At 71.7% G+C, this 112,166-nt stretch carries 102 protein-coding genes (1 of these 102 cut by a window edge); 63 read left to right on the forward strand and 39 right to left on the reverse strand.

The window, feature by feature from the left end; all coding sequences use genetic code 11:
- The 5 genes from ACIBQ8_RS27705 to ACIBQ8_RS27725 form a co-directional block, all read left to right on the forward strand.
- A partial coding sequence (locus ACIBQ8_RS27705; protein ID WP_397193338.1) for an RDD family protein occupies positions 1 to 1,124 on the forward strand: 1,124 nt, incomplete at its 5' end.
- Between the two features lie 106 nt (positions 1,125 to 1,230).
- A complete protein-coding gene (locus tag ACIBQ8_RS27710; protein ID WP_397178522.1) occupies positions 1,231 to 1,719 on the forward strand; it encodes an RDD family protein in 489 nt (162 codons plus the stop codon).
- A gap of 525 nt (positions 1,720 to 2,244) precedes the next feature.
- Entirely contained in the window at positions 2,245 to 2,577 is a 333-nt protein-coding gene (locus ACIBQ8_RS27715; protein ID WP_125641669.1) for an Lsr2 family protein, read from the forward strand.
- 1,137 nt (positions 2,578 to 3,714) lie between these two features.
- Positions 3,715 to 6,216 (forward strand): ATP-dependent Clp protease ATP-binding subunit, encoded by a 2,502-nt coding sequence (locus ACIBQ8_RS27720; protein WP_387671502.1) that lies wholly within the window; start codon positions 3,715 to 3,717, stop codon positions 6,214 to 6,216.
- A 1,576-nt stretch (positions 6,217 to 7,792) separates the two neighbouring features.
- Positions 7,793 to 8,731, forward strand: a complete 939-nt coding sequence (locus tag ACIBQ8_RS27725) for a TIM barrel protein (protein ID WP_357702269.1) — start codon at positions 7,793 to 7,795, stop codon at positions 8,729 to 8,731.
- Between the two features lie 126 nt (positions 8,732 to 8,857).
- Here ACIBQ8_RS27725 and ACIBQ8_RS27730 read toward each other — a convergent pair whose 3' ends face one another.
- Complete coding sequence (locus tag ACIBQ8_RS27730) at positions 8,858 to 9,328, reverse strand: MarR family winged helix-turn-helix transcriptional regulator (RefSeq protein WP_352325873.1); 471 nt, start codon at positions 9,326 to 9,328, stop codon at positions 8,858 to 8,860.
- Between the two features lie 113 nt (positions 9,329 to 9,441).
- On the opposite strand from ACIBQ8_RS27730, the gene ACIBQ8_RS27735 reads away from it, so the two are divergent.
- Entirely contained in the window at positions 9,442 to 9,765 is a 324-nt protein-coding gene (locus ACIBQ8_RS27735) for a cupin domain-containing protein (RefSeq protein ID WP_397193339.1), read from the forward strand.
- A gap of 58 nt (positions 9,766 to 9,823) precedes the next feature.
- Positions 9,824 to 10,240, forward strand: a complete 417-nt coding sequence (locus tag ACIBQ8_RS27740) for a cupin domain-containing protein (protein ID WP_397193340.1) — start codon at positions 9,824 to 9,826, stop codon at positions 10,238 to 10,240.
- Between the two features lie 7 nt (positions 10,241 to 10,247).
- Here the strand turns inward: ACIBQ8_RS27740 and ACIBQ8_RS27745 are convergent, their stop codons facing one another.
- The gene (locus ACIBQ8_RS27745) at positions 10,248 to 11,123 is read right to left on the reverse strand and encodes an A/G-specific adenine glycosylase (RefSeq protein WP_397178525.1); all 876 of its coding nucleotides are present in this window, start codon (positions 11,121 to 11,123) and stop codon (positions 10,248 to 10,250) included.
- Positions 11,124 to 11,201: 78 nt separating this feature from the next.
- On the opposite strand from ACIBQ8_RS27745, the gene ACIBQ8_RS27750 reads away from it, so the two are divergent.
- Positions 11,202 to 11,873 carry a hypothetical protein gene (locus tag ACIBQ8_RS27750; RefSeq protein WP_397193341.1) on the forward strand — a complete coding sequence of 224 codons (672 nt, stop codon included), beginning with the start codon at positions 11,202 to 11,204 and terminating at the stop codon, positions 11,871 to 11,873.
- 11 nt (positions 11,874 to 11,884) lie between these two features.
- Here ACIBQ8_RS27750 and disA read toward each other — a convergent pair whose 3' ends face one another.
- The 5 genes from disA to ACIBQ8_RS27775 form a co-directional block, all read right to left on the reverse strand.
- Complete coding sequence (disA, locus tag ACIBQ8_RS27755; RefSeq protein WP_397178527.1) at positions 11,885 to 12,985, reverse strand: DNA integrity scanning diadenylate cyclase DisA; 1,101 nt, start codon at positions 12,983 to 12,985, stop codon at positions 11,885 to 11,887.
- A gap of 16 nt (positions 12,986 to 13,001) precedes the next feature.
- Positions 13,002 to 14,408: a DNA repair protein RadA gene (radA, locus tag ACIBQ8_RS27760; protein ID WP_397178528.1), complete on the reverse strand. Its 1,407-nt coding sequence runs from the start codon at positions 14,406 to 14,408 to the stop codon at positions 13,002 to 13,004.
- A 37-nt stretch (positions 14,409 to 14,445) separates the two neighbouring features.
- Positions 14,446 to 14,754, reverse strand: coding sequence for a thioredoxin (gene trxA, locus ACIBQ8_RS27765; protein WP_221762492.1), 309 nt, complete (start codon positions 14,752 to 14,754; stop codon positions 14,446 to 14,448).
- Positions 14,751 to 15,125, reverse strand: a complete 375-nt coding sequence (locus ACIBQ8_RS27770; RefSeq protein WP_397178529.1) for a MerR family transcriptional regulator — start codon at positions 15,123 to 15,125, stop codon at positions 14,751 to 14,753. Before ACIBQ8_RS27770 ends, trxA begins: the two co-directional genes overlap by 4 nt.
- Before the next feature lie 477 nt (positions 15,126 to 15,602).
- Positions 15,603 to 16,301 carry a class I SAM-dependent methyltransferase gene (locus tag ACIBQ8_RS27775; protein WP_397193342.1) on the reverse strand — a complete coding sequence of 233 codons (699 nt, stop codon included), beginning with the start codon at positions 16,299 to 16,301 and terminating at the stop codon, positions 15,603 to 15,605.
- 115 nt (positions 16,302 to 16,416) lie between these two features.
- On the opposite strand from ACIBQ8_RS27775, the gene ACIBQ8_RS27780 reads away from it, so the two are divergent.
- From ACIBQ8_RS27780 to ACIBQ8_RS27810, 7 genes are all read left to right on the forward strand, one after another.
- A complete protein-coding gene (locus ACIBQ8_RS27780; RefSeq protein ID WP_397178531.1) occupies positions 16,417 to 17,226 on the forward strand; it encodes a sugar phosphate isomerase/epimerase family protein in 810 nt (269 codons plus the stop codon).
- On the forward strand, positions 17,223 to 18,011 hold the full coding sequence (locus ACIBQ8_RS27785) for a class I SAM-dependent methyltransferase (protein ID WP_397178532.1): 789 nt from the start codon (positions 17,223 to 17,225) through the stop codon (positions 18,009 to 18,011). Before ACIBQ8_RS27780 ends, ACIBQ8_RS27785 begins: the two co-directional genes overlap by 4 nt.
- A 16-nt stretch (positions 18,012 to 18,027) precedes the next feature.
- The gene (locus tag ACIBQ8_RS27790; protein ID WP_358291609.1) at positions 18,028 to 18,612 is read left to right on the forward strand and encodes a TetR family transcriptional regulator; all 585 of its coding nucleotides are present in this window, start codon (positions 18,028 to 18,030) and stop codon (positions 18,610 to 18,612) included.
- Positions 18,613 to 18,738: 126 nt separating this feature from the next.
- Positions 18,739 to 20,838, forward strand: a complete 2,100-nt coding sequence (locus ACIBQ8_RS27795) for a (Fe-S)-binding protein (RefSeq protein ID WP_397178533.1) — start codon at positions 18,739 to 18,741, stop codon at positions 20,836 to 20,838.
- Positions 20,839 to 20,985: 147 nt separating this feature from the next.
- Positions 20,986 to 21,780, forward strand: coding sequence for a hypothetical protein (locus ACIBQ8_RS27800; RefSeq protein ID WP_352327379.1), 795 nt, complete (start codon positions 20,986 to 20,988; stop codon positions 21,778 to 21,780).
- On the forward strand, positions 21,777 to 22,844 hold the full coding sequence (locus tag ACIBQ8_RS27805) for a glycosyltransferase (protein WP_397178534.1): 1,068 nt from the start codon (positions 21,777 to 21,779) through the stop codon (positions 22,842 to 22,844). The genes ACIBQ8_RS27800 and ACIBQ8_RS27805 overlap by 4 nt, the downstream gene beginning before the upstream one ends.
- Before the next feature lie 29 nt (positions 22,845 to 22,873).
- Entirely contained in the window at positions 22,874 to 23,155 is a 282-nt protein-coding gene (locus ACIBQ8_RS27810; RefSeq protein ID WP_352327377.1) for a metal-sensitive transcriptional regulator, read from the forward strand.
- 119 nt (positions 23,156 to 23,274) lie between these two features.
- On the opposite strand, the gene ACIBQ8_RS27815 is transcribed toward ACIBQ8_RS27810, so the two are convergent.
- A complete protein-coding gene (locus ACIBQ8_RS27815) occupies positions 23,275 to 23,436 on the reverse strand; it encodes a hypothetical protein (protein WP_020540796.1) in 162 nt (53 codons plus the stop codon).
- A gap of 214 nt (positions 23,437 to 23,650) precedes the next feature.
- The gene (locus ACIBQ8_RS27820; RefSeq protein ID WP_397178648.1) at positions 23,651 to 24,979 is read right to left on the reverse strand and encodes a hypothetical protein; all 1,329 of its coding nucleotides are present in this window, start codon (positions 24,977 to 24,979) and stop codon (positions 23,651 to 23,653) included.
- A gap of 74 nt (positions 24,980 to 25,053) precedes the next feature.
- Between ACIBQ8_RS27820 and ACIBQ8_RS27825 the strand changes: the two genes are divergently transcribed.
- Entirely contained in the window at positions 25,054 to 25,932 is an 879-nt protein-coding gene (locus ACIBQ8_RS27825; RefSeq protein WP_397178535.1) for a hypothetical protein, read from the forward strand.
- Here the strand turns inward: ACIBQ8_RS27825 and ACIBQ8_RS27830 are convergent.
- On the reverse strand, positions 25,904 to 26,425 hold the full coding sequence (locus ACIBQ8_RS27830) for a gamma carbonic anhydrase family protein (RefSeq protein WP_357975257.1): 522 nt from the start codon (positions 26,423 to 26,425) through the stop codon (positions 25,904 to 25,906). The two genes, ACIBQ8_RS27825 and ACIBQ8_RS27830, sit on opposite strands and share 29 nt — an antisense overlap.
- Before the next feature lie 147 nt (positions 26,426 to 26,572).
- Here ACIBQ8_RS27830 and ACIBQ8_RS27835 point away from each other — a divergent pair, with 147 nt between their 5' ends.
- Positions 26,573 to 27,622: a hypothetical protein gene (locus ACIBQ8_RS27835; RefSeq protein ID WP_397193343.1), complete on the forward strand. Its 1,050-nt coding sequence runs from the start codon at positions 26,573 to 26,575 to the stop codon at positions 27,620 to 27,622.
- Positions 27,623 to 27,779: 157 nt separating this feature from the next.
- On the opposite strand, the gene ACIBQ8_RS27840 is transcribed toward ACIBQ8_RS27835, so the two are convergent.
- The 3 genes from ACIBQ8_RS27840 to ACIBQ8_RS27850 form a co-directional block, all read right to left on the reverse strand.
- On the reverse strand, positions 27,780 to 28,022 hold the full coding sequence (locus tag ACIBQ8_RS27840; protein WP_357975253.1) for a hypothetical protein: 243 nt from the start codon (positions 28,020 to 28,022) through the stop codon (positions 27,780 to 27,782).
- Between the two features lie 138 nt (positions 28,023 to 28,160).
- Positions 28,161 to 28,913, reverse strand: a complete 753-nt coding sequence (locus ACIBQ8_RS27845) for a GntR family transcriptional regulator (protein WP_397178537.1) — start codon at positions 28,911 to 28,913, stop codon at positions 28,161 to 28,163.
- Positions 28,914 to 29,066: 153 nt separating this feature from the next.
- A complete protein-coding gene (locus tag ACIBQ8_RS27850; protein WP_397178538.1) occupies positions 29,067 to 29,549 on the reverse strand; it encodes a VanZ family protein in 483 nt (160 codons plus the stop codon).
- Between the two features lie 259 nt (positions 29,550 to 29,808).
- Between ACIBQ8_RS27850 and ACIBQ8_RS27855 the strand changes: the two genes are divergently transcribed.
- From ACIBQ8_RS27855 to ACIBQ8_RS27890, 8 genes are all read left to right on the forward strand, one after another.
- Positions 29,809 to 31,218, forward strand: a complete 1,410-nt coding sequence (locus ACIBQ8_RS27855; RefSeq protein ID WP_397178539.1) for an aldehyde dehydrogenase family protein — start codon at positions 29,809 to 29,811, stop codon at positions 31,216 to 31,218.
- Positions 31,211 to 32,008, forward strand: a complete 798-nt coding sequence (locus ACIBQ8_RS27860) for a 2-keto-4-pentenoate hydratase (RefSeq protein WP_397178540.1) — start codon at positions 31,211 to 31,213, stop codon at positions 32,006 to 32,008. The genes ACIBQ8_RS27855 and ACIBQ8_RS27860 overlap by 8 nt, the downstream gene beginning before the upstream one ends.
- Positions 32,005 to 32,430: a RidA family protein gene (locus tag ACIBQ8_RS27865; protein WP_397193344.1), complete on the forward strand. Its 426-nt coding sequence runs from the start codon at positions 32,005 to 32,007 to the stop codon at positions 32,428 to 32,430. Before ACIBQ8_RS27860 ends, ACIBQ8_RS27865 begins: the two co-directional genes overlap by 4 nt.
- Entirely contained in the window at positions 32,427 to 32,942 is a 516-nt protein-coding gene (locus ACIBQ8_RS27870) for a 3-hydroxyanthranilate 3,4-dioxygenase (RefSeq protein WP_397178541.1), read from the forward strand. The genes ACIBQ8_RS27865 and ACIBQ8_RS27870 overlap by 4 nt, the downstream gene beginning before the upstream one ends.
- A 65-nt stretch (positions 32,943 to 33,007) precedes the next feature.
- Positions 33,008 to 34,102 (forward strand): ABC transporter substrate-binding protein, encoded by a 1,095-nt coding sequence (locus ACIBQ8_RS27875; protein WP_397178542.1) that lies wholly within the window; start codon positions 33,008 to 33,010, stop codon positions 34,100 to 34,102.
- A 12-nt stretch (positions 34,103 to 34,114) separates the two neighbouring features.
- Positions 34,115 to 35,311, forward strand: a complete 1,197-nt coding sequence (gene kynU / locus ACIBQ8_RS27880; RefSeq protein WP_397193345.1) for a kynureninase — start codon at positions 34,115 to 34,117, stop codon at positions 35,309 to 35,311.
- Between the two features lie 122 nt (positions 35,312 to 35,433).
- Positions 35,434 to 36,627 (forward strand): serine hydrolase domain-containing protein, encoded by a 1,194-nt coding sequence (locus tag ACIBQ8_RS27885; RefSeq protein ID WP_397193346.1) that lies wholly within the window; start codon positions 35,434 to 35,436, stop codon positions 36,625 to 36,627.
- 212 nt (positions 36,628 to 36,839) lie between these two features.
- On the forward strand, positions 36,840 to 37,448 hold the full coding sequence (locus ACIBQ8_RS27890) for a LysE family translocator (RefSeq protein WP_397178545.1): 609 nt from the start codon (positions 36,840 to 36,842) through the stop codon (positions 37,446 to 37,448).
- Here the strand turns inward: ACIBQ8_RS27890 and ACIBQ8_RS27895 are convergent.
- Positions 37,428 to 37,802: an MmcQ/YjbR family DNA-binding protein gene (locus ACIBQ8_RS27895; RefSeq protein WP_397178546.1), complete on the reverse strand. Its 375-nt coding sequence runs from the start codon at positions 37,800 to 37,802 to the stop codon at positions 37,428 to 37,430. The genes ACIBQ8_RS27890 and ACIBQ8_RS27895 overlap by 21 nt on opposite strands.
- A gap of 33 nt (positions 37,803 to 37,835) precedes the next feature.
- A complete protein-coding gene (locus ACIBQ8_RS27900) occupies positions 37,836 to 38,882 on the reverse strand; it encodes a DUF2293 domain-containing protein (protein ID WP_397193347.1) in 1,047 nt (348 codons plus the stop codon).
- A 107-nt stretch (positions 38,883 to 38,989) separates the two neighbouring features.
- On the opposite strand from ACIBQ8_RS27900, the gene ACIBQ8_RS27905 reads away from it, so the two are divergent.
- Positions 38,990 to 39,793 (forward strand): FKBP-type peptidyl-prolyl cis-trans isomerase, encoded by an 804-nt coding sequence (locus ACIBQ8_RS27905; protein ID WP_397178548.1) that lies wholly within the window; start codon positions 38,990 to 38,992, stop codon positions 39,791 to 39,793.
- A gap of 7 nt (positions 39,794 to 39,800) precedes the next feature.
- Here ACIBQ8_RS27905 and ACIBQ8_RS27910 read toward each other — a convergent pair whose 3' ends face one another.
- A complete protein-coding gene (locus ACIBQ8_RS27910; protein WP_397178549.1) occupies positions 39,801 to 40,709 on the reverse strand; it encodes a M23 family metallopeptidase in 909 nt (302 codons plus the stop codon).
- Between the two features lie 115 nt (positions 40,710 to 40,824).
- Here ACIBQ8_RS27910 and ACIBQ8_RS27915 point away from each other — a divergent pair, with 115 nt between their 5' ends.
- Positions 40,825 to 43,506: a BTAD domain-containing putative transcriptional regulator gene (locus tag ACIBQ8_RS27915; protein ID WP_397193348.1), complete on the forward strand. Its 2,682-nt coding sequence runs from the start codon at positions 40,825 to 40,827 to the stop codon at positions 43,504 to 43,506.
- An 8-nt stretch (positions 43,507 to 43,514) separates the two neighbouring features.
- Here ACIBQ8_RS27915 and ACIBQ8_RS27920 read toward each other — a convergent pair whose 3' ends face one another.
- Positions 43,515 to 44,861, reverse strand: a complete 1,347-nt coding sequence (locus ACIBQ8_RS27920; RefSeq protein WP_397178551.1) for an NERD domain-containing protein — start codon at positions 44,859 to 44,861, stop codon at positions 43,515 to 43,517.
- A 61-nt stretch (positions 44,862 to 44,922) separates the two neighbouring features.
- On the opposite strand from ACIBQ8_RS27920, the gene ACIBQ8_RS27925 reads away from it, so the two are divergent.
- The 3 genes from ACIBQ8_RS27925 to ACIBQ8_RS27935 all read left to right on the forward strand — a co-directional run bounded on the left by ACIBQ8_RS27925 (position 44,923) and on the right by ACIBQ8_RS27935 (position 46,809).
- Positions 44,923 to 45,540: a type 1 glutamine amidotransferase family protein gene (locus ACIBQ8_RS27925; protein ID WP_397193349.1), complete on the forward strand. Its 618-nt coding sequence runs from the start codon at positions 44,923 to 44,925 to the stop codon at positions 45,538 to 45,540.
- On the forward strand, positions 45,537 to 46,061 hold the full coding sequence (locus tag ACIBQ8_RS27930; RefSeq protein WP_397178553.1) for a MarR family winged helix-turn-helix transcriptional regulator: 525 nt from the start codon (positions 45,537 to 45,539) through the stop codon (positions 46,059 to 46,061). Before ACIBQ8_RS27925 ends, ACIBQ8_RS27930 begins: the two co-directional genes overlap by 4 nt.
- A 481-nt stretch (positions 46,062 to 46,542) precedes the next feature.
- On the forward strand, positions 46,543 to 46,809 hold the full coding sequence (locus ACIBQ8_RS27935) for a hypothetical protein (protein ID WP_352322992.1): 267 nt from the start codon (positions 46,543 to 46,545) through the stop codon (positions 46,807 to 46,809).
- A gap of 240 nt (positions 46,810 to 47,049) precedes the next feature.
- On the opposite strand, the gene ACIBQ8_RS27940 is transcribed toward ACIBQ8_RS27935, so the two are convergent.
- Positions 47,050 to 47,538, reverse strand: coding sequence for a C40 family peptidase (locus tag ACIBQ8_RS27940; RefSeq protein ID WP_397178554.1), 489 nt, complete (start codon positions 47,536 to 47,538; stop codon positions 47,050 to 47,052).
- A gap of 398 nt (positions 47,539 to 47,936) precedes the next feature.
- On the opposite strand from ACIBQ8_RS27940, the gene ACIBQ8_RS27945 reads away from it, so the two are divergent.
- Positions 47,937 to 48,203 (forward strand): hypothetical protein, encoded by a 267-nt coding sequence (locus tag ACIBQ8_RS27945; protein ID WP_352322994.1) that lies wholly within the window; start codon positions 47,937 to 47,939, stop codon positions 48,201 to 48,203.
- Positions 48,204 to 48,614: 411 nt separating this feature from the next.
- Positions 48,615 to 48,962, forward strand: a complete 348-nt coding sequence (locus ACIBQ8_RS27950) for an STAS domain-containing protein (protein ID WP_397178555.1) — start codon at positions 48,615 to 48,617, stop codon at positions 48,960 to 48,962.
- Here ACIBQ8_RS27950 and ACIBQ8_RS27955 read toward each other — a convergent pair.
- Genes ACIBQ8_RS27955 through ACIBQ8_RS27975 form a run of 5 tightly spaced genes read right to left on the reverse strand, consistent with a single transcriptional unit; the run spans position 48,929 to position 55,971 of the window.
- Positions 48,929 to 51,124: a germacradienol/geosmin synthase gene (locus tag ACIBQ8_RS27955; protein WP_397178556.1), complete on the reverse strand. Its 2,196-nt coding sequence runs from the start codon at positions 51,122 to 51,124 to the stop codon at positions 48,929 to 48,931. The two genes, ACIBQ8_RS27950 and ACIBQ8_RS27955, sit on opposite strands and share 34 nt — an antisense overlap.
- On the reverse strand, positions 51,124 to 52,494 hold the full coding sequence (locus tag ACIBQ8_RS27960) for a family 2B encapsulin nanocompartment shell protein (protein ID WP_397193350.1): 1,371 nt from the start codon (positions 52,492 to 52,494) through the stop codon (positions 51,124 to 51,126). The genes ACIBQ8_RS27955 and ACIBQ8_RS27960 overlap by 1 nt, the downstream gene beginning before the upstream one ends.
- 43 nt (positions 52,495 to 52,537) lie before the next feature.
- Positions 52,538 to 53,947 carry a family 2B encapsulin nanocompartment shell protein gene (locus tag ACIBQ8_RS27965; protein ID WP_397178558.1) on the reverse strand — a complete coding sequence of 470 codons (1,410 nt, stop codon included), beginning with the start codon at positions 53,945 to 53,947 and terminating at the stop codon, positions 52,538 to 52,540.
- Between the two features lie 27 nt (positions 53,948 to 53,974).
- Entirely contained in the window at positions 53,975 to 54,916 is a 942-nt protein-coding gene (locus ACIBQ8_RS27970) for a 4-hydroxy-3-methylbut-2-enyl diphosphate reductase (RefSeq protein WP_397178559.1), read from the reverse strand.
- A gap of 11 nt (positions 54,917 to 54,927) precedes the next feature.
- A complete protein-coding gene (locus ACIBQ8_RS27975) occupies positions 54,928 to 55,971 on the reverse strand; it encodes a polyprenyl synthetase family protein (protein WP_397178560.1) in 1,044 nt (347 codons plus the stop codon).
- 128 nt (positions 55,972 to 56,099) lie between these two features.
- Here ACIBQ8_RS27975 and ACIBQ8_RS27980 point away from each other — a divergent pair, with 128 nt between their 5' ends.
- Positions 56,100 to 57,848, forward strand: coding sequence for a 1-deoxy-D-xylulose-5-phosphate synthase (locus ACIBQ8_RS27980; protein ID WP_397193351.1), 1,749 nt, complete (start codon positions 56,100 to 56,102; stop codon positions 57,846 to 57,848).
- The gene (locus ACIBQ8_RS27985; RefSeq protein WP_397193352.1) at positions 57,836 to 58,024 is read left to right on the forward strand and encodes a hypothetical protein; all 189 of its coding nucleotides are present in this window, start codon (positions 57,836 to 57,838) and stop codon (positions 58,022 to 58,024) included. Before ACIBQ8_RS27980 ends, ACIBQ8_RS27985 begins: the two co-directional genes overlap by 13 nt.
- 112 nt (positions 58,025 to 58,136) lie before the next feature.
- On the opposite strand, the gene ACIBQ8_RS27990 is transcribed toward ACIBQ8_RS27985, so the two are convergent.
- A complete protein-coding gene (locus tag ACIBQ8_RS27990) occupies positions 58,137 to 59,519 on the reverse strand; it encodes a carbohydrate-binding protein (RefSeq protein ID WP_397193353.1) in 1,383 nt (460 codons plus the stop codon).
- A 165-nt stretch (positions 59,520 to 59,684) separates the two neighbouring features.
- On the opposite strand from ACIBQ8_RS27990, the gene ACIBQ8_RS27995 reads away from it, so the two are divergent.
- The 5 genes from ACIBQ8_RS27995 (at position 59,685) to ACIBQ8_RS28015 (ending at position 63,901) form a co-directional block, all read left to right on the forward strand.
- On the forward strand, positions 59,685 to 60,866 hold the full coding sequence (locus ACIBQ8_RS27995) for a zinc-dependent alcohol dehydrogenase (protein ID WP_397178564.1): 1,182 nt from the start codon (positions 59,685 to 59,687) through the stop codon (positions 60,864 to 60,866).
- Between the two features lie 41 nt (positions 60,867 to 60,907).
- A complete protein-coding gene (locus tag ACIBQ8_RS28000; RefSeq protein ID WP_397178565.1) occupies positions 60,908 to 61,957 on the forward strand; it encodes an NAD-dependent epimerase/dehydratase family protein in 1,050 nt (349 codons plus the stop codon).
- 97 nt (positions 61,958 to 62,054) lie between these two features.
- Positions 62,055 to 62,519, forward strand: a complete 465-nt coding sequence (locus ACIBQ8_RS28005; protein WP_397178566.1) for an ATP-binding protein — start codon at positions 62,055 to 62,057, stop codon at positions 62,517 to 62,519.
- A 69-nt stretch (positions 62,520 to 62,588) separates the two neighbouring features.
- The gene (gene folP, locus ACIBQ8_RS28010) at positions 62,589 to 63,488 is read left to right on the forward strand and encodes a dihydropteroate synthase (protein WP_397178567.1); all 900 of its coding nucleotides are present in this window, start codon (positions 62,589 to 62,591) and stop codon (positions 63,486 to 63,488) included.
- A gap of 14 nt (positions 63,489 to 63,502) precedes the next feature.
- Entirely contained in the window at positions 63,503 to 63,901 is a 399-nt protein-coding gene (locus ACIBQ8_RS28015) for a DUF1992 domain-containing protein (protein ID WP_397178568.1), read from the forward strand.
- 148 nt (positions 63,902 to 64,049) lie between these two features.
- On the opposite strand, the gene ACIBQ8_RS28020 is transcribed toward ACIBQ8_RS28015, so the two are convergent.
- The gene (locus tag ACIBQ8_RS28020; RefSeq protein ID WP_397193354.1) at positions 64,050 to 66,362 is read right to left on the reverse strand and encodes a glycoside hydrolase family 6 protein; all 2,313 of its coding nucleotides are present in this window, start codon (positions 66,360 to 66,362) and stop codon (positions 64,050 to 64,052) included.
- Positions 66,363 to 66,671: 309 nt separating this feature from the next.
- On the opposite strand from ACIBQ8_RS28020, the gene ACIBQ8_RS28025 reads away from it, so the two are divergent.
- The 3 genes from ACIBQ8_RS28025 to ACIBQ8_RS28035 all read left to right on the forward strand — a co-directional run bounded on the left by ACIBQ8_RS28025 (position 66,672) and on the right by ACIBQ8_RS28035 (position 74,058).
- A complete protein-coding gene (locus ACIBQ8_RS28025) occupies positions 66,672 to 69,617 on the forward strand; it encodes a glycoside hydrolase family 48 protein (protein WP_397193355.1) in 2,946 nt (981 codons plus the stop codon).
- 11 nt (positions 69,618 to 69,628) lie between these two features.
- Positions 69,629 to 72,388 (forward strand): glycoside hydrolase family 9 protein, encoded by a 2,760-nt coding sequence (locus ACIBQ8_RS28030; protein WP_397193356.1) that lies wholly within the window; start codon positions 69,629 to 69,631, stop codon positions 72,386 to 72,388.
- Positions 72,389 to 72,465: 77 nt separating this feature from the next.
- The gene (locus tag ACIBQ8_RS28035; protein WP_397178572.1) at positions 72,466 to 74,058 is read left to right on the forward strand and encodes a cellulase family glycosylhydrolase; all 1,593 of its coding nucleotides are present in this window, start codon (positions 72,466 to 72,468) and stop codon (positions 74,056 to 74,058) included.
- Positions 74,059 to 74,201: 143 nt separating this feature from the next.
- On the opposite strand, the gene ACIBQ8_RS28040 is transcribed toward ACIBQ8_RS28035, so the two are convergent.
- Both ACIBQ8_RS28040 and ACIBQ8_RS28045 read right to left on the reverse strand, forming a co-directional pair.
- Positions 74,202 to 74,723, reverse strand: a complete 522-nt coding sequence (locus ACIBQ8_RS28040; protein ID WP_397193357.1) for a hypothetical protein — start codon at positions 74,721 to 74,723, stop codon at positions 74,202 to 74,204.
- Complete coding sequence (locus ACIBQ8_RS28045; protein ID WP_397193358.1) at positions 74,720 to 75,793, reverse strand: lytic polysaccharide monooxygenase; 1,074 nt, start codon at positions 75,791 to 75,793, stop codon at positions 74,720 to 74,722. The genes ACIBQ8_RS28040 and ACIBQ8_RS28045 overlap by 4 nt, the downstream gene beginning before the upstream one ends.
- A 298-nt stretch (positions 75,794 to 76,091) precedes the next feature.
- Here ACIBQ8_RS28045 and ACIBQ8_RS28050 point away from each other — a divergent pair, with 298 nt between their 5' ends.
- Positions 76,092 to 77,453, forward strand: a complete 1,362-nt coding sequence (locus ACIBQ8_RS28050; protein WP_397193359.1) for a cellulose binding domain-containing protein — start codon at positions 76,092 to 76,094, stop codon at positions 77,451 to 77,453.
- Positions 77,454 to 77,491: 38 nt separating this feature from the next.
- Here ACIBQ8_RS28050 and ACIBQ8_RS28055 read toward each other — a convergent pair whose 3' ends face one another.
- From ACIBQ8_RS28055 to ACIBQ8_RS28065, 3 genes are all read right to left on the reverse strand, one after another.
- Entirely contained in the window at positions 77,492 to 78,769 is a 1,278-nt protein-coding gene (locus ACIBQ8_RS28055; RefSeq protein WP_397178575.1) for a serine/threonine-protein kinase, read from the reverse strand.
- Positions 78,756 to 79,727, reverse strand: coding sequence for a LacI family DNA-binding transcriptional regulator (locus tag ACIBQ8_RS28060; protein ID WP_352325287.1), 972 nt, complete (start codon positions 79,725 to 79,727; stop codon positions 78,756 to 78,758). The genes ACIBQ8_RS28055 and ACIBQ8_RS28060 overlap by 14 nt, the downstream gene beginning before the upstream one ends.
- Positions 79,728 to 79,954: 227 nt before the next feature.
- A complete protein-coding gene (locus ACIBQ8_RS28065; protein WP_397178576.1) occupies positions 79,955 to 82,147 on the reverse strand; it encodes a transglycosylase domain-containing protein in 2,193 nt (730 codons plus the stop codon).
- A 205-nt stretch (positions 82,148 to 82,352) separates the two neighbouring features.
- On the opposite strand from ACIBQ8_RS28065, the gene ACIBQ8_RS28070 reads away from it, so the two are divergent.
- From ACIBQ8_RS28070 to ACIBQ8_RS28085, 4 genes are all read left to right on the forward strand, one after another.
- Positions 82,353 to 83,648 carry a cytochrome P450 gene (locus ACIBQ8_RS28070; protein WP_397193360.1) on the forward strand — a complete coding sequence of 432 codons (1,296 nt, stop codon included), beginning with the start codon at positions 82,353 to 82,355 and terminating at the stop codon, positions 83,646 to 83,648.
- Positions 83,649 to 83,754: 106 nt separating this feature from the next.
- Positions 83,755 to 84,924 carry a hypothetical protein gene (locus tag ACIBQ8_RS28075; RefSeq protein ID WP_397178578.1) on the forward strand — a complete coding sequence of 390 codons (1,170 nt, stop codon included), beginning with the start codon at positions 83,755 to 83,757 and terminating at the stop codon, positions 84,922 to 84,924.
- A complete protein-coding gene (locus ACIBQ8_RS28080) occupies positions 84,921 to 85,919 on the forward strand; it encodes a hypothetical protein (RefSeq protein WP_397178579.1) in 999 nt (332 codons plus the stop codon). Before ACIBQ8_RS28075 ends, ACIBQ8_RS28080 begins: the two co-directional genes overlap by 4 nt.
- A 91-nt stretch (positions 85,920 to 86,010) precedes the next feature.
- On the forward strand, positions 86,011 to 86,412 hold the full coding sequence (locus tag ACIBQ8_RS28085; protein ID WP_397178580.1) for an STAS domain-containing protein: 402 nt from the start codon (positions 86,011 to 86,013) through the stop codon (positions 86,410 to 86,412).
- Here ACIBQ8_RS28085 and ACIBQ8_RS28090 read toward each other — a convergent pair.
- Positions 86,400 to 87,806: a dihydrolipoyl dehydrogenase family protein gene (locus ACIBQ8_RS28090; protein ID WP_397178581.1), complete on the reverse strand. Its 1,407-nt coding sequence runs from the start codon at positions 87,804 to 87,806 to the stop codon at positions 86,400 to 86,402. The genes ACIBQ8_RS28085 and ACIBQ8_RS28090 overlap by 13 nt on opposite strands.
- A 162-nt stretch (positions 87,807 to 87,968) precedes the next feature.
- Between ACIBQ8_RS28090 and ACIBQ8_RS28095 the strand changes: the two genes are divergently transcribed.
- From ACIBQ8_RS28095 to ACIBQ8_RS28110, 4 genes are all read left to right on the forward strand, one after another.
- Positions 87,969 to 89,351 carry a hypothetical protein gene (locus tag ACIBQ8_RS28095; protein ID WP_397193361.1) on the forward strand — a complete coding sequence of 461 codons (1,383 nt, stop codon included), beginning with the start codon at positions 87,969 to 87,971 and terminating at the stop codon, positions 89,349 to 89,351.
- Positions 89,348 to 90,442: an exo-alpha-sialidase gene (locus tag ACIBQ8_RS28100; RefSeq protein ID WP_397193362.1), complete on the forward strand. Its 1,095-nt coding sequence runs from the start codon at positions 89,348 to 89,350 to the stop codon at positions 90,440 to 90,442. The genes ACIBQ8_RS28095 and ACIBQ8_RS28100 overlap by 4 nt, the downstream gene beginning before the upstream one ends.
- 142 nt (positions 90,443 to 90,584) lie before the next feature.
- On the forward strand, positions 90,585 to 91,343 hold the full coding sequence (locus tag ACIBQ8_RS28105) for an IclR family transcriptional regulator (RefSeq protein WP_397178584.1): 759 nt from the start codon (positions 90,585 to 90,587) through the stop codon (positions 91,341 to 91,343).
- 113 nt (positions 91,344 to 91,456) lie between these two features.
- On the forward strand, positions 91,457 to 92,287 hold the full coding sequence (locus ACIBQ8_RS28110; RefSeq protein ID WP_397178585.1) for an SMP-30/gluconolactonase/LRE family protein: 831 nt from the start codon (positions 91,457 to 91,459) through the stop codon (positions 92,285 to 92,287).
- Here the strand turns inward: ACIBQ8_RS28110 and ACIBQ8_RS28115 are convergent.
- From ACIBQ8_RS28115 to ACIBQ8_RS28125, 3 genes are read right to left on the reverse strand one after another with little or no spacing between them, the layout of a single operon-like run.
- A complete protein-coding gene (locus ACIBQ8_RS28115; protein WP_397178586.1) occupies positions 92,277 to 93,092 on the reverse strand; it encodes a carbohydrate ABC transporter permease in 816 nt (271 codons plus the stop codon). The genes ACIBQ8_RS28110 and ACIBQ8_RS28115 overlap by 11 nt on opposite strands.
- A complete protein-coding gene (locus tag ACIBQ8_RS28120) occupies positions 93,089 to 94,009 on the reverse strand; it encodes a carbohydrate ABC transporter permease (protein ID WP_397193363.1) in 921 nt (306 codons plus the stop codon). The genes ACIBQ8_RS28115 and ACIBQ8_RS28120 overlap by 4 nt, the downstream gene beginning before the upstream one ends.
- Positions 94,006 to 95,292, reverse strand: a complete 1,287-nt coding sequence (locus ACIBQ8_RS28125) for an ABC transporter substrate-binding protein (protein ID WP_397178588.1) — start codon at positions 95,290 to 95,292, stop codon at positions 94,006 to 94,008. Before ACIBQ8_RS28125 ends, ACIBQ8_RS28120 begins: the two co-directional genes overlap by 4 nt.
- Positions 95,293 to 95,451: 159 nt before the next feature.
- Between ACIBQ8_RS28125 and ACIBQ8_RS28130 the strand changes: the two genes are divergently transcribed.
- On the forward strand, positions 95,452 to 96,432 hold the full coding sequence (locus tag ACIBQ8_RS28130; protein WP_397178589.1) for an endo alpha-1,4 polygalactosaminidase: 981 nt from the start codon (positions 95,452 to 95,454) through the stop codon (positions 96,430 to 96,432).
- Positions 96,433 to 96,666: 234 nt separating this feature from the next.
- A complete protein-coding gene (locus ACIBQ8_RS28135; protein ID WP_397193364.1) occupies positions 96,667 to 97,431 on the forward strand; it encodes an SDR family NAD(P)-dependent oxidoreductase in 765 nt (254 codons plus the stop codon).
- Here ACIBQ8_RS28135 and ACIBQ8_RS28140 read toward each other — a convergent pair.
- Both ACIBQ8_RS28140 and ACIBQ8_RS28145 read right to left on the reverse strand, forming a co-directional pair.
- The gene (locus ACIBQ8_RS28140; protein ID WP_397178591.1) at positions 97,417 to 98,496 is read right to left on the reverse strand and encodes an STAS domain-containing protein; all 1,080 of its coding nucleotides are present in this window, start codon (positions 98,494 to 98,496) and stop codon (positions 97,417 to 97,419) included. The two genes, ACIBQ8_RS28135 and ACIBQ8_RS28140, sit on opposite strands and share 15 nt — an antisense overlap.
- A gap of 104 nt (positions 98,497 to 98,600) precedes the next feature.
- Positions 98,601 to 100,202 carry an IucA/IucC family protein gene (locus ACIBQ8_RS28145; protein WP_397193365.1) on the reverse strand — a complete coding sequence of 534 codons (1,602 nt, stop codon included), beginning with the start codon at positions 100,200 to 100,202 and terminating at the stop codon, positions 98,601 to 98,603.
- Between the two features lie 80 nt (positions 100,203 to 100,282).
- On the opposite strand from ACIBQ8_RS28145, the gene ACIBQ8_RS28150 reads away from it, so the two are divergent.
- The 6 genes from ACIBQ8_RS28150 (at position 100,283) to ACIBQ8_RS28175 (ending at position 106,228) form a co-directional block, all read left to right on the forward strand.
- Positions 100,283 to 101,884 (forward strand): IucA/IucC family protein, encoded by a 1,602-nt coding sequence (locus ACIBQ8_RS28150; RefSeq protein ID WP_397193366.1) that lies wholly within the window; start codon positions 100,283 to 100,285, stop codon positions 101,882 to 101,884.
- 55 nt (positions 101,885 to 101,939) lie between these two features.
- A complete protein-coding gene (locus ACIBQ8_RS28155) occupies positions 101,940 to 102,788 on the forward strand; it encodes an alpha/beta fold hydrolase (RefSeq protein ID WP_397193367.1) in 849 nt (282 codons plus the stop codon).
- 53 nt (positions 102,789 to 102,841) lie between these two features.
- Positions 102,842 to 103,951, forward strand: a complete 1,110-nt coding sequence (locus ACIBQ8_RS28160) for an L-dopachrome tautomerase-related protein (protein WP_397193368.1) — start codon at positions 102,842 to 102,844, stop codon at positions 103,949 to 103,951.
- 195 nt (positions 103,952 to 104,146) lie between these two features.
- Complete coding sequence (locus tag ACIBQ8_RS28165) at positions 104,147 to 104,566, forward strand: hypothetical protein (RefSeq protein WP_397178596.1); 420 nt, start codon at positions 104,147 to 104,149, stop codon at positions 104,564 to 104,566.
- Positions 104,554 to 105,447, forward strand: coding sequence for a hypothetical protein (locus tag ACIBQ8_RS28170; RefSeq protein ID WP_397178597.1), 894 nt, complete (start codon positions 104,554 to 104,556; stop codon positions 105,445 to 105,447). Before ACIBQ8_RS28165 ends, ACIBQ8_RS28170 begins: the two co-directional genes overlap by 13 nt.
- A 1-nt stretch (position 105,448) precedes the next feature.
- Positions 105,449 to 106,228 carry a hydrogenase maturation protease gene (locus ACIBQ8_RS28175; protein WP_397178598.1) on the forward strand — a complete coding sequence of 260 codons (780 nt, stop codon included), beginning with the start codon at positions 105,449 to 105,451 and terminating at the stop codon, positions 106,226 to 106,228.
- Here ACIBQ8_RS28175 and rfaE2 read toward each other — a convergent pair.
- Complete coding sequence (rfaE2, locus tag ACIBQ8_RS28180; RefSeq protein ID WP_397178599.1) at positions 106,200 to 107,705, reverse strand: D-glycero-beta-D-manno-heptose 1-phosphate adenylyltransferase; 1,506 nt, start codon at positions 107,703 to 107,705, stop codon at positions 106,200 to 106,202. The genes ACIBQ8_RS28175 and rfaE2 overlap by 29 nt on opposite strands.
- A gap of 191 nt (positions 107,706 to 107,896) precedes the next feature.
- Between rfaE2 and ACIBQ8_RS28185 the strand changes: the two genes are divergently transcribed.
- From ACIBQ8_RS28185 to ACIBQ8_RS28200, 4 genes are read left to right on the forward strand one after another with little or no spacing between them, the layout of a single operon-like run.
- On the forward strand, positions 107,897 to 109,000 hold the full coding sequence (locus ACIBQ8_RS28185; RefSeq protein ID WP_397178600.1) for a glycosyltransferase family 9 protein: 1,104 nt from the start codon (positions 107,897 to 107,899) through the stop codon (positions 108,998 to 109,000).
- Positions 108,993 to 109,370: a hypothetical protein gene (locus ACIBQ8_RS28190; RefSeq protein ID WP_397178601.1), complete on the forward strand. Its 378-nt coding sequence runs from the start codon at positions 108,993 to 108,995 to the stop codon at positions 109,368 to 109,370. Before ACIBQ8_RS28185 ends, ACIBQ8_RS28190 begins: the two co-directional genes overlap by 8 nt.
- A gap of 49 nt (positions 109,371 to 109,419) precedes the next feature.
- Entirely contained in the window at positions 109,420 to 109,998 is a 579-nt protein-coding gene (locus tag ACIBQ8_RS28195; protein ID WP_397178602.1) for a TetR/AcrR family transcriptional regulator, read from the forward strand.
- A 24-nt stretch (positions 109,999 to 110,022) separates the two neighbouring features.
- Positions 110,023 to 110,775 carry an SDR family NAD(P)-dependent oxidoreductase gene (locus ACIBQ8_RS28200; protein ID WP_397178603.1) on the forward strand — a complete coding sequence of 251 codons (753 nt, stop codon included), beginning with the start codon at positions 110,023 to 110,025 and terminating at the stop codon, positions 110,773 to 110,775.
- A 1-nt stretch (position 110,776) separates the two neighbouring features.
- On the opposite strand, the gene ACIBQ8_RS28205 is transcribed toward ACIBQ8_RS28200, so the two are convergent.
- Both ACIBQ8_RS28205 and rbsD read right to left on the reverse strand, forming a co-directional pair.
- Positions 110,777 to 112,072 carry an MFS transporter gene (locus ACIBQ8_RS28205; RefSeq protein ID WP_397178604.1) on the reverse strand — a complete coding sequence of 432 codons (1,296 nt, stop codon included), beginning with the start codon at positions 112,070 to 112,072 and terminating at the stop codon, positions 110,777 to 110,779.
- A gap of 67 nt (positions 112,073 to 112,139) precedes the next feature.
- Positions 112,140 to 112,166: the 3' portion of a D-ribose pyranase gene (gene rbsD, locus ACIBQ8_RS28210; RefSeq protein ID WP_397193369.1), read on the reverse strand. It continues 363 nt past the right edge of the window; only the last 27 of its 390 coding nucleotides appear in the window; the start codon falls outside the window, past its right edge; its stop codon occupies positions 112,140 to 112,142.

Consider the following 112,166-nt stretch of genomic DNA (forward strand, 5'->3'; position numbering starts at 1 on the left):
AGTACGGTCAGCAGGGTTACGGCCAGCAGCCCCCCTCCGGCCAGCAGTACGCCCAGCCCGGCTACGGTCAGCAGGCCGCCTCCGGTCAGCAGGGCTACGGCCAGGAGGCCCAGTACGGCCAGCAGGCCGGCGCGGGTCAGCAGGGCTACGGCCAGGACGCCCAGTACGGACAGCAGGCCGCGTCGGGTCAGCAGGGCTACGGCCAGCAGCCCCAGTACGGCCAGCAGCCGCAGTCACAGCCCGACTACGGTCAGCAGCAGGGCTACGGCCAGCAGCCGCAGTCCTCCGGCCAGCAGTACGCCCAGCCCGGCTACGGTCAGCAGGCCGCCTCCGGCCAGCAGGGCTACGGCCAGGAGGCCCAGTACGGCCAGCAGGGCTACGGCCAGCAGCCGCAGTCCGACTACGGCCAGCAGCAGGGCTACGGCCAGGAAGCCCAATACGGCCAGCAGGGCGGCTACGCCCAGCAGCAGTACGGCGACCAGCAGCAGGGTTACGGCCAGCAGTACGGCGACCAGCAGCAGTACGGCCAGGCATACGGCCAGCAGCAGCAGTCGCAGCCCTACGGCCAGCCCGGCTACGGCCAGCCCTACGGTCAGCCCGTCGGCGTGCAGCCTCCTGGCGCTCCGGCCCCCCTGGCGGAGTGGTGGCAGCGTCTGGTCGCGAGGATCATCGACGGCGTCATCCTCGGCGTCGTGAACTTCGTGGTCAGCCTCATCCTGGGCCTGTTCGCGATCGGTTACGACTCGGCGACCGGCTCGACCTCCGGCATCCTGTCGGGCTTCGTCATCGGCATCCTGTCGGCGATCGTGACGACCGCCGTCTGGGTCTGCTACGAGTTCTTCCTGACGAAGATGAACGGCCAGACGGTCGGCAAGATGGTCATGGGGATCAAGGTCGTGCCGGTGGGCCAGGCCCTGCCTCCTGGCGGGCTCGCGTCCGACCTGGCGATCAAGCGCGCCGGCGTCACCTGGGGCGGCTACATCCTGAGCGTCATCCCGTTCCTCGGCCCGCTGCTCGCCTGGGCGTGCGTCGCGGTCAACGGCGCCTCGCAGCTGTGGGACAAGCCGCTGCAGCAGACGTTCGCGGACAAGTTCGCGGGCACGGTGGTCGTGAAGATCAAGTAATCCCGCGTCAGCGTAAAACAGGGGCCGGCTTCCCGCCGGCCTCTGTTTTGTGTGTGCGGGGCGTACCAAAATGGGGGGGACGACCGCCGACCACGTGAGGTGGGATATGGCCGGGACACCGTCGTGGCCGGGCGCCGTGCCCGCGGAATGGTGGGAACGCCTCGCCGCCCGCTTCATTGAGGCGCTGGTCTTCGGGGTCTTCTATTACATTCTGTTCATCGCGCTGTGGGGCGTCTTCCGAACTGTCGGGATGGCGGAGGCGTTCGAGGGGCGGCTGCCCGGCCTCTTGGCCTGGTTCCTGGCCGGTCTGGGTTATACCGCCTATGACTGGCGGGCCCATTGCCTGCGCCGGCGGACCTTCGGCCAGGCGATCATGAGGATTCGCCTGGCGCCGGACGACCTTCCGCGTGGCGCCCTGCTGAAACGGGCCCTGGTCTATCCCGGGCCTGTCATGCTGATGGGCATTCCGGTGGTCAATCTGCTGGCCGGAATGCTGCTGTTCGGCGTCGGGCTGCTCATCCTGATCGACAAGCCGTTGGAGCGCGGGCCGCATGACAGGCTGGCCGGAACGCGGGTGGTAAAAGATCTTCGTTGAGGCATCCGCACCTGGGAAGATGCCTTTTCGCAAAATTTTCCCTTGATCCGGTAAGGAGCCTGGAGAGACTGGCATTAGGCTATGGGACGTCCGGGTTGCCGGATGTCGGTGCCCCTGCTCCCTGAGGGCGACTGTGTGTGGCTATGGTCGGTTCCGGGTGAGTTGTCACCTAGGCGTCATGAGCGTCCGGCGTGCTCCCGCAGGTCCCGCAGGTCGCGCCGGGATGCGTATTTAGCGCCCCCGAAACCCTGCTAGCCCTGGAGGCGAGGACGAATGGAAGCCGTAACAGACGTATTGTCAGCGCTCATCCCCCCGGTCGTGGTCGGCGGCGCCTTCATCTTTGGCGCGGTGAAGTTGCTGCGATCGGAGGCCGCCGGCCGACGGGCAAACCACCAGGATCAGGCCGAGAACCAGAACTGATCTGCCAGTCAGCCGAATCCCCGTAGCGCTGAATTGTCTCCGCGCCTTTCCGGGTATATGTTTGGGCGAGCGAATGAAACAATGCTCCGGGAAAGGATTGCGTAGATGGCCAAGCAGATCCAGGAGATTCTCATCGATGACCTCGATGGGGGCGAGGCCAATGAGACGGTCAGCTTCGCTATTGACGGCTCCTCCTATGAGATTGACCTCAGCGACGTTAACGCCAAGAAGCTGAGGGACGCACTCACGCCTTTCGTGCAGCACGCCCGCAGGGCAGGAGCCGTGTCCGCCCGTCGCCGTGGTCGCGGCGGCAACCGTGCGATGAGCCGCGAGAAGAGCTCGGAGATCCGGCAGTGGGCCAAGGCCCACGGTCTGCCGGTCAGCGAGCGCGGCAGGATCGCCTCCACCGTCGTGGAGAAGTACGAAGCGGCTCACTGAGCCTCGTCGAGAGAGCCATCTCCTGACCATGCGCTTATGCCGTTCGCCTAGGACCCCGGCGAGCGCCATAAGCGCATGATCGTTTTTGTGGGGAGTTCGTGAATCCCCTGACCGCTTGTTGATCTTCTAATTCGCCCAAATGTGGGCGTATTGACCACTCGTGTCGTGTCGCCGGACAAGGTGCCGCGCGGGAGTGGAACGTGCCGGGCTTTGCGGTCGGCGTCCGTGTCAATTCCCGGGCGCCGCCGGGCTCGCCGCCGTCTTGGTCGCCCGGGTTCGTCACCCGCGTTCGTCAGCCGCGGCCGGAACGGGCCAATGCCGTCACCCGCCGCAATCTTCCGTTCCCGGCTCCTGCGGCGTACGCGCAAAGCGGTGACGCTCCGCCACGCAAACGGGCGGCCGGTCCTTCTGAAGCGCTGTCGTAAGCCCTCTTCCGGTACCGGGTACTTCCGCCTTCTTACGGTCTTGTGCGGGGTTCTCGGAGCTTGTCGGTGCTTGTTCGAGGCTCTCTTGGGGCCTCTGTTCGGGCCTCTCTTCGAGCTTCTCGGTGGGCCAGGCCGGGGACGGCCGGCAAAACGCGGGCGTGCGGCTGGTGGGACACCGTGGAAAACCGGTGGCCTCTCCCGTGTGCCGCGCATTGTCCCGTCGCAGGACCCCCGTGCGCACCGGCGATCGGTAACCCGGCTGACCCGATGGGGAATAGGCGCGCCGTGCGTTGCGTGCCGAGTTGTGCTCAGGGCGTAGCGCCCGCGCTTGGACGCGGTTTGGAGCAGCACATACGATGATTACGTAACAGATACGGGCGCGGGCATCGGGAGATGCGTGGCCGGCGGGCACCCCAAGGCCGGCTTCGCCCCGGCGTCCGACGGCCGATCCGTGTTGGTCCGCCCTGGGCCGCGGGCGTCGAATTCCAGGCGCTTCGGGGAAGCGCCTAAACATCGTTCGCTTGCGGCGTATCGGGAACACGTCACCCCCGAACAGTAGTTGGATAGAGGGTGAACGCCCTGCTCTCGGGGAACGTCTCTGCTATAGAGCGTGTCAGCGGCAGTGGGCACGGTTCGCCGAGCCAGGGCTAGCATGCGGGATGACGGGACCGGATTTACCGGCCTGACTGACCGCTCTGTGAGGAGCGACGAGATGTTCGAGAGGTTCACCGACCGAGCGAGGCGTGTTGTCGTCTTGGCCCAAGAAGAGGCCAGGATGCTCAACCACAACTACATCGGCACTGAGCACATTCTTCTTGGTTTGATCCATGAAGGTGAGGGCGTAGCCGCCAAGGCTCTGGAGAGCCTCGGCATCAGCCTTGAGGGTGTGCGCCAGCAGGTCGAGGAGATCATCGGCCAGGGCCAGTCGGCTCCGTCGGGGCACATTCCGTTCACCCCGCGGGCCAAGAAGGTCCTCGAGCTGTCGCTCCGTGAGGCTTTGCAGCTGGGTCACAACTACATCGGCACCGAGCACATCCTGCTCGGGCTCATCCGCGAGGGTGAGGGTGTGGCCGCCCAGGTGCTGGTCAAGCTTGGAGCTGATCTCAACCGTGTCCGGCAGCAGGTCATCCAGTTGCTCCACGGTTACCAGGGCAAGGAGCCGGCCGCCGCGGGTGGTCCCCAGGAGTCGGCGCCGTCCACGTCCCTGGTGCTCGACCAGTTCGGCCGCAACCTGACCCAGGCGGCCCGCGAGGGCAAGCTCGACCCGGTCATCGGCCGTGAGAAGGAGATCGAGCGGGTCATGCAGGTCCTCTCCCGGAGGACCAAGAACAACCCCGTGCTGATCGGCGAGCCCGGCGTCGGCAAGACCGCCGTCGTCGAGGGCCTGTCGCAGAAGATCGTCAGGGGCGAGGTGCCCGAGACGCTGAAGGACAAGCAGCTCTACACGCTTGACCTCGGCGCCCTGGTCGCCGGCTCCCGCTACCGCGGTGACTTCGAAGAGCGCCTGAAGAAGGTGCTCAAGGAGATCCGCACGCGCGGCGACATCATCCTGTTCATCGACGAGCTGCACACGCTCGTCGGCGCGGGCGCCGCCGAGGGCGCGATCGACGCCGCCAGCATCCTCAAGCCGATGCTGGCCCGTGGCGAGCTGCAGACGATCGGCGCCACCACCCTCGACGAGTACCGCAAGTACCTCGAGAAGGACGCCGCGCTGGAGCGCCGCTTCCAGCCGATCCAGGTGGCCGAGCCCTCTCTCAGCCACACGATCGAGATCCTCAAGGGTCTGCGCGACCGCTACGAGGCCCACCACCGCGTCTCCATCACCGACGACGCCCTGGTGGCCGCCGCGCAGCTGGCCGACCGCTACATCAGCGACCGCTACCTGCCCGACAAGGCGATCGACCTCATCGACGAGGCCGGTTCCCGGATGCGCATCCGCCGGATGACCGCTCCGCCGGACCTGCGCGAGTACGACGAGAAGATCGCCAACGTCCGTCGCGACAAGGAGTCCGCGATCGACGCGCAGGACTTCGAGAAGGCCGCTGCGCTCCGCGACCAGGAGAAACAGCTCCAGCTCAAGCGCGAGCGGCGGGAGAAGGAGTGGAAGGCCGGCGACATGGACGTCGTGGCCGAGGTCACTCAGGAGCTCATCGCCGAGGTCCTGGCGACCGCCACCGGCATCCCGGTCTTCAAGCTGACCGAGGAGGAGTCCCAGCGCCTGCTCCGCATGGAGGACGAGCTCCACAAGCGGATCATCGGCCAGGACGACGCCATCAAGGGCCTGTCGCGGTCCATCCGGCGTACCCGCGCCGGTCTGAAGGACCCGCGCCGTCCCGGTGGCTCGTTCATCTTCGCGGGCCCGTCCGGTGTCGGTAAGACCGAGCTGTCCAAGGCTCTGGCGGAGTTCCTCTTCGGCGACGAAGACGCTCTGATCAGCCTGGACATGTCGGAGTTCATGGAGAAGCACACCGTCTCCAGGCTGTTCGGCTCGCCTCCCGGCTACGTCGGCTACGAGGAGGGCGGCCAGCTCACCGAGAAGGTGCGGCGCAAGCCGTTCTCCGTGGTCCTGTTCGACGAGATCGAGAAGGCCCACCCCGACATCTTCAACTCGCTGCTGCAGATCCTGGAGGACGGTCGCCTGACCGACGCCCAGGGCCGCGTGGTCGACTTCAAGAACACGGTCATCATCATGACCACCAACCTCGGCACCCGTGACATCTCCAAGGGCATCGGGGTCGGGTTCGCGAAGTCCAACGACACCGAGTCCAACTACGAGCGGATGAAGGCGAAGGTCCAGGAGGAGCTCAAGCAGCACTTCCGTCCCGAGTTCCTCAACCGCGTCGACGACATCGTGGTCTTCCACCAGCTGACGCCGAACGAGATCATCAAGATCGTCGATCTGATGCTCGCTCAGGTCGACGCCAGGCTGAAGGACCGCGACATGGGTCTCGAGGTCTCGCCGGAGGCCAAGCAGCTGCTCGCCGACCGCGGTTACGACCCGGTCATGGGCGCCCGGCCGCTGCGTCGTACGATCCAGCGCGAGCTGGAGGACTCCCTGTCCGAGAAGATCCTCTACGGCGAGCTCCGTCCGGGGCAGGTCGTGAAGGTGACGATCGAGGGCGAAGGCGACAACGCCAAGTTCGTCTTCAAGGGCGAGTCCGCCTCGACGGTCCCGGACTCGGCGGCGGCGATCGCCGCGCCGATCCAGCACTGATCACCCACACCGAAAACCCCCGCCCCGGCGGGGGTTTTCGCATTTCCCACCCCCTGCCCCCGCTCCCCACCTCCCCACCCCGACTCCGGCCCAGCTCTCGACCCCGGCCCAGCTCCCGACCTGCGGCTTTGGCCCTGGCTTCGGCTCCCGGCTCTCGACCGCGGCTCCCGGCCCCGACCGCTGGCCCCTCGGCTCGGTTCCCGACCGCGGCTGGGGCTCCTGACCCCGGCCCGCCCTGACTTCGGCCTGGGCCTCGGCTCGGGCTTCTGGCCCCGCCTCCCAGGCTCCGGCTCCCGACCCCGCTCCCGATTCCGGCCCCCGACCCCGCTCTCCGGCTTCGGCTCCCGACCCTGCTCCCGACTCCGGCCTGGCCTCCGCTCCGGCCTGGCCTCCTTTCCGGCTCCGGCTCCGGCTCCGGCTCCGGCTCCGGCTTCGGCCCCCGGCTTCGGCCCCCGGCTTCGGCCCTGGCTTGCGGCCCTGGCTTGCGGCCCTGGCTTCGGCTCCGCCTCGGCTCTCGACCGCGGCTGCGGCTCCTGATCCCGGCCCGGCTCCCGACCTGCGGCTTCGGCTCCGGCTTCGGCTCCTGGCTCCGGCCGCTGGCCGCGCCGCTCCGGTTCACGACCGCGGCTCCGGCTCCTGACCCCGGCCCTGGCCTCGGTCTTGGGGGCTGGGCCTTGGCTTCGGCCCTGGCTTCCGATCCGCCCCCGCCCCCACCCCGGCCCTCGACCCTCGACCCCGCCCCCGCCCCCGCCCCTGACCTGGACCGTCGACCGGGTGCTGGGGCTGCAGTGCCGCATGTCTTCAGGGGCCAGCGTTCTGCGGAGCCCTACTTCAGGTGCTGGTTCTCTGTGGCGCCGTTGTTGGTTCAGGTGTGGGTTCTTTGCGGCGGGGCCGGGCGGGACGAGACGCCGTACGCGGCTGAGGGCCTCTTGGGAACGGGATCGACGCCTGCATGTGCTGGCGGCTGGCTTCTGTGGCGCTGTCTTCGGCTTTGGGTGTTGGTTTCTTACTGCGGGGTCGGGGGGCCTTGGCGCCGTGCGTCGCTATGGGCTGCAAGGTGGTCCGCTGGGGCTGTTTGGGGGTTCTGTGTGGGTGCTGAGTGTTGGGTTGCGGGTGCGGCTTTCTTGCGGCGCGTGGGTGGGGCGGCCAGGTGTGCGTGGCTGAGGGCCTCAGAGGGGCGAGGGTGGAGCCCGTGCGGGGAGGCTGGTCGTGACGCGCGTGTATCCCGGGTGCGGGGGCCGTTCTGGCCGTCGATGAGAGGGCCGGGCCCCTTGTTCGCCCTTCATGGGCGGCCGCGGCGGCGTTGGGTTCGGGGGGCTGGGGTGGGTTGTTGCTTAATTGTTGGATGGGTGGGTACGCCGCCACCGGTAGTAGTACTACACTGCGTAGAGCATCGCCAAGTCTCATCCAAGTGATCCGCAAGAGCGTGTTCCTAGAGTCGGACCTGCTCCCTGGGGAGTAGTAAGGAATCAACTCAGGGCGGACGCGTGCGCCACCCGGAAGCAGGCATGCTCACACAGGGTTCGCGCGTCTGAGGCGGGCGACGGGAACACTCAAGCAAGCCGTGGAGGAACCGATGCGCCTGCGTCACAACGACGGAACGCTCGTTCACCTCGCCTACAACGCAGGCATCCACCCTGCCGAGGACCTGGAGAACCTGATCGCGCACCTGACCCGCTACGCGGTGCCGGTGCGCAAGAGGCTGGGCGTGGAGCGGATGGGCATCGGGCTGTGGTTGTCGCCCGGCGTCGCCGACCACCTCACGGCCGACCGCATCGAGCTCGTACGGCTGCGCCGCTCCCTGGAGGAGCGCGGCCTGGAGGTCGTCAGCCTCAACGGCACCGGCGGGCGCAACCAGGAAGTGCCCGGCCCCGACTGGGCCAAGCCCGAGCGCTACCGCTACACCATGGCGCTGGCCAAGATCCTGGCCTTCCTGCTGCCCGACGACGTACGGTTCGGCAGCATCTCGACGATCCCGATCGGCTGGCGTCGCGACTGGCCCGCCGACCTGCACGCCATCGCCACCCGCCGCCTGGAGCGGCTGGCCCGCGAACTGCGCGGCATCTACAGCGTGACCGGGAAGACCATCAGGGTCGGCTTCGAGCCGTGGCCGGGGTGCGTCCTGGAGACGACCGAGCAGGCGCTGGAGCGGGTGGGCGGCATCGACTCCGAGCACCTGGGCGTGTGCCTGGACGCCTGTCACCTCGCCTGCGGGGCCGAGGAGCCCGGCGCGGCGCTGAAGGGGCTGGCGGAGGCCGGTGCGCCCGTCGTCAAGCTGGGGCACGTGCACAACCACACGGGCGAGACGCCGAGCACCGGCGCGGTGCTGCACGACACGCTGACCGCGATGCTGTCGGGCGCGGTCAGCGGGAGCGCGCACATCGAGGTCGAGACGCACAACCTGTTCGTGCCGGGGCGCGCGAAGGGGCCGGGCGCGCTGGTGTCGCTGCTGGCCGAGGAGCTGGCCTGGGCCCGTACGAACCTGACCAGCCTCGGCCTGCAACTGGCCGCCTGACCAGCCTGGGGCCGTGCGAACCCGCCCAGCCTGGGCCTGTCCAAACCTGACTGGTCTGGGCGTGCGGCTGGCCGCCCAGACTGGGGTCGTGCGGACCTGATCGGCCTCGGTCGGTGGCTGGGATGTTCAGAGGCCGGCGAACCAGCCTGGTGTGTCCAGGCGCCACATGTTCGCCGGTGTCATCCTGCGCAGATCCGACTCCAGGGCCCGCAGGCGGTCCTCGCCCAGCTCCGCGGCCCATCGGGCGCGCAGGTCGTCGAAGATGCGGGCTGAGCGGTCGAGCGCGTCGACGCCGCGGGGCGTGAGGCGCACGATCTTGCGCCGGGTGTCGAAGTCGTCCCTGGTGCGCTCGACGTAGCCGGCGCGTTCCAGGGTCTCGATCGTCTTGCCCGCGGCCTGCTTGGACACGCCGAGGGTGCGGCCCAGGTCGACGGCGGTCGTGCCGCGGGTGCCGATCGCCTGCATGACGAACCCGTGGTTCGGACGGAGGTCCGGATGGCCCTGGCGGGCCAGCTCGGCGTGCAGCTCGTCGATGAGCGTGCGGAAGGCCAGCAGAAGTCGTAGAGGCAGTTCGAAGCCTGGGGTGTCGCTTGACAAGATAGACAACCTGGTTAACTATATAGACAACGTAGTTGCCTATCTTAAGGGGTTCGAACGTGTCTGTCATTCGTGACGCGGATTCCCGGCGTTCCGAGACCCCCTCCGGGGTCATGACCACCTTTGCCTCGCCGACGCAGGGCGGGGCCTCCCGCTCGCTCTGGCGGGTCGACGCGAAGCCGGGCGCGCAGGGCCCCCGGCACGACTTCGACAGCGAGCAGGTGTGGAGCTGGCTGGCCGGCGGGGCCACCGTCGAGCTGGGCGACGAGCGCTTCGAGGTCGGGCCGGGCGACACCGTCGTCATGCCCGCCCACGTGATGCGCAGGGTGCTGGCCGACGCGGAGGCCGGTTACGCGGCCGTCGTCACCGCCGCCGCGGACGCCAGGGCCCTCAGCGCCGAGGGCGGCGACCTCGGCACCCCGCCGTGGATCGCCTGATCACCACCGGAGCCGGCCGGCGCGCAGCCGTGCCCGCCACAGAGAAGGAGCTTGTGTGATGCCTGTCGTCATGTCCGCCGACGCCCGTGCGGTCCGTACGCCCAACGCCCTGATGACCACGCTCGCCTCGCCCACCCAGGGCCGGGCCGGGCAGGTCATGTGGCGGGTGGACGCCAACCCCGGCATGGAGGGCCCGGTGCACGCCGCCGACCGCGAGCTGGTGTGGACCTGGCTGGCCGGCGGCGCGGTCGTCGAGCTGGGCGGCGAGCGGTTCGAGGTCGGGGCGGGCGACACCATGGTCCTGCCGGCCGACGTGAGCCGGCAGATGTTCGCCGACCCCGAGCACGGGTTCGTCTCGATCGTGGTCGCGCCGCCGGGGGTGGAGGTCTACAACCCCGATGGCGAGTCCGCGCCCGACGCCTGCGACCTCGCGCCGAAGGGCACGGACCGCACCGTGCCCCCGTGGATGGCCTAACGACCGCTCAGGAGTGGGGCAGCCGGTACGTGCCGTCGTCGAGCACCTCGGCCAGGCCGTCGGCGACGAGGCCGTCGAGGGCGCGTTCGCGCTGGATCGCGTCGTCCCACACCACGTCGAGGGCCGCCTTCGGCACCGGGCCGTGGGCCGCGCGAAGCACCGCGAGCAGGCGGCCGCGGCACTGGCGGTCGGTGCCGGCGTACGTCTGGCCCTTGCGGGCAGGGCCGGTGTGGGGTGGTTTGCCGGCCAGCCGCCACGCGCACAGGTCGGCGATCGGGCAGTCGGCGCAGCGCGGCGAACGGGCCGTGCAGACCAGCGCGCCCAGCTCCATCACCGCCACGCCCCAGCGCGCCGCGCCCAGCTCGGGCAGCAGCGCCTCGGCCAGCCGCCGCTCTGCGGCCGAGGTGGCCGTGGGCGGGTACTCCTCGGCCCGTACGGCCCGCGCGAACACCCGCCGCACGTTGGTGTCCAGGACGGCGTGCCGGCCGCCGTACGCGAAGCTGGCGACCGCGGCGGCGGTGTACTCGCCGATGCCCGGCAGGGCCAGCAGCGTCGCGTGGTCGGCGGGCACCTCGCCGCCGTGCTCGTCGGCGATGGCGCGGGCGCAGGCGTGCAGGCGCAGCGCCCGGCGCGGATAACCGAGCCGGCCCCAATGCCGTACGGCCTCGCCCGGCGGCTCGGCGGCCAGCGACTTGGGAGTGGGCCAGCGGGCCATCCACTCCAGCCACACCGGCAGGACGCGGACGACCGGGGTCTGCTGCAGCATGATCTCGCTGACCAGCACTCCCCACGGGGTCGCGTCGTCGGCACGCCAGGGGAGGTCTCGGGCGTTGTCCTCGTACCAGTCCAGAACGGGGGCGTGCAGGAGGTTCGGCTCAACCACGCGGTCAAGCGTATTCGTAGACGGGCTCGTTCGGCGTGTCGTCACTGTTGGTAGCCGATCAATTACCATGCTGTGCCTATGGATCCGGATTCGATGGGTGGCGACGGCGGTGACGTCTACTGGCGGCGTCGCATGAGCGTGCTGGTGGCCGTGCTCGTCGTGGTGGCCGTGGTGGCGTGGGCGTGCTCCAGCGGGGGCTCCGGGCCGGAACGCTCGTCCAGCGCGCAGAGCTCACCGAGCGCGACGCCCGCCACCGATCCGCTGCTCGCGGGCCTGCGCACGCTCGCCATGGGGACGGCCAGCCCGTCGCCCACCCCCGCGCCCAAGGAGAGCCCGGCCGCCAAGCCGAGGCGGCCGGGGGAGCCGTGCCCGCAGGACAGCCTGGTGCTGAGCCTCCAGGGCGGCAAGGAGCCGATCTACACCGGCGCGGCGCGGCCGAGCTTCATCGTCACGCTGGTCAACACCGGGCCGGTGATGTGCACGGCCGACGTCGGGCCGCGGGCCATGGAGATCCGCATCACCTCGGGCGCCGACCGCATCTGGTCCACCGCCGACTGCGTCAGCGGGGTGGGCACCGAGGTCAGGGAGCTGCAGCGCGGGATCCCGTACGTGCGCACCCTGGAGTGGGACCGGCGCCGGTCGAGCGCCGACTGCCGCTCGACCTCGGCCTCCGCCCTGCCCGGCACGTACGTGGCCACCGCCCGCATGGGCGCGCTGCGCAGTGGCAAGGGCGTCTTCCACCTGCGGTGAGCGGCCCGGCCTCAGACGTAACGTTCGAGGATCGACGACTCCGCCAGGCGGGACAGGCCCTCGCGGACGCTGCGGGCGCGCGACTCGCCGACGCCGCCCACCTCCTGGAGGTCGTCGATGCTGGCCGCCAGCAGCTTCTGCAGGCCGCCGAAGTGGTTGACCAGGCGGTCGACCACCGTGGCGGGCAGCCGGGGCACCTTGGCCAGCAGCCGGAAGCCGCGCGGGCTCACCGGGCTGTCGAGCCGCTCGGCGCCGCCGTGGCCCAGCACGTGCGCCACGGCCGACAGGTCGAGCAGCTCGGAGCCCGACAGGTGGTCGAGGTCGTGCAGGGCCTCGACCAGGCGCTTCTGGCGGCGGCTCGCGGGGGCCGGCAGGTAGTCGCGCACGACCAGCTCGCGCTCGGAGTCGACGCCCGCCACCAGCTCGTCGAGCTGCAACGACAGCAGCCGGCCGTCGGTGCCGAGCTCGACCACGTAGCCCTTGATCTCGTCGGAGATGCGCCGGACCATCTCCAGGCGCTGGGCCACCGCCGACACGTCGCGAACGGTGACGAGGTCTTCGATCTCGAGCGCCGACAGGGTGCCGGAGACCTCGTCGAGCCGGTGCTTGTAGCGCTCAAGGGTGGCCAGGGCCTGGTTGGCCTTGGACAGGATGGCCGCCGACTCCTCCAGCACGTAGCGGATGCCGTCGAGGTAGAGGGCGATGATCCGCATGGACTTGCTGATCGCGATGATGGGCAGGCCCGTCTGCCTGGCCACGCGCTGGGCGGTGCGGTGGCGGGTGCCCGACTCGTCGGTGGGGATCGCGGGGTCGGGGACGAGGTGCACGGCCGCGCGCACGATCTTCTGGTCGTTGCTCACCACGATCGCGCCGTCCATCTTGGCCAGCTCGCGCAGGCGGGTGGCCGAGAACTCGACGTCGAGCTCGAAGCCGCCGCTGCAGACCTCTTCGACGGTCCTGTTGTGGCCGAGCACGATCAGGCCGCCGGTCTGCCCGCGCAGGATGCGCTCCAGGCCGTCGCGCAGCGGAGTGCCCGGCGCCACAGCGGCCAAAGCGTCGCGACGGCGGTCGTCAAGACTCCTGTCCACCTGACCCCCGTGTCGATTGGTCACGCCCAGCTTAGCCGTGCTATGTGACGTGCGTGAGTGCGTCCCAGACGTTCTCGGCCTGGACGACCTCGAACCCGGGGGCGAACGCCACCGGCCCGACGGGCACCAGAGCCCGCTGCCCGTTGCGCTTCCCGGCGCCCGTCTCCAGGGATCCGGCGGGCACGAGCGCCCGCTTGAACCCCAGCCTGGACGCCTCCGTCAGCCGCCTGCGCACGTCTTTGACCGGACGCAGCTCGCCCGCCAGGCCCACCTCGCCGAGCGCCACCAGACCGGGTGGCAGCGGCTTGTCGCCCGCGGCGCTCGCGACGGCGAGCATGACCGCCAGGTCGACGGCCGGATCGGCCAGCTTGATGCCGCCCACGGTGGCGGTGAACACGTCGCAGCCGCCGAGCCGGGCGTTGAGCCGGCGCTCCAGCACGGCGAGGATCATCTGGACGCGGTAGGTGTCGAGCCCCGAGGACGTGCGCCGCGGCTGCTGGGCCTCGGTGCGGGCCACGAGCGCCTGCACCTCGGCGGGCAGCGGGCGGGTGCCCTCGACGGTGACGGTGACGCAGGTGCCGGCGACCGGCTCGCTGCGCCGCGAGACGAACAGCCCGCTCGGGTCGGTGATGCCCTCGATGCCGCGCTCGTGCAGGTCGAAGCAGCCGACCTCGTCGGTGGGGCCGAACCTGTTCTTGATCGCGCGGACCATGCGCAGCCTGGAGTGGCGGTCGCCCTCGAAGTTGAGCACGACGTCGACCAGGTGTTCGAGGGTGCGCGGGCCGGCGATCGAGCCCTCTTTGGTGACGTGGCCCACGAGGACCGTGGCGAGGTTGCGCTCCTTGGCCATGCGCACCAGGTTGGCGGCCACCTCGCGCACCTGGGTCACGCCGCCGGGCACGCCCGTGGCCTGGGCCGAGCCGACCGTCTGGACCGAGTCGACCACCAGCAGGCTGGGCTCGACCTTGTCGACGTGGGTGATCAGCGCCGAGAGCTCGGTCTCGGCGGCGAGGTAGAGGTTGTCCTGGATGGCGCCGATGCGGTCGGCCCGCAGGCGCACCTGGGCCGCCGACTCCTCGCCCGTCACGTAGAGGACGGTGGTGCGCTCGGCGATGCGGGCCGCGGCCTCCAGCAGCAGCGTGGACTTGCCGATGCCGGGCTCGCCGGCCAGCAGCACCACCGCGCCGGGCACCAGGCCGCCGCCGAGCACCCGGTCGAGCTCGCTCACCCCGGTGGTGCGGGCCGCGGCCACCTCGGCCTTGACCTGGCCGATGGGCAGCGCGGGCCCGGTGGTCGCGCCGCCCTGGACGACGTTGACGCCGGCGCGCGCGCCCTCCTCGTCGACAGTGCCCCACGCCTGGCACTCGCCGCACCTGCCGACCCACTTGCTGGTGCGCCAGCCGCACTCGGCACAGCGGTAACCGGGCTTCTGCGCTGTCTTGGCCATGTCGAGCAGGCTAGCGGCCCGTGCCGACAATCCTCGACTACCGCGTGAGGCCCAGTTCCTGCACCAGCAGGCGCTTGGGACGCGCGCCCACGATCTGCCTGACGGGCTCGCCGTTCTCGAACAGCAGCAGCGTGGGCAGGCCCATCACGCCGTAGCGGGACATGATCTCGGGGTTCTCGTCGGTGTTGAGCTTGCCGATGGCCAGGCCGTGCTCGGCCTCGATCTCGTCCAGGACGGGGGCCACCATGCGGCACGGCGGGCACCACTCGGCCCAGAAGTCGACCAGCACCGGCTTGTCGCTCCTGAGCACCTGCTCCTCGAAGTTGTCGGTGGTCAACGTGATCATTTGTCTCCCCTTACGAAGCAGCCGGGACACGACTGGGCGAGCTGGGCGGCGACCTCGGCGCGGCGGGCGAGCAGCACCCGGATCTCCTCGTCGATCTGCATGATCTTGCGCTGGTAGACCTCGACGGACTCCCGGCAGGAACCGCCCGTGCTGTGGCCCGAGCGCAGGCAGTCGACGAAGGGACGGGTGTCCTCCAGCGTGAAGCCGACCGAGAGCAGCGACCGGATCTCGGCCACCAGCTTGACGTCCTCCTCGGCGTACTCGCGGTAGCCGTTGGGGCCGCGTCTGGCCGAGAGCAGGCCGTGCTGCTCGTAGTAGCGGAGTGAACGGGTGCTCACCCCGGTGCGTTCCGCCAGCTCCCCGATGCGCATGCCACCACGGTAAACGTTGACGCCGACGTCAATGTCAAGCCCGCGAGGGAGCGCCGTCGCCTGGAGGAGCGGCGGGAGCGCAGCGACCAGAGCGGGGGAAGGCGGCGGCATATGGCGACCGAGCCCGCCGAACGGAGTGAGGCCATGAGACCCGCGAGGGAGCGCCGTCGCCTGGAGGAGTGGCGGGAGCGGAGCGACCAGAGCGGGGGAAGGCGGCGGCATGTGGCGACCGAGCCCGCCGAACGGAGTGAGGCCATGAGACCCGCGAGGGAGCGCCGTCGCCTGGAGGGGCGGCGGGAGCGCAGCGACCAGAGCGGGGGAAGGCGGCGGCATATGGCGACCGAGCCCGCCTCACGGAGTGAGGCCATGAACTCAGAAGTGCCGTCGCCTGGAGGAGCGGCGGGAGCGGAGCGACCAGAGCGGGGGAAGGCGGCGGCATGTGGCGACCGAGCCGCCTCACGGAGTGAGGCCATGAGTTCAGAAGTAGCGCCAGCGCAGCACGTTCGGGTAGAAGATCTCCAGGCCGGGGGTCTCCGCGACGGCCTGCTCGGCCACCTCCGGGGCGAACTCGATGCGCAGCACGGCCTCCAGGTCGGCCCGGCGCTCGAAGGTCATCGTGAGGTCGAGCGGCCGCCGCTGCCAGCCCTGGCGGACCCAGAACGCCTCCACCTCGCGCGCCGAGTACGCCGGCACCGTGCGGGAGAACCAGCGGCCGAACGAGCCGCGGGTGGCGTCGAGGTCGATGACGAACGCGGCGCCGCCGCGGCGCACGACGCGGGACAGCTCGCGCAGGCCGGGCTCGCAGCCGGGGCCGAAGAAGTAGGCCCAGCGGGCCATGGCCACGTCGACGCTCGCGTCGGGCAGCGGGAGGTCCTGGGCGGCGGCGGCGTGCACCGAGACGTTGGGCAGGTTCGCGCAGCGGCGGCGGGCCAGTCCGGCCAGGTCGCCGTGGGGCTCGACGCCGATCACGGCGGCCGCGTCGGCGGCCAGGACGGGCAGGTGGAAGCCGGTGCCGCAGCCGATGTCGAGCACGGTCGCGCCGGCCCACGGACGCAGCTCGCGCATCGCGGCGTCGGCCGCGCCCTGGGGGTCGACGGCGCGGTTCTCCAGCTCGTAGACCTGGGGAGCGTTCCAGATGTTCGGGCTGGGGATCGCGCCTCTGGCTATCCGTGGCATGGCCCCCACCGTAGCGGGGTCAGGGGGTGTGTCTTTGGGGTGGGATGGGGGGTTGGGTAGGGCTATCTGGTGGGGCTCACGCGCCAGAGGCGCTTCTCCGGCTTAGGCTGGCAACGTGGCTGATGTCATCCGCGTGCCCAATGCGAAGATCGCATTGTCCACCGCCTCGGTATATCCAGAACGCACTCCCGACGCGTTCGAACTGGCCGCGCGCCTGGGCTACGACGGTGTCGAGATCATGGTCGGCGCCGATCCGGTGAGCCAGGACATCGACGTGATCGAGCGGCTGTCGGAGCATTATCAGGTGCCCGTCCTGGCGATCCACGCGCCCTGTCTGCTCGTGACGCAGCGGGTGTGGGGCAGAGACCCTTGGGCCAAGCTGGTCAGGGCGCAGAAGGCCGCTGAGCGCCTCGGCGCCTCGACGGTCGTGGTGCACCCGCCGTTCCGCTGGCAGCGCGACTACGCCCGCGACTTCGAGAACGGCCTGGCCCGCATGCGTGAGGAGACCGATGTCACGTTCGCGGTCGAGAACATGTTCCCGCTGCGCGCCAGGGGCAACGACGTGGTGCCGTACTCGCCCGACTGGAACCCGATCGACTACGACTTCCCGCAGGTCACCCTCGACCTGTCGCACACCGCGGTGTCCGGCTCCGACGCCATGGAGATGGCCACCAAGCTCGGCGACCGGCTCGCCCACCTCCACCTGGCCGACGGCATGGGCGTGACCAACAAGGACGAGCACCTGGTCCCCGGCAGGGGCAACCAGCCGTGCGCGCAGATGCTGGAACGCCTGGCGAACTCGGGCTACGGCGGCCTGGTGGTGCTGGAGATCAACACCCGCAAGGCGGCCAGCCGCACCGAGCGCGTCGACGACCTGGCCGAGGCGCTGGCCTTCGCCCGCCTGCACCTGGCGGCGTCCCGATGAACGTGGGGCCGACCAGGAACGTCGGGCCGACCAGAGACCTCGCGCGGGTCTTCGACAGCGTGGCCGACGCCTACGACGCGGGCCGCCCGACCTATCCCGACGAGATGTACCGCGCGCTCACCGAGGTGACCGGGATCGAGCTCGACGGCGCCACCGCGATCGACGTGGGCGCGGGCACGGGCATCCTGACGCACGCGCTGCGGGCCCGCGGCTCCCAGGTGATCGCGGTCGATCCGGGGGCGGAGATGCTGGCCCGGCTGGTCACGCGGATCGACGGCGAGCCGCCGCCGGTCGCCGCGGTGATCGCCGACGGCAACGCGCTGCCGCTGGCCGACGGGGTGGCCGACCTGGTGACGTACGCCCAGTCGTGGCACTGGCTCGACCCCGTCGTCTCGATCGCCGAGGCCAGGCGGGTGCTGCGGCCCGGCGGCGCGATCGTGGGCTGCTGGAACCTGCACCACGCGGCCCAGGCCGAGTGGCTGGCCGCCTACGAGGCGCGGCTGGCCGAGGCGGTGCCCACGTACTGGGGGCCGGCGGTCGAGGAGTGGTCGGTGCCGCCGATCGCCGCGGCCTTCGAGGTGGTCCAGGAGCGCTGGATCCCGTGGACGAGGCTGGTCGGCATCGAGGACTTCCTGCTCGACCTGCGCTCCCACTCGTACATGGCGGCGCTGTCGCCGGACGCGGCCGATGAGCTGGTCGGGCGGCAGCGCGGGGAGCTGCGGAAGGCCTTCCCCGAGGGCGTGCTGTCGGTGCCGATGCGGGTGTACCTGGCGGTGGGCCGGTGACCGGCGGGGCGCGGCCATGAGCAACGTACGACGCCGGCCCGGACGCAGGCCCGGGTCGGCCGACACGCGCGGCGAGATCCTGACGGCGGCGCGGCGGGTGTTCGCCGAGAAGGGCTTCGACAAGGCCACGGTCCGCGGGATCGCGCGGGAGGCCAAGGTCGACCCGGCTCTGGTCCACCACTACTTCGAGACCAAGGAGGGCATGTTCGCGGCGGCCATGCAGCTGCCGATCACCCCCGACGAGGTCATCCCGCTGCTGCTGGACGGCCCGCGCGAGGAGATCGGCGAGCGGCTGGTGCGGATGATCCTGCGGGTGACCGCCGAGCCGGAGACCCGCGAGCCGATGATCGCCCTGATGCGCTCGGCGCTCACGAACGAGCAGGCGGCGGCGATGTTCCGGGAGTTCATCACCAACGCGCTGCTCTTCCAGGTGGCCGACCGCCTTGGTGTTCCGCACCTACGCATCGAGGCTGCTTTTGGCCAGATGTACGGAGTGATCATGGGCCGTCACGTGATCAAATTGGAGCCGCTGGCCAGCGCCGATCCGGAGGAGCTCGTCGAGCTGATAGCCCCGACCATCCAGAGGTACTTCACGGCGTAGAGCATTGTTCTGTATAGGGCACTGACCATAGGGTATGGATGTCATCCCGGGAAGTTACTGGCCGGTAAGCTTCCTGGAAACACGTGTCCGTATGCTGGCAGCCATCGTCGTCTGTGGGAGGACCCCGTGCTCTGGGTAGCGATCATCGGGCTGGTCATGACCGTCCTGGCGGTGGCCGTCGCCGGCCGCAGGGTGTTGTTCCTGTTCAAGCTGGCGACCTCCGGGCCACCCGCGCCCGAACGCGTCGAGTACGCCAAGGAGCACGCCGCCGACGAGCTCAAGGCCCAGCTCGTCGAGGTCTTCGGCCAGAAGAAGCTGCTGAAGTGGACGCCGTCCGGCACGGCCCACTTCTTCGTCATGTGGGCGTTCTTCATCCTGCTGACCGTCTACATCGAGGCGTACGGCGCGATCATCCAGGGCGCGATCACCGGTGAGCCCGACTTCCACATCCCGCTCATCGGCACCTGGGGCGTGCTCGGCTTCCTCCAGGACTTCATCGCGGTCGCGTGTCTGCTCGGCCTGGTCGCCTTCGCGATCATCCGGGTCAAGAACTCGCCCAAGACGCTGGGCCGCAAGTCGCGTTTCTCCGGCTCGCACCTCGGCGGCGCGTGGCTCGTCCTGTTCATGATCTTCAACATCATCTGGACGCTGTTCCTGGCCCGCGGCGCCTCGGCGGCCAACGGCAACTTCCCCTACTCCTCCGGCGCGTTCGTCTCCCTGGCGCTCGGCGACGCGCTGCCGGCCAGCCCGCTGCTGGAGGAGATCGCGCTGCTCCTGCACATCGGCTTCATGCTGGTGTTCCTGGTCATCGTGGTGAACTCCAAGCACCTGCACATCTTCACCGCGCCGCTCAACGTGCTGTTCTCCCGGCGTCCCAACGGGCTCGGCGCCGCGTCCGAGCTGCGCGTCGACGGCAAGCTCGTCGACTTCGAGGACGAGGAGCTCGACGCCGAGCGCCTGGGCCGCGGCAAGATCGGCGACACCACGTGGAAGGGCTTCCTCGACTTCTACTCCTGCACCGAGTGCGGCCGCTGCCAGTCGCAGTGTCCGGCCTGGAACACCGACAAGCCGCTCTCGCCGAAGATGCTCATCCTCGACCAGCGCGACCACGCCTTCAAGGTGGCCCCGTACCTGATGGCCGCGAGCACCGAGCACGCCGACACCGACGTGCTCGCGCTGCTGGAGAAGCCGCTCGTCGGCGAGGACGGCGTCATCCACCCCGACGTGCTGTGGTCGTGCACCAACTGCGGCGCCTGCGTCGAGCAGTGCCCGGTGGACATCGAGCACATCGACCACATCCTCGACATGCGCCGCTACCAGGTCATGGTGGAGTCGTCGTTCCCGTCCGAGGCGGGGGTGATGGTGAAGAACCTGGAGAACAAGGGCAACCCATGGGGCATGTCCGAGATGAAGCGGGCCGACTGGATCGAGGAGCTCGACTTCGAGGTCGAGCTGGTCGAGGAGAAGATGCCCGAGGACGCCGAGTACCTGTTCTGGGTGGGCTGCGCGGGCGCCCTGGAGGACCGCGCCAAGAAGACCACCAAGGCGGTCGCCGAGCTGCTGCACATCGCGGGCGTGAAGTTCGCGGTGCTCGGCCCGATGGAGGCGTGCACCGGTGACCCGGCCCGCCGCCTGGGCATGGAGTACCTGTTCAACATGCTCGCCCAGCAGAACATCGAGACGCTGAACGAGGCCGGCGTCAAGAAGATCGTCGCGACCTGCCCCCACTGCTTCAACACCCTGGCCAACGAGTACCCGCAGCTCGGCGGCACCTACGAGGTCGTGCACCACACCCAGCTGCTGTCGAAGCTGGTGGACGAGGGCCTGCTCACCCCCGTCACGCCGATCGAGGAGAAGATCACCTACCACGACCCGTGCTTCCTCGGCCGCCACAACAAGGTCTACTCCCAGCCCCGCGACATCATGTCGAAGGTGCCCGGCGTGCAGACCCAGGAGATGCACCGCCACAAGGACCGCGGCTTCTGCTGCGGCGCGGGCGGCGCGCGCATGTGGATGGAGGAGCGCATCGGCAAGCGCATCAACACCGAGCGGGTCGACGAGGCGCTCACCACGAACCCCGACACCGTCTCGACCGCGTGCCCGTTCTGCATGGTGATGCTCGGCGACGCGATCAACGAGAAGAAGAACAGCGGCGAGGCCAAGGAATCGCTGGAAGTCGTGGACGTCGCGCAGCTGTTGATCAAATCGGTCAAGGGCGCTTCCTGACCACGAAAAGTCGGACTCCTCTACAGGCTCTGTAGAGGAGTTCCGCACGTCACGGGCCCCCTCGCTGGAAATCTCCCATCCACATAACGGGAAAATCACGGTAACCTCAACGTCGCATGGCCTTATTCGACGGGGAGGGGGCTGGTGATGCGCGTCGTGGTCACGGACGCCGAAGTCACCCTGGCCGACGTGCTCTCCCTGCGACTCGCCATCGATGAGCCCCTGCGTGACGGCACCGAGCTCGTGCTGCGCCATCGCGCCACGGGGGTCGAGCGCGACGTGCGCCTGGGCCGCACGGGAAGCCGGACGCGGGAGGCCACGCTGGCCGTCTCGCTGGCGCCGCTGGAGCTGACCGCCGGCCGCTGGGACGCCTACCTGCGGCACGAGGGCAGCCGCAGCCGGCTGCGCAGCGTCGACCCGGGGTTCTCGCTCGACCACCTCGACGCGTACGCGCTGTGCCGGCGGACGCTGGCCTACCGGTCGTACCGGACGCGGAACGGGTTTCTGGCCCTGAAGATAGCCGACGCCGCGCCGGTGGCCGAGGTGCGGGCGATCTGGTTCAGGGAGGGCCGGTTCGAGGTGACGGGGCTGCTGGCGTACACCGGGCTGGAGGACGACGACGCGCGCCGCGAGGCCACGCTCACCCTCGACCGCAGGCCGACCAGGGAACGGGTGTCGGCCAACGCCACCGTCCAGGGGGTGCGCTTCCACGCGGCGGTGTCGCTGGTGAACGTGGTCGAGGCCGACCCCGACACGGCCGGCACCTGGGAGCCCGCGCTGGAGGTCGAGGGCGTGCCCACGCCGCTGCGGCTGGGCGCCTGGCTCGACGACGTCGACGGCAAGCGAAGACGGCTGCACTATCCCTCGGCCGAGATCGACGGCGTGCCCGTCCGGCCCTGTTACACCGCCGACGACGAGCTGCGCATCGAGGTGGGCGGATGAAGGTCAGCCTGGTGCTCGCCTCGGCCTACGGCATGCGCGGCGACGTGCGGGCGACGCTCAACCTCGCCACCGCCCTGTCCGAGCGGCACGAGGTCGAGGTCATCAGCGTCCGGCGGCAGAAGGAGAAGCCGTTCTTCCCCGTCGGCTCCAAGGTGGCCATGCGCAGCCTGGTCGACGCCCGTCCAGGGGTGCGCCACCTGCTGCCGCGCGGCCAGATGCGCACCGAGATGGCGCTCTGGCGGCTGCTGCGCGGGCTCAGGTCCGACGTGCTGATCACCACCAGGCCGGGCATCGGCGTCCAGGTGGCGCGGCATGCTCCACGTGAAACCATCAAGATCGCCAGGGAGTGGGGGCGGCCCGCCGTCCCCGGGCCGGTGCAGCGGCTCTACCCGCGCCTCGACGCGGTCGTGACGGCCACGGAGTCGGCCCAGGAGGAGTGGGGCAGGCTGCTCGGCGACGGGTCCGCCGTCCACTCCGTGCCGGACGCGCTGCCGGGCGGCCCGTGGCCGCGGTCGCGGATGGACAACCGGATCGTGGCGGCCGGGGGGCGGTGGGTGTCGGTCAAGGCGTACGACCGGCTGATCAGGGCGTTCGCGATCGTGGCGGACAAGCGTCCCGACTGGCGGCTGCGGCTCTACGGCGGCGGCCCCGAGGAGCGGCGGCTGCGGTCGCTGGTGAGCGAGCTCGACCTGCACAACCACGTCTACTTCATGGGCGTCACGCCCGACCTGGCGGGGGAGTTCGCCAAGGCGTCGATCGTGGCCAACCCCTCCCGCAGCGAGGACCTGGGCATGACCGTGCTGGAGGCCATGGGGTGCGGGGTGCCGGTGGTGGCCTTCGAGGGCGCCAGGGGCCCCAGGGAGTTCGTGGCGACCGGCTACAACGGCGTGCTGGTTCCGGAGAGCGAGAGCGAGGCGCAGCACTTCGCGGGCGCGCTGCTGGCGCTCATCGACGACGAACGCCGCCGCCGCTCGCTGGCGGCCGGCGCCCTCGACACCGCAGTGCGCCATTCGGCCGAGGAAGTCGCCGGACAGTGGGAGAAGCTGCTGTCAGATCTCCGCTAGCTCATACGGGTTACGGGTACCGTAGAAGCATGCATGGGTACAGCGGAGACAAGCAGGCATATCTGACGCGGCTCCGGCGAATCGAGGGCCAGATCAGGGGCCTGCAGCGCATGGTCGACGACGATGCCTACTGCATCGACGTGCTCACCCAGGTCTCCGCGGCCACGCGGGCCCTTCAGGCCGTGGCGCTCGGGCTGCTGGAGGAGCACATCTCCCACTGCGTCGCCGACGCGATCAACACGGGCGGCCCGGAGGCCGAGGCGAAGGTGAAGGAGGCGTCGGCCGCCATCGCCCGCCTGGTCAAGTCGTAGGGGGTCGCCTCCTCCATACGTAGGAGAGGCGCACCCTCGATTGACTAGTTACCTGTAATAGCCGGGAACCACTGTCCCGGACCCCACAGGAGCCCGGGACAGGTAATTTTCGATGGTCTTCAGCGACTCGCCGAAGTCCGCAATCCGAGCGCGTCGTCGAGTTCGTCCAAGGTCAGCCGCCGCTCGCTGACAGCCACGGCCGTGAGCACCTCGGCGTAGAGCGCAATCTCGTCCAACGCGACACGGTCGTGGACCCGAGAGTCCAGGTCGTCGTGCCCCACCGCGTCGTCCTTCCTTCCGCAGCCCACACCCTCTACGAGGTTACGGCGAGGGCCCTTCCGGCGACATGGCCCATCGGAGTCATTCCTTTCGGCGTCACGGGGGCCCCACAGGGATCATTTCCCGAAGTCGAGATCACAATTCAGCGAATTGCCCGGTGACTGAAGTGATAGAGGGATATAGGCGGAGTAAGGGTGAAATAACGGTAATAGTGCGTTACGGGTGACCGATGTGGTGGTCGTCGCGTTCGTGGATCAGCTCCCGGACCAGCGCGCTCTGCCCGGCCAGGCCGTGCTGCGGCACCTTGGCGCCGGTCAGCCGTCCCCACGCCAGGCAGGTGGCGTACGCGGCGCCCAGCACGGCCGCCTTGCTCTCCCGGTCGGGCGGCGTCACCACCGCCGCCTGCGGCGCCGGCACTCCGCCCGGACGGGCGGGGAAGCCCTCCGGCTCGGTGCGCTCGGCCGCCGACGTGCCCGTCAGCCCGGCACGCTCCAACTCCACGTACGCCCGCCGCAACCGGTGGTTCAGCCGCTCGGGCAGCATCCTCCTGGAGTCCGACAGGTCGGCCAGGTACGCCGCCGCCGCTCCGGACGCGTCCTCCACGAAGCCCAGCGCCTCGACCAGGTCGTACACCGAGTGGGCGAAGTAGGCGTCGGGATCGGTCTCGGGCAGCAGGGCCAGGGCCAGCCGCGGCGGGCAGCGGTCGAGCCAGGCCCGGCGCACGGCGTCGTCCCCCCGCGCGGCCGTGGCGTCGTCGCGGCCGGGCCGGCGCAGCACCGGCTCCACCATCGTCAGCAGCGCCAGCGCCCGCGGCCTGAACCGGATGTCGGACAGCAGCACCTGGGCGGTGTCGGCGATCAGCGCCGCCAGCCGGAGCGCGGCCCGCGGCCGGCCCGCGCGGGTGCGCTCGGACACCAGCGTGACCAGGTCGAGCAGCGGCGGCGCGGGCAGCCAGCGCACCCATTCGTCGCCGGGCAGCGAGCGGCGCAGGTACTCGCCGAACAGGGTGATCAGGCGCTCGTTGCCGTCGAAGGCCGGCGCGTACGCGCACCACATGACCGTCCCCCAGACGGCGGCGACCGTGCTCGGCACGTCGGCGGCGAAGATCTCCCCGAAGGCGGTCAGCGGGTAGTCCAGCTCCGACTTGCGCCCGGCCCCGCGGACGATCTCCGCGATCTGCCCGGTCACCACCGGCAGCACGTCGGGCCCGATGAACGCCTGGGTCGAGCCCGGCTCGGCGGCGAAGTCGGGCCCGGTGGGCACCACCTCGTCCGGCAGCGCGGCCGTCGCGTGCCCCACCTTGCGCGCCCGTTCGCCCCTGGGCGGCGGCGCTGGGTGCCAGCGGCCGTCGCCGGGGTCGTGCAGGTGCCAGCGGGCGTACGCGCCGTAGAGCCAGCGGTCGCCGTCCTGGGTCACCAGGACCCTGGCCGCCAGGACGTGCGCGCGGTCGGGCACGGACAGGCCCTGCCAGCGCGGGTCCGCGACCATCGCGCGGACCTCCGCCTCTGCCGAGGTGAACGCATCCCAGGGGCGCACGGCCGTCATCGTACTGGGCCGCCCGACGTCACCCGTCGGCATTTCACGGCAGAATGTCCGCTATGAGGGCAAAGGTGGCAGGGGTGTTGGCAGTGGCGGGTGTGGTGAGCGGCTGCGGGACCGCCGCGGCGCCGCCCACTCCCACCGGTCCCGGCGTGCTCACCGTCCAGAACGCCCAGGCGCCCACGCCCGGCGGCGAGGTCGGATCGGCCTCCAGCGAGTTCGCCGACGCCGCGGAACTGGCCGTGTGGAGCAAGCTGAGCGACACCGAGAAGGACGTCGACAGGATCGCCAAGCTCGACGTGAACAAGACCGCCAAGGGCGCCCTCTACCTGGAGCCGAAGACCTCCACCTGGTACGACGCCTTCCGCGGCCCCTTCGTCTACCAGGAGCTGGCCGGGGACATCGTCATGCACGCCCGGGTCAAGGTCACCGGCAAGAAGGGCGGCAGGCCCGCGCGCAAGTTCTCGCTCGGAGGGCTCATGGCCCGCCAGCCCGGCACGTACGACAAGCCCGTGTGGATGTCCGTCACCACCGGCACCGCCGACGCGGCCGGGCAGGTCGAGGCCAAGTTCACCCAGGACGGCAGCTCCAAGCCGCTGGAGGTGGCGGTCAAGGGCGGCTGGGTGGACCTCGTCCTGGCCCGGCTCGGCCGGGTCGCCGTCGCGCTCTACAAGGAGGACGGCGGCGCCTGGAAGGTCGCCAGACGCTGGCCCTCGAACCTCCCCGAGGTGCTGCAATGGGGTGTCACCGCCTACACCGACTGGGACAGCTACGGCGCGCTGAAGAAGGACGCCGCCAAGGCCAACGCCAAGCAGGTCAAGGGCGTGCCCGACCTCAAGCTGACCGTCGACTTCGTCCGCTTCCTCCGCCCCGAGCTGCCGGAGTACGCCGACCCGCTCAACACCGCCTCGGTGTCGGACCAGGTCCTGATCAAACTGCTGACGCCTGCCGGTGCCTGACCGCCTTGGCCATGTAGTTGTCCGGCGTGCGGGCGAAGGAGGCCCGGTCGTCGTCGGTGAGCTCGCGCACGATCCGGCCGGGCACGCCGGCGACCAGCACCCCGGACGGGATCTTCTTGCCCGGCCCGACCAGCGCTCCGGCGGCGACCAGCGTGCCCGCGCCCACCCGGGCGCCGCCCAGCACGATCGCGCCGATGCCGACCAGCGCGCCGGTCTCGACGTGCGCGCCGTGGACCATGGCCTTGTGGCCCAGGCTGACCCGGTCCTCCAGGATCGCCGGCTGGCCCGCGTCGGCGTGCAGGCAGCACAGATCCTGTACGTTGCACTCCTCGCCGATCTCGATCCGCTCGTCGTCCCCGCGGAGAACGGAGCCGTACCAGATGCTGGACGCCCGGCCCACCCGCACACTCCCGACCACGACGGCGCCGGGCGCGATGTACGCCTCCGGGTGGATGTCCGGCACTGCCCCGTCGTCCAACGCTGCTATGTACATTCGTCCAATCGTAATTCCCGCCCCAGGTGTGGCGTTCCGGTTGCGGACGTGGGCAGATGGCAGGAAAGTCGTTTCCTGACGTCTCGTCGTCAGACCCTCACAACCCGCAGTTTTCCCCCGCCTCACGCAAACCCTTAGGTAACCCCCATGACAAACCAGCACGAGAGCATTCCCGATCTGATGCAAGAGGACACCTTCGAAGTCGTGATGCGCGGCTACAACCGCCGTCAGGTGCACGACTACATGATCCGTACCCGGAACCAGATCCGGGATCTGGAAGAGCGGCTGGCACGGGCGATCGACCAGGCGGAGCAGGGCCGGGTCGAGCTGGCGGAGGCCAGGCGGCGGATGGTCGAGGCGCCCCAGAGCTACGAGGACCTCAGCCCGCGGCTCGCGCAGATCCTCAAGCTGGGCGAGGAGGAGGCCGCGGCCAAGCGCGCCGACGCGGAGGCCGAGGCGACCGCCGTGCGGGAGAGCGCCAGGGCCGAGGCCGAGCGGCTGGTGACGACGTCGCGCGAGACGTCCGACAAGATGCTGACCTCGGCGCAGGCGGAGGCCGAGCGGCGGGTGGCCGAGGCCACGCAGGCGGCCGAGCGCATGCTGGCCCAGGCGGGCGCGGACGCCGAGGAGCAGCTCGGGTCGGCCCGCAGCGAGGCCGAGAGCCTGCTGCGCGACGCGCACGCCGAGGCCGAGCGGGTGGTCGGCGGGGCGCAGGCCGAGGCGGAGCGCATGATGGCGGCCGCCAACGCGCAGGCCGAGCAGCTCGTGGCGGGGGCGCACGCGGAGGCCGAGTCGATGCTGGCGGCGGCGCGTCAGCGCACGGCCTCGCTCGACGAGCACGCCGGGCGCCGGGTGGAGTATCTGACCAACACCCACACCGAGGTCGTGCGGCGGCTGACCGAGATCGGCTCGGTGCTCGGCGACCTCATGCGCACCGAGGCGGCGGCCGGGCAGCTCGTGCCGGAGTCGGCGCTGCCGCCCGCGCCGGCCGCCCCTCAGCAGCCGGTGGCCGCTCAGCAGCCGGTCGCCGTGCCGGCGCCCGCGCCGGAGCCCGCCATCGAGGCCGCGCCGGCCCCGCAGCACTCCGCGCAGGACGACGTGCGGGTCATCGTCGAGCAGGACGAGGAGAAGCCGAAGGAGAGCGTCTCCGACGACACCGACGTGCACATCCTGCGGCTGGGCGAGTACCACACCTAGAGCGTGAAGGGGCGGGGAGCGGAAGCCCCCGCCCCCGATAGGGTCGGAGACTTCCGCGTTCGTGGCCCCGTTGGGGGCCCGGTGCCGGGGCCGCCGAGACGCTGGACCCGGCACCGGGCTGCTCGCGTGCGAGCCGCGGAACGCTCCACGGCCCGCGTCAGGGAGGAGCGGGGCCGGCCCACCAGCGGGGCTGCCGGCCGGTCCGTTCCTCCTGGTCCCGGAGCTGGTCGCGCAGGCCGTCCGGGTCGTCCGCGTCGATGGTCATCGCACATCCGGCCTCGCGCTGCGCCGCGTCGAGCGGATGGTGCCGCGTGGCCCACCAGCGGCCCGCGTCGCTCCGCCAGATGGTCCACCTGGGGTACTCCCGGGCGATCTCGGCAAGATGCCGGTCAACGGACATCCGCGCACCTCTCCCGGGCCCCAGGCGAAGGTTCCATCTCCTGTACGGTTCCATCTCCTTAGAAGATGAGGGACCTCTCTAGAGAAATCAATGATCGTGATGGACAGGTCAACCTATCGCTTGACAGATCGGGTTGAACTAGGCGTCGAAGTCGTACTGGAGTACGTATGCCGCCGAGTCCAAAACCATCTCGTTGAGCTCGACGGGTCTGCCGCCCGCCGTGTACGCGGTGCGGGCGATGACGATGACGGGGGTTCCGCCGGGCAGGTCGAGCAGCCCGGTCTCGCGGGGGCCGGGCATGCGGGCCCGCACCTCCTCGGTGAAGTGGGCCGGGGGCAGGCCCAGGTCGCCGAGCCTGGCGTAGACGCCGCCCGGCCCGGTGTCGGGCATGGTGATGGCGCTGCCCTGGACCAGGCGGGCGGGGAAGGAGGAGGTCGCCAGTTGCACGGGCCGGCCGTCCACGGAGTAGCGGCGCCGGCGCACCCACACCTCGCCGCTCTCCAGGACGCCCGCCACCTCCTCCGATGCGCGCTCCAGCACCACCTCCACCTGGTCCACGGTGAAGGGACGGCCCCGGGTGTCGGCGTCCCAGATGGCACGCCCCTGACCCCACTGCTCTCGTGACAGGCGGCGCGAGCCGTGTCTGCGGATCGGTTTGAACAGGCGCACGTAGACCCCCGAACCTCGTTTGGGCACCGCCAGCCCTTCGTTGATCAGTACGGCAAGCGCCTGCCTGGCGGTGGCGCGTGCGATTGCGTAGTCGGCCATGAGCGCGTTCTCGCCCGGTAGGCGGTCCCCGTCGCGCAGTTCGCCGGACAGGATCCGGGCGCGGAGGCCGTCGGCGATGCGGCGATAAATAGGGGGCTCGTGGGGTACCGGGGATTCAGACACGTTTCGATCACCCTCTGTCACCAACCAGGTTGTGGCGTCTCCAGAGAACTTGCCCCGTCTTGTCCACGATCGCACAGATACAGAGGTTGGTCCCGAGCTTCTTTTGAGCTGATCGTGCCTGTGTGATGAATGCGAGGACGTTTATGCAGACCGTTACCGTGGAACGGTCTGGGCCGCTATTCGCGGGGCCCACCAGCGGCGAGTAACCGACGCGGCCAGCACCGCGCCCGCGGTGTTCATGATCACGTCGTCCACGGAGGAGAACCGGCCCAGTCGCAGGGCGTACTGGAGGAACTCGACCGTGACCGAAAAGGCCGCCGCGACGGCCGCAACCCGGCCGTGGGAGGCCATCGCGGCGGTCCGTACGGGCAGCAGGGCGCCCAGCGCGGCGAACACCAGCAGATTGCCCCCGACCTGCACCGTCACCGTCTCCCACGAGGCTCCGGCGAGGTCGGCGAGGTCCATGAACGGGACGAGCCCGACCCCGGCCCGGCCGGTGGACGGCGTGAGGATCATCCACACCCACGGCGCGGTCCCGACGACGACGCCGACGTCGGCGAGCGAGGTGCGCAGCGGCGCCGGATGCCCGGCCCTGGCCCGGCGGCGGGCGAGCAGGACGATCACCAGGGCGGCCACGGGAAGCGCAATAACCCCAGCAATGATGATATTTCCCCACAATTCCCATGTGCGCGCCATTTGGCCATCATCCCGGGCGGCCGAGGGGTACCGGAAGATGTCTGTATGGACAGGTCCGCCAGGGGCCCGGCCGAGGGGTGGCTCAGTGTCACCGGCGCCACCGAGGCCTGACGGGCCCGCGCGGTTCCCGCCCCCGCCGGACTGTTGTCTGACCGTCGCCCGACGATCTATACCGGGAGTGAGGCTAGAGGAGGCTGCTGTGCTGACCCATTTCATCGGCGGGCTGCCGGTGGCGGCGGGCAACGCGTTCCCGGTCCACGACCCGGTGACGGGCGCGGTGATCAGGCAGGTGCACGAGGCCGATCCTGAGGTGGTCGACCGGGCGGTGCGCGCGGCCAGGGAGGCGGCGCGCGACTGGGCGGGGCTGCCGGTGGCCGAGCGGGCCGGATGGCTGCGCCGCCTGGCCGAGGGCATCGAGGTCCGCTTCGACGACCTGGTCACGGCCGAGATCGCCGACACCGGAAAGCCGCTCGGCCAGACCCGCACGCTCGACGTGCCGCGCGGCATCGCGAACTTCCGCGCGTTCGCCGAGATCGCCTCCCAGCGCCCCGACGACGCCTTCCACCTCGCCGGCGTGCTGAGCTACACCGTGCGCAGGCCGCTCGGCGTGGTCGCCGTGATCGTGCCGTGGAACCTGCCGTTCCTGCTCATGACGTGGAAGCTGGCCCCCGCCCTCGTCGCCGGCAACACCGTGGTGGTCAAGCCGTCGGAGCACACGCCCGGCTCGGCCGCGGTCTTCGCCGAGATCTGCGCCGAGGCCGGCCTGCCGCCGGGCGTGGTCAACATCATCTTCGGGCACGGCCCGGCGGGCCAGCTCCTCGTCGAGCACCCGGGCGTGGACGGCGTGACGTTCACCGGCTCGACCGCGACCGGGACGCAGATCATGAAGACGGCCGCCGACCGGGTCAAGCCGATCTCGTTCGAGCTGGGCGGCAAGAACGCGGGCCTGGTCTTCGAGGACTGCGACCTGGGCAGGGCCGTCGAGGGCACGGTGAAGTCGGTGTTCACCAACGGCGGCCAGGTGTGCCTGTGCACCGAGCGGCTCTACGTCGAGCGGCCGATCTTCGAGGACTTCTGCGGCCTCCTGGCCGCGCGCGCCCAGGAGGTCGAGCCGCAGCCGATGATCTCGGCCGGGCATCGGGAGAAGGTGCTGTCCTACTACGCCCTGGCCCGCTCGGAGGGGGCCAAGGTGCTCACGGGGGGCGGCGTCCCGACGTTCGGCGACCACCGCGATTCCGGATATTTCGTGGAACCGACGGTAATGACAGGGTTGTCGGAGTGGTCCCGCTTCAATCGAGAGGAGATCTTCGGTCCCGTGTGCCACGTGGCTCCTTTCGACAGCGAGGCCGAGGCGATCGACCTGGCCAACGGCAGCGAGTACGGCCTGGCCGCCACCCTCTGGACCACCAACCTCGACCGCGCCCATCGCGTGGCCCAGCGTCTGGAGGCGGGGCTGGTCTGGGTCAACACCTGGTACCTGCGCGACCTGCGCACCCCGTTCGGCGGCGTGAAGCTGTCGGGCATCGGCAGGGAGGGCGGCACGCAGTCGCTCGACTTCTACTCCGAGCCCACCACGATCACCATCAAACTGGAGCAACCCGATGCATGACGAATGGTCCCTGGCCGTCGACACCCGGGGTCAGGCCGCCGAGCGGCTCGTCGAGGCCGCACGTACCGGAAAGCCCTGCGCGCCGCTCACGGACCTCATCACCACAGTGGCCGACGCCTACGCGGTGCAGGACATCAACACCCGGCGGGCGCTGGCCGAGGGCCGGCGCCCGGTGGGCCGGAAGATCGGCGCCACCAACCCGCTGCTGCAGCGGAAGTTCGGCATCGACCAGCCCGACCACGGCATGCTCTTCGCCGACATGGCCGAGCTCGACGGCCGGCCCATCAAGGTGGAGCGGTTCCTGCAGCCGCGCGCCGAGGCCGAGGTCGCGCTCGTGTTCGGCAGCGACCTGACCGAGGGGCCGTTCACGCTGGTGGACGTGATCAGGGCGGTGGAGTTCGCGCTGCCCGCCATCGAGATCGCCGACTCGCGCATCGCCGACTGGGACATCACGATCGCCGACACCGTCGCCGACAACGCCTCCTCCGGCGCGTACGTGCTGGGCGCCACGCCGAAGCGGCTGACCGACCTCGACCTCGGCGCGGCGGCGATGACGATGACCCGCGACGGCGAGGAGGTCTCGGCCGGATCCGGAGCCGCGTGCATGGGCAACCCGCTGAACGCCGCCCTCTGGCTGGCCGGCGCGCTGGCCGCCACCGACCGCCCGCTGCGCGCCGGGGACGTCGTCCTGACCGGCGCGCTCGGCCCGGTCGTGCCGGTCGAGGCCGGGAACGTGTTCGAGGCCAGGATCGAGGGTCTCGGCTCGGTGCGGGCGGTGTTCGGCGCGTGAGCCGCGAGGCCATCCGCGTCCCCGGCAAGGCCGTGCCCCGGGGACGGTTCCCGCACGTCAAGCGCGCGGGCGACTTCCTGTACGTCTCCGGCACCAGCTCCCGCCGGCCCGACGGCACCTTCGCGGGCGCCCGCGCCGACCGGTTCGGCGTCACCGACCTGGACATCCGCGCCCAGACGCGGGCGGTCATCGAGAACATCGGCGACCTGCTCACGGCCGCCGGAGGCTCGCTCGCGGATCTCGTACAGATCACCACGTACCTGGTAAACATGAACGACTTCAAGGGCTACAACGAGGTGTACGCCGAATTCTTCGACGAGGAGGGTCCGACCAGGACCACGGTGGCGGTGCATCAGCTCCCGCACCCGCACCTGCTCATCGAGATGCAGGCCGTCGCCTACCATCCACAGGAGCGACCATGATTCCCCCCATTGACTTCACCAAGTGGATCGACGAGCACGCCCACCTGCTCAAGCCGCCGGTCGGCAACAAGGTGGTCTTCGAGGGGGCCGAAGACTTCATCGTGATGGTGGTCGGCGGGCCCAACTCCAGGACCGACTTCCACGTCGATCCGTACGAGGAGCTGTTCTACCAGGTGCGCGGCAACATGCACGTCAACGTGGTGACCGAGAACGGCCCCGAGACCGTGCACGTCAGGGAGGGCCAGATGTGGCTGCTGCCGGCGCGCATGCCGCACTCGCCGCAGCGCCCGGAGGCGGGGTCCGTCGGGCTGGTGGTGGAGCGCATCAGGCCCGAGGGCGAGCTGGAGAGGTTCCAGTGGTACTGCGCCGAGTGCGGCGCCAAGGTCCACGAGGTCGAGCTCCAGGTGCGCGACATCGTCAAGGACCTGCCGCCGGTCTTCGAGGCGTTCTACGGCGACGAGAAGGCCCGCACGTGTGACCGGTGCGGCGCGCTGCACCCCGGCAAGGGATAGCTGGCCACCGGCGCCCGCACGCCGCGCGTGCCCGGGGCGTCGGGCGAGGGCTGAAGGGGGCTCCCATGCGCGTTGCCGTGCTGGGGCTGGTCGCGCTGATGGTCGCCGGCTGCGGCGGCGCGGTGCCCCTCGCCGCGGAGGACGAGCCCGTACGGGTCGGCGCGATCATCTCGCAGACCGGCGTGTACGCCACCCTCGGCGACGACATGGAGACCGCCATGCGGCTCTACCTGGACGACCACCACGGCCTGCTCGGCGGCCGGCCGGCCCGGCTGGTCGTGGCCGACGACGCCAGCAGCCCGGAGATCGGCGCGGAGCAGGCCAGGAAGCTGATCGACGGCGGGGCCGACGTGCTCACCGGCCTGATCGCCTCGCCGGTCGCCGTCTCGGTGGTCAAGGAGGCGGCCGGCACCCCGGTGGTGATCGCGAACGCGGGCGCCGACCAGCTCGGCGGGCCCGGCGTCTTCCGGGTGTCCTACACCAACCGCGCCCACGGCTACGCGGCCGGCCGGTACGCCGCCGAGCACTACGCCGGCCAGGACGTGGTGCTCATGGCCTCCGACTACTCCGCGGGCACCGAGACCCTGACCGGCTTCGCCGAGGGATACGGCGCCGGGCCGCTCAGGCGCATCCTGACGCCGTTCGGCGGGCAGGCCGACCTGGAGCCGTACCTGGCGCGCATACCGCGCGAGGCGCGGCTTCTGTACGCCTTCTACGCGGGCGGGGAGGCGGTCGCGTTCGTCAAGGCGTTCAAGCGGTTCGGCTACGATGCCAGGATCAAGCTGCTGGCCTGCCAGAACCTGGCCGACGAGGACGTCCTGCGCGCGGTCGGCCGGGACGCCGAGGGCATGGTCAGCGTCGGGCTCTGGTCGCCCGCGCTGGAGAACCCGGCCAACGCCGCGTTCGTGGCGGGGTGGCGGGCGCGCACCGGGCGGAACCCGTCCGCGGTCGCGCTCCAGAGCTGGGACGCGATGCGGCTGATCGACCGGGCGGCGGCCGCCGGCGGCGACCTGACGAAGGCGCTGGCCGGGGTGGGGGAGCTCGACGGCCCGCGGGGGCCGCTCCGGCTGGACTCGGCCCACAATCCGGTGCAGAACTGGTACGTCCGCGAGTACCAGAATGGTGTAAACCGGATAATCGCCACCATCTCACCCCCGTAAGGAGCACAACCCGTGCTGGACCGCGACGCCTGCCTCGCCCTCGACGCCGACGATCCGCTGCGGCCGTTCAAGGACGAGTTCGTCCTGCCCGAAGGGGTCGTCTACCTCGTGGGCAACTCGCTCGGCGCGATGCCCCGCCGCGCCGCCGAACGGGTGCGCCGCACGGTCGAGGACGAGTGGGGCGGCCAACTGGTCGGCGGCTGGAACGCGGCCGGCTGGTACGACCAGCCGCTGACCGCCGGTGACCGGCTCGCGCCGCTGATCGGGGCCGGCCCCGGCCAGGTCGTCGTGGGCAACACCACCACGATCGCCGCCTACCAGGCGCTGGCCGCCGCCGTACGGCTGCGCCCCGGCCGCAAGGTGATCGTCTCCGACCCGCGGAACTTCCCCACCGACCACTACATCGCCCAGGGCCTGGCCCGGCTGCTCGGCGACTACGAGGTGCGCGACTACGCCGAGGGCCGCTTCGACGACGCGGCCGTGGTGCTGCTGTCGGAGGTGGACTACCGCACCGGCGCCAGGCGGCACGTGCCCTCGGTGACCGCCCAGGTCCAGGCGGCCGGGGCGCTCATGATCTGGGACGTGTGCCACAGCGTCGGCGCCATGGAGGTGGACGTGTCGCAGGCCGACTTCGCGGTCGGGTGCACGTACAAGTACCTCAACGCCGGACCCGGCGCGCCCGCCTTCCTCTACGTCAACCCGCGCCACCACGCCACCGCCGAGAACGTGCTGTCCGGCTGGCACGGCCACGCCGAGCCGTTCGCCTTCGAGACCGGCTACCGCCCGGCCGAGGGCATCCGGCGCTTCGCGGTCAGCACGCCGCACGTGGTGTCCTTCGCCGCGCTGGAGGCGGCGCTGGACATCTGGGAGCGGGTGCCCATGGCCCAGGTGCGGGCCAAGAGCGTCGCGCTGACCTCGCTCTTCGTCGACCTGGTCGGCGACGCGCTCAAGCCGGTCTCGCCCGCCGAGCCGGACGCGCGCGGCAGCCAGGTCTGCTTCCACCACCCGGACGGCTACCCGGTCATGCGGGCCCTCATCGACCGGGGGGTGCACGGCGACTTCCGCGCGCCCGACGTCCTGAGGTTCGGCTTCGCGCCGCTCTACATCGGCTACGCCGACGTCCACGACGCGGCCACCACGCTGCTGGAGGTGCTGGACAAGGAGCTGTGGCGGGACGAGCGGTACGCCCGGCGGCTCGCGGTCACCTGATCGGGCGAGTCCCCTCCCTCCTGAGAGCGAGCCGGAAGATCGCCGTCGTCGGCGATCCGCCGCCAGGGGGTCCCTGGCCAGGATTGTCCCATCGAAAGCCGATGTGACCTGGAGAGATCCCCATGAAGCGCACCCGTCTCGCCGCCGCCGTCCTGGCCCTGTCCGCCCTGTCCGCCCTGTCCGTGAGCGCCCCCGCCCTCGCCCACGCGGAGGCAGGCGCCCACAGCGCCGCCGTCCAGGTGCCGCCGATCAACGAGGCGGCGCTGCGCAAGAGCATCGCCGGGCTGCCCGCGGCCGACGCCACCGCGGCCGAGGTCAGGGTCAGCGGCTCGGCCGGTTCCTGGCACGGCGTCTCCGGCGTGACCGATCTGCGCGGGAAGCGCCCGGCCAGGGAGGGGGCCAGGTTCCGGGCGGGCAGCGTGACCAAGGTGCTGACCACGGCGGTCGTGCTCCAGCTCGTGGCCGAGGGCAGGGTCTCCCTCGACCGCACGGTCCAGGACTACCTGCCGGGGCTGCTGCCCGCCGACTACCCGCCGGTCAAGCTGGCCCAGGTGCTCAACCACACCAGCGGCCTGCCCGCGCCGAAGTCGGAGGGCGGCTTCGAGCGGGTCTACGCCGACCGCCTCAAGACGATCACCCCGCGGGAGTACGTCCGCCAGGCCGTGCTCAACCCGATCGAGTTCACCCCCGGGAGCAAGCAGCACTACCTCAACATCAACACCTTCGTCGAGGGTCTGGTGATCGAGAAGGTCACCGGCAGGTCGTACGAGCGGGAGGTCGGCGCCCGGATCCTGCGCCCGCTCGGCATGAACCAGAGCTACTTCCCCGGCACGTCCGTCAAGATCCACGGCCGGCACAACCAGGGCTACCAGGTCGTCCCCAAGGGCTTCCCCGACTCCTTCCCCTACGGCGGCGGGTACGTCGTGGACGTCACCGAAATGGAGGTCACCTCCACCTGGGCCTCCGGCGACCTCATCTCCACCGCCGCCGACCTGGAGAAGTTCACCACGGCGCTGTTCGGCGGCCGGGTCGTGCCCGCCGAGCAGCTGAAGCCCATGTTCACCGTGCCGAAGGTGACCATGTACGGCACCGACGACGAGCCGGCCCACTACACCTCGGGCCTGACCGAGCTGACGTTGCCCGGCGGCATCGTCGCGTACGGCAAGACCGGCGCCCGCTACGGCAGCTCCACCGGCATCGGCGCCACCCAGGACCTGAGCCGCGTCGTGGTCTACTCGGTCAACTCCACCGACGCCAAGGCCCAGGGCCAGAACGAACGCGGCCTCGGCATCGCCCTGGCGGCCTTCGCCGAATAGAGGCGGCCCTCGCCGGACGGATCAGGGACCTCACGGTGGCTTTCGTCACAGAGGTCCCTTATCGCCTTCCTTGGCGTATTTCGGCAAACTGATCCAGATATCATGGCCGGTGCCCACAAGGCACTGACGATGTTCGCCCGCGTGACCGTGCGACCTCCGCACACCCGGCGGGTCGGGCGGGAGCGCGCCCCCAGCTCCGGGAGACCCCCGCCATGCTGCTGACCTTCGCGGTCACGACGCTGATCATGATCATGATCCCCGGCCCCGACGCGGCCCTGATCATGCGCAACTCCCTCGCCCACGGCCGCGTGGCCGGCCTGCTGACCATGCTCGGCGGCCTGCTGGGCCTGTCCGTGCACGCCGCGGCCGCCGCGGTCGGCCTGTCGGCGCTGCTGGCCGCCTCGCCCACCGCCTTCACCGTGGTGCGCGCCCTCGGCATCTGCTACCTGCTCTGGCTCGGGGTGCACGCCCTGCTGTCGAGCCGGAACCGGGCCAAGGCCGTGGAGGGCGCCGCGCCCCCGACCGGCTCGCCGCTCGTGCACGTGCGCAGGGGGCTGCTGTCGAACCTGCTCAACCCCAAGGTGCTGCTGCTCTTCGTGACCTGGCTGCCGCAGTTCCTGCCCGGCCACGGCGACACCCTGGGCCGGGCCCTGCTGCTGTCGGCCATCATCGCCGTGCTGTACGTGCTCTGGTTCAGCCTCTACAACGTGATCATCGACCGGGTGAGCGCGCTGCTGCGCAGGCCCCGGGTGCGGGCCAGGGTCGAGCGGGTGACCGGGGTGCTGCTGGTCGCCTTCGCGCTACGGCTCGCCGTCCAGTAGCTTGACCGCCCGCTTCGGGGCGATGGTCCGGTAGCTCTCCTCGACCCAGTCGAGCAGCACGTCGGTCTCGGGCAGCGCCGACAGGAACGGCACGGTCACCCAGCCGGCCCTGCCCAGGCCGTACCCGCTGGGGGCCGCGCCCTCGACGGTCAGCGCGTGGCCGTGCGCCTCCGACAGCAGCTTCACGCCGAACGTCGGGGCCCACTTCTCCGTCTGCTCGTCCAGGCCGAGGAACAGGAAGACCTTCTTGTTGACCTTGATGACCGTCTCGCCCCACGGATGGTCCTCGTGGGTCTCGGGCAGCCCCAGCGCGAAGGCCCGCAGTTCCGCACGTACGGTGTGCCAGTCGTCCATGGGATGGACGGTACCGAAGGCGGGCCCGCGAGGTCACCGGGGCGGTCGCCGGAACTCCGCGAGCCTGGCCTCGATGGCGTCCCTGATCCGGTCCCTGGCCTCCATCCGCGGGACGCCGGACATGAGCAGGCGGTCGTAGTCGGTGTCGAGGTGCCGGACCGACGCGATCACCGCCAGCGTGATGGCGTTCTCGTCCAGCGCCCTGGCCGCCGCCGTCCTGCCCACCCGGCCGCTGCCGCGCCGGCCGGCGTGCTCGGCGATCTCGCGGGCCCGCCCGTCCGGGCAGCCCGGGAACAGCCGGGCGATCTCGGCCGCCATCGCCGCCTGGAAGGCGACGTCCTGCTCGGCCCTGCGCACCTGGTCGCGCTCGCGGCGGCGCAGCCGCGCCTCCTCGTCGGCCAGGCAGCGCTCCTCGGCCGCGGCCAGCGCGCCCTCCTCGACCAGGACGCCCTGGCGCTGGTAGACCTTGCGCCGCCGGTTGTACCGGACGACCACCGCCGACAGCCCGCTCTCCTGCTTGGCCCGCCGGCTGAGCGCCGCGTTCCCCGACGGCAGGAACACCAGATGGTCCAGGTCGGCGCAGCTCAGGCAGTGGGGCCGGTCGTCCTCCATGATCAGGTACGGCCCGGTGTCGCCGCAGGACGCGCACGTCCACGGGTCCTCCGAGACCACGGCCACCAGGTCGGGGGCCTTGCTCTGCCGCTCGGTGAGCCGCCGCACCCGGGCCTCGCTCAGCTCGGGCGAGAGCCAGTGGACGCGGAAGGCGTCCTGCCCGTCGCCGGAGGTGAAGCGCAGGTCGCGCCGGTCGCGGGTGCCGGCCACGTACGGCGTGTCCACCGGCCTGAGCCCCTTGGCCAGGGCCCATTCCCGCAGCAGCCCGGCCGTGACGAGCAGCCGCTCCTCGTCGACCGCGGCCAGCTCGGCCAGCGTGCCGGCGCGGCCCTGCCGCCAGAGGTCCACGTGCCGGGACCGCAGCCAGCGCAACCCCGTCACCACGTCGATGAACGTCACGTAGTGGCGGGTGGTCAACGCGATCTCGGCTGCTTCTGCGACCCTGCGGGCCAGGTTGGGCTTGCTCACGCGGTCCAGTCTCCCGCGCCCTTTGTCGTGAGATGGCGAGACCCGCAGCTTTCCTTTTGGCGATCGCGGCAAGTAACCCCTTCGGATCTGGCATCTTGGGGGAAATCGTGCGCCTGCTCTGGCCTGCCGTACTCATGCTGGCCACCTCGTGTGGCGTCGCCGAGGACGGCTCGCAGCCCGTCGTGACGGGCGCGTTCGGCAGCAAGCCCGTCGTCGCCATACCTCGGGGGAAGCCGGGACGCACGCCGCGGATCACGGTGCTCTCCATGGGCAACGGCCGGCGTACGGTCCCGGGGGACGTCGTGCTCGCCGACGTGGACATCCGGCGATGGTCGGGAAACAAGCCGTATCTCAGCACCTACGACGGCAACCAGCCCACCACGGTCGTCTTCGACGGCAGGCAGGTCTCCGAGACCTGGCGGGCCTCGCTCATCGGCAGGCCGGCCGGCAGCCGGGTGATGCTGGTCAGCCCGGCGTCGGAGGCCCTGGGCCCGAACGTGCCGCTGACCGGCGTCTCGCCGGCCGACACGCTGGTGGTGGTCTTCGACATCCTCGGCGGCTACCCGCCCGACGCGCGGCTCGTCGGGCGGGCCCTGCCGGCGATCCCGTCCGACCTGCGGCCGGACTCCCCGCCCCGGACCCTCATCGACGGTTCGGGACGGGACGTCACGGCGGGTTCCAAGGTGGTCATCCAGTACGTGGCCGCGTCCTGGCCGTCCCGCACGGTGGTGGACTCGTCCTACCGGAAGGGCGGTCCCAGCGCCTTCACGCTCAGGCCCGGCTCGGTGCCGCCCGCCTGGCTGGAGGCGCTGGTCGGCAGCCAGGTCGGCAGCCGGCTGGCCGTGGGGTCCCCGGGGGACAGGCCCATGCTGTACGTGATCGACGTCCTCGACACGATCACGCCTGCCTGAGCCGGCCTCAGCCGCAGTGCTCGAACGGGCTGTCGTAGGCCGAGGCGCCCGCCTTGCCGCCCCACTTGACGCACGTGTTCGCGGCCGCGGCGTAGACCGGGCCGGCGTAGTAGCCGTAGCTGCCGGAGTCCGTCTTCCTGGTGCTGCCCTGCACCTCCAGGTAGGCGGTCGTCGCGGTCGGCGTGCCGAGCGACTTCGCCTTCATGGTGACCACGCAGTTGTTGCCGTTGGAGTTGTTGTAGAGCAGGTAGACGGTCCCGTCGCTGCCGAGCCCGGCCGAGTCGATCACGTCGTACCCGGCGCCGCAGGCCTCCTGCGGCGTGTACGGGTTGCTGGACCCGCCGCAGTTCTTCGAGCTCAGCGTCTGCACCGGGTAGCCGAAGGTGACGCCGTTGAAGACGGCCTTCTGGATGTTCGACGGGTAGCTGGTGCCCAGCCGCACCTCGTAGTGCAGGTGGGGGCTGATGTTGTTGCCCGGCTTGCTGGTGTTGCCGACCGTGCCGATCTGCTGGCCCTGCGAGACGGACTGGCCGGCGCTGACCAGCCGGGTGTTCAGGTGGGCGTAGTAGGTGGACCAGCCGCCGCCGTGGTCGATCTTGACGAGGTTGCCGTAGCCGTTGGTCGAGCCCTGGTGCGCCGAGATCGCCACCGTTCCCGAGGCGGCGGCCACGACCGGGTCGCCGAGGTCGGCGTCGGCGGTGCTGCCCCGGTTGAAGTCGATCTCCCACGACTGGTGGGCGCTGCTCGCGCTGGAGTTGCCGGTCCAGGTCTGGCCGCAGGGGAACGGCATCTGGAAGTTCGTGGCGAGGAGCTGCGCCTGCGCGGACTCCGGCTCCGGGTCGGCGAAGGCGGGGGCCGTCGTGCCGAGGCCGAGTAACAATGCCAGGCCGGCGACCATTGATCGGCTGAGCTTCATGGGGTGATCCTTTCCAGTGGGATCTGTGACACCAGAGTCCGCATTGGCCGCACAAGAATCATCCAGAACCGATACAAAGAGCTGTCAGATCTCCCGTAAAGGGGCTGATGCTGTCATGACGGTCACCTTCCACGTCCTCGGCCCGCTGGAGATCCGCTCCGCCGGCCGTCCCCTACGGATCTCCGGCGGCAAACCCCGCATGCTGCTGGCCACGTTGCTGCTGGAGGCGGGGCAGGTGGTCGGCGCCGACCGGCTCGCCGAGGTGCTCTGGCCGGGGCGTCCGCCGCGGTCGGCGCTGGCCAACGTGCGCACCTACGTCAGCTCGCTGCGGTCCCAGCTCGGCCCGGTCGGCCTGCGCGCCGCCGGGGCCGGCTACACGATCGACGTCGCCGACGGCGCGCTCGACCTGCGCCTGTTCGAGGAGCTGGCCCGGCGCGGCGACTACGACGCGGCCCTCGCCCTCTGGCGCGGCGCGCCGCTGAGCGACCTGCCGGGCAGCCCGGTCTGGGACCGCCGGATCGAGCACCTCCACCGGCTGCGGCTGCGCGCCGCCGAGTCGCTGATCGAGCGGCGCCTCAAGGCCGGCGACCACGACGGCGCCGCCGACGAGCTGCGCGGCCTGCTGGTCGAGCACCCCTACCGGGAGGACCTGTGGGGCCGGCTGCTGCTCGCCCTGCACCGCGGGGGCCGCAAGGCCGAGGCGCTGCGCACGTACGCGGCGGTCCGCGACCAGCTCGTGGACGAGCTCGGCGTCGAGCCGGGGGCCGAGCTGCGCGGCGCGTACGAGCTGATCCTGGCCGACGAGGGCCGCGTGGCGCCGGCCGTGCCCCGGCAGCTCCCGCCCGACCTGCCGGACTTCATCGGCCGGGCCGCCCCCCTGGCCGCGCTGGCCGGGACGTTCTCGGTCGCGGTGATCTCCGGCCCGCCCGGCGCGGGGAAGTCGGCGCTGGCCGTGCACGCCGCCCACCGCCTGCGCCCTGCCTTCCCCGCCGGGCAGCTCTACCTGGAGCTGGGCGGCCGGGCGCCGGGCGAGCTGCTGGCCGAGGCGCTGCGGGCGCTCGGCGTGACCGGCGCGCCGCCGACGCCCGGCGAGCGGTCGGCGCTGCTGCGGTCGCTGCTGGCCGAACGCCCGATGCTGGTCCTGCTGGACGACGCCCGCGACGCCGCCCAGGTACGCCCGCTGCTCCCCGGCAACGACAGCGCCGTGATCGTGACCAGCAGACGGCGGATCACCGAGCTGCCCGGCGCGCTGCGCGTCGAGCTCGGCGAGCTGTCGCCGGAGGAGTCGCTGGCGCTGCTCGGCGGCGTCGCCGGGGCCGAGAGGGTGGCCCGCGAACCGGCCGACGCCCTGGCCGTCGTCGCGCTGTGCGGCGGCTCGCCCCTGGCGGTCAGGGCCGCCGGAGCCCGGCTGGCGGCCCGGCCCGGCTGGTCGCTGTCGGTGCTGCGCGAGCGGCTTGAGGAGGACTGGCTGGCCGAGCTCAAGGAGGTGCGGGCCTGCCTCGACGCCGGGTACCGCGGGCTGCCGGCGGAGGCCGCCCGTACCCTGAGCGCGCTCGGCGTCCTCGGGCCGGCCGCCGGGGCGCAGCCGGGCTGGGTGGTGGACGCGGCACTCGGCCGGCACGGCGCGCACGACGTCACCGACCTGCTCGTGGACGTCCACCTGCTGGACCCGGTCGGCACCGACGACGTCGGCCAGCCGCGCTACCGGGTGCCCGACCTCGTCGGCAGGCACGCCCGCGACCGCGGCCCCGACCGTGCCGCGCTGGCCCGGGTGCTGGCGGCCTGGACGGCCACCACGGAGCACGCCATGGCCCGCCTGCCCACCACCGTCTTCAGCCTCACCGCGGCCAGGGCGGCCAGGTGGCGGCTGCCCGCGCGCACGCTCGACCGGCTCACCGCCGACCCGATCACCTGGTTCGAGTCGGAGCACGAGGCGCTGGCCGGAGCCGTGGACCTGGCGGCCGAGCTGGGCCTGGCCGAGTCGGCATGGGGGCTGGCCGCCGCCATGGTGCCCTACCTGGACCTGCACTGCCACCTCGGCACCTGGCGCCGTACGCACACCGCCGCCCTGGCCGCCGCCCGCGCCGCCGGCGACCGGTACGGCGAGGCCGCCATGCTCAGGGGCCTGGCCCAGGTCAGCCTCTACCAGGACCGGTACGAGGAGTCCGCCGAGGGCTTCACCCTCTCCCGCCAGATATTTCACGAAATAGGAGACGTCAGGGCCGAGGCGACCTCGATCTGCGGGCTCGGCGCCGTGAACCAGTTCCGCGGCCGGCACCTCCAGTCGCTCGGGCACCTGCGCCGGGCGCTGGCCATGTTCGTCGCCTCAGAGGACCGGCATGGCGAGGCGTTCGCCCGGCAGGCCATCGGCCGGGCCTGCCTGACCTCGGGCGACCTCGTCCAGGCGGCGGAGTCGCTCGGCGCGGCCATGCGGCTGGCCCAGGAGCTCGGGGACGCCCACCGGGAAGGTTGCGTGTGCCTCCAGATGGGTCGGCTGCACCAGGCGATGTCGTTCCACCGGCACGCCCTGGAGATCTTCGAGTCGCTCGGCGACCGGCACTGCGGGGCGTACGCGCTGCAGAGCCTCGCGGGCCTCCAGGCGGCGCGCGGCGACCTGACCCGCGCCTCGACCGGCCTCGAACGCTCGCTGGAGGTCTTCCAGGAGCTCGGCGACCGCAGCGGTGAGGCGTCGGCCACCCAGCTGCTCGGCGAGCTGCACCGCTCGGCCGGGCGCACCGGCATGGCCCTCGACTACCTCAGGCACGCCAGCGCCCTGCGCCGCAGCCTGCCGGCCTGAGGAGGACGTCAGGGGCCGGAGACCAGGCGGCGGACCAGCCGCCGCAGCCGCGACTGCTGCAACGGCACGCCCTGGAGCGCGTCGAGCGCCTCGGCGGCGGTCGGCCGCTTGGCCGGGGAGTGGTCGAGCATCCGGCGCACCACGTCGGGGACGTCGGGACCGTGGGCGTCGGAGCTGGTCGGGAGCTGCCCGGTGAGCAGCTGGTAGGCGATGGCCCCCGCCGCGTAGACGTCGGACGCGGTGGTCATCCGGTCGGGACGCTCCTGGCACTCGGGCGCCACGTAATGGGCGTCGAGCACGTTGCCCAGCTCGTGGGCGACCGTGTAGTTGCGCGGGCCCGGCTTGGCGTAGTCGAAGCCGGTCAGCACCGCGTGCCCGTCGTCGGTGACCAGCACGCAGCCAGGCGTGAGCGCCCGGTGGACGACGCCGTTGGCGTGCGCGTGCGCGAGCCCGCGCAGCAGGTCCTGGATCACGCCCAGCCGGGCCCCCTTGCCCAGCGACAGGTGCAGCGCCTCGCCGTGGACGTCGTCGAGCACCAGCACGAACCGGCTCTCGTCGTCGATGGCGAAGAAGTCGCGCGAGCGCACGACGCACGGATGGGGCGGGATGCGGGCCAGCGACTGGTAGGCGTTGGCGATGCGCTGGCGCTCGGCGGCCCGCGCCTCCTGGTCGGCCAGCGGGTCGGCCTGGTAGACGCGCAGCAGCACGGTCTCGCTGCCCGGCAGCGTGGCGTTGAACGCGCGGTATTCGGTGACCTTGGCGTCGCCGCCGAGCTGCTCCTCGACCTCCCAGTTGCCGAACCTGGGCGGCGCGGTGCTGCGGCGCACGGTCTGGTTGAGCGCGTCGAGCACCGCCGTCAGGTAGGGCCGCACGTCGGGGCTGCATCCCCGCCTGACCCGCGAGACGTCGCCCAGCGTGGCCACCAGGCCGGGCAGGTCGGTGACGTTGGGGGCGTCGCGGCCGGCCTGGTCGACCAGCTCGGCGTCGGGCGAGGTGAGCACGACCAGGCTGTCGACGTAGACGCGTTCGAGCTGGGTGGCCCTGGACACCAGCAGGCCCTTGAGCGCCTTGGCCGTGCCCCGCAGCTTGGTCACCGGAGAGCCGAACGCCTCCCGGCGCGGCGGGTACCAGCGGGTGCCGGACACCTCGATGCGGCCGCGGGTGCCCTTGACGTCGACGACCACGAGCGAGTGGGCGGTCAGCACGAGCAGGTCGACCTCGAACACGTCGTCGCCGCGCGGGACCTCGACGTTGTGCAGCAGCAGCCAGTCGGCGGGGGCGTGGTCGCGCAAGTAGGAGATCACGCGCCGTTCGGCGTCGTTGACCGGCCGTCCTCCGCCGACGATCTGTGCCATGGCGCCTATCCTCGCACGGTTCTCCATTGACAACATGCTGTCGAAATGACAGCATGTTGTCATGAAGGGAATCATTCACCACGCCGTCTACGACACCTTCGCCGACTGGGAGACCGGGCACGCGACCGCCCATCTGCGCAGCGGGCGCTTCCAGCGCGAGCCGGGGGCGTACGAGATCGTCAACGTCGGCCTGACCGGCGAGCCCGTCGTCAGCATGGGCGGCCTGCGGGTCACCCCGGGCCTCGCGCTCGACCGGCTCACGCCCGAGGGCAGCTCGCTGCTCATCCTGCCGGGGGCCGACCTGTGGGACGCGGGTGACGAGCTGGCGCCCTTCGCCCGCAAGGCGCGCGAGTTCCTGGAGGCGGGGGTGCCGGTGGCGGCCATCTGCGGCGCCACGGCCGGCCTCGCCCGCGAGGGCCTGCTCGACGAGCGCGACCACACCAGCGCGGCGCTGCCGTACCTGGGGGCCCAGCGGGGCTACGCCGGAGCCGGGCGCTACCAGGAGACGGACGCCGTGCTCGACGGCGACCTGGTCACCGCCGGCCCCACCGAGCCCGTCGCCTTCGCCCGGGAGATCTTCCGCCGGCTCGACGTCTACCGGCCCGACGTCCTCGACGCCTGGTACCGCCTGTTCGGCGAGAGCGACGCCTCGGCGTTCGAGGTGCTGATGGCCGCATGACCCCCGCCGGCGGCCCCGCCCCCGAAGATCACCCCGCCCGCCGCGACGGGGGCGGTGGCGGAAGCGGTGACGGCGGGGAGAGCGTGGCGGCCGAGCTGCTGTCCGGTCTGGCTCTGGCCTCGTTCCGGCTCAACGGCCAGTTCCTGCACGTGGCCGAGGAGCTGGCCAGGCCGGCGGGCATGACGGCGGCCTGGTGGCAGGTGCTGGGCGCGGTCCTGGGGGAGCCGCTGCCCGTGGCGGGAATCGCCCGGGTGATGGGCATGACCCGCCAGGGGGTGCAGCGGATCGCCGACCTGCTGGTGGAGAGGGGCCTGGCCGAATACCGGCCCAACCCCGCCCACCGCCGCGCCAAGCTCCTCCAGCCGACGGAGGCGGGCCGCGAGGCGGTCGCCGGGATCGTCCCGGGCCACCGTGACTTCGCCGAGCGCCTGGTGGACGTGCTCGGCCACGACGCCGCCCGCGAATCCCTGGCCGCCCTCCACCGCCTGACCAGCGCCCTCGATCACCTGATCACCCCCTGACCCGGCCCCCACCCCGCTCCCTCCCGCTCCTTGGGGAGGGAGCGGTTTTGGTGCGGGCCGTTCTCGCCGTCCGGCCGGGAGGGGACGCCGGGCTCGGCCGCCGTCCGGTAATAGCGGAACCGTCCTGCGGGGCAATCACCTGGATAACCAATGGCGCCCCGGGTGCGCCGTTCGTCGTAGGTCGTTCCTCAAGTTTCGGGTGATCGTTGCCTGAACGGCCGGGCACGAACGCCCCAACATCGCCGCCGGAAGGCCAAAAGAATCCCGTTCGCCGGGCAGCCGCACCGGGATATATGCAGTGCCCCGTCGATGAGCGCGGAAACCGAGTGCCAAGAAATCGAGGCGTCCCCTTGACCTTCGTTAGGGCTTTCCGAGTTGCGATTTTCGCTGCCTGCCGCGATGGTTATTTGCGGCACCTCACAGCCCTGCACAAACGACCATGGCGCACAAATTCAGCGCCGATCCATGGAGGAAAGCAAACATGATCCGTCGCATTCTGGCCGGTGCAGCTATCGCGGTCACCGCTCTCGGCTTCTCCGCCTCCGCCGCGTCCGCCGACGTCGGCCCCAACCCGTACAACAACGGGCAGAGCATCCTGAGCCAGCTGAGCATCCTCGACGACCTGACGGCGCTGAACGATGTCGCCAACGACTCCATCAAGTACATCGACATCCTCACCCTGCTGCACCTGAACGACATCGAGGCCAACGTCCTCAACAACCAGGACAAGTACGGCGACAACAACTGAGCCTCCTCGCGTGGCGTAGGCAGGAAGACGATCGGCGACCCGCGGGAGAATGCGCGGAGCCGCCCGGCCAAGGTCGCCTTCCTGGTGCCTTGAGGTGGACCGAAAGTACGGGCCGTGGCATTTCGCGAGGCCACGGCACGGGCTTGGTGCGCACCGAGCTCTGAACGCCTCGCGGCCCAGGACGATCACTGCAGGACGACCTGGGCCGCGGGGCTCACGCGTAGGCGCACCAGGCTCGGCCTAGGCGTCGGAACGGCCCGGGCTCGGGCGTACGACGCCCAGGAAGCGCGGCCGTTCCAGCGCGTCGAGCCGGACGAACTCGCCGCTGAAGGGCGCGTGCACGATCTGCGTGCCGTCCACCGCGAGCGCCACGTGCTCGGGGCCGGGGGTGTCGACGTCGCTGTCGTAGAACACCAGGTCCCCGGGCTGGATCTCCTCCCGCGGTATCCGGATCCCGGACCGCCACTGCTCGTACGTCGTCGTCCCGATGGCCACGCCGGCCCGCGCCCACGCGTACTCGGTGAGGCCCGAGCAGTCGAATCCCCAGGTCCTGGCCCCTTTGCCGATTCCGAATCCGGGGCCGCCCGGACCGCCGCCGCCCCACGAGTACGGGACGCCGATCATCTCGATCGCCGCCCGCAGCGCGATCGAGCCGGCCGCCGACCGGACGGCCGGAGCCTGCGCGCGGCACCCGTGCGGATGGCAGCCCACAGCGCCCTGCGCGGGCATCGAATGAGAAACGCACACAATGGTGTGCGCCAATGCAATTGCCAACAAGCGCAGTAGTCCGTTCATGGCATATTCGGCACCCCCGCGTGGCCGGCCGTGCCACCGTCACGGCACGGCGTTTCAAGCGACTTCTCCCGATTACCTGCTCCGGGAGTATGGGGATAAAACAACCCGCCGTGCCCGACGAGTCACATTATTTCGGGGCATTTCGGGATGTCTTTCGCCCGGCCGACGGCCAAGGAATAAGTGCGGGTACTTGACTTTGGCTTAGCATATTTTCCTTGCGGCCCACCGCGACCCCACGAGATCGTTATTCGCGAAAATCCTGCCACTCGGGAGGCGGGTAATAAATGATGACGCGCACCGCTGCGCCGATTCCGATGAAAGGGAAGTAAAAAATGATGCGTCGCATTCTCACCGGTGCAGCCATCGCCGGCGCGCTGTTCGGGTTCACCGCCACGAGCGCCTCGGCCGACGTCGGCCCCAACGCCTACAACGGCGGCAAGGCCATCCTGAGCCAGCTGTCCATCCTGGACGACCTGACGCTGGCCAACGACGTCCTCAACGACTCCGTCAAGTACATCGACGTCCTCACCGCCCTGCACCTCCAGGACATCGAGCTCAACGTCCTGGACGCCCAGAGCAACTACGGCGACAACAACTGAGACCGCTTGACCGGCGGCGGCCCGTCCGCGCGCCCGTCAGGCTGACCTGAAGGCGTTCCGGCAGCCACGACCCTCGTGGCGGCACCTTGCCGAACGCCTCTGGATCGGCCGCGGCGGGACACGTGCGGGCCCCGCCACGAGGACGGTCCGAAGCCGGCCCAGCCCTGCGTGCTGGGCCGGCTTCGTGCGTCTGCGGGGACCGGTGCAGCCCTTCATTATTGGGCTGCAATTCGGTCATATTCTCCTGAACATCACATAGTGAAACATACTTCGTGTAATCTGGTTTCGGGTTAATCGTCAGCGCGGCGAAGGAACCGCGACCTCCTCAGGGCGGCCACCACGGCCGGGGGGAACCTGACGGTCATCCCACCGGCAACCCCCTGTCCATAGCTGTTGGGGGGTGCGCACGTCGTGAACGATCTCGGAGAGCGGCTGCTCTATCAGGACGGGCAGCTCAGCATCAGGCTGCGGGTCGTCCCCGGAGCCCCGGCCGTCGCCCTGTCCGGAGAGGTCGACGTCACCAACAGCTCCGCGCTCGCCAGCACGCTGTCCGACTCGCGCGGGGGCAGCACGTACATCGTGGTCGACACCGGCGAGCTGGCCTTCGTCGACCTGTCCGGGCTGCGGGTGCTGGCGCTGCCCGCGCTGCCCCCGGACGAACGGTGGATCCGGCTGCACAACGTCACGCCGCACCTGCGACGGCTGCTGCGCATGATGGGCTGGTTCTACGCCCCGCGCCCGTACGACGTGCCGCTGTAGACCAGGGTCGCCGCCGACGTGCCCAGCCCGTGCGGGCCCGACAGCCGGAAGACCGGCGGCCGGTGGTGCCGGCGCAGGGACGGCTCGTCGTAGCGCAGGCAGCCGCGATGCCAGTTGAGGATGCCGGTCAGCCAGTGGCGGCAGTCGGCCAGGAACGCGTCGAGCGCCTGCCTGGCCGCGCAGTCGAGCCCGAGGTCGTCGCACAGGATCGGCAGCTCGTGCGCGGCGATGTGCTGGAACTGCTTCATCCGCGAGGTCAGCAGGTCGTTGACGATGCCGAGCGCGGCCGGGTAGTCGCAGTCGAAGAAGTTCTGGACCACCAGGACGCAGTTGTGCAGCTCGCCCTCGAACTCGATCTCCTTCTGGTACGAGAAGATGTCGTTCAGCAACATCCCGCAGTCCATGACCGCGTTTTCCAGCGCCCGCATCGGGCCGCTCTCGTACAGCGCATCGGGCAGCGCGTACGCGTGCCGCAGCCGGCACAGGCTCATCGTCAGCTCCGAGCCGAAGGTGAGCCGGCGCATCTCCAGGTAGTCCACCGGGTCGGGGATGTGCCGGGCCGTCTCGTTGCCCAGCTCCCAGAGCCAGCCCTCGCACATCGTCACGACCGACCGCCGCAGTTGCGCGCGGGCGCCGGCCGGCATCGGCCCCGCCGTACGCGCCCACAGGTCGGCCAGGCCGCGTTCGAGCGCGCTCACCGGCGGCGGCGCCGGCGTGCCGTCCAGCGGCATGAACGCCGCGAGCCTGGACACCGTGACCTTGGCCGCCGCCAGATTGCCCGACCGGCCGAAGACCACGGGGAAGTAGTCGTCGCCGTAGGTGCCCCAGCACAGCCAGTACGAGGCCAGGTCCAGCTCCTCGGGGGTGGCGTCGGGATGCAGGCCCGCCGCGCACAACGGCAGGTCGTAGTCGGCCAGCTTGCCGGCGTCCCAGACCGCCGAGCCCACGACGCCCGGCTGGGCCTCCAGCAGGCCCATGGACGCGCACCAGGTCACCGCGTTGCGCCGGGCCCGGTCGAGGTGGGGGGACAGGCGCAGCTCGAAGGGCATGTACAGCTCGGGAATCTGCGAGGGGCCGACGCGCTGCCGCCCGGTGTGGGCGAAGTTGCGCAGCCGCTTGGCCCCCGTGCCGGCGATCAGCGACTTCGCGCCGAGCGGCCGGGCCGTCTTCGCGCCCTTGTTCATGTAGCGGCTCGACCGCAGGTGCCACTCGTGCCCGCCGGACTGCCAGTCCTGCAGCCCCTTGACGTAGGCCAGCACGCCCATCGCCGACAGCGGATCGACGGCGTGCTCGACGAAGAGCGGGCCCAGCTCGGCCAGCGCGGTGTGCTCGAACTGCTGCATGCGCGAGGTGAGCAGGTCGTTGACGGCGTCGGCGGCCTCCTGCGTCGTGCAGCCGAGGAACGTCTCCAGCACCAGCACGCCGTTGCTCAGCTCGCCCTCGTCCCTGACCTCGCGCTCGTAGGAGAACAGGTCGTTGCGCAGGTGCACGGCGTCGGAGAAGCTGTCCTTCAGCACCCGCAGCGGCCTGGTGCCCGCCAGCCGCGCGGGGATCTCGGCCCCCACCGCGTGCTCGACCAGCCCCGCCGACCAGGGCGCGCCGCCCACCTTGCGGCGCATCTCGATGTACTCGACCGGGTTGGCGATCCGGCCCTCGTTGATGTTGGACAGCTCCCAGATCGACTCGTTGAGCAGGTGGCGGGTGCTCTCGGCGAACCGCCGCCGCCAGTCGGCCGACATCCCCGGCACCGTGCGCAGCCACAGGTCGGCCAGGCCCGCCTCGACCGGGTTGGCCGGCTCCGGCATGGACAGGTCATCGCCCATCGGCATGAACCGGGGCAGCCGGTCGAGGTGCCGCTTGCCGCCCTGGATGTCGCCGGAGCGCTTGAAGACCTCAAGGAAGTGGTCGTCGAAGAAGAACACCCAGACGTACCAGTCGGTGATCAGGCACAGCTCGGCGCCGTCGCAGTCGGGGTGGGTGTAGGCGCACATCAGGGAGTAGTCATGGCCGTCGAGGTCGGCCTCCTCCCAGACGCCCGATCCCTCCAGCATGCCCATCTCGCGCGCCCACTGCTTGGCGTGCGTACGGGCCTCCTCCAGGTGCGGGTTGAGCCGCGCCGGGTACGGCATGTAGAAGTCGGGCAGCTCGAACGGTTGAGCCATCAGCTCGCGACCTCCACGTCCTCAAGCACCCCGAGCGCGTCGGGCACCAGCACCGCGCACGAGTAGTAGGCGCTGACCAGGTACGACATGACCGCCTTCCGGTCGATGCCGGTGAGCTTCACGCTGAGCCCCGGCTCCCGCTCGTCGGGGACGCCGGTCTGGAACAGGCCCACGACGCCCTGGTCCTTCTCGCCGGTGCGCATGCACAGGATCGAGGTGGTGCCGGCCCGGCTGATCGGGATCTTGTCGCACGGCAGGATGGGCACCCCCCGCCACGACTGCACGGGCACGCCCTCGATCTCGGCGGTGTCGGGATAGACGCCCCTCGCGCTGCACTGCCGGCCGAAGGCCGCGATGGCCCGCGGGTGGGCCAGGAAGAACCGCGACTTCTTGCGCCGGCTGACCAGGTCGTCCAGGTCGTCGGGGGTGGGCGGTCCGGTCAGCGTGCGGATGCGCTGGCTCGGGTCGACGTTGTGCAGCAGGCCGAAGTCGCGGTTGTTGACCAGCTCGTGCTCCTGCGACTCGCGCACCGCCTGGACGGTGAGCCTGAGCTGCTGCTCGGTCTGGTCCATCGGGTCGCCGAACAGGTCCGCGACCCGGGTGTGCACGCGCAGCACGGTCTGCGAGACGCTCAGCTCGTACTCGCGCGGGCCCGGGTCGTAGTCCACGAACGTGCCCGGCAGCGCGTGCTCGCCGTGGTGGCCGGCTGACAGCTCGATGGCCGCCTCGCCGTGCTTGGTCTGGGGGGAAGCCAGCCGGGCGCGGTGGCGTTCGAGCCGGTCGCGCAGGGCGGGCGTGCTCTCGGCCAGCGCGCGCAGCTCCTCCCACGGCAGCACCAGCACCGTGCACCTGGTGGCGGCCTCCAGCGTGTCGTGCCGTACGGCCCGCTCGCCCGGCGGCTCGGTCCCGGCGTGGTCGCCCTCGCCGAGGGTGCCGAGCACCAGGCGGTTGCCGTAGTCGCCCGGCTGGAACCGGGTGACCCGGCCGTCGGCGACCAGGATGATCTCGTCAGCCGGCCGTCCGGCCCGCGCGATCGTGTCGCCGCGGGCGTACTCCCGCTGCTCGAACAGGCCCGCTAGGGTGTCGAGCAGGCGGTCGTCGTCGAGCCCGTGCAGCGGCGGCAGCTCGGTCAGGCTCGGCGGCGCCACCCGCACCCGGGCGCCGGTGCGCGAGAAGCTCACCCGGCCACCGCCGACCATGTAGGTGAGCCGCCGGTTCACCCGATAGGTGCCGGCGGTGTCCACCCACGGAAGCATCCGCAGCAACCAGCGGGAGGAGATCTCCTGCATCTGCGGAGGCGTCTTGGTCGTCGTGGCGAGTTTTCGCGCCGCGGCGGTATCCAGGCTCAGCCGCTGATCCGACTCCGTCAACACAAACACCACCAATTCTTGGACCGGACGGACGAAGGGGCTGCTAGCCGTTCCTGCCGAGCTCGACGTCCTCCAGGACGCCGAGCGCGTCGGGCACCAGGACGGCGGCCGAGTAGTAGGCGCTGACCAGGTAGGAGATGATCGCCTTCTCGTTGATGTTCATGAAGCGCACCGACAGGCTCGGCTGGTACTCGTCGGGGATGCCCGTCTGGTGCAGGCCGACGACGCCCTGGTTCTCCTGGCCCGTCCGCATGAGCAGGAACGACGTGGTGCGCTTGCCGGAGACCGGGATCTTGCTGCACGGGAAGATCGGCACGCCCCGCCAGGCCGGGATGCGGTGGCCGTTGACCTCGCTGGCCTGCGGGTAGAGGCCGCGCTTGCTGCACTCCCTGCCGAACGCGGCGATGGCCTGCGGGTGCGCGAGGAAGAAGGCCGGCTCCTTCCAGACCACGGCCAGCAGGTCGTCGAGGTCGTCGGGCGTGGGCGGGCCGGAACGGGTGCGGATGCGCTGGCTGAAGTCGGCGTTGTGCAGCAGGCCGAACTCCCGGTTGTTGATCAGCTCGTGCTCCTGGCGCTCGCGCAGGGCCTCGATCGTGAGGCGGAGCTGCTGGTCGAGCTGGCTCATCGGCTGGTTGTACAGGTCGGAGACCCGGCTGTGCACCCGCAGGACCGTCTGGGCGACGCTCAGCTCGTACTCGCGGGGGGACTGCTCGTAGTCCACGAACGTGCCGGGCAGCGCGACCTCGCCGGAGTGGCCGGAGGACATGTCGATCGCGGCCTCGCCGTAGGCGTTCGTGGCGTGGTCGCCGGAGGCGCGCCAGTTCTGGATGTGCTCGCGCAGCGACGGGGACTGCTCGGCGAGCTGCTCGAAGGTCTGCCTGGACAGGGTGAGCACGGTGGTGTGCGTCTTGGCCGTGGCGGTGAAGTCGTACGTGCCGCCGCCGGTCAGCGCCTGCTCGCCGAGGTGGTCGCCGTCGGCCAGGACGCCGAGGTTCTGCTCGTCGCCGTAGGCGCCCTGCCCGACCTTGCCGACCCGGCCGTGGGCGATCAGCACGAGCTGGTCGGCCGGGTCGTCCTCCCTGACGATGGCCTCGCCCGGCTCGACCTCGCGCTGCTGGAAGCGGTCGGCCAGCGCTTCGAGCACCTCCATGTCGTCGAAACCGCGCAGCATGGGCAGCTCGGTCAGCTCGGCCGGGATGACCCGCACGTCCGAGCCGGTCGTGGAGAACGTGATGCGCCCGTCGCCGAGCGTGTACGTCAGGCGCCTGTTGACCCGGAACACGCCACCGGAGCACTGCACCCACGGCAGCAGCCGCAGCAGCCACCTGGAGGTGATCTCCTGCATCTGCGGGGGCGTCTTGGTGGTGGTCGCGAGCTGTTTGGCGGCCTCGGTACTGAGGCTGAGCTGTCCGTTGCCGTTCACAGGCACGCTGGAGTCGGTCGTTTCTGTCATGGTGCACCGCCAATCTCGGTGTGGGGTCTAGCCGGGGTTGCGGGAGGAACGGAGTTCCAGGGGGAGGGAGAAGGTGAGCGTCTCCTCGGTCACGGTCACCGGCTCCACGTCGGCGTAGCCGTGGCCGGCGAGCCAGCCGAGCAGGTCGTCGACCAGCACGTCGGGCACGGACGCGCCGGAGCTGACCCCGACCGTGCCGACGCCGTCGAGCCATCGCGGGTCGGCGTCGGCGGCGCGGTCGACCAGGTGGGCGGCGGGGGCGCCGGCGTGCAGCGCGACCTCGACCAGCCGCCGGGAGTTGGAGGAGTTGGCCGAGCCGACGACGATGACCAGGTCGCAGCGGGGGGCGATGCGGGTGATCGCCTCCTGGCGGTTCTGGCTGGCGTAGCAGATGTCGTCGCTCGGCGGGTCGGCGAGCTGGGGGAAACGGTCGCGCAGCTCGGCGACGGCGCCCATGGTCTCGTCGACCGACAGGGTGGTCTGCGACAGCCAGGTCATGCGCGCCGCGCCGCTCGCGGTGACCTCGTGGGGCCGGGCCGGATCGACGACGTGGATGCGGCCGGGCGCCTCGCCGAGGGTGCCCTCGACCTCCTCGTGCTCGGCGTGGCCGATGAGCACGATCTCGTGACCGGCCTCGGCCAGCCGCACCGCCTCCTTGTGCACCTTGGTGACCAGGGGGCAGGTGGCGTCGATCGTGCGCAGGCCGCGGCCCCCGGCCTCCTGCCGGACCGCGGGGGAGACGCCGTGGGCCGAGAAGATCACCAGCGCGCCGTCCGGCACCTCGTCGAGCTCGTCGACGAAGACGGCCCCGCGCTCGGTGAGGTCGGCCACCACGAACGTGTTGTGCACGATCTGCTTGCGCACGTAGACCGGTGGCCCGAAGCGCCGCAGCGCCTCCTCCACGGAGAAGATGGCCCGTTCGACGCCCGCGCAGTAACCGCGCGGGGCCGCGAGCAGTACGCGTCCCATCGGAGAGCCCCCTACTTGGTACGGTGCGCGAGCTGGTCGGCCAGGACGGACAGCGCGCTGCCGGCCTCGGGCCCGATCGGCGCCCGGACCAGGGCGGCCGTGGCCTCACCCACGCGTTCGTCGATCATCGACTCGACCTGGTCGAGCGCGCCGGTGTCGATGAGGATGGTGCGCAGCCCGGCGGCCCGCTCCTCGGTGAGATCCGGGTTGCCGTGCCAGGCGCGCAGGTAGCCGAGCTGCGCGGGCGAGGCGTGCGTCACGGCGTGCGCGATCAGCACCGTGTGCTTGCCCTCGCGCAGGTCGTCGAGCGCGGACTTGCCGGTCTCGGCCGCCGAGCCGAACGTGCCCAGCACGTCGTCGCGGAGCTGGAACGCCTCGCCGAGCGGCACGCCGAACCGGGAGAAGGCGTCGAGCAGCTCGGGTGAGGCGCCGGCCAGGGCGCCGCCGATCTGCAACGGCCGCTCGACGGTGTACTTGGCCGTCTTGTAGCGGATCACCGTGAGCGCCTCCGGCACGCTCGCGCCGGCGCGGAGCTGGGCGAGGATGTCGAGGTACTGGCCGCTGATGACCTCGGTGCGCATGGCGTCGAAGAGGTGGTGGGCGGCGCGCAGGCGGACGGGCTCCACGCCGCACGACGACAGCAGGGTGTCGGACCAGGCCAGGCTCAGCGTGCCGAGCAGGATGCCGCCCGCGTGACCGAACGCCTCCGCCGACGGGCCCTTGTGGAGGTCGGCGAGGTTGCGGTGGATGGTCGCCCGGCCCCGGCGCAGCTCGCTGCCGTCCATGATGTCGTCGTGGATGAGCAGCCCGGCGTGGCACAGCTCCAGGGCCGCCGCGGCGCTGACGATCTCCTCGCAGTCGGCGCCGCCCGCGCCCCGCCAGCCCCAGTAGCACAGCAGGGGACGGATGCGCTTGCCGCCGCCGAGGATGAACTCGGTCAGCAGCCGATAGGCCGTCTGCACGTCGGGATCGGAGACGGGCGCCCGCCACGTCTCCAGGAAGTCGGCGAGGCGTCGCTCGATCCGCGATCCGAGGTAGTGCTGAGTGAAGCTCACCGGCATCCGCTCGGCTCCTTCTGGTCGGGACGCACTACCAATAGTTACTACTTGAATACAGAGCGTGTAAAGTGTCTTGGGCCTTTCAACTAATCTTTTGGCTCACCGCAACACCGTCAGGGGATGTCATGACGACCCTGTTGCCGTACGTTTCCAGTCCCCAAGACCTGCGCGCCCTGCCCGCCGAGCTGCTGCCGGGCCTGGCCCGCGAGATCCGCGACTTCCTGGTCGAGAAGGTGAGCGCCCGCGGCGGGCACCTCGGCTCCAACCTCGGCGTCGTCGAGCTCACGATCGCCCTCCACCGCGTCTTCGACTCGCCCGGCGACGCCATCGTCTTCGACACCGGGCACCAGGCGTACGTCCACAAGATCCTGACCGGGCGGCGCGCCTCCTTCGACGCCCTGCGCTGCCGCGGCGGCCTCAGCGGGTACCCGAGCCGGGAGGAGTCCGTGCACGACCACGTCGACAACTCCCACGCCTCCACCGCGCTCGCCTACGCCGACGGCCTGGCCAAGGCGCGCCTGCTGACCGGCGACGCCGATCGGGCGGTGGTCGCCGTGGTCGGCGACGGCGCGCTCACCGGCGGGATGGCCTGGGAGGCGCTCAACAACCTGGGCGCCGCCCGCCACCGGCCGGTCGTCGTCGTGCTCAACGACAACGGCCGCTCCTACGCCCCCACCCACGGCGGCGTCGCCGACCACCTCGCCCGCCTGCGCACGGCCGTCGACGTGACCGTCTTCGAGCAGCTCGGCCTGCGCTACCTGGGCCCGGTCGACGGCCACGACATCGCCGCGCTCGAAGCCGCCCTGCGCGCCGCCCGCGAGCTGCGCGCCCCCGTCGTGGTCCACTGCGTCACCCGCAAGGGCCGCGGCTACGACCCGGCCGAGCGCGACCACGACGAGCACCTGCACGCGATCCCGGCCACCGACCCGGCCACCGGCCGCCCGCTCACGGCCGGCGCCGCCACCTGGACCGACGCGTTCGCCCGCCACCTGTGCGTGCTCGGCGAGCGCCGCGACGACCTGGTGGCCGTCACCGCCGCGATGCCGGGGCCGACCGGGCTGGCCTGCTTCGGGCGGCGCTTCCCCGGCCGCATGTTCGACGTCGGCATCGCCGAGCAGCAGGCGCTGGCCTCGGCGGCGGGCATGGCCATGGCGGGCCTGCACCCCGTGGTCGCCGTCTACGCGACGTTCCTCGGGCGCGCCCTCGACCAGGTGCTGATGGACGTCGCCCTGCACCGGCTGCCGGTGACGCTCGTGCTCGACCGGGCCGGGCTCACCGGCCCCGACGGGGCCAGCCACCACGGCATGTGGGACCTGGCGGCGCTGGCCATGGTGCCCGGCATGCGGGTGGCCGCGCCGCGCGACGCCCGCCGGCTGTGCGAGCTGCTGGAGGAGGCGGTCGAGCACCCCGGGCCCACCGCGCTGCGCTTCCCCAAGGCGGCCGCCGGTCCCGAGCTTCCGCGGGTGGGGCGGGCCGGCGACGTCGACGTGCTGTTCGCGGGCGGTCCCGACGTGCTGCTGGTGGCGGTCGGGCCGATGGCCGGGCCGTGCCTGGGCGCGGCGGCCATGTTGTCGGCCGCCGGGATCGGCGTGACCGTGGTCGACCCCCGCTGGGTGATCCCGGTCCCGGACGGTCTGCGCGGGCCGGCCGGCGCCGCCCGGCTGGTGGTGACCGTCGAGGACGGCCTGGCCGCCTGCGGGGCCGGCGCCCTGCTCCGGCACGAGTGCGGGCCCCGGCAGCACATCGTCAACCTCGGCCTGCCGCGCGAGTTCGTCGCGCACGGGAGCCGGGCCGGGCTGCTGGCCGAGGCCGGGCTCACCGGTCAGGGCATCGCGCACACCGTTCGACGGGAGCTGGACAGGTGGCCGCTGTAGACCTCGGACTGCCGGTGCGGCATCGGGCGCGCAGGGCGTCCAGGCAGGTGATGGTGGGGTCCGTGCCGGTGGGGGCGACGCGCATCTTCGTCAGGGGCGAGGCGGTCCGCGCCGTCCCCGAGTCGGCGATCGTGGAGACGCAGGAGGCCCTGCGGCCGGCCGCGGAGGCGTCCTGAGGGTCGCTGGAAGCGCATGGGCCGGGCGATGTCCCTGACGGAGGAGTGGGACATCGCCCGGCCGCGCGGTCCAGGTCGTGAGGGGGTATCTCCGCCCTGGACGTCTAGGGGGTCAGACGCGCTGCCAGAGGGCCGGCACGTTCGGGGGCTCCCAGCCGGGCTGGGCGGTGTGCCCCTGGAGGCAGCGGTAGGTCGAGCCGCCGTACGTCACCGTCGCGCCGGCCGCGTACGTCGTGCCCGCGGCCCACGTGCCGCCCGGGTTGTCGGTCGGGGTGACGGTAGGCGTGCTGGTCGGGCCGGGGCCGCCGCCCTGGGTGGCGAGGGTCAGGCCGTAGGCGGACAGGATCTCGTTGACCGGCTGGAAGTACGTCGTGCCGCCGGAGCTGCAGTTGCCCGAGCCGCCCGACGTCACGCCCTGGGCCTGGTCGCCGGAGATGAACGAGCCGCCGGAGTCGCCGGGCTCGGCGCAGACGTTGGTCCGCGTCACGCCGGAGACGGTGCCCTCCTGGTAGGTGACGCTGGTGTTGAGCTGCTGGACCGAGCCGCAGTGGTAGCCGGTGGTCGATCCGGCGCGGCAGACGGCCGAGCCCACCTGGGCCACGGTCGAGCCGCGTACGGGCAGGATGCCGGCGCTGTAGCCGTACACCACGCCGGTCGGGGTCCACTGGGAGTTGACCTCGACCCAGGAGTAGTCGTTGCCCGGGAAGGACGAGCCGCGGAAGGTGCCCATGGCGACCCGGTTGGAGCCGGACGTGCTGGACCCGGCGGTGCCGCAGTGGCCGGCGCTGACGAAGCCGCCCTGCGAGCCGGCCTTGGTCACCGAGAAGCCGACGGAGCAGCGGGTGCCGGAGCCGATGTAGTAGGCGTCGCCGCCGCGGACGTCGTAGAACAGCGTCGGCTTCTCGGCCGAGCGCACGACCTGGACGGCGGAGGCGTCCGCGCCGCTGGCCTTCACCCAGGCGGCGGCCTTGGCGGGGTTGGAGCTGAGGACGACGACGGTGTTGTTGACGACGTCCACGTACCAGACGGGGGCGCTCTTCGGGGCCTTGGCCGACGCGGCGTCGAGCCGGGCCTTGACCCCGTCGAGGCTGCTCAGCGAGCGGGTCACCACGCGGGCCTGCACACCGGCCGCGGCGATGGCGGCCACCTGCGCCGGGTCGGTGGTGGCGGTGATCGGGGTGGAGGTGGGGCCGGTCACCCAGGAACCGGCGTAGGAGGCGCCTAACCGGGCGCGCAGGGTGGGTTCGAGGGCGGCCGCGGCGGCCTCGTTGACCAGGCGGGCCTCGGCCTGCCCGCCGGTGATGCCGAGGTCCCGGCTCATGGCGTCGACCAGGCCCTGCGGGGGGTCGGCGACGGCTTCGGCCTGGGTGCGGGCGATGGAGTAGGGGGTCTCGTCCTGGGCCGTGGCGCCCTTGGCCGAGAAGGCCAGGGCCGGGACGCTGATCATGGTGACGGCGATCGCGATGCCCGCCGTCACGGTTTTCCTGGGGAGCATGTGCACGTCTCCTCGCGTACAGGGGGGTGTCTGCACGGTACGAGCCCGAATACGAGGAGTGGTCGTCTCAAAACACCCCTATCACGGTGTTATGGGGTAAACCGTTTGGACCTCTATGTGGGGGTATGCGGGATTTGTGCCGTCCGAATCCCACCTGGAGGCGTCATGAAGGCCGTCACCTGGCACGGCAAGCGGGACGTACGGGTCGAGGAGGTCCCCGACCCGGCCATCAAGGAGCCCAACGACGCGGTGATCAGGGTGACCAGCTCCGGCATCTGCGGCTCCGACCTGCACCTGTACGAGGTGCTCGGGCCCTTCATGGCCGAGGGCGACATCCTCGGCCACGAGCCCATGGGCGTCGTCGAGGCCGTCGGAGCCGCCGTCACGGACATCAGGCCAGGCGACCGCGTCGTCATCCCGTTCAACATCTCCTGCGGCCACTGCCACATGTGCGGCCTGGAGCTGTACGCGCAGTGCGAGACCACGCAGGTCAAGGAGCAGGGCATGGGCGCCGCGCTGTTCGGCTACACCAGGCTGTACGGCCAGGTGCCCGGCGGCCAGGCCGAGTTCCTGCGCGTGCCCGAGGCCCAGTTCGGCCCGATCAAGGTGCCCGAGGGCCCGCCGGACGAGCGTTTCCTGTTCCTGTCCGACGTGCTGCCGACCGCCTGGCAGGCCGTGGACTACGCGGAGATCCCGGACGGCGGCAGCGTCACCGTCTTCGGCCTCGGCCCCATCGGCCAGATGTGCGCCCGCATCGCCCGCCACCTCGGCCACCGCGTGATCGGCGTGGACGGCGTCACCGAACGCCTGGAGATGGCCCGCCGCCACGGCATCGAGGTCGTGGACGGCAGCGAGACCTCCGACGTGCCCGGCGCGATCCGCGAGCTCACCTCGGGGCGCGGCACCGACTCGGTGATCGACGCCGTCGGCATGGAGGCGCACGGCTCGCCGGCCGCCAAGATCGCCCAGACGCTCACCGGGCTGCTGCCCGACGCGCTGGCCGCGCCGCTGATGTCCCACGCGGGCGTCGACCGGCTGGCCGCGCTCAACCAGGCCATCGACACCGTCCGCCGGGGCGGCGTCATCTCCGTCATCGGCGTCTACGGCGGCATGACCGACCCGATGCCGATGCTGCGCATGTTCGACAAGGGCGTCACGCTGCGGATGGGCCAGGCCCACGTGCGGCGGTGGATCAACCGGCTCATGCCGCTGGTCACCGACGACTCCGACCCGCTCGGCGTCATGGACCTGACCACCCACCGCATGCGGCTGGAGGAGGCGCCGCAGGCGTACGAGATGTTCCAGAAGAAGGCGAACGGCGCGATAAAGATCCTGCTACAGCCCTGACCAGGGGTTTCACCCTTCAGAGCGCGGGCAGCGGTGCGGTCATGAGAGTCGTGGTGGTCGGGGCTACCGGCAATGTCGGCACGAGCGTCGTACGCGCGCTCGCCGCGGATGACAACGTGACGTCGATCGTGGGCGTGGCCCGCCGGCTGCCGGGATGGCGCATCGACCGCACCGAGTGGCGGCAGGCCGACGTCGCCACCGGCGACCTGTCCCGCATCTTCGAGGGCGCCGACGCCGTCGTGCACCTCGCGTGGCTGTTCCAGCCCACCAGGGACCCGGCCGTGACCTGGCGGGCGAACGTCCTGGGCAGCATGCGGGTCTTCCGCGCGGTGGCCGAGGCCGGGGTGCCCGCGCTGGTGCACGCCTCCTCGGTCGGCGCGTACTCGCCCGGCCCCAAGGACCGGCCGGTGGACGAGAGCTGGCCCACGCACGGCTGGCCGGGGGCCGCGTACGGCCGGGAGAAGGCGTACGTCGAGCGGGTGCTCGACGTCTTCGAGCACGACCACCCGGCGATCCGCGTGGTGCGGATGCGGCCGGGGTTCATCTTCCAGCGGGCGGCGGCCACCGAGCAGCGCCGCCTGTTCGCCGGGCCGTTCCTGCCGCGCCGGCTGATCCGGCCCGGACGCATCCCGTTCGTGCCCGACGTGCCCGGACTGCGGCTCCAGGTGCTGCACGCCGACGACGCGGCCGAGGCGTACCGGCTGGCCGTGACCAGGACGGTGTCGGGGGCCTTCAACCTGGCCGCCGAGCCCGTGCTCGACCCCGCGGACCTGGCCAAGCTCCTCGGCACCCGGACGATACCGGTCACGCCCTGGCTGGCCAGGACGCTGATGTCGGCCGGCTGGCACCTGCGGCTGGTGCCCGCCTCGCCCGGCCTGCTCGAACTGGCCCTGCGCATCCCCGTCATGAAGACCGACAAGGCCAGGGACGTGCTGGGCTGGCGGCCGCGGTACTCCTCCTGGGACGCCATGCGCGAGCTGCTGGACGGCCTGCACGACGGCGCCGGCATGGAGACCCCGCCGCTCGCCCCCGACGGCGGCCCGCTGCGCCGGGTCAAGGAGCTGGCCACGGGGGTCGGGGCCCACCCGTGATCCGGAGGTGTAAGACCGCCCGGCCGGGGAAGGGGACGGTTCTCTACGCAAGGTCCAGAGGCGTGGCCTGCGTGTCGTGACGACACGAAAGAGCGCCATGGCCCTTCTCCTGACCCAGGTCTTCACCCTCCACGACGTCACCAAGCTGCGCCGCGCGGTCGCCGAGCAGGCGGAGAGCAGCGGGCTGCGCGACGGCCGGCTCGACGACTTCGTGCTCGCCGTGCACGAGAGCGTCGTCAACGCCGTGGAGCACGCGGGCGGGCGCGGGCACCTGACGTTGTGGACGGTCGACGGCGTCATCCGCGCGGAGACGACGGACCAGGGGACGGGCATCCCGCAGCCGTACCTCGACGGGGACGTCCGGCCGTCCAGCCTCTCCTACACCGGCCGCGGCATCTACCTGATCCGGCGGCTGTGCGACGTCGTGGACGTCCGCACCGGTCCGGACGGCACCACGGTCCGGCTCACCATGCGCCTGCCGCACGCGTCCGTCTCCCCGGGGTCCATGAAACGGATCCGGGTCACCGGCGGCGGCGGGCCGTCCGGGAGGTTCCAGGTCTGAGCGCGGGCGCGCCCGACCGCCCTGCCACGGCCCCGGGTAGGCTCGGCAGGAGACGGAAGGGGCCACTACGTGAGCGGCGGAAACAATCCCCCCGAGATCATCTCCCCGGTCCGCCGCATCGGGCGGCGGGAGTTCGATTTCGAACGCCAGATCGCCATCATGGCCATCGTCAACAGGACCCCCAACTCCTTCCACGACCAGGGGCGCACCTACGAGCTCGACCGCGCGGTCGCGGCCTGCGCGCGGGCCGTCGAGGAGGGCGCCGACTGGGTGGACATCGGCGGGTTCGCCTTCAGCGCCGCCCAGGCCGCCATCGGCGTCGAGGAGGAGATCGAGCGCGTGGTCCCGGTGATCGCCAAGGTCAGGGCCGCCACCGACGCCGTCATCTCGGTCGACACCCACCGCCCCGAGGTCGCCAGGGCGGCCGTCGAGGCCGGCGCCGACGTCATCAACGACACCAACGGCCTGCGCGAGCCCGGCCTGGCCGAGGTCGCGGCCGAGACCGGCGCCAGCGTGGTCGTCACCCACAGCCTCGGCGGCCCCGGCCGGCGGGTCTTCCGCCCGAGCTACGACGACGTCGTGGCCGAGGTCGCCGGCTTCCTGCGCGAGCGGGTCGCCTTCGCGCTCAAGGCGGGCATCGCCCCCGACCGGATCATCATCGACCCGGGCCACGACCTGAACAAGAACACCTTCCACTCCCTGGAGCTGACCCGGCGGCTGGAGGAGATCACCGCCATCGGTTATCCCACCCTGGTCGCGCTGTCGAACAAGGACTTCATCGGCGAGACCATCGACCGCCCGCAGGGCGAGCGCAAGGAGGGGACGATCGCCGCGAACGTCGTCTCCATCCTCAAGGGCGCCCGGATCCTGCGGGTGCACGACGTGGCCGCGACGGTGGCGTCCGTGCGCATGACCGAGGCCGTGCTCGGCTGGCGCGGGCCGGTCGCGCCGAGCCACAACCTGGCGTGAGAGGAGCCGCGTCCGTGACCGACCGCAAGCCGGCGGGCATGCCGTTCGAGAGCTGGATCGACCGTCAGATCCGCGAGGCGGCCGAGCGTGGGGAGTTCGACGACCTGCCGGGCGCGGGCAAGCCGCTGCCCGGCCTCGACCGGCGGCACGACGAGATGTGGTGGATCAAGCAGAAGCTGGAGAGCGAGGGGCTGTCCATGCCGCTGCCCCCGACGCTGGCGCTGCGCAAGGAGGCCGAGGAGGCGCTGCGGCAGGCCCGCGGGGCCCGGTCCGAGACCGAGGTGCGGCAGATCCTCGAAGAGGTCAACGAGAAGATCCGCGAGGCGATCAGGAAGGGCCTGCCGGGGCCGCCGCTCAACCTGATGCCCTTCGACGTCGATCGCGTCGTGTCGGAGTGGCGCCAGAGCCGGTGACCGGCGTTCGGGCCCCTTCCCGCGCGCCGGGCGAGGGGGAAGGGGCCCGGGTGCCGGCCCGGGCCCCTTCGCCGGACGAGGGGCCCGGGTCAGGCGGGCCCCTCGGTCGGTGGCCGGGGGCCCCGGAGCCCCCGGCCGGCTCGGTGAGCTAGCTGACCGGCGGGTAGGCGTTCCTGACCAGCTCCTGGAACTGGGCGGAGAACCACTGGCCGGACAGCGGGGCGCCGCCGAGGGCGCCTGACATGTTGTTGCCGTTGAGGTTGTTGCCGGTGTAGGTCGGGTCGCACATCCGGTCGAACTTCTTGCCCTCGTCGTTCGGGATGTCGGTGCTGGCGCCGTCGGACTCGCCCGGCGGCTTGATCCAGACGTAGGCGTCGAAGCCGGCCTCGGGGCTGGCCGTCGGCCGGGCGCCGAGGCCCGCGCCGCTCTGGTTGCACCAGTTGCCGGCGTGGATGCGCCGGTCGATGCGTGACTGGTTGACGAAGGTGTTCACGTCCGTCGAGGTGCTCGCGCCGCCCGGACGGGCGGTGCCGCCCCAGCCGTTGCGCGAGGTGTCGACCAGCATGCCGAGCCCGGACTTGAAGCCCTTGTTGACCAGCGCGGTGCGCAGCGCGGCGGCGAAGGTGGACTCGTCCACGTAGTAGTTCCAGTCGACCCACTTGGACTGGCGCACGGTCTGGCCGTTCACCATGGTGTTGATCGTGAAGTACGGCTCCTTGGTGGCGGAGTAGTTGGCGGTGTTGACGATGAAGCCGTCCACGCTGTCCACGCCGGCCGTGGTGCCCGCGGCCATGTTGTAGAAGAGGTTCACGGCGGGGCCGAAGTTCGAGTCCCAGCCGAGCCAGGCGTGGTGGGCGGCGTCCACGTAGGTGTAGACGTTGGTGATGGCGTGCAGCTTGTTGAGCGCGTACCGGACGCCGTCGACGTAGCCGCCGGCCTGGTTGGCCTCGGCGCACTTCGGGAAGTTGTTGATGTTGGTGATCAGGTTGGGCAGCGAGTCGGGCTCGATGATCGTGACGATGCGCAGGTTGGCGTACTTGGGGTCGCGCAGGATGTTCGCGATCACGTCGATGTACTCGGCCTTGTAGCGGTTGAAGCCGTTCTCGGCCATCAGCAGCTCGCCGTTGGAGGCCAGCGCAGAGCAGTCGCGGTTGGGCAGGTCGTAGATGACGAACTGCACGGTCAGCGGGGCCGAGCCGTTGAGCGCGTCCTGGGCCACGGCCTCGTCCAGGTGGGCCTGGAGGCCCATGGCCGAGGAGGAGCCGGCGATGGCCGCGATGCGGTCCAGCCACACGGCGGTGGAGGTGTTGGCGACGGCGGCGCCGCCGGGCTCGGCCGCGGCCTTGGCCTTCCACTGCGGGTTCACGTAGCCGGTCGCGCCGGCGTACGGGTTCTCGACGTGGCCGGTGGGCGGCTGGCCGTCGTCGTCGGCCTCGGTGGCGGTGACCGTCTTGCTGGTCAGGCCGGTGGCGGCGACCGTGAAGGGACGGGTGCCGTTGGTGGTGTCGGCGTCCTGGGCGGCGGCCAGGGTCACCGTCTGGGCGGTGTTCCAGTTGGCCGTGGTGAAGGTGAGGCTGCCGCCGCCGGAGACGGTCAGGTCGGCGTCGCCGCTGCCCGCCGTCGAGGTGACGGTCACGTTCGCGGACGGCTGCGCGGCCAGCTTGACCGTGTACGCCGCCGTCCCGCCCTCGGGCACGGTCACCGACGTGGGCGTCACGAGCAGCGCCTGCTCCACGACCGCGTCGTCGTCCACCTCGGTGGCGTTGACGGTGGCCGAGGTGACGCCGGTGCCGCCGACGGAGAAGGCCGCCGTGCCCGCGGTGGTGTCGGCGTCCTGGGCGGCGGCCAGGGTGACCGTCTGGGCGGTGTTCCAGTTGGCGGGGGTGAAGGTGAGCGAGCCGCCCGCGCTGACGGTCAGGTCGCTGTCACCGCTGGTCCGCTGGGTGGTGACGGTGACGTTCGAGGAGGGGGCGGAGGACAGCTTGGCGGTGAAGGTGGCGGTGCCGCCCTCGTTGACCGCGACCGAGCTGGCGGAGGTGACCACCGCGGGGGTGGTGGGGGTGACGCCGCCGCAGGTGACGCCGTTCACGGTGAACGAGGTGGGCGGGTTGTTGCTGCCCGTCCAGGTGCCGTTGAAGCCCATGGTGGTGGAGGCGCCGGTGGCCAGGCTGCCGTTGTAGGGCATGTTCGTCGCGGTGACGTGCGTGCCCGACTGCGTCCAGTTGGCGCTCCAGCCGGTCGGGGTGTACTGCTGGCCGGTGCCGGGGAAGTCGAAGCCCAGCGTCCACGAGGTGATCGGGTCGCCGGTGTTCTTCAGCGTGATGTTCGCGGTGAAACCGCCCTGACCGGGACTGCTCGTCCACGAGTTGGCGGAGTAGGTCACGTCGCAGTTCACCGCGGCGCTGGCGGCCGTGGTCTGGCCGACGACGAGCCCGAGGGCCGCGACGCTCGCGGCGGTCATGGTCACGGCCCATCGGCGTGGGCCGCTGTGGAGTCTCACTAGCGATCATCTCCAGAACGTCAGTTGGCTGGGAGCGCTCCCATAGTGAGACGCCCTCCCGGCCCTGTAAATGAGGGCGGCTCCGCGGCGGGCGTTCCCGGGCCGCATGCTCGCCGAATGCCCCGTAACGTGGATGAAACTTTCATCATCGGCAGCCTGGTGAGAGGAAACGCGGGGGCCGGCGGACGGGCGATCCGTTGACATACGCCGCGGGTCACCCACAATCCCCCTTGGGAGCGCTCCCACACCCCCTACTCCCATGGAGATCCCTTGAAACACAGACCTCCTTCCCGGCTTTCCCGCCTGTCGAGGCGGCTCGCCGCAGCCACGACGCTCGTGCTCGCGGCCGGCACGACCACGACCCTCGCGGCGCTGCCCGCGCACGCCGCCGTCGCCTGCGACGTGACGTACACCGCCAACCAGTGGACGAGCGGCCCGGGTCAGGGCGGGTTCACCGCCAACCTGACGCTGAAGAACACCGGCGACCCGATCACCTCGTGGACGCTCGGCTTCGACTTCCCGACCGCGGGCCAGAAGTACACGCCCACCGGCTGGAGCGCCAACTGGACGCAGTCGGGCACGCACGTCACCGCGACGAACATGCCGTGGAACGGCAGCCTGGCCACCGGCGCCTCGACCACGCTCGGCTTCAACGGCACCTGGACGGGCAGCAACCCGAGCCCGACCTCGTTCACCGTGAACGGCGTGAGCTGCGGCGGCGCCAACACCCCGCCCACGGTCGCGCTGACCTCGCCCACCGCCGGCCAGACGTACACCGCCCCGGCCACCGTGGCCATCGCCGCGAACGCCGCCGACGCCGACGGCACCGTGGCCAAGGTCGACTTCTACCAGGGCTCCACGCTGCTCGGCACCGACACCTCGGCGCCGTACGGCTACACCTGGCAGAACGTGGCCGCGGGCAGCTACTCGATCACCGCGAAGGCCACCGACAACGGCGGCGCGACCACGACCTCGGCCCCCGTCGGGATCACCGTCTCGCAGAACACCGGGCCCGCCCTCGTGGTGAGCCCGACCACGATCTCCGTGCCGGAGAAGGGCACCGCGGGCTTCGGCGTGAAGCTCTCGCAGGCCCCCGCCGCGAACGTGACCGTCACCACGGCCCGCACCAGCGGCGACGCCGACCTGACCGTCGGCTCGGGCGGCTCGCTCACCTTCACCCCGGCCAACTGGAACACCGTCCAGAACGTCACCCTGGCCGCGGCGGACGACGCCGACACCACCAGCGGCACCGCCGAGTTCACGGTGAGCGCGACCGGCTACACCCCGGTCAAGGTCACCGCCAGCGAGGCGGACGACGACCTCGGCGGCGACAACGAGTACGTCAAGCGGTTCGTCGAGATGTACAACGAGCTGCACGACCCGGCCAACGGGTACTTCTCGCCCGACGGCGTGCCGTACCACTCGGTGGAGACGTTCATGGTCGAGGCGCCCGACCACGGGCACGAGACCACGTCCGAGGCCTACAGCTACTACCTGTGGCTGGAGGCGACCTACGGGCAGGTGACCGGCGACTGGGCGAAGTTCAACAACGCGTGGGCCTCGATGGAGAAGTACATCATCCCCTCGACCGCCGACCAGCCGACGAACTCCTTCTACAACCCCTCCAAGCCGGCCACGTACGCCGGTGAGTGGAACGACATCAAGCAGTACCCGACGCAGCTCGACTCCGGGGTGTCCGTGGGCTCCGACCCGCTGGCCAACGAGCTGAAGAGCGCGTACAACACGAGTGACGTCTACGGCATGCACTGGCTGCTCGACGTCGACAACACCTACGGCTTCGGCCACTGCGGCGACGGCACGAGCAAGAACACCTACATCAACACCTACCAGCGCGGCCCGGAGGAGTCGGTCTTCGAGACCATCCCGCAGCCGTCCTGCGACACCTTCAAGTTCGGCGGCCCCAACGGCTACCTCGACCTGTTCACCAAGGACAGCAACTACGCCAAGCAGTGGAAGTACACCAACGCGCCCGACGCCGACGCGCGGGCCGTCCAGGCGGCGTACTGGGCGCAGACGTGGGCCAAGCAGCAGGGCAAGGAGTCGCAGATCTCCGCGTCGGTCGCCAAGGCCGCCAAGATGGGCGACTACCTGCGGTACGCGATGTACGACAAGTACTTCAAGAAGCCCGGCTGCACCAGCACCTCGTGCGCCGCGGGCACCGGCAAGGACGCCTCCAACTACCTGCTGTCCTGGTACTACGCCTGGGGCGGCGCGAGCGACACCAGCGCGGGCTGGGCCTGGCGGATCGGCTCCAGCCACAACCACTCCGGCTACCAGAACCCGCTCGCGGCCTGGGCGCTGGCCAACGTGGCCGAGCTGAAGCCCAAGAGCGGCACCGGCGCGGCCGACTGGAGCACCAGCCTGACCCGGCAGCTGCAGTTCTACACCTGGCTGCAGTCGGCCGAGGGCGCCATCGCGGGCGGCGCGACCAACAGCTGGGAGGGCCACTACGCCACCCCGCCGACCGGCCTGCCGAAGTTCCACGGCATGACCTACGACTGGCAGCCCGTCTACCACGACCCGCCGTCCAACCAGTGGTTCGGGTTCCAGGCGTGGACGATGGAGCGGGTGGCCGAGCTCTACTACGCCTCGGGCAACGCCGACGCCAAGGCGCTGCTGGACAAGTGGGTCACCTGGGCGATGGCCAACACCACGATCAACGCGGACGGCACGTACCAGATGCCGTCGACGCTCAAGTGGACCGGCCAGCCCGCCGGTGACTTCAGCGACCCGAACGGCATGCCGCCGCCCAACCCCGGCCTGCACGTGACGGTCGCCGACTACACCAACGACGTCGGCGTGGCCGGCTCGTACGCCAAGGCCCTGATGTACTACGCGGCCAAGGCGAACAACGCCGCGGCCAGGACCATGGCCAAGGCGCTGCTGGACGGCGTGTGGAAGAACCGCGACGCCAAGGGCGTGTCGGTGTCGGAGACCAAGACCGACTACAAGCGGCTGAACGACCCGGTCTACGTGCCCCCGGGCTGGACCGGCAAGATGCCGAACGGCGACACGATCAACTCCAGCTCGACGTTCATGTCCATCAGGTCGTTCTACAAGAACGACCCCGACTGGCCCGAGGTGAACGCCTACCTCCAGGGCACCGGCCCGGCGCCGACGTTCAACTACCACCGCTTCTGGGCGCAGGTGGACGTGGCCGTGGCCCTGGCCGAGTACGGGCGGCTCTTCCCGTGAGAAAGGCGGCGATGATCGCCGCGGCGTCGCTGGTCCCGCCCCTGCTCGCAGGGGTGGGGCCGGTGGCCCACGCGGCCGCGCCCGCCTTCGCCTACGGTGAGGCGCTGCAGAAGTCGCTGTGGTTCTACGAGGCCCAGCAGTCGGGCGACCTGCCCGCCTGGAACCGCGTCTCCTGGCGCGGCGACTCGGGCCTGAACGACGGCAAGGACGCCGGGCTGGACCTGACCGGAGGCTGGTACGACGCGGGCGACCACGTCAAGTTCGGCTTCCCGATGGCCTTCTCGGCCACGATGCTGGCCTGGGGCGGCGTGGAGTACCGCGACGCCTACGCGGGCTCCGGCCAGCTCACCCACCTGCTGAACAACCTGAGGTTCGTCAACGACTACTTCGTCAAGGCCCACCCGTCGGCGAACGTGCTGTACGGGCAGGTCGGCAACGGCGGCACCGACCACGCCTGGTGGGGACCGGCCGAGGCCATGCAGATGAACCGGCCCGCCTACAAGATCGACGCCTCCTGCGGCGGCTCGGACCTGGCGGGGGAGACGGCGGCGGCGATGGCGGCCTCCTCGATCGTCTTCCGCCCGACCGATCCGGCCTACGCCGACAAGCTGGTGACGCACGCCAAGCAGCTCTACTCCTTCGCCGACACGGTCAGGAAGAAGTACAGCGACTGCATCAGCGACGCCCAGGGCTACTACAACTCCTGGAGCGGCTACAACGACGAGCTGGTCTGGGGGGCGATCTGGCTCTACCGGGCCACGAACGACGCCGCCTACCTGGCCAAGGCCGAGGCTGGCTACGACAACCTGGGCAACGAACCGCAGACCACGACGAAGTCGTACAAGTGGACGATCGCCTGGGACGACAAGTCGTACGGCGCGTACGTGCTGCTGCACAAGCTCACCGGCAAGCAGAAGTACCTGGACGACGCCGACCGCTGGCTCGACTGGTGGACGGTCGGCGTCAACGGCTCCAAGGTCAGGTACTCGCCGGGCGGCCAGGCCGTGCTGGACCGGTGGGGGTCGCTGCGGTACGCGGCCAACACCTCGTTCGTCGCGCTCGTGCACAGCGACTCGATCAGCGACCCGGCGCGCAAGGCCCGCTACCACGACTTCGCGGTCCGGCAGATCAACTACGCGCTCGGCGACAATCCGCGCAACTCCTCGTACCTGATCGGGTTCGGGTCCAACCCGCCGAAGAACCCGCACCACCGCACGGCGCACGGCTCGTGGACCGACCAGATCACCAACCCGGTCAACAGCCGCCACACGCTGTACGGCGCGCTGGTCGGCGGCCCGCCCGACCCCGACGACGTCTACGCCGACAAGCGCGACGACTACGTCATGAACGAGGTCGCGACCGACTACAACGCCGGCTTCACCAGCGCCCTGGCCCGGCTCTACAAGGAGTACGGGGGAGCGCCCGCGGCGAACTTCCCGCCCGCCGAGACCCCGGACGGCCCGGAGATCTTCGTCGAGGCCGGCGTGAACGCCTCCGGCACCAACTTCACCGAGATCAAGGCCATCGTGCGCAACCAGTCGGCCTGGCCCGCCCGGGTCCTGTCGGACGGCTCGTTCCGCTACTACTTCACCCTCGACGGCTCGACGACCGCCTCGCAGATCAGCGTGTCGTCGGCCTACACGCAGTGCAAGGCCCCCACGCTCGGCTCGGCCGGCGGGAGCGTGCTCTACGTGGACGTCGACTGCTCGGGGCAGGCCATCGCCCCGGCCGGGCAGTCGCAGCACCGCAGGGAGGTGCAGTTCAGGATCACCAGCGCGGGCGCCTGGAACCCGGCCGACGACTGGTCGTACCAGGGCATCCCGGCCACCCCGGGCGCGACGCCGGTGCAGACGCAGAACATCACCCTCTACAGCGGCGCCACCAAGATCTGGGGTGAGCCCCCGGGTCCGCAGGAGCAGGACACGACACCGCCCAGCAAGCCGGGCAGGCCCGCGGTCTCCGGGATCACGGGCTCGGCGGCGAAGCTGAGCTGGACGGCCTCCACGGACAACGTGGGCGTGACCGGTTACGACGTCTACCTGGGGTCCACCAAGGCGGGCACGGCGACCGGCACCTCCTTCGACCTGAGCGGGCTCACCCCTGCCACGGCCTACGCCGCCCACGTGGTGGCCAGGGACGCGGCCGGCAACACCTCGGCGTCCTCGGACGAGACGACGTTCACCACCGCGGACTCCGGGGACAAGACGGCCCCCACCAAGCCCGGCAAACCTTCCGTCTCGGGCATCACCGGCTCGGGCGCGAAGGTCACCTGGACGGCCTCCACGGACGACGTGGGGGTGACCGGCTACGACGTCTACCTGGGGTCCGCCAAGGCGGGCACGGCCACCGGCGCCTCGTACGACCTGACCGGGCTCAGCCCGGCCACGGCGTACACGGTCTCGGTGGTGGCCAGGGACGCGGCGGGCAACAGCTCGACGCCGTCCGACGGCACGTCGTTCACGACCGCCGACCCGCCCCAGGGCGGCTGCGCGGCCACGTTCAAGGTCACCAACTCCTGGGGCGGCGCGTACCAGGCCGAGGTGACCGTCAAGAACGCCGGCTCGGCGGCCATCACGGGCTGGACGGCCGCCTGGACGTCCGCGAACCAGATCACCCAGCTCTGGGGCGGCAGGCTCACCCAGACCGGCTCGTCCGTGACCGTCAGGAACGAGGCGTGGAACGGCGGGCTCGCCGCCGGGGCCACGACCACGTTCGGCTTCATCGCCAACGGCACCCCGTCCACCCCCGACTTCACCTGCATCCCCGCCTGAGGCCCACCGGCTCCGCCCTCGCCCCGGCCGCCGGGCGGGGGCGAGGGCGGAGCCACCGGCCCAGGGAAAGGCAGCACATGCGATCACTGTTCACCGCGCCGGCGCTCGCCGCCGCGCTCGTCGCCGCTTCCTTGCTCGTGCCGGGCGCCGCGGCGCAGGCCGCCACCGGCATCCACGTGAGCGGCACGAAGATCCTGGAAGGCGACGGCCAGGAGTTCGTGATGCGCGGCACCAGCCACGCCCACACCTGGTACCCGTCCCAGACCAAGGCGTTCGCCGACATCAAGTCGCTGAAGGCCAACACCGTGCGCGTCGTGCTCAGCGGCGGCCGGTGGAGCGCCAACTCCGCCTCCGACGTGGCCGGCGTGGTCTCCCTGTGCAAGCAGAACAAGCTCATCTGCGTGCTGGAGGACCACGACACCACCGGGTACGGCGAGCAGAGCGGCGCGTACACGCTCGACCAGGCCGCCGACTACTGGATCAGCGTCAAGAGCGCCCTGGCCGGGCAGGAGGACTACGTCGTCGTCAACATCGGCAACGAGCCGATCGGCAACAACGCCACCACGCCCGGCTGGGCCGAGGCCACCAAGGCCGCGATCTCCAAGCTGCGCGCCAACGGCATCCACCACGCGCTGATGGTGGACGCCCCCGCCTGGGGCCAGGACTGGCAGAACGTCATGCGGGACAACGCCGCGTCCGTTCTCGCCGCCGACCCCGACAAGAACACGATCTTCTCGGTGCACATGTACGGCGTCTACGACACCGCCGCCGAGATCACGTCCTACCTGGACGCGTTCCGGACGGCCGGACTGCCGCTGGTCATCGGCGAGTTCGGGTTCAACCACTCCGACGGCGACCCCGACGAGGACACGATCATGGCCCAGGCCGTGAGCCGCGGCCTCGGCTACCTGGGCTGGTCGTGGAGCGGCAACGGCGGCGGCGTGGAGTACCTCGACCAGGTCACCGGCTTCGACGTCACCCGGCTCACCTCGTGGGGGCAGCGGCTGTTCAACGGCGCCAACGGCATCGCCGCCACGGCCAGACCGGCGTCCGTCTACGGCGGCGGCGCCACCGACCCGACGCCGCCGAGCGCCCCCGGCGTCCCGGCGGTCTCGAACGTCACCTCGTCCGGCGCCACCCTGACCTGGCCGGCCGCCACCGACAACGTGGGCGTGACCGGCTACGACGTCTACACCTCGGCCGGCGTCCCGCTCGGGGCGACGGCCACCGCCTCGATCACCCTGACCGGCCTGTCGCCCTCGACCGCCTACCAGGTGCACGTCAAGGCCAGGGACGCGGCGGGCAACCAGTCGGCCGCCTCGCCCACGGCCTCCTTCACCACCCTGGCCGGCGGTGGCGACGGCGGCTGCGCGGCCGCGGGGACCGTCCAGAGCCAGTGGGGCAACGGGTACGTCCTGCAGCCCGTCACGGTGACCAACACCGGCACGACCGCCAGGAACGGCTGGACGGTGACGTTCACGCTGCCCGCCGGCCACACCGTGACCGGCTTCTGGAACGCCGCGGTGACGGTCAGCGGGCGGACTGTGACCGCGCGGAACCTGAGCTACAACGGCACGCTCGCGCCCGGCGCCGCCACCGGTTTCGGGGTCCAGGCCGGTCGTCCGGACGGCGACACGTCCGTTCCGTCCGGCTACGCCTGCGCCGGCTGAACGAGCCGGCCGGAGATGGAGGAGGTGAGGCCGATCAACTGATCCTGCCCGCGACACCATCCCGCCCGGATGGGGCGGACGCGGCCGGCGAACCCCCAAGCCGGCCGCGTCCGTTCGCGCCGCCCGCCGGCCTCGCGCAGCGGTCAGCGCGGGTCCTGGGCGTGGGAGAAACGCTCGCGGGCCGCGTCGATGGCCGCCTCGTCCGAGAAGTCGGCGAACGCCTCGTCGTGGTAGCGAGCGGGGATCAGCGCCCGGACCCGCTCCGGATATCCGGGCCCGGCGGCGGGCACCTTGACCTGCGGCGGCACGCCCAGCCGGACGGCGATGGGCCCCGAGGCCCGGACGGACATCGCCCAGTCGCGGCTCTCGCCGACGATCGCGCACAGGTGCCGGGCGTAGACCCAGCGCACCTCGGCCAGGCCGGCGGCGTCCGGCGGGTCCGTGCCGAACGGCTCCACCGCGCACACCACCCGCGACCCGAACCCGTGCCCGTGGTCGTGGTGCTCTTCCGGCGTGGCCCGTTCGAGGATCAGCGTGACCTGGGCGGCGAGCTCCTGGTCGAGCCGCGCCGACTCCTGGTGGGCGGCGAACAGCGTCGCCCCGGCCAGCGCCAGGCCGGCCAGGGCGACGCCTGCCGCGATCTTCCCGCGACGTGATCCGGTCACGGGCTCGTGCAGGTCAGCGCGGGTGCGGGGCTCGGGATCGAGCCCGTGGCGTTGAAGCCGAACGTGGTGGACGCGTTCGGCGCGAGCTGGCCGTTGTAGGAGGCGTTCCTGACGGAGACGCTCGGCGGCTGGGCGGACAGCACGCCGTTCCAGGGGGCGCCGTCGAAGCCCTGGCCGCCGGAGTAGGTCCACTTGACCGTCCAGCCGTTCAGCGACGCCGTGCCGGTGTTCTTCACCGTCACCTCGCCCTGGAAGTGACCGGCCCAGCCGGTGTCGGTGGCCTTCCAGGTGGCGGTGCAGCCGCCGGGGGGCGGGGTGACCGTCGGGGTCACCGTGGGGGTGACCGTCGGGGTGGACGTGGGCGTGCCGCCGCCGGGGCCGACCCCGGTGACCTGGCCGTTGCCGCCGTCGAAGACGACGTCGGAGCAGCTGTAGAAGTTCTCGTTGCTGTCGGAGCGGATCCAGTGGGTGTAGATGATGTGCCGCCCGGTCTTGCCGGAGGGGAGCTGGGCGTTCCAGTAGTAGTAGTTGAGCCCGCCGGGGCCGCCGCTGGCGGGCGGGTTGGTGACGCTGCCGAACGACTCCAGGTCCGACCACTTGAGCGGGCCGTCGGGGTTCCAGCCGTTCTTGGTGACGTAGTAGACGAAGGTGCCGGGGTGCTGGGCCCAGTTGCTGTGCCGCATCTGGATGGTCGCGCCCGAGGTCAGGTGGGTCTGCGGCCAGTCGGAGCGGACGGCGTTGTAGGCGGTGAAGTCGTAGGGGCCGCCGGTGCCGCCGCTGCAGAGCTGGCCGTCGGGGATGAAGCCGCTGGTGCGCCCGGCGCCGTCGGAACGCAGCACGGCGAACCAGTTGTAGAGCGGGGTCGCGCCGCTCTGGGCGACGGCCGCCGCGCAGGCCGGGTTGTAGGACTGGATCTGGCCGTTCTCGCGCAGGCCGTCCTGCCAGCACAGGAAGGTGCGGGCGCCGGGGAACATGGACACGCCGTGGGCCTGCGCCTGCGGCGGCGCGATCAGGACGGTGGCCAGCAGGACCAGGGCGGCGGTGAGCGCCGCCGTCCGAAAGTGTTTCATGGGGATTCCTTCGCGCAGGGGAACACAGGAACGCCCACGATCAGCCCGCCCGGCCAGCGCATTGAACCATGGGCGGCGCCGTCCCGACAACGCGGTGTGAAACTTTCAGCCGATCCCGGTCACGGTTGCCCTGGTGGCCCGGCACCGGCCCGGCGGGCGCGGGCGCGGCCGCTTGCCGTGGGCAGGGCGACGCCGGGAGCCTGGACGATGGGAGCGCTCCCATCTTCCCTCCTCAACCGGAGAGCGCTCCCGGCACCTCCCCCGACCAGAGAAGCGGGAGCAACATGCCATGAGGCGCGTGCAGATCACGATCCTGGCCGTCGCGGCGCTGCTCGGCGCCGGCCTGCTCGCGGCACCGGCGCAGGCCGCCCCGGTGCTGTGCGAGAAGTGGGGCTCGGCCACGGTCCAGAACGGCCGCTACATCGTCATGAACAACGTCTGGGGCGCCGACACCGCGCAGTGCGTCGACGTCAACCAGAACGGCGGCTTCACCGTCACCCGGGCCGACCACGACAAGGCCACGAACGGCGCCCCCGCCGCCTACCCGGCCGTCTACGCGGGCTGCCACTACGCCGCCTGCACCACCGGCAGCGGCCTGCCCGCGCAGGCGAGCTCGCCGGGCTTCGGCGCGCTGAGGTCCACGGTCGCCATGACCTACCCCGCCTCCGGCACCTGGGACGCCGCCTACGACATCTGGTTCGACCCCACCCCCCGCACCGACGGCCAGAACACCGGCGCGGAGGTGATGATCTGGCTCAACAAGCGCGGCTCGATCCAGCCGGTCGGCTCCCAGGTCGGCACCGCGACCCTGGCCGGCGGCACCTGGCAGGTCTGGTACGGCAACATCGGCTGGAACGTCGTCTCCTACGTGCGCACCTCGGCGGCCTCCTCGCTGGACTTCGCCGTCGACACCTTCTACGCCGACGCCGTCAGCCGCGGTTACGCGCAGCGGTCGTGGTACCTGACCAGCGTCCAGGCCGGGTTCGAGCCCTGGGTGGGCGGCGCGGGGCTGGCCGTGGACTCCTTCTCCTTCGGCTCGGGCGGCACCACCGACCGGACGCCGCCGACCACGCCGGGCACCCCGGCCGCCTCCGGCACGACCTCCGCCGCCACCACGCTCACCTGGGGCGCCTCCACCGACACCGGCGGCAGCGGCCTGGCCGGCTACGACGTCCTGCGCGCCACCGGCGACACCTTCACCCAGGTCGGCACCAGCGCCACGACGTCCTACACCGACACCGGCCTGACCCCCGCCACGACCTACCGCTACCGCGTCAGGGCCCGTGACGGCGCCGGCAACCTCTCACCCGAGTCCGCGGCCGTCACGGTCACCACCCAGAGCGGCGGCGGAGGCGGCGGCTGCGCCGCGACCGCGACCACCCAGAACGCCTGGAGCAACGGCTACGTCATCCAGCCGGTCACCGTCACCAACCGCGGCACCGCCACCCTCGACGGCTGGACCGTCACCTTCACCCTCCCGCCGGGCCACACGATCACCGGCTCGTGGGGCGCGAACGTCTCCGTCAGCGGCGGCGCCGTGACCGTGCGGAACCTCCCCTACAACGGCACACTGGCCCCGAACGCGAGCACGACGTTCGGCTTCCAGGCCGGCCGGCCCGACGGCGACACGCGGCTGCCCTCCGGGTACGCCTGCGCCTGACCCGGCCGTCGCGAGGGGCGCGGATCCCGCCGTGCCCCTCAGCCGGGTTCCATGGCCCGGTCGATCACCTTGAGCCTGGCCTCCAGCTCCGCCCGGCAGGCGGGGGCCAGGCGGCCCTCCCTGGCCCGGTCGGCGACCTTGCGCCGCACCTCGGCCGTGCCGGTGACCGCCGGGCCGCGGACCAGCGAGTCGAGCACCTGCTTGAGGTCGAGCACCACGTCGGCGTCGGTCGCGTCGCACGGTTCGCCGTCTTCGAGCGAGTCGTGGAAGCCGTCCACGGCCTGCTCGACGGTGACCGATCCGGCCGGTGAGCTCCGCAGCGCCCGGCCGGCCGACGCCGCGGCGGAGGGCGTGACCGACGGCGTGGCCGACCGTGCGATCGACGGCGTGACCTGCGGCGACAGCACCGGCTCCGGCTCGGACCGCTGGAACCACAGCAGCACGGTGAGCGCCAGCAGCGCCGACCCGGCCACCGTCACCCCGCGCCGCACCTGCCGGGCGATCCCGGCCGTGCCGAGCGCCGAGGTCAGCGCGCCGACGATCTCCTCGGCCGTGGGCCGCTCCTCGGGCAGGTGCGCCAGGCAGCTCTGGCAGAGCGAGGCGACGCCGTGCGGCACGCCGGTCACCCGGGGCGGGGGATCGGTCCGGCGCGCCGCCTCGATCTCCTCCCACGTCGTCTCCGGGTACGGGGTGCGCCCGGTGAGCATGGCGAACAGCAGCACGCCCAGGGCGTACACGTCCACGGCCGGGTGGGTGGGGGCGCCGTGGAGGCGTTCGGGGGCGACGTAGGGCGGGGTGCCGCGGTCGTCGTCCGGGTCGCCGGCCCAGGCCGCGATGCCGAAGTCGAGCAGCTTGGGGCCGTCGGCGGTGAGCAGCACGTTCTCGGCGGTGACGTCCCGGTGGACCAGGCCGCGGGCGTGCCCGGCCATCAGCACCCGGGCCAGCCGCAGGGCGATGGCCGCCGCCTCGGTCCACGGCAGCGGCCCCTCGGCGATGCGCTCGGCCAGCGGGGTGCCGTCGAGCAGGGGCATCACCACGTACGCGGCCACGCCGCCCTTCGCGGTGACGGTCTCGCCGTAGTCGTAGATCTCGATCGAGTCCCGGTGGATGAACCGGGCCGCGGCGCGGGCCTCGCTGCGCACCCGGACGCGTTCGCCGTGGTCGGTGTGGAGGGAGGCGGTCAGCACCTTGACCGCGACCAGCCGCTGCAACGACTGGTCGAAGGCACGCCAGATGACCGACATGCCGCCGTGGGCCAGCGGGTCCAGCAGCAGGTACCGCCGGGCCAGCACGTCCCCCGGCTCAAGCTGACTCACGGATGACCAGTTCCGTGGGGAGGACGGGGTCGATCCCCGTCGCCCCGGTCAGGAGCAGGCGGGTGGCGACCGTGGCGAGCTCCTCGACGGGCTGGCGGATGGTGGTCAGCGCCGGGACGGTGTGCCGGGCCACGGGGGCGTCGTCGAAGCCGATCACGGCGACGTCCGCGGGCACCTTGCGGCCGGCCCGGCGCAGGGCCTGGATCGCGCCGGCCGCCATCAGGTCGGAGGCGACGAAGACGGCGTCCAGGCCCGGCGCGTGGCGTAACAGCCACTGCATGGCGTGCGTGCCCGAGGCCGCGGTGAAGTCGCCGTAGGCCACGGGCACGTCGGGGGCGCCGGCCGACCGCAGGGTGCGGACGAGCCCTTCGAGCCGGTCGCGGGCGGCGGGCAGGGAGGGCGGGCCGCCGATGGCCGCCACGTTCCTGCGGCCCTGCAACAGCAGGTGCTCGGCCGCCTGCCGGCCGCCGTCGAGGTTGTCCACGTCGGCGTAGGGCAGCTTGAGGTCGTGGGGCGGCCGGCCGATGTTGCGGACCGGGATGCCGGCGGTGGACAGCTTGATGGCCAGCGGATGGCGTTCCCGCGCGCCGACGATGAGGACGGCGCCCGACAGCGCGGGCAGCGTGGAGGAGGTGGGCGTCACGGTCGTCACCATGAGGTGGGTGCCGTGCTCGGCGATCACCGCTCCGGCGGCGGACAGGAGCCTGGCGTAGTAGGGCTCGGAGAACAGGCGGGGGAGATGGTCGCAGATCACCGCCGTGACGCCGTCGGTCAGCGTCTTGGCGGCGCTGCCCCTGGGGGCGCGTTGTCGGACGTAGCCCATGCGGGAGACGGCGTCGTAGACTTGCCGGCGGGTCGAGGTACTGACCCGCACCGAGCCCGTGAGGACTCGAGATGCGGTCGCGGGGGAAACCCCTGCAGCGGCCGCCACCTGTGCCAGTGTGGGCTGCTCGGTCATGGAGCACCTCGCGGAAAGATCCTGGGAGCGCTCCCACGTTACCAATGTTTCGCCGCTGTTAATAGGGCCTTTGCAGGGGGTGCGTCCGGTTGTGCGGACGCCCGCCGAATCTGCTCAGGTGGGGGCGGTGGTTCCCGCCGGAGGTTTTCCCGCCGCAGGTGGATCACGACATATTGACCATCCGTTAGGGGTATCCGGGACGCGCCGGATACCCCTGACGTCCGTCTCTAGCGCCTGCCCCGGCCGCGGCCGTGACCGTTGCCGTCGCCGTTCTGGTAACCCTGGCCGGGGCCGAAGTCGCCGTCGGGGTTGGGGTTGACGTCGACGAGGTCCTGGCCCCGGTCGTCGGGCTCCTCCCTGCGGGGGGCGCAGCCCTGGCCGCAGCCGCCGAAGCGGGAGGAGTCGACCGGGGTGAAGGCCGTCGCCGGGGTGCCCTTGAGCGCGGCCTTCATGGTGGCGTTCCAGATCGGGCCGGGGATCGAGGCGCCGAAGACCGAGGGGTAGTACTTGCCGCCGATGGTGATGCTGTTCAGCTTGTGGGTCGTCGAGCCGCGCGGGTCGCCGATGCTGACCGCGCCGGCCAGGTCGGGGGTGAACCCGGCGAACCAGGCGGTGGCCTGGTCGTCGGTGGTGCCGGTCTTGCCCGCCGCCGGGCGGCCGATGCCGCCGACCCCGCGCATCGTGCCCTTGGTGAAGACGCCGGACAGGATGTTCGCCGCCGCGTCGGCGACCTCCGGGTCGAACGCCTGGGTGCACTTCGGCTTGTACTCGGTCACCTTGCCGTTGCGGTCCTTGATCTGGGTGATGGCCGTCGGCGGGCAGTACTTGCCGCGCGCGCCGATCGCCGCGTAGGCCGTGGCCACGGTCACCGGGTCCATCTCGTTGATGCCGAGCGTGAACGTCTCGAACTCCTGGAGCTTGCCGCCGTCGGAGCGCTTGATGCCGAGCGACTTGGCGGTCTCGACCACCTTGCAGAGGCCGACCTTCTGCTCCAGCGTCATGAAGAACGTGTTCACCGAGCCCCAGGTGCCGGTGGCCAGCGACTTGAAGCCGCCGCCGCCCTCGTCGTTGGTGACGGTGTGGCTCGGGTCGCCGACGTTCTGGCCCTTGCAGTTCTTGAACGCCCAGTAGTTGGGGGCGGTGTAGCCGCTGCCCACGTTGAAGCCGTCGTTGATCTTCATGCCCTGCTTGAGCGCGGTGAGCAGGGTGAACGTCTTGAACGTCGAGCCGGCCTGGAAGCCGACGCCGCCGCCGTGCACCGCGTCGGCCACCACGTTGTACGACATCTCGTGCTTGCGCTTGGAGTTGCCGTACTTGCGGCTGGCGGCCATGGCCTTGATCTCGCCCGTGCCCGGCTTGACCAGGGCCTCGGAGGCGACCGGGTTGTCGGAGGCGTAGACGTGCTTCTTGATGGCCTCCTCGGCGGCCTTCTGCATCTTCGGGTCGATCGTGGTCTTGATCTCCAGGCCGCCCCGGTTGAGGAACTGGGTGCGGGCCTTCTTGGTCTTGCCGAAGGCCGGGTTGCTCAGGATCTCGTTGCGCACGTACATGCAGAAGTACGGGTACTGGCTGGCGCCGCAGCCGCCGGGCAGCGGGGTGCCCTTGTAGCCGAGCTTCTTGGCCCTGGCCTCCTGGTGCTGCTCAGGCGTGATCTTCTTGAGCTCCAGCATCCGGTCGAGCACCACGTTGCGCCGGTTGAGCAGCTGGGCGCGCGAGTCCTTGCCGAGGTTGGGGTCGGTGCGGTTCGGGTCCTGGACCGCGCCGGCCAGCGTGGCCGCCTGGGGGAGCGTCAGCTCGGCCGCCGACACGCCGAAGAAGCGCTTGGCCGCCGCCTCGACGCCGTACGCGCCGGCGCCGAAGTAGGCGATGTTGAGGTACTTGCCGAGGATCTCGTTCTTGCTGTACTTCTCCTCGACCGCCATCGCGTAGCGCAGCTCCTTGAGCTTGCGGGCGTAGCTGGCTTCGAGGGCCGCGTTCTTCTCCTTCTCGGTGGTGGCCGAGTTGAGCAGCACCTGCTTGACGTACTGCTGGGTGATGGAGGAGCCACCCTGGGCGATGCCGCCCCTGCTGAGGTTCTTGGCCAGGGCGCGCACGGTGCCCTCGATGTCGATCGCGCCGTGCTCGTAGAAGCGGTAGTCCTCGATGGAGATGATGGCCGTCTTCATGATGTCGGCCACCTCGTCGAGCGAGACGTTCTCGCGGTACTCCTCGTAGAACTGGGCGATCTGGTTGCCCTTGGCGTCGAGGACCGTCGTCTTCTCGGCGAGCGGCGGTTCTTTGAGGTCTTCCGGTTTGATGTTCAGTTCCTCGGACGCCGAGACGAACATCGCTCCGGTGCCGCCGACCGCCGGCAGCGCGATGGCCGCGGCCACCACTCCCGCGGCCATCGCAGCCCCGGTCAGGCGCACGATGCTCGACATTCGGGAACCCATGCGGAAAAACCTCCCCATCTCGGCTTTTGGGTGCATCCTAAACCCGCCCATGACCTGCTCTCTGTAAAAAAGACGAAGCGCGCGCCGGCGGTGGATGCTTCTACCCCGGGTGAGACGCCGAAGCACGGGATTTGGTTCGCCGGGTTTCCCGTCGAATTCGTTTCCTGTGGGTCTGCGGGGATAGGGCGTGGTCATGACTTCTCACCGAGTGTTGCCACGCGAGCAGGCGCGGGTCCGTGAGCCGGTCACCGCTCCGCGCCGGAGGCCGGTCCTGGACGACACCCTGACCCTGCTGCTCGACCCGTACCGCTTCATCGGCGACCGGGCGCGGCGGCTCGGCTCCGACGTCTTCGAGACGCGGCTGCTGCTCCAGCCGACGATCTGCATGACCGGCGCGCAGGCCGCCGAGGTCTTCTACGACCCCGAGCTGTTCGTCCGGGACGGCGCCGCCCCCCGGCGGCTCCAGGCGACGCTGTTCGGCAGGAACGGCGTGCAGGCCCTCGACGGCGAGACCCACCGGGCGCGCAAGGCCATGTTCATGTCGCTGATGGGCCGGCAGGGCCGCGACCGGCTGGCCGAGCTGGCCGGCCGGCGCTGGCGCGAGCGCATCCGCGCCTGGCAGGGCATGCCGCGGGTCGTCCTGTACGAGGAGGTCAGCAGGCTGCTGTGCCAGGCGGTCTGCGACTGGACGGGCGTGCCGCTGCCGCCCGCGCGGGTGCCCGAGGTCACCGCCACCCTCCAGGCGGCCATCGAGGGCGGCGGCGGGCTCGGCCCCCGCTACCTGCGCGGCCGGTACGCCCGGATCAAGGGCGACCTGTGGCTGTCCGGCCTGATCCGCCTCGCCCGGGAAGAGCCCGGCCGCTTCGCCGGCACGGTGACCGGCCTGATCGCGGGCTACCGCGACCCCGACGGCACCCTGCTCCCGGCCAGGAGCGCGGCCGTCGAGCTGCACAACGTGCTGCGGCCCACGGTGGCGGTGGCCAGGTTCGTGACGTTCGCGGCCATGGCCCTGCACGCCCACCCGGAGTACTACGAGCGCGTCCGCGAGGGCGACGAGCAGTTCGTCGAGCACTTCGTCCAGGAGGTACGCCGGTTCTACCCGTTCTTCCCGTTCGTCGCCGCCAAGGTGGCCAGGCCGTTCACCTGGCACGGCGAGCACTTCCCGCAGGGCCGGCGGGCACTGCTCGACCTGTACGGCATCGACCACGACCCGCGCCTGTGGGACCGTCCAGGCGAGTTCCGCCCGGAACGGTTCGCCGAATGGGACGGCGGCGAGTACGACTTCGTCCCCCAGGGCGGCGGCGACCACTACGAAGGCCACCGGTGCCCCGGCGAGTGGATCACCGTGGACCTGATGAAGCTGGCGGTGACCGCGCTGACCCGCTGGATGACGTACGGCGTGCCGGCCCAGGACCTGCGCATGCCGTCGTGGCGGGCTCCGGCCATCCCCAACAGCCGTTTCGTCATCGACCAGGTCGAGGCCGTCTGAGATTCGGGCAGCGCCGGGCAAAGAAGCGTGTTGTCGCGCGGGTGCGCGCGCGGGGGTCTGGCAACGTTCACCGGGGCGATTCTTCCTGGCCTTGGTGGAGGGTTTCATGCGTCGTGTCGTGGACGACGAGGAGCAGGTCGATCAACTGGTCTCGGCCGCCAGGGCGTACTGGGGGGACAGCGCGGGCGACACGGGTTGCGTGGTGGCCGAGGCGTTCGACGAGGACGTCCGGGCGGTGGTGCGCACCGTCCTGGTCGCCAAGGCCGTGTGCGGGCTGCTGTCGGCCCGGCTGGTCGTGCTCACCGACCCGCGGTGGCGGCCGCTGGCCGAGGCGTTCGGGGCCGCCGCCGATCTCGGGCCGCCCGACGCGCTCGTCACCAGCCGGGTCGATCCCGGCGTGCGCACCGACATCCCGGTCGTGCACGTGCACGGCACCGGGTCGCTGCAGGCGTACGCGCTGTTCCCGGACCAGACCCCGGTCTCCTTCGGCGAGGAGCTGCCCGGCCGGGTGGCGGAGTTCTTCGAGCGTCAGATCTGGCCCAACAGGGAGGCGATCCGGCCGAGCGCCGAGCGTACGGCCTGGCGGGCCAAGGAGGGCTACCAGGTCCGCACCGACACCGAACGCCGCCAGCTCCGCCTCTACGGCTGCTCCAGGCTGCGCCTGGACCCCGGCCGGCCCACGGTCACGGTCTTCGGCCACATGCCGGGCCGCGACACCGAGCTGTTCGAGGAGACCGAGCGGTACGCGGCCGCCGAGGAGTCGGCCAACTGGCTGTTCCTCGACCGCCTGCGCTCCGGCCTGCTGTCGCCGAACATCCTGTGGAGCATGACCGACGTCGCGGTCACGTTCGGCGGCAGCGACCTGCCCGCCTTCGGCGTCCCCGTCATCCAGGCCGGCTGGTCGGAGGGCGCCGCATGCGGGGCCACCCACCTCGCGCGCACGCCGGAGGAGCTGCGCGACCGGCTCGGCGAGGCGGTCGCCGTGCACGGCAAGGCGGAGACGATCCTCGGCCCGGAGCAGCGCGAGCGCGCCCGCCTGTGGCTGTGGCTGCGCCGCTGCGGCGCCGACGTGCCGACCCAGATCCTGCCGCGCTGGGAGCTCGGCCCCGACTATCCGCGGGCCCTGGCGGTCGCCCTGCGGCACGCCGAGCCCGACGGCGACCCGCTCTTCGACGCGGTGCGCCGCATGTGGGAGCGCCGCGACCCCGTACTCACCCGATTCGACTTCCAGGACCTGGCCAAGACCACACTGACCCCCGCGAGGAGCGCCCGATGACCGGAACAGGACCCATCACAGAGCTCGACCCGGTGATCCTGCCCGCGATCCCGCCCGTCCACGTGACCAGCGGGCGGTTCCCCGCGCTGCAGGTGATCGACCGGTTGCACCGGGGCAGCCAGATCGTGGGCAGGTTCGAGACGTCTGGGCTGGTCGGCTTCAAGGTGTCCGCGCAGGGGCGGCCGCTGCGGGTGCAGATGTCGCTGTCCATGGACGAGCGGTCGGTCAGCGGCTGGCACAACGGCAGGACGGGCCCCGACTTCACGACGCCCCGGTGCGTCCAGATCCGTTCCCAGGGACGCCTGCGCCAGTGCGTGCTGCTGCGCGGCCGCAACCCGCACGCCCGCGTGGCCTTCGACCTGACCCCCGAGGAGATCCCGGACGACGGGCTGATCTGCGTCGAGGCCCTGGACATCATGGAGGGCGACGGCGTCTGCGACGAGGTGCGCACGTTCCTGTCCGGCCGGGTCCAGGACGACGGAGCGGCCGGGCTGCGGCTGAACAAGATCGTGTTCGAGGAGCCGCCGGCCGTCGACTACGACCCCGACACGCTCGACGGCTCCCGCTGCGAGCTGTCCTCGCTGATCAGCGGCGGCGGCCTGGCCAACGTCAACCGGCAGGGCGTGCGCGTCCTGCGGTCGGGCATGTTCGTGGTCAACCCGGTGCTGCGCGACACCTTCGGCGCCAGCGGGCGGATCACGCTGCGGCTGGGCACGAAGGCGGAGGCGGCCAGCATGATCCCGGCGACCTGGCGGCGGGTCAACAGCGAGCTGCGCTGGCTGCGGCACGCCACCAAGAAGCTCCTCGGCACGGCGGCCCCCACGGTGGAGCGCGTCTACAGCCTCAGGGACGGCGTGGCCGGGCCCTTCGGGCAGACCGTCCACGGGAACGTCACCGAGCTCGTCCTGCCGAGCCCGACGGTCTCGCCGTTCCTCGTGGTGATCGAGCGGGTGCCGGGGGTCCTGCCGACGCTGGAGTCCGGAACGTCAGACTAGAGCCGGTGAGCATCTGACATTTCCCGGAAAATAGTGATCACCGGTGATAACGCCGCTCTGAGGGCAGTTGTCATGGGTGGGCGGGAACGGTTTGAGCATCGAGACGATCCGGCATCAGCAGTGCACGGTCATGCGCGCCACGGGCGAGCTCGACCACGCGGGACGGGTCAGGTTCAGCGCCCACATCGACACGGTGTGGGACTGGTCGCCGGGACCCGTCCTCGTCTTCGACCTGGCCGACCTGGTCTTCTACGACTCCTCGGCCATCGGCGTGCTGGCCACGGCGATCCAGCGGATGGAGGCGGAGCCGGGCGGGCGGATCATCGTGGTCAGCCCGTCCGAGCACCTGCTGTCGGTGCTGCGGCTGACGGACCTGCTCTCCCACGTCGAGCTGCGCGGCAGCGTCGATGAGACCGTGGCGGAGCTGACGGTGGGCGCCGTCCCCCCGCCCTGGCCCGGGGGGATGCCGGACGTGGCCTCCTACAATCCGTAGGTCTCCAGCAGCCGCAGCCAGATCTCGCTCACGGTCGGGAACGACGGCACGGCGTGCCAGAGCCGGTCGAGCGGCACCTCGCCGGTGACCGCGATCGTGGCGGCGTGCAGCAGCTCGCCGACGCCGGGACCGGCGAAGGTGACGCCGAGCAGCACCTTCCTGTCCTCGTCCACCACGGCCTTGGCGTGGCCCCGGTAGCCGTCGCCCAGCAGGTACGCGCCCGACACCGAGCCGAGGTCGTACTCCACCGCGCGCACCCGGAAGCCGGCCTCCCTGGCCTCGGCCTCCGTACGGCCGACCGCGCAGACCTGCGGGTCGGTGAAGACCACCTGCGGCGCGCCGAAGCCGTCGGCGACGTCGCGCATGGCGGGCAGGTCGTCGCCGTGCGCCCGCGCCGCGATCACGTCGCCGCAGATCCTGGCCTGGTACTTGCCCATGTGGGTGAGCAGCGCGCGCCCGTTGACGTCGCCGACGGCGTAGAGCCAGCCGCCCGGCACGCCGGTGGCACGCATGCTGTCGTCCACCTCGACGGGCGCGTCGTCGGGCAGGCCGACCGTGTCCAGCCCGATCCCGCGCGTGGCGACCTTGCGGCCGGTGGCCACCAGCAGCTCGTCGGCCTCCAGCGGCGGACCCTCCGACAGGTGCACGGTCACCTTGCCGCCCGGCTCGGGCCGCTCGACCCTGACCACGTCGGTGTGCAGGCGCACGTCGATGCCCGCCTCGGCGAACGACCGGGCCACCAGCTCGCCCGCGAACGGCTCGATCCTGGCGAGCAGCCCGCCGCCGCGCACCAGCACGGTCGTCTGCCGGGCGCCGAGCCCGTGCATGGCCTGCGCCATCTCGCAGGCGACCACGCCGCCGCCGATCACCACCAGGCGTTCGGGCACCTTGGTCGCGGCGGTGACCTCGTGGCTGGTCCACGGCTTGGCCTCGGCCATGCCCGGCACCGGCGGGACCGCCGCCGTGCTGCCGGTGGCCAGCACGACCGCCTGCCGGGCCGTGAGCACCCGCTCGCCGCCGTCGGGGGTCGTGACGACCACCCGCCGCTCGCCGTCGAGCCGCCCCCTGCCGCGGACGAACTCCGCCGGCACGCCCTCGACCCAGCTCACCTGCCCGGAGTCGTCGTAGCGTGAGACCGCCTCGTCGCGCCGGGCGAGCACCGCGGCCACGTCGATCGGCCCGAGCGAGAGCCCGGGCACCCGGGACACCTCGCCGGCCAGGTCGACCGGGCGCAGCAGCGCCTTGCTCGGGATGCACGCCCAGTAGGAGCACTCGCCGCCGGCCAGCCGCTCCTCGACGATCGCGGCGCTCAACCCGCCGCGCACCGCCCGCGCGACGACGTTCTCGCCCGCCGGACCGGCCCCGATCACGATGACGTCGAACTCCTCAGCCACGCTGCCTCCCCACACTCGTCTTCGATTCGCACTCTTTCATGCCCTGCTCGCGCCGCCCGAGGTGGCCACGCGTGAACCCTTCCGGCCCGCGACGGAGAGACCGGGTAGATGCCCGCGCCGTCCGGGGGAGCCCGCTCGGCACCCTCCTGAAGGAGCTTCCCCATGCCGGCGCCGTCTCCTGTGTTCGTGCTGCCCGGAAACGCCCTGAGGCGGCATCGGGCGCTGCTGGTCGCGCTGGTGCCCGCCGTCGCGCTGCGGCTGCTCGCGATGGCGGGGTACCGGCCCGCGCTGTGGTTCTGGGCGGACTCGTTCTCCTATCTGGAGGCCGCCGGCGACCCCGTGCCCGGGACGTTCCGGCCGCTCGGGTACGCGCTCTTCCTGGCCGCGCTCGGGCCCGGGAAGAGCCTGGCGCTGGTGGCCGCCGTGCAGCACGCGTCCGGGCCGGCGCTCGCCGTGGCCGTCTACGCCCTGCTGCGGCGGCGCGGCCTGCCCGGCTGGGGCGCGACGGCCGTCGTCGCGCCGCTGCTGTACGACGAGCTCCTGATCCTGCTGGAACACATGATCATGGCGGACGCGCTGTTCACCGTGCTGGTCACGGCCGGGATCCTGGCGCTGTCGGGCCGGCTCACCCCGGTCACGGCGGCCGCCGGCGGCGTCCTGCTCGGGCTGGCCGCCGTCACCCGCACGATCGGGGTGGCCGTCCTCGTGGTGGCCGCCGCCTGCCTGCTGCTGCGCCGTCCCGGGCCGCGCGCGCTGGTCTGCCTGGTCCTGGCGGGCGCGGCGCCGCTGCTCGGGTACGCCTCCTGGATGTGGGCCACCAGCGGCACCTTCGGCCTGACCAAGGCCGACGGCCTGTTCCTGTGGGCCCGCACGACGACCTTCGCCGACTGCTCGGTCATCAGGCCGGAGCCCGAGCTGGCCCCCCTCTGCCCGCGGACGCCGGTGGCCGGGCGGCCCTCTCCCGCCCACTGGATGTGGGGGCCCACCCTGGCCGCCGTCCAAGGCGACCGGAACGCGCTGGCCGGCCGCTTCGCCCGCGAGGCCGTCCTCGCCCAGCCCGGCGACTACCTGGCCGCCGTCGGGCGCGACCTGCGGTGGCTGCTGCGCTGGGAGCGCACCACGGCCAGGAAGGCGTCGAACAGCAAGGTCAATCCGTACTGGTTCCCCTACGAGGAGCGCCCGCTGCGCGCGTCCGTACGGCGGATCGCCGGGGCGTACGAGGGCGGGCCGGCGGACCTGCGGATCGTCGAGCCCTACGCGGGCTGGCTGCGGGCCTACCAGCGCTTCGGCTACCTGCCGTACCCGGTGCTCCTGGCGCTGCTCGGAGGCGCGCTGGCGGTGGCGGCCTTGCGGCGGCGGCCGGACGCGCTGCTGCCCGGCGTGGCCGCCGCCGTGCTGGTCGTGGCGCCGTCCTTCCTGACCGGGTACGACGTGCGGTACGTCGTACCGGCTCTCCCGCTGGCCTGCCTGGCCGCCGGGCTGGCATCGGGACGTCCGCCGGAGGTCGGCAGACGTTCACCTGCCGGGCCTAGCGTTCGCGCATGACTCCTTACCCCACGTCGGTGGTGTACCGGGCGGCGACCGAGGGCTATCACACCTTCCGCATCCCGGCGGTCGCGGTGACCGGGGCCGGGACGCTCCTCGCCTTCGCCGAGGGGCGGCGCGGGTCCGCCGGCGACTCGGGGCACATCGACCTGGTGCTCAGGCGGTCGTCCGACGGTGGCCTGACGTGGGGCCCGCTCCAGGTGGTCGCCACGGAGCCGAACCGCGGCACGGTCGGCAACCCCGCGCCCGTGGTGCTGGACGACGGCCGGATCCTGCTCGTCACCGTCCGGCAGGGCCCGTCGGCGACGGAGGAGAAGATCAGACGCGGCCAGGTGCCGGCGGCCGCCGGGCGGCGGGTGTTCGTCCAGGTCAGCGCGGACGACGGGGTCACCTGGCCGGCCCCGCGCGAGATCACCGCCCAGGTCAGGCGGCCGGAGTGGCGCTGGTACGCCACCGGCCCCGGGCACGCCGTCCGGCTCCGGAGCGGGCGGGTCGTGGTGCCGGGCAACCACTCCCTGCCCCCGTCCGGCTCGGACGACGGCACCGAGGGCCGCTACAACGGCGGCCACGCGCTGCTCAGCGACGACGGCGGCCGTACCTGGCGCATCGGCTACGTGGACGACAACCCCGACGGCTACGTCAACGTCAACGAGACGACCGCGACCGAGCTGCCCGACGGCCGCCTCTACCTCAACGCCAGGACGGACTCCGCCGCGCCGGGCACCCGCGCCGACGCCTGCTCCTCCGACGGCGGTCAGCGGCTCGACCTGCCCTTCCGCCCGCAGGCCGGGCTGGTGGGGCCGGTGGTGGAGGGCAGCGTGCTGTGGTGCGAGCCGCCCGGCGTGCTGCTGTTCTCCGGCCCGGCCGCGCCCGACGCGCGGGCCCTGATGACGGTACGGGCGAGCACCGACGCCGGGGCCACCTGGCATCCGGTGCACACCGTGTCGGGCCTGCCCGCCGCCTACTCCGACCTGGTCAGGGTGGACGGCGACACGGTGGGGCTGCTGTTCGAGACCGGCGACTTCGGGCCGTACGAGCGCATCGCCTTCCGGCGCGTCCCGGTCGCCGAGCTCGACCCCCGCCGGGCGTAGCCGCCCGTTCCTTTCCCTGAGCTCTGTGCTGACACAGGGCTGTGCTGACTACGCTGAGACGACCACTGTGCGACCGCGTGTGCGGACTGTTCCGCATTACGCGCTAGCATTCCGATCAGCGGAACAGGCGAGGGAGAGTTCAGTGGCTGAGACCCAGTCCCCTGTGGGGAGCGTCGATCGTGCCCTGCTGATCCTGCAGGAGATCGGGAGACACAGCAGGGGAGTGACGCTCGACGAGCTGGCCACCCGGCTGCGGCTGCCGAAGAGCTCGCTCCACCGCCTGCTCGGGGCGTTGAAGCACCGGGGTTTCGCGGCCCAGCCGGAGCCGAGCGGGCCGTACTTCCTGGGCACCGAGATGCTGGCCACGGCCTTCCGGTTCTACGAGACGATGGACCTGCGCACGCTCGTCCGGCCGCTGCTGCTGCGGCTGAGCGAGGAGTTCTCCGAGACCGTGCACATGGCCATGCTCGACGGCTGCGAGGTCGTCTACCTGGACAAGGTCGAGGCGGTGCGGTCGATCACCATGACCTCGGTGGTCGGCGGGCGCAACGCGGCCCACTGCACGGGCGTCGGCAAGGCGCTGCTGGCCTGGACGTACCCGACGGACGAGGCGGTCAAGGCGTGGGCCGAGCGCTACGGGCCGCTGTCGGCCAGGACCAGGAACACGATCACCAACCCCGCCAAGCTGGCCACCCACCTCGACCAGGTCAGGCAGCGGGGCTACGCGCTCGACCTGGAGGAGAACGAGCCGGGGGTGCGGTGCGTGGCGGCGCCGGTCTTCCTGGGCAAGACCGCGCCGGTGGCGGCGGTGAGCGTGACCGCGATCAAGGACCGCATGTCGGTCGCCCGCCTCGAAGAGGTCGGCCTCGGCCTCCGCCGCGCCATCTCCGCCCAGGTCTGACCCCACCCCCGAACACCCGCCTCCACCCCCTCTCCTCAAGGGGACCTCGACCGGCTACGGTCGGAGGGAGTGCGGAATCCCGTTCCGTATCACGGATCAGAAGGACGCAAGGCATGAAGCTGGAGAAGGTCCCCGTCCCCCGTGCCGCCCTGGCGGAGGGCCCGAGGTGGGACGCCGCCACGGGCACCCTGCTGTGGGTCGACATCCCCGCCGGCCACGTGCACCGGCTGGACCCGGCCGGCGACGAGCGGGAGACGATCGAGCTGGGGCAGCCGGTCGGCGTCGCCGTGCCGCACGCCTCCGGCGGCCTCATGCTGGCCCTCAGGGACGGCTTCGCCCGGCACGCGGACGGCCGCACCGAGCTGGTCGCCCGGCCGCCGGAGCCCGAGGGCAACCGGATGAACGACGGCGCCTGCGACCGCGCGGGCCGCTTCTTCGCCGGCACCAAGGCCGAGGACGACACCCCCGGCGCGGGCTCGCTCTACCGCCTGACCCAGGACCGTACGTGCGACAAGGTGCTGGACGGCGTCACGATCTCGAACGGCGTCGGCTGGAGCCCCGACGAGCGCCTGATGTACTACGTGGACACCGCGACCGACCGGATCGACGTCTTCGACTACGACCCGGCGACCGGCACGCTCGACGCCCGCCGGGAGTTCGCCGCCCTCCCGGGCCCCGACGGCCTGACGGTGGACGCCGCCGGCCACGTATGGGTCGCGCTGTGGGGCGGCGCGGCGGTCGTGCGGCTGCGGCCGGACGGGCGTACGGACCTCACCGTGGAGGTCCCCGCGGCCAACGTGACGAGCTGCGCATTCGGCGGCCCCGACCTCGACGTGCTCTACGTGACCACCGCCTGGGACGGCGGCGCCGGCGGGGAGCTGTGGCGCTGCCGCACCCCCCACACCGGCCTGCCCGCCAACCCCTACCGCGGCCTCACCCCTTGACCGCCCCGGTCAGCGCCTGCACGAACCGGCGCTGGCCGAACAGGAACACCGCCAGCACCGGCAGCGTGGTCAGCACCGTGCCCGCCATGATCGCGGGCCAGTCGGCCCGGTGCTGGCCCTGGAACGTGGTCAGCCCCGCCTGCACGGTGTAGTTCGCCTCGGAGTTGATCACCACCAGCGGCCAGAAGAGGTCGTTCCAGGCGGTGATGAACGTGATCACGGCGAGCGCCGCCAGCGCCGGCTTGGCGACCGGCAGCACCACCCGGAAGAACAGCGCGACCCGCGAGCACCCGTCGATCCGCGCCGCCTCCTCCAGCTCCCTCGGGAAGGACTGGAAGAACGACGTCATCAGGTAGATCCCGACCGACGAGCTGAGCTGCGGGATGACCAGCGCCCCGAGCGTGTCCACCAGCCCGGCCCGGCTGAACATCAGGAACGTCGGGATCACGGTGAGCTGGAACGGGATCAGCGCGGTCGCGATGATCAGGACCAGCGTCAGCCGGGAGCCGATGAAGCGGATCCGGGCGAAGGCGTACCCGGCCATGCTGCAGAGCACGACCTGGGCCGCCACGATGGCGCTCGACACCAGCACGCTGTTGAGGAACCAGCGGGGGAAGTCGGAGCGCTCCATGACCGTGCGGTAGCCGCCGAGGTCGATGCCCTCCGGCAGGATCGGCGGCGGGAACCTGTTCAGCTCGGCCTGCGTCATGACCGAGCTGAGCACCAGCCACACGAACGGCAGCAGCGTCACCACCGACATCGGCGCGAGCACCAGATGCCACTTGCTGGGCAGGCGTCGCCTCATCGCACGGCCCCTCTCCGCCGCGCGACCACCAGGCCGACGACGATCAGCAGCAGCGTCCCGGCGAACAGCGTGTACGCCACGGCCGCGCCGTACCCGGCGGCCGAGTAGCGGAAGGCGAGCTGCCAGACGTAGTAGACGATGGTCACGGTCGCGCTGGCCGGGCCGCCCTGGGTGGTGGTCATGACCAGGTCGAAGAACTGCAGCGCGTCGATCACGCCCCAGACCGCGAGGAAGACCGTGATCGGCCGTACGGACGGGACGATGATGTGCCGGAACGTGGCCCACCGGCCCGCGCCGTCGATGGAGGCCGCCTCCAGCACCGCCTTGTCGATCTCCTGGACGGCGGCCAGGTAGATCACCACGGCGAAGCCGAACCGGGTCCAGAAGAAGATCAGCGTGAGCACGTACATGGCCTGGGACGGGCTGCTCAGGAAGCCCTGGAGCGGCAGGCCGAGCCGGCCGAGCACGCCGTTCATCAGGCCGAAGTCGCGGTCGAAGATGTAGCCCATGAGCAGGCCGGCCGAAGTGGCCGAGGCCACGTACGGAACCAGGAAGGCGGTCCGGTAGAACCCGATCCCGCGCACCTTCCTGTTCAGCAGCACCGCCACCACCAGGCCGAAGACCAGCGAGGCGGGGATGTAGAGCACCAGCAGCAGCCCGGTGTTGCGCACGGCCTGGAAGAACACCGGGTCCTGGAACAGCGCCCGGTAGTTGTCCAGGCCGACGTTCTCGGGCGTCTTCATCAGGTCGGAGTCGGTGAACGACAGCGCCAGCGCCCACGCCATCGGCACCAGCGCGAACCCGAGGATGATCAGCGTGGCGGGGCCCGCGAACGACCAGCCCGCGACGTGGTCGCCGAGCCCGCGGGTCCTCCTGGCGTGCCGGGCGGCGGGCGCGCCGACGGCGGCGCTGCTCATGAGCCCGGCACCGCCAGCACCGCGTCGGACTTGGCGGCGGCCTCGTCCAGGGCGGTCTTGGCGTCGGCCCTGCCCAGCAGCGCCTGCGCGATGGCCTCGGCGACGAAGGACGACACGCGGGGGTACTTGGTGGTGGGCGGCCTGACCCGCTTGGCGTTGGCCAGGTTCTCGGAGATCACCTCGATGCCCGGATATTTCTGCAGATACTGCTGGTAGCCGGGCAGCTTGGTGATCGACTCCCTGATGGGCAGCGAGCCCGTGTCGCTCATCCACACGAGCTGCTGCTCCGCGGCCGTCAGCCAGCTCAGGAACGTGGTCGCCGCCTTGACGCGGCGCTCGTCGTGCTCGAAGACCACCCAGTTGTCCGGGCCGGAGACGGTCTCGTGGTTGCCGCCGGTGCCGGGCAGCCGCGCGACGCCGTAGTCGACCTTGGCCGCCTGGAGGTCGGGCAGCACCCAGGGGCCGGAGAGGAACATGGCCAGCCGTCCGGACTCGAACAGCTTCTGGCCCTTCTCGGCCGGGCTGGAGTCGAGATAGACCGACTTGTCGTCCACGGCCATGCTCCGGACCAGGCCGAGCGCCTGCTGCCCGGCCGCGGAGTTGAACGCCGACCTCTTGTGGTCGGGGGTGAGGATGTCGCCGCCCGCCTGCCACAGCAGCGGCCACAGCCCCCAGACGGCCTCCTCGCCGCCGCTGATCGCCCAGGTGGTGCCGAAGACGCCCTTCTGCGCGTCGGTGGTCTTCCTGGCGATGTCGCGGAAGTCGTCCCAGGTCCAGTCGGGGCCGGGGGCCTTGACGCCAGCCTTGGCCAGCAGCTCCTTGTTGTAGAGGACCACCATGTTGTCCACGACGGCGGGGAAGCCGATGACCTTGCCCTGGACGGTGACCGCCTCGCGCTCGTTGGCCCAGAAGTCGTCCCAGCCGACGGCCGGGTCCTTGACCTGGGAGGTGAGGTCGGCGGTCTTGGGGTTCCTGGCCACGTTGGGGGCCCAGGAGCCGTACAGGTAGGCGATGTCGGGGTAGGCGTCCGAGGTGAGCGCGGCAGTGATCTTGGGTAGCATGCCGTCTGCGGTCGCGCCGCCGGACTCGGTGCTGACCTTGACGTCGGGGTGACTCTGGTTGAACCGGGCGACCAGTTTCTCGATCGACTTCGCCGAGGCGTCCTCCTGGCCGTGCCAGATGGTGATCTCGACGGGGCCGCTCGCCCGTTCCTGTCCTCCGCCGCCGCAGCTCGCCGCGGCCAGAGCCAGGGCGACGACGGCCAGCGTCGTACGGGGCCTCATCGGGCGGTCTCGCGGATGTGGTGAATGAGTCGTGCCATGGGGTTCCCTCCACAGAGCACGGCGGGCGTGGCGGCCCGCTGCGTGCGGCGAGTATAGTCACGCATCCACGATGCAGACTAGAGTTCCACCAGACGGAATGAGGGCGCGAACGTGCGAACCATGACTCTCTTAGCCCGGCTGGCCGCGGTCGCGGCCCTGAGCTGCGCGCCGCTCGCGGCGCTCGCCGCACCGGCCCAAGCGGCCCAGACAGCCCAGACGGCACAGACGGGGGAGGCCGCGCAGACCGCGCAGGCGGGGCCGTGGCGGCCGCCGCTGCAGAGCCGCTGGCAGTACCAGCTCCAGGGCAACGCCAAGTACGCCGCCACCGGCGGCGTCAACGTCGACATCTGCGTGGTCCCCCAGTCGGGCGGCGCCTGCGTCCGGCCGGCGGTGTTCGACATCGACCTGTACGCCGACGGCGACGTGGTGGGCAACAACACCACGCTCAACACCGCGGCGGTGAAGGCCGTCCACGCCCGCGGCGCGAAGGCCGTCTGCTACGTCGACGCCGGCTCGATCGAGGAGTACCGGCCCGACTACCAGCAGTTCGTCGCCTGGCACAAGAGCCACGGCAACTCCCTGCTCGGCAAGCCGTTCAGCGCGGAGTTCCCCAACGAGCGCTGGGCCAACATCAACAACGACCAGGGCCAGCGGGACTTCCTGCTGAAGATGATGGAGGCCCGGGTCGACAAGTGCGTCCAGGCCGGCTTCGACGGGGTCGAGTTCGACGTCGTCAACGCCCACGAAGAGGGCAAGTCGGTCACCGGCTGGACCGTCAGCCCCGCCACCCAGCTCGTCTACAACAAGGCGCTGGCCGACCTGGCCCACCGCAAGGGCCTGTCCGCGGCGCTCAAGAACGACCTCAGCCAGGCGGCCGAGCTGGTGTCCAGCTTCGACTACGCCGTCAACGAGGAGTGCTTCCAGTTCGACGAGTGCGGCGAGCTGAGCGTCTTCGTCAAGGCGGGCAAGCCGGTGTTCCAGGTGGAGTACAAGACGGCGCCGTCGTCCTTCTGCCCCAAGGCGGCCAAGCTCGGCATCAACGCGATCAAGAAGGCCGTGGACTACTCGCTGAAGGACACGCCGTACAAGCCGTGCAAGTGACAAAGACCCTGCCCGTCCCGGGCTAGGGCCACGGCGGAGGTGTCACGGTCGTCCGGCCGTGACACCCCCGCCTGATGTGGTCACAGAATGCAGTTCCGAGATCCCCGACGCGGTCTCCGGTTCCGTGTAACGGAACGACAGTGCAGGATACGGAATCAATGCTATTTTCTGATGACCCAACGGGCAGGTCACCACAGGTCTGCGCGTCGCGGCACGTTGAGGAAGGACGGCGTCATGCGCGGACTGGCCGGCAAGCGGGTGCTGATCAGCGGGGGCAGCAGCGGCATCGGGGCCGCCACCGCCCGCAGGTTCCTGGAGGAGGGCTCGCGGGTGGTCCTCACCGGCCTGGACGGCGACGAGGTCGAGCGCACCGTCGCCGAGCTCGCGCCGCTCGGCGACGTGGGCGGGCTGACCGGCGACGTCAGCTCGGAGGAGGACGTCGCACGGCTGGTCGCGGGTGCGATCGAGGCCCTGGGCGGCGTGGACGTGCTGATCAACAACGCCGGCACCGCCTGGCGGGAGCCGTTCCTGGAGATCACCCCCGGCCACTGGGACCGGATCATCGCGGTGAACCTGCGCGGCATGTTCCTGATGGCCCAGGCCGTCGCCCGCCACCTGGTGGAACGGGGGACGGGCGGCGTGATCCTGAACATGTCCTCGACCAACGGCCTCGGCGGCGAGGCCGACTACGCCCACTACAACGCCTCCAAGGGCGGCGTGCTGCTGCTGACCAGGACCATGGCCGTCGAGCTCGGCGGGCACGGCATCCGGGTGAACGCCCTGTGCCCCGGCTACATCCGCACCCCGCTGAACGCCTCGATCTCGTCGGGGCTCGCCGACGACTTCGTCTCCGCCTACGAGCGCGACCACATCCCGCTGGGCCGGGCCGGGCTCGCCGAGGAGGTCGCCGCCGCCTACGCCTTCCTCGCCTCCGACGACGCCGCGTTCGTCCACGGCACCGAGCTGGTGATCGACGGCGGCCAGCTAGCGATCATGTGAGTCGCCGGGGCGCGGCACCTTCATGGCGATGATCAGGCCGTGCCCCGAGTCGTCGCCGGGACGCAGGCGCGACAGCTCGACGGTGAGCTGCGTCGGCCGGCCCCGGCCGTTGACCGCGTCGAGCGCGACCCTCCTGGCTCCGGCCCGGCTCGTGCCCCCGGCCGGCGCGTCGCGCACGAGCGGGACGATCCGCTCCACCGGCAACCCCGTGCCCAGCGAGGCCAGCGGACGGCCCACCGCCTCCCCGGCCCGCACCCCCCACAACTCCTCGGCCCCCGCCCCCCAGATGAGCACCCGCATGTCGGCGTCGAGCACCACCGCCGCGTCGCCCAGCCCGTGGACCAGCGAGGCGGTGATCCGGCCGACCTCGTCGAGCTCGGCCGTGCGGGCGACCAGCGCGTCGTTGGCGCGGCGCAGCTCGGCGGCGCGGGCGGTGAGCGCGTCGTTGGCGTGGCGCAGCTCGGCGTTGGCCGAGCGCAGCTCGTCGTTCGCGCGTCGCAGGTCGGCGTTGGCCGAGCGCAGCCGGCCGACGATCGCGGACCAGCGGCCGGGCGGCGGCAGGTTCTCCTGGCGGTCGGGGGTGATGGGCGTCTCCTGCGGCCGCAGCCGGCGGGTGCCGTGGTGCTGCTCGGAGCGGGGGTCGCGGGCCCGGCGGAAGCAGGCCAGGTGGCGGCTGACCGGCCTGGGCGGGCCGGTCTGCTCGTAGATCTCGACGCCGGTCCCGGCCAGGGCGTCGGGCATCGTGCTGAACAGGGGGATCGCGGTGCCGCCGTGCTCGGTCATGAGCGCGATGAGGCGGCACAGCGCGGGCTGGGCCTCGGCGACGGCCAGGTGGCCGCCCTTCTCCTGCATGGCCCGGTGGGTGATCGCGAGCTGTTCGAGGCCGTTCAGGTCGCAGAACCACAGGTCGCCCGCCGCGACGATCACGTGTTTCACCCGCGAGCGCGGCAGGGGGTCGAGGAAGGCGGCCAGGATGGGGCTGGTCGTCGAGTCGAGCTCGCCCGCCAGGGCGACCACCAGGGTGGTGTCGCCCACGGGCACGAGCCGTACGGAGAGCTGCATCATCGGATTCGCTCCTTCCCTGAACTCTGCGTGATCGTTGATCGACGCGCCGCAGGGTCCGGCTGCATGCCCCATATTCCTCCTCCTGCGGGAAAAGAGCCAGGCGCTCACCGTGCGTGAGCGAGGGCCCAGGAGGCTCCTTGGGTGAGGGGGTTGGGCAGCGTCGTCCAGCTGTCGCCGGGCGGGGCGCCCGCGAGCTGGGCGAGCAGGTGGGCCTTCACCCGGATCCGCTCGCCTAACAGGGCCGCGCGGTCGGCGCGCACGTCGGCGGTGTCGGGGAGCGCGTCGAAGGCCCGCCGCGCGGCCCGCGCCACGACCGCCCACAGGCGTGACTCCTCGGTACGGTCGCCCTCTCCCAGCAGGGAGACGAGGCTGCCGAACGTGGTGCCGACGAGCGAGCCGAACAGCTTGGCGTGCAGGACGCCGGGGTCGTCGCTGAGCAGCCGGGGGCTGACCGGCGGCGTCCCGAAGCCGTTGCGGGCCAGCCGGGCCGGGCTGATCCGGACGTCGGCCAGGTCGCGGTAGACCAGCTCGACCGGGCGGCCCCGCCGGTCCAGCACGACCAGCAGGTTCTGGCCGTGGGCCTCCAGCGCCACCCCCAGGGCCAGCAGGCCGAGCGCCGCCGCCGTCGCCACGCCGGCGAAGGCCGCCAGCCACTCGCCGGCCTCCTCGCCGCGCGGCGCGTCCCACTGGGCGGGGGCGGTGAGGGCGGCGACGGGCAGCACGGTGTGGCCGGGCACGCGGGGCGTCGGATCGCGCAGCATGACGGACAGGTCGGCGGTGTGCTCGCCGCGCACGGCCCCCGCGGCCCCGGACAGGTAGCGGGCGATGCGCGGACGGCCGCCGAGCCGCGCCGACAGGGCGGTGAGCAGGTCCGACAGGGGGACGCAGTCGCGCACCGAGCCGGGGGAGATGTCCCTGACGCCGGAGGTCATCCGGGTGGTGAACGCCGTCTTGAGGTGCGGGCCGCCGTCCAGGGGGGCGAGGGTCCGTACGGACATCAGCGGATGGCACGGCAACGCCCCGGCCGCGTACGGGCGCACCCCCAGCCCGGCCAGCACGTGCCGGGTCTGCCAGGGGTGGACGGGCAGCAGCAGCCGGTCGCCGTCCATGAGCGAGCCCGGCCACGGCCCGGTGACCAGGCATTCGGCGGCGGGCACCGCGACCAGGTCGAGCGCGACGACGGGCCGGTGCTCCGGCATGTACGCCAGTTGCTCGGCCACCGACACCCCCGGCCGGTTGCGGCAGCCCGGATGGTAGGGATGGCCGTCGACCACGCTCTGCTCGTACCGCTCCGGGCCCGGCTCGCGCAGCGGGAAGGCCGCGCCCGCCCGCGACAACGCCAGGGAGGCGACGCTGTTGTCCAGGTCGGCGACCAGCCCCTGCGCGCCGGGCAGGCCGAGCGCCGCCAGCAGCTCGGCCGGGTCCGGGTACGGGACGCCGTCCAGCCGCAGCTCCGGCTCGTCGGCCAGGTCGTAGGGCAGCCGGTGCCGTCCGGTCAGCTCGCGCCCGTCCGAGAGCCGTACGCGCAGGTCGCCTCCTACGGCGACCGGCTCGGCGAGGCCGGGCAGGGGCTCGCAGAGCAGGCCCCGCCACAGCCGTCCCATGACGGCGGCCCGCGCCCCCGGCAGGGCCGCGGCGTAGCCGGGCGTGAGGTCCGGGCGCACCGCGGCCAGCTCCCTCGCGAACCGCGCCGCAGTATGCCGCATGAACCCCCCCGTATCCAGGAACATGCCCAGGTAGGAACCCTGTGGACACTGATCGGTACAAAAGGGTAGGACAGGTCGCCATGGCATATATCGACGGCCTCCTCCCACCGGCCGGTCCGGCACCCGAGGCGCGAGACCACCAGGCCGCGGACGAGGCCACGGCCCTCGCGGTGACGGCCCTGCTCAACTGCCTGCTCCGCGAGGTGGCCGAACCCGCGACCGCCGAGGACGGCGTATGGGTGCTGCCCGCGACCGGGCACGTCCTGCACGTCCGCCCCGGACGGTACCCCGGCGCGCCCGCCCTGCGCACCCCCGGCGGCCCGCGCCCGCTCTCCCTGGCCGGCCTGGTGGCGCTCACCGAGGACGAGCTGCGGGCGCGCACCGGCCACGCCAACCCGTCCCTGGCCAAGGAGATCATGGAGAGCAGGGACGTCATGGCCGCGCTGCTGTCGGCCCAGCGCGCCACCACCCCGCCCGCCGACCTGTACCTGCGCTCGGAGCAGGCGCTCGTCGCCGGTCACCGCTACCACCCGGCCCCCAAGGCACGCGGCGGATCGGGCCCGGACGCCTGGCTGCCCTACTCGCCGGAGGCGCGCGCGAGCTTCGCGCTGCCGCTGCTCGGGGTGCCCGCCGAGGCGCTGGTCGAGCAGGGCGACGCGAGCGCGCTCGACCGGCTGGGCCCGCCCGCCCCCGACGGCCTGACGCTGCTGCCCGCCCACCCCTGGCAGGTGGAGCTGCTGGGCGGGCTCAGGGAGCAGCGCCACCTCGGCCTCACGCCCGAACGGGCGGTGGCGACGGCCTCGATCCGCACGGTGTACCTGCCGGAGGCCGACCTGTTCTGCAAGTTCAGCCTGGACGTGCGGATCACCAACGACATCCGCCGCCTGTGGCTGCACGACCTGCGCTGGCTGGGCCTGATCGACGACCTGCTGGGCGCGGCCTTCGACGACCTGCCCGAGCACCGGCCGCGGCCCGCCGTCCTCGGCGACCGCGGTTACCGCAGCCTGGAGCTGGGCGGGGACGGCGGCGAGGCGCTGGCGGTGATCGTCCGCGACGGGCTCGGCGGGCACCTGCGGCCGGGGCTGACGGCGCTGCTGGCCGCCGGGGTCAGCGAGGGCTTCCCCGGCAACCCGCTGGACGGCCTCGACGCCGGCCAGGCGCTCGGGTGGTGGCGGCGCTACCTCGACCACGTCGTGCCGCCGGTCCTGCACGCCTACTTCCGCCACGGCGTGGTGCTCGAATGCCACCTGCAGAACGTGCTCATCGGCGTGGACGCGCGGGGCCTGCCCGGCCAGGCGATCTTCCGCGACCACGAGGGGGTCAAGCTGACCGCGGACCGCCACAGCCTGCCCGGCGCCCGCACGCCCGTCGTGAGCCCCGCCTACGGCTGGGAACGGCTGCTGTACTGCCTGGTCGTCAACAACCTGTGCGAGATCGCCGGAGCCGTGGCCGAGCGGCATCCGGAGCTGCGCGCCGAGCTGTGGACCGAGCTGTGGACCGAGGCGAGATCGGTGTTCGCCGGCTGCGCCGAGGACCACGGCGAACCCGAGGAGCTGCGCGACCTGCTCGCCGCCGCGTCCGTGCCCGCCAAGGCCAACCTGCTGCTGCGCTGGCTGGAGGCGGACGGCGCGGACATGCGCTGCGTGCCGATGCCCAGCCCTTTGCGACTCTTTACGCCATAAGCTATCCTCGCCGAGGACAACAGTTTATGGTGTATCGAATTCAGGGAGGCCGCCGGTGACCACGGCGACGCTGCACGACGGAAGCACCATCGAGGCAGAGGTCCACGGCTCGGGCCCGGTGGTGCTCCTGGCCGTCAACCCCAAGCCGATCGAGGGCGAGGCGGCCGAGGAGATGCGGAAGTGGGGGGCCGACCCCGCGCTCGGCCGCTCGCTCATCGACGGCCTGTCCGACGGCTTCCGCGTCGTGGCCTTCGACTACGAGGGCCACGTCCTCGCCCATCCCAAGCCGGACACGCTCACCCCCGACAACGTGGCGGCCGACATCTTGTCGGTGGCCGACGCGGCGGGGGCCGACCGGTTCGCCTATTACGGCTACTCCTGGCTGGCGCTCAGCGGGCTCCAGCTCGCCCTGCGCACCGACCGGCTCTCGGCGCTGGTCATGGGCGGCTACCCGCCGCTCGGCGGGCCCTACGCCGAGATGCTGAAGGTCACCGAGGCCACGTACCGGATGGCCGTCGAGCCGAAGACCGCCACGCCGCCGGCCGCGGGGACGGGCGAGCCGGGCGACTGGTCGTCCACCGAGGTGACCCTGAGCGAGGGCCAGGCCAGGCAGTTCGCCACCCTGTACCGGGCGCTGCGCGGGTTCGACGACAGCCGGGTGCGCCTGTCCTGCCCCCGCCTGTGCTTCGTCGGGTCCGCCGACGAGATTGCCTACGGCGAGCGGTGGGGCGGCGCCCACGTCAGCATCGCCGGCCCGGTGGTCCGCGAGCGGGCCGCCATCGAGGCGCTGGGCTGGGACGTCGAGGTGCTCGACGGGCTCGACCACGCCGGGGCCATGCAGGCGGCGAACGTGCTGCCCGTCCTGCGGCCCTGGCTGGAGAGGGCGCTGTTTCTCCCGGCCTGAGCTGGGCAGATGCCCCGCGGGTCCGGGAACGGGGGGCCGGGAACGGGGGGGACATGGCGAAGGGGAACGGCCGCGACGGCGTTCAGCCGGTCGATGAGCCCATCGGGAAGCTGGAGCTCGTGCACGCCTTCGAGTCCGGCCCGATGCCGACCGGCGTCACGGTCTCCCGGGCCGGCCGGATATTCGTGAACTTCCCCAAATGGGGTGACGACGTGCCGGCGACCGTGGTCGAGCTGCGGGACGGCAAGGCCGTCCCCTACCCCGACCAGGAGTGGAACACCGAGGCAGACGAGCCGTCGAAGTGGCTGGTCTCGGTGCAGAGCGTGGTCGTCGATCCCATTGACCGGCTGTGGATCCTCGACACCGGCAGCCCGATGTTCCGGCCCACCAGGAAGGGCGGGCCCAAGCTCGTCTGCGTGGACCTGGAGACCGACACCGTGGTCAAGGTCATCATGTTCGACCGCGGTGTCGCCCTGGAGACGTCCTATCTCAACGACGTGCGCTTCGACCTGCGCAAAGGGGTCGCCTACCTCACCGACTCCGCCGACAAGGGGCCCAACGGGATCATCGTGGTCGATCTGGCCAGCGGGCAGGCGTGGCGCCGGCTGCACGACCACCCGAGCACCAAGGCGGAGCGGCCGCCGGACTTCGTGCCGGTCGTGGAGGGCAGGCCGTTCCTGGAGCGGCCGCAGGACGGGCCGCCGTCGCCCGTCCTGATGGGGGCCGACGGCATCGCGCTCCCGGCCGGCGGCGAGCGGCTCTGGTACTGCCCGCTGCTCTCCCGCCGCTGGTACAGCGTGTCCACGGACGCCCTGGTCGACCGCGCGCTGGACGACGCAGAAGTGGCGGCGACGGTCAGGGACGAGGGCGACAAGGGCGGCTCGGCCGACGGCCTGGAGGCCGACGACGCCGGGCACATCTACCTGACCGACTGGGAGCACAACGCGGTGCTGCGCCGGGCGCCCGACGGCACGATCGACACCCTGGTCCACGACGCCCGCCTGCTGTGGCCGGACACGCTGTCGGTGGCCGACGGCCACCTGTACGTGACGGCCAACCAGCTGCACCGGCAGGCCAGGTTCCAGGAGGGGCACGACCGGCGGCGGTACCCGTACGCGCTGTTCCGGGTGCCGATCGACGCCGGGCCGGTCCGTCTGGTCTAGCGCCGCGGGCGCGCAGGGTCCGGGTCATGGTTTGCCGCCTTCGTCGACGCGGTATGCCCGCTACGTAGAGGTACTGATCGGATACCGAACGACGCCATCGCTGAACCTCTGCAATGGCCACTTGGGGGGCTTAAGGCCGATGAATGCCGCTAAATACGACTGGTTTCCTGACGGCGTGACCGTCCTGGAGGCGTCATGTCGCTGAACGCACGCATCGGCAGGATCGAGAGCCTGCTCGAACGGGCCGAACCGCCCGCCGTCGAGCTGGCCCAGGCCCTGCTCGACCTCTACGGCGAGGGCCTGACGCGGATCATGGCGGCGGCCGACGACGACCTGGCCGCCCGGCTGGCCGCCGACGACGTGGTGGCCCACCTGCTGCTGCTGCACGACCTCCACCCGATCGACGTGCGGACCCGGGTCGAGGACGCGCTGCGCGGCACCGGCGCCGAGGTGATCGACGTCGAGGGCGACCTCGTCCGCCTGCGCCTTCCGGACGACGACGGGAACGCGGCGGACGCGGCGCGCCGGGCGGTGCGCGACGCGGCCCCCGAGGTCGAGCAGGTCGAGATCGTCCGGTCGGCGCCCGGCGTGGGGGCCGGCAGATGGACCACGTGAGGCGCATCGCCCGAGCCGTCCTCTACGGGGGCTACCTGCTGTGGCCCAGCCGCCACTCCGCCCCGCCCGACCGGCGGCGCTGGACGTTCGGCGGCGTGCACCCCGAGTCCTACGGCCGGGCGCACGAGGGTAACCCGTGGCTGACCCAGACCCAGTGCCTGCTGGAGGCCGGCGGCGACGACGTCGTGGACGTGCACGTGCGCTTCCTGCACCTGGTCACCTGCGAGGTGGCCGTCCAGCGCGAGGGCGAGCTGGTCTGCGTGCCGGAGCTGACCGTCGGCGGCGCCCGCCACCTGCCCCGGGAGGAGGCCAAGGAGCGCGAGGTGGCCGAGACGGGGCTGCGCCTGGCCGACCTGCTGGCCCGCCCGGCCGGAATGGAGATCCACGTGCCGCCGGGCCAGCGCGCCGAATGGCTCGACGGCGAGGGCGTGCTGCTGCGCGGCTGGGAGGCGCTGAGCGGCCGGGCCGAGGTGTTCGCCGAGCGGCTGCGCGAGGGCCTGTTCCGGCTCACCGTCCGGGTGGCTAACACCAGCCCGTGGCAGGGCGACTCGCGCGCGGAGGCCATGAAGCACACCCTGATCTCCGCGCACACGGTCGTGAGCTCGCCGGGCGGCCGGTTCGTCTCGCTGACGGAGCCGCCCGACGGGCTGCGCGCGCTGGCCGCGGGCTGCCACAACATCGGCACCTGGCCGGTGCTGGTCGGCGAGGAGGGCGACCGGCACACGATGCTGTCGGCCCCGGTCATCCTCTACGACCATCCCAAGGTCGCGCCCGAGAGCGGCACGTTCGACGCCACGGAGATCGACCAGCTCCTCGACCACTGCGCCGCGCTCACCCCGGAAGAGCTCATGCGCCTGCACGGCACCATGCGGGAGACGTGACATGGACACTCGGTACCCGACGGAACGGCCGGCCCCGGCCGAGGCGATCGTCGACGGCGTGCGGCTGGCCCCGGGCAGCCGGGTGCGCCTGCGCCCGAAGAGCCGCGCCGACATCCTCGACCTCGCGCTCAACGGCCGCCTCGCGGTGATCGAGAGCGTCGAGCGGGACGACGACGGCGGCTTCCACGTCGGCGTCACCCTCGCCGGCGACCCGCTGCGCGACCTGGGCGAGTCCAGGCTGCCCTGCCACCGGTTCTTCTACTCGGCCGAGGAGCTCGAACCCGTCGGAGGGGGCTGCCGCCCGCGCGTGCTGGTGGCCGGGATCGGCAACGTCTTCCTCGGCGACGACGGCTTCGGCGTCGAGGTCGTGCGCCGCCTGGCCGACGACGACCTGCCCGCCGACGTGCTCGACTTCGGCAGCCGCGGCCTCGACCTGGCCTACGCGCTCCAGCGCGACTACGAGGCCGCGATCCTCGTGGACGCCGCGCCGCGCGGCGAGCCGCCGGGCACGCTCACCCTGCTCGAACCGGACATGCCCGGTCCGGGCGGCCCCGGCGGCATCGCGGCCGAGAGCCACGGCCTCGACCCGGTCAAGGTGCTGCGCATGGCGCGCGAGCTCGGCCGGGTGCCCGCGCGGGTGCTCGTCCTGTGCTGCGAGCCGGCCCGGCTGGTCACCGACGACGTGCTGGTGGAGCTGAGCGAGCCGGTGCGCGGGGCGGTCGAGGAGGCGGTGCGGATGGTGCGCTCGCTCGTCATGGACCTGCTGGCGGAACGGGCCTGACCCCGTCCGCTCGTGACGGACGCGCCGGGGGGACGGGCCCGAACCCGTCCGGCTCGCCGGGCACCGAGCGCATGCGGCCGATGATGGCGGTCGTCGAGCGGTCGGGCAGGTAGTCGAGCACCAGCACCTCGCCGCCGAGCGAGCGCACCAGCGGCGCCTCCGGCAGCATCTCCGGCGTGTAGTCGCCGCCCTTGACGTAGATCTCCGGCCTGATGAGCCTGAGCAGGCGTTCCGGGGTGTCCTCGTCGAACTCGGTCACGTAGTCCACGTCGTTCAGGGCGGCCAGCACCGACATGCGGTCCTCGCACGGGTTGAGCGGGCGTCCCGGGCCCTTGAGCCGGGTGACGCTGGCGTCGCTGTTGACCGCGACCACGAGCACGTCCCCGAGCTGCCCGGCCTGCTCCAGGTAGCTGACGTGGCCCCGGTGCAGCACGTCGAAGCAGCCGTTGGTGAACACGATGCGCTCGCCCCTGCGCCGGTGCTCGTCCAGGAGCTGGGCCAGGCGCTCGGCCGCCTGCACGGTGCCCTCCTGGCGGCGCAGGGCGCGCAGCAGCTCGTAACGGGTGCAGATGGACGTGCCGGAACGGCGGACGACCACGCCGGCCGCGGCCTGGCCCGCCTCGGCGGCCTCCTCCGGCGTCGCGCCGGCGGCCAGCCACAGCGAGAAGGCCGCGGTGTAGGTGTCGCCCGCGCCGGTCGCCATGTGCTGCGGCGCGGGCCGGGCGTAGGTCCGGTACGGCGGGCAGCCGGCCCGGTGCAGCAGCGTGCCCTCGCCGTCCAGGGTGGTCACCACGATCCCGGCCCCGGTGGCGGCCAGGATCTGCGCGGAGCGCGCCATCAGGTACGCCGGCCGGTCGGCCGCGGCGTCCACCTCGCCGAGCAGGCTCACCACCTCGGCGTAGTTGGGCAGCACCGCCGCCGGCGCGCACTCGACCCAGGGCGCGACCGCGTGCGCGTCCACGACGAGCAGCGGCAGCCCGGCCAGCGCCCGGCGCACCGCCGGGGTGAACACGCCGCCGCCGTAGTCGCAGGCCACGACGACGTCCGCGCCGGCCACGGCCGCGGAGACGCGGGCCAGCAGCGCGCGTTCTGCCTCGGGCGGGATGACGTCGAGGTCCTCCTCGTCGTAGCGGGCGGTGAGCTGGCCGCTGGTGACCAGCCGCCGCTTGTGCGCGGTACGCCGTCCCGGCACCGCCTGCAGGTCCGTCTCCACGCCGAGCAGCCGCAACGCCTGGACGAGCTGGTCGCCGCAGGCGTCGTCGCCCACCACGCCGACGAGCCGGACGCGGGCCCCGAGCGCCGCCAGGTTGGCCGCGGTGTTGCCGGCCCCGCCCGGCGCGTCCTCGACCGCCTCCAGGCTCATCACGGGCACCGGCGCCTCCTGGGCCAGCCGCTTGGCCGAGCCGTGCAGCCACGAGTCGAGCATGACGTCGCCGACGACGACCGCGCTGACCGTCTCTTCCCTCAGGGTGCCCATAGAGGGCGAGTACCTGTAAAAGCCCAGCTCAAACGCATATCAGCTCAATTAGGTTCGTCCGGAACCGAAGTTATGGGCCATCCCTGCCGGGTAGCCGGGCCGCTATGTACGGCCCTTCGGACACCGGGCTGCCGCTCCAGGCGGGCCTGCCACCTGGAGCTGCCGGCCACTGTCGCGGACAGGAGCGCGGAATGCTACGACTACATGCCGGGGACCCCATGACGGCCCGGCCCGGCCTGGTCGAGGGCGTGCGGAGCATCGCCGTCCTGCGGGCCAACGCGATCGGCGACTACCTGGTCGCGCTGCCGGCCATCGAGGCGATCAAGCTGGCCTACCCCGACGCCCGGCTCACCCTGCTGGGCACGCCGTGGCACGCCGAGTTCCTGTCCGGGCGGCCGGGACCGGTGGACGACGTGGTGGCGCTGCCGCCGATCACGGGCGTCTCGACGTCCGAGACCGGCTACCCGGTGCCCGGCGGGGCCCGCGCCGAGCTGCGGGAACGGGCGTTCGACCTGGCGGTGCAGATCCACGGCGGCGGGCGCTTCTCCAACCCGTTCCTGCGCTCGCTCGGGGCCCGGGTGACCGCCGGGCTGCGTTCCCCGGACGCCGAGCAACTGGACCGGTGGGTGCCCTACACGTACTTCCAGCACGAGACGCTGCGCTTCCTCCAGGTCGCCGAGCTGGTCGGCGGGGTCGCCGAGCGGCTCGAACCGCTGGTGGCCGTCACCGCCCGCGACCGGGCGGAGCTGGCCGAGTCGTTCGGCGAGCCGCCGGCCGGGCTGGTCGCGCTGCATCCGGGGGCGACGGACCCGCGGCGGCGCTGGCCCCCAGAACGTTTCGCCGAGGTGGCCGACCGGCTGGCCCGGCCCGTCGCGGTGACCGGGAGCTGGGCCGAGAAGGACCTGGTGGAGGCGACGGTCGCGGCGATGCGCGGGCGCGCGCACCCGGTGATCCCCGTCGTCGGCACGCTCACCCTCGGCGGCCTGGCCGCCCTGTACGAGCGCTGCGCCCTGGTGGTCGCCAACGACACCGGCCCGCGCCACCTCGCCGCGGCCGTCGGCACGCCCACGGTCGCCGTCTACTCGTGCGTCAACGTGATCAACGCGGGGCCGCTCAGCAGGACCGCGCACCGGCCGCTGATCTCCTGGACCACCCGGTGCCCGACCTGCGGCGCGAGCGGCGTGGACGTGGAGGCCGAACGCTGCGAGCACGACGGGACGTGGGTCGCCGACGTCTCGGTGGACGACGTGACAGAACAGGCCGAAGACCTACTGAAGGGATATCGAGATGACTGACCAGGCCGTGCTGGACGAACTGCAGGAAGCCCTGGACGAGGCGTTCCGGGGACGGGACCGGGTGGCGATGCGCGAGGTGTACGCCCGGGTCTCCGCGCACGTGCACATCCCCGCCGACATGCTGGCCCATCTCAACGAGCTGCCCGAGGGCAGCTACTCCAGGGAGGAGATGGCCGAGGCGATCAACGACGTGATCAGGCGGCGCGGCGAGCAGGACAGCCTGGGCCTGCTGAGCATCCCGCGGCAGCGGCCGGTGGAGGAGACCGCGGCCGCGGAGCGGGCTGTCGCCGACGACACGCCGCTCGAATCCCTCAACCCGCCCCAGACCCGGCCGGACGACGGCCAGACCCCGGAGTTCCGCGAACCGTAGAGGCTCTTCTAATTAGACCGTTCGTTCTCGAATGTGGTAGCTTCGCCGCGTGGCACGGAGCAAGGAGTTCGATCCCGAGGTCGCGCTCGACCGGGCGCTCGACCTGTTCTGGGAGCGCGGTTACGAGGCGACCTCGATGGCCGACCTGGTCGAGCGGCTGGGGCTGGCGCGGGCCAGCATCTACGGCACCTTCGGCGGCAAGCGGGAGCTCTACGTCAAGGCGCTGGAGCGCTACCTGGCCCGGCGCGACGTGGTCGAGCCGCTGGCCCAGCCGGGGCCCGCGGTGCCGGCCGTCCGCGCCTTCCTCGACGCGTACGTGGCCGAGATCCTGGCCGACGAGCTGCGGCGCGGCTGCATGGTCGTCAACACGGCCGTGGAGTTCGCCTCGCGCGACGCCGAGCTGGCCCGCCGGGTGACGGCGAGCTGGGCGGAGCTGGAGACCGCGCTGGCCGCCGCGCTGGTGCGCGCCCGCGCCCAGGGGGAGATCCCCGAGTCGAAGGACCCCCACGCGCTGGCCAGGTTCCTGCTCGTGCTGCTCCAGGGCCTGCGCGTGCTCGGGCGGGCCGACCCGGACCCGCGCCGCCTGCGCGACGCGGTCGAACAGGCCATGATTGCCGTGCAAATTTGAGACCGATCGTTCTAGGAGCTTGTCGTGTTCGAAGGAAAAGTCGTGCTCGTCACCGGGGCCACCGGGGTCGTGGGCCGGGCCGCCGCGCTGGCGTACGCCAGGAAGGGCGCGTCCGTGCTGGCCGCCGGGCGGGACGCCGCGCGGCTCGGCGCGGTGGTCAAGGAGATCGAGGCGGCGGGCGGCCGGGCCAGCGGCTTCACCGCGGACGTCACCGACTCGGCCTCCGTCGCCGCCATGGTGGAGGCCGCCGTCACCCGCTACGGCGGGCTCGACGTGGCGCTGAACGCCGCCGGCGTCTTCGGCATGCTGGCCCCGGTGGCCGACTACGACGAGGACACCTGGGACACCGTGCTCGCGGTCAACCTCAAGGGCGTGTTCCTGTCGATGAAGCACGAGATCGCCTACATGCGCGAGCACGGCGGCGGCGTGATCGTCAACGTGGCCAGCAACCTCGGCGCCCACTGGCGCCTGCCCGGGGCCGCCGCCTACGCCGCCTCCAAGGCCGCGGTGAGCCACCTGACCCGCACCGCCGCCCGCGACCACATCGCCGACGGCGTCCGCGTCAACGCCGTCAGCCCCGGTCCCATCGACTCGCCCATGTCCACGCGTCCCGGCGAGACGCCCGCCGAGCGCGACGAGCGCATGCGGCACGCCCTGCCCATCGGCCGCGTCGCCGCCCCGGAGGAGATCGCCGCGGCGGCGCTGTGGCTGTCCTCGCCGGAGTCCAGCTTCGTCGTCGGCCAGGACCACGTCATCGACGGCGGCGCCACGGCCTGACTCAGCCGGCGGCCACGGGCGGGCGGGTCTCCTTCATGGCCAGCACCGCCACCAGGCTGATCAGCCCGACCCCGGCCATGTACGCCGACACCGACAACGACGTGCCGGTCGCCTCGTGCAGGGCGGTCGCGACCAGCGGGGCGAACCCGCCGCCGAGCAGCGCGCCGACGGCGTACGAGAAGGAGACCCCGCTGTAGCGGTAGCGGGGCTCGAACATCTCGGCGAACAGCGCCGACTGCGGCCCGTACGTCGCGGCGAGCCCCACGTTGAGCACCACCACGGCGACCACCATCAGCGCCGCCGCCCTGGTGTCCACCAGCAGGAAGAACGGCACGGCCCACACCACGAGGAGCACCGAGCCGGCCAGGTAGACCGGCTTGCGGCCGATCCGGTCGGACCAGATCGCCGTGGCCACGATCCCGGCCAGCCAGGTCAGGCTGCCGATGATCACCACGACGAGCATGAGGTTCCTGCTCACCTTCAGCACCTGGGTGCCGTAGGACAGCAGGTAGGCGAGGAAGACGTAGCCGATCGCGGTGTTGGCGACGAAGCTGGCCGAGGCGAGCAGCAGCGCCCGCGGCCGCTCGCGGAAGACGTCGAGGACGGGCCGCCTGCTGCGCGCCTGCTCGGCGGCGAGCGCCCGGAACACCGGCGTCTCGGCCACCCGCAGCCTGATGAACAGCCCGACCGCGACCAGCACGACGCTGAACAGGAACGGCAGCCGCCAGCCCCAGCTCGCGAACTGGGCCTCCGACAGCCCGGCCGTCACCGCGACGTACACCAGTTGCGCCAGGATCAGCCCGGCGGGCACGCCCACCTGGGAGTACAGCCCGTAACGGCCGCGCTTTCCCGGCGGGGCGTGCTCGACGGCGAGCAGCGCCGCGCCGCCCCACTCGCCGCCGGCGCTGAGCCCCTGGAGCAGCCGCAGGACCAGCAGCAGGATCGGGGCCAGCACCCCGATCTGGTGGTAGGTGGGCAGCAGCCCGACGCCGACCGTGGCCACGCCCATCAGCAGCAGGGACGCGACCAGCATCGCCTTGCGCCCGAGCCGGTCGCCGAAGTGCCCCCACACCAGGCCGCCCACGGGCCGGGCCAGGAACCCGACGCCGAGCGTGGCGAACGCGGCCAGGGTGCCCGACGCGGGCGAGAGCGGGGAGAAGAACTGGGAGCCGAAGACCAGCGCGGCGGCCGTGGAGTAGATGAAGTAGTCGTACCACTCGATCGTGGTGCCGACCGCGCTCGCCATGGCGACGCGACGGAGTTGGGCGGGGTCCGGCTCTGCTGCCTCGTGGGTCATGGCGCCTCCCTCGACGCCAGAGTAGATCTTCCTCCGCCCGCTTCCCAGTGGCCCGGGGCAGGCGTCCCTAGAACGCCACCCCGCACCGCAGGAT

Source organism: Nonomuraea sp. NPDC049646 (assembly GCF_044465525.1).
GTDB lineage: Bacteria > Actinomycetota > Actinomycetes > Streptosporangiales > Streptosporangiaceae > Nonomuraea.

What these genes read in the sequence shown, in the direction of transcription:
- ACIBQ8_RS27710 (WP_397178522.1), top strand. Translation starts at nt 1,231, where the DNA reads ATGGCCGGGACACCGTCGTGGCCGGGCGCCGTGCCCGCGGAATGGTGG.
- ACIBQ8_RS27715 (WP_125641669.1), top strand. Translation starts at nt 2,245, where the DNA reads ATGGCCAAGCAGATCCAGGAGATTCTCATCGATGACCTCGATGGGGGC.
- ACIBQ8_RS27720 (WP_387671502.1), top strand. Translation starts at nt 3,715, where the DNA reads ATGTTCGAGAGGTTCACCGACCGAGCGAGGCGTGTTGTCGTCTTGGCC.
- ACIBQ8_RS27725 (WP_357702269.1), top strand. Translation starts at nt 7,793, where the DNA reads ATGCGCCTGCGTCACAACGACGGAACGCTCGTTCACCTCGCCTACAAC.
- ACIBQ8_RS27735 (WP_397193339.1), top strand. Translation starts at nt 9,442, where the DNA reads ATGACCACCTTTGCCTCGCCGACGCAGGGCGGGGCCTCCCGCTCGCTC.
- ACIBQ8_RS27740 (WP_397193340.1), top strand. Translation starts at nt 9,824, where the DNA reads ATGCCTGTCGTCATGTCCGCCGACGCCCGTGCGGTCCGTACGCCCAAC.
- ACIBQ8_RS27750 (WP_397193341.1), top strand. Translation starts at nt 11,202, where the DNA reads ATGGATCCGGATTCGATGGGTGGCGACGGCGGTGACGTCTACTGGCGG.
- radA (WP_397178528.1), bottom strand. Translation starts at nt 14,408, where the DNA reads ATGGCCAAGACAGCGCAGAAGCCCGGTTACCGCTGTGCCGAGTGCGGC.
- trxA (WP_221762492.1), bottom strand. Translation starts at nt 14,754, where the DNA reads ATGATCACGTTGACCACCGACAACTTCGAGGAGCAGGTGCTCAGGAGC.
- ACIBQ8_RS27770 (WP_397178529.1), bottom strand. Translation starts at nt 15,125, where the DNA reads ATGCGCATCGGGGAGCTGGCGGAACGCACCGGGGTGAGCACCCGTTCA.
- ACIBQ8_RS27775 (WP_397193342.1), bottom strand. Translation starts at nt 16,301, where the DNA reads ATGCCACGGATAGCCAGAGGCGCGATCCCCAGCCCGAACATCTGGAAC.
- ACIBQ8_RS27785 (WP_397178532.1), top strand. Translation starts at nt 17,223, where the DNA reads ATGAACGTGGGGCCGACCAGGAACGTCGGGCCGACCAGAGACCTCGCG.
- ACIBQ8_RS27790 (WP_358291609.1), top strand. Translation starts at nt 18,028, where the DNA reads ATGAGCAACGTACGACGCCGGCCCGGACGCAGGCCCGGGTCGGCCGAC.
- ACIBQ8_RS27800 (WP_352327379.1), top strand. Translation starts at nt 20,986, where the DNA reads ATGCGCGTCGTGGTCACGGACGCCGAAGTCACCCTGGCCGACGTGCTC.
- ACIBQ8_RS27805 (WP_397178534.1), top strand. Translation starts at nt 21,777, where the DNA reads ATGAAGGTCAGCCTGGTGCTCGCCTCGGCCTACGGCATGCGCGGCGAC.
- ACIBQ8_RS27810 (WP_352327377.1), top strand. Translation starts at nt 22,874, where the DNA reads ATGCATGGGTACAGCGGAGACAAGCAGGCATATCTGACGCGGCTCCGG.
- ACIBQ8_RS27820 (WP_397178648.1), bottom strand. Translation starts at nt 24,979, where the DNA reads ATGACGGCCGTGCGCCCCTGGGATGCGTTCACCTCGGCAGAGGCGGAG.
- ACIBQ8_RS27830 (WP_357975257.1), bottom strand. Translation starts at nt 26,425, where the DNA reads ATGTACATAGCAGCGTTGGACGACGGGGCAGTGCCGGACATCCACCCG.
- ACIBQ8_RS27835 (WP_397193343.1), top strand. Translation starts at nt 26,573, where the DNA reads ATGACAAACCAGCACGAGAGCATTCCCGATCTGATGCAAGAGGACACC.
- ACIBQ8_RS27840 (WP_357975253.1), bottom strand. Translation starts at nt 28,022, where the DNA reads ATGTCCGTTGACCGGCATCTTGCCGAGATCGCCCGGGAGTACCCCAGG.
- ACIBQ8_RS27860 (WP_397178540.1), top strand. Translation starts at nt 31,211, where the DNA reads ATGCATGACGAATGGTCCCTGGCCGTCGACACCCGGGGTCAGGCCGCC.
- ACIBQ8_RS27870 (WP_397178541.1), top strand. Translation starts at nt 32,427, where the DNA reads ATGATTCCCCCCATTGACTTCACCAAGTGGATCGACGAGCACGCCCAC.
- ACIBQ8_RS27875 (WP_397178542.1), top strand. Translation starts at nt 33,008, where the DNA reads ATGCGCGTTGCCGTGCTGGGGCTGGTCGCGCTGATGGTCGCCGGCTGC.
- ACIBQ8_RS27885 (WP_397193346.1), top strand. Translation starts at nt 35,434, where the DNA reads ATGAAGCGCACCCGTCTCGCCGCCGCCGTCCTGGCCCTGTCCGCCCTG.
- ACIBQ8_RS27890 (WP_397178545.1), top strand. Translation starts at nt 36,840, where the DNA reads ATGCTGCTGACCTTCGCGGTCACGACGCTGATCATGATCATGATCCCC.
- ACIBQ8_RS27895 (WP_397178546.1), bottom strand. Translation starts at nt 37,802, where the DNA reads ATGGACGACTGGCACACCGTACGTGCGGAACTGCGGGCCTTCGCGCTG.
- ACIBQ8_RS27910 (WP_397178549.1), bottom strand. Translation starts at nt 40,709, where the DNA reads ATGAAGCTCAGCCGATCAATGGTCGCCGGCCTGGCATTGTTACTCGGC.
- ACIBQ8_RS27915 (WP_397193348.1), top strand. Translation starts at nt 40,825, where the DNA reads ATGACGGTCACCTTCCACGTCCTCGGCCCGCTGGAGATCCGCTCCGCC.
- ACIBQ8_RS27920 (WP_397178551.1), bottom strand. Translation starts at nt 44,861, where the DNA reads ATGGCACAGATCGTCGGCGGAGGACGGCCGGTCAACGACGCCGAACGG.
- ACIBQ8_RS27925 (WP_397193349.1), top strand. Translation starts at nt 44,923, where the DNA reads ATGAAGGGAATCATTCACCACGCCGTCTACGACACCTTCGCCGACTGG.
- ACIBQ8_RS27930 (WP_397178553.1), top strand. Translation starts at nt 45,537, where the DNA reads ATGACCCCCGCCGGCGGCCCCGCCCCCGAAGATCACCCCGCCCGCCGC.
- ACIBQ8_RS27935 (WP_352322992.1), top strand. Translation starts at nt 46,543, where the DNA reads ATGATCCGTCGCATTCTGGCCGGTGCAGCTATCGCGGTCACCGCTCTC.
- ACIBQ8_RS27940 (WP_397178554.1), bottom strand. Translation starts at nt 47,538, where the DNA reads ATGCCCGCGCAGGGCGCTGTGGGCTGCCATCCGCACGGGTGCCGCGCG.
- ACIBQ8_RS27945 (WP_352322994.1), top strand. Translation starts at nt 47,937, where the DNA reads ATGATGCGTCGCATTCTCACCGGTGCAGCCATCGCCGGCGCGCTGTTC.
- ACIBQ8_RS27955 (WP_397178556.1), bottom strand. Translation starts at nt 51,124, where the DNA reads ATGGCTCAACCGTTCGAGCTGCCCGACTTCTACATGCCGTACCCGGCG.
- ACIBQ8_RS27965 (WP_397178558.1), bottom strand. Translation starts at nt 53,947, where the DNA reads ATGACAGAAACGACCGACTCCAGCGTGCCTGTGAACGGCAACGGACAG.
- ACIBQ8_RS27970 (WP_397178559.1), bottom strand. Translation starts at nt 54,916, where the DNA reads ATGGGACGCGTACTGCTCGCGGCCCCGCGCGGTTACTGCGCGGGCGTC.
- ACIBQ8_RS27980 (WP_397193351.1), top strand. Translation starts at nt 56,100, where the DNA reads ATGACGACCCTGTTGCCGTACGTTTCCAGTCCCCAAGACCTGCGCGCC.
- ACIBQ8_RS27990 (WP_397193353.1), bottom strand. Translation starts at nt 59,519, where the DNA reads ATGCTCCCCAGGAAAACCGTGACGGCGGGCATCGCGATCGCCGTCACC.
- ACIBQ8_RS27995 (WP_397178564.1), top strand. Translation starts at nt 59,685, where the DNA reads ATGAAGGCCGTCACCTGGCACGGCAAGCGGGACGTACGGGTCGAGGAG.
- ACIBQ8_RS28000 (WP_397178565.1), top strand. Translation starts at nt 60,908, where the DNA reads ATGAGAGTCGTGGTGGTCGGGGCTACCGGCAATGTCGGCACGAGCGTC.
- ACIBQ8_RS28005 (WP_397178566.1), top strand. Translation starts at nt 62,055, where the DNA reads ATGGCCCTTCTCCTGACCCAGGTCTTCACCCTCCACGACGTCACCAAG.
- ACIBQ8_RS28020 (WP_397193354.1), bottom strand. Translation starts at nt 66,362, where the DNA reads ATGACCGCCGCGAGCGTCGCGGCCCTCGGGCTCGTCGTCGGCCAGACC.
- ACIBQ8_RS28030 (WP_397193356.1), top strand. Translation starts at nt 69,629, where the DNA reads ATGATCGCCGCGGCGTCGCTGGTCCCGCCCCTGCTCGCAGGGGTGGGG.
- ACIBQ8_RS28035 (WP_397178572.1), top strand. Translation starts at nt 72,466, where the DNA reads ATGCGATCACTGTTCACCGCGCCGGCGCTCGCCGCCGCGCTCGTCGCC.
- ACIBQ8_RS28045 (WP_397193358.1), bottom strand. Translation starts at nt 75,793, where the DNA reads ATGAAACACTTTCGGACGGCGGCGCTCACCGCCGCCCTGGTCCTGCTG.
- ACIBQ8_RS28060 (WP_352325287.1), bottom strand. Translation starts at nt 79,727, where the DNA reads ATGACCGAGCAGCCCACACTGGCACAGGTGGCGGCCGCTGCAGGGGTT.
- ACIBQ8_RS28065 (WP_397178576.1), bottom strand. Translation starts at nt 82,147, where the DNA reads ATGTCGAGCATCGTGCGCCTGACCGGGGCTGCGATGGCCGCGGGAGTG.
- ACIBQ8_RS28070 (WP_397193360.1), top strand. Translation starts at nt 82,353, where the DNA reads ATGACTTCTCACCGAGTGTTGCCACGCGAGCAGGCGCGGGTCCGTGAG.
- ACIBQ8_RS28075 (WP_397178578.1), top strand. Translation starts at nt 83,755, where the DNA reads ATGCGTCGTGTCGTGGACGACGAGGAGCAGGTCGATCAACTGGTCTCG.
- ACIBQ8_RS28080 (WP_397178579.1), top strand. Translation starts at nt 84,921, where the DNA reads ATGACCGGAACAGGACCCATCACAGAGCTCGACCCGGTGATCCTGCCC.
- ACIBQ8_RS28095 (WP_397193361.1), top strand. Translation starts at nt 87,969, where the DNA reads ATGCCGGCGCCGTCTCCTGTGTTCGTGCTGCCCGGAAACGCCCTGAGG.
- ACIBQ8_RS28100 (WP_397193362.1), top strand. Translation starts at nt 89,348, where the DNA reads ATGACTCCTTACCCCACGTCGGTGGTGTACCGGGCGGCGACCGAGGGC.
- ACIBQ8_RS28110 (WP_397178585.1), top strand. Translation starts at nt 91,457, where the DNA reads ATGAAGCTGGAGAAGGTCCCCGTCCCCCGTGCCGCCCTGGCGGAGGGC.
- ACIBQ8_RS28115 (WP_397178586.1), bottom strand. Translation starts at nt 93,092, where the DNA reads ATGAGGCGACGCCTGCCCAGCAAGTGGCATCTGGTGCTCGCGCCGATG.
- ACIBQ8_RS28120 (WP_397193363.1), bottom strand. Translation starts at nt 94,009, where the DNA reads ATGAGCAGCGCCGCCGTCGGCGCGCCCGCCGCCCGGCACGCCAGGAGG.
- ACIBQ8_RS28125 (WP_397178588.1), bottom strand. Translation starts at nt 95,292, where the DNA reads ATGAGGCCCCGTACGACGCTGGCCGTCGTCGCCCTGGCTCTGGCCGCG.
- ACIBQ8_RS28130 (WP_397178589.1), top strand. Translation starts at nt 95,452, where the DNA reads ATGACTCTCTTAGCCCGGCTGGCCGCGGTCGCGGCCCTGAGCTGCGCG.
- ACIBQ8_RS28135 (WP_397193364.1), top strand. Translation starts at nt 96,667, where the DNA reads ATGCGCGGACTGGCCGGCAAGCGGGTGCTGATCAGCGGGGGCAGCAGC.
- ACIBQ8_RS28140 (WP_397178591.1), bottom strand. Translation starts at nt 98,496, where the DNA reads ATGATGCAGCTCTCCGTACGGCTCGTGCCCGTGGGCGACACCACCCTG.
- ACIBQ8_RS28145 (WP_397193365.1), bottom strand. Translation starts at nt 100,202, where the DNA reads ATGCGGCATACTGCGGCGCGGTTCGCGAGGGAGCTGGCCGCGGTGCGC.
- ACIBQ8_RS28150 (WP_397193366.1), top strand. Translation starts at nt 100,283, where the DNA reads ATGGCATATATCGACGGCCTCCTCCCACCGGCCGGTCCGGCACCCGAG.
- ACIBQ8_RS28160 (WP_397193368.1), top strand. Translation starts at nt 102,842, where the DNA reads ATGGCGAAGGGGAACGGCCGCGACGGCGTTCAGCCGGTCGATGAGCCC.
- ACIBQ8_RS28165 (WP_397178596.1), top strand. Translation starts at nt 104,147, where the DNA reads ATGTCGCTGAACGCACGCATCGGCAGGATCGAGAGCCTGCTCGAACGG.
- ACIBQ8_RS28170 (WP_397178597.1), top strand. Translation starts at nt 104,554, where the DNA reads ATGGACCACGTGAGGCGCATCGCCCGAGCCGTCCTCTACGGGGGCTAC.
- ACIBQ8_RS28175 (WP_397178598.1), top strand. Translation starts at nt 105,449, where the DNA reads ATGGACACTCGGTACCCGACGGAACGGCCGGCCCCGGCCGAGGCGATC.
- rfaE2 (WP_397178599.1), bottom strand. Translation starts at nt 107,705, where the DNA reads ATGGGCACCCTGAGGGAAGAGACGGTCAGCGCGGTCGTCGTCGGCGAC.
- ACIBQ8_RS28185 (WP_397178600.1), top strand. Translation starts at nt 107,897, where the DNA reads ATGCTACGACTACATGCCGGGGACCCCATGACGGCCCGGCCCGGCCTG.
- ACIBQ8_RS28190 (WP_397178601.1), top strand. Translation starts at nt 108,993, where the DNA reads ATGACTGACCAGGCCGTGCTGGACGAACTGCAGGAAGCCCTGGACGAG.
- ACIBQ8_RS28205 (WP_397178604.1), bottom strand. Translation starts at nt 112,072, where the DNA reads ATGACCCACGAGGCAGCAGAGCCGGACCCCGCCCAACTCCGTCGCGTC.